80 protein-coding genes and 2 pseudogenes (1 of these 82 only partly in view) are annotated in these 83,815 nt (G+C 55.4%); 45 read left to right on the forward strand and 37 right to left on the reverse strand.

The genetic code is table 11. The annotated features are described in order from the left end of the window. The 3 genes from ACR0K5_RS13570 to ACR0K5_RS13580 form a co-directional block, all read left to right on the forward strand. Window positions 1-1,102, forward strand: partial view of a mannose-1-phosphate guanylyltransferase/mannose-6-phosphate isomerase gene (locus ACR0K5_RS13570; protein ID WP_480630183.1) — the 3' portion only. It extends 338 nt beyond the left edge of the window; the window shows 1,102 of its 1,440 coding nt (coding positions 339-1,440); its start codon lies off the left edge, out of view; the stop codon is at window positions 1,100-1,102. Between the two features lie 169 nt (window positions 1,103-1,271). Continuing rightward, window positions 1,272-2,342, forward strand: a complete 1,071-nt coding sequence (locus ACR0K5_RS13575) for a DUF2793 domain-containing protein (protein ID WP_480630184.1) — start codon at window positions 1,272-1,274, stop codon at window positions 2,340-2,342. A 391-nt stretch (window positions 2,343-2,733) separates the two neighbouring features. Next, entirely contained in the window at window positions 2,734-4,038 is a 1,305-nt protein-coding gene (locus tag ACR0K5_RS13580) for a UDP-glucose dehydrogenase family protein (protein WP_480630185.1), read from the forward strand. A 91-nt stretch (window positions 4,039-4,129) separates the two neighbouring features. Here ACR0K5_RS13580 and ACR0K5_RS13585 read toward each other — a convergent pair whose 3' ends face one another. Then, complete coding sequence (locus ACR0K5_RS13585) at window positions 4,130-5,131, reverse strand: sterol desaturase family protein (protein ID WP_480630186.1); 1,002 nt, start codon at window positions 5,129-5,131, stop codon at window positions 4,130-4,132. Between the two features lie 107 nt (window positions 5,132-5,238). Between ACR0K5_RS13585 and ACR0K5_RS13590 the strand changes: the two genes are divergently transcribed. Next, window positions 5,239-6,129 carry a LysR family transcriptional regulator gene (locus ACR0K5_RS13590; protein WP_480630187.1) on the forward strand — a complete coding sequence of 297 codons (891 nt, stop codon included), beginning with the start codon at window positions 5,239-5,241 and terminating at the stop codon, window positions 6,127-6,129. Here ACR0K5_RS13590 and ACR0K5_RS13595 read toward each other — a convergent pair. The 3 genes from ACR0K5_RS13595 to ACR0K5_RS13605 are packed head-to-tail and all read right to left on the reverse strand — an operon-like array spanning window position 6,102 to window position 8,499. Then, entirely contained in the window at window positions 6,102-7,181 is a 1,080-nt protein-coding gene (locus ACR0K5_RS13595) for a helix-turn-helix domain-containing protein (protein WP_480630188.1), read from the reverse strand. The two genes, ACR0K5_RS13590 and ACR0K5_RS13595, sit on opposite strands and share 28 nt — an antisense overlap. A gap of 47 nt (window positions 7,182-7,228) precedes the next feature. Then, window positions 7,229-7,966 carry a hypothetical protein gene (locus ACR0K5_RS13600; RefSeq protein WP_480630189.1) on the reverse strand — a complete coding sequence of 246 codons (738 nt, stop codon included), beginning with the start codon at window positions 7,964-7,966 and terminating at the stop codon, window positions 7,229-7,231. Beyond that, complete coding sequence (locus ACR0K5_RS13605) at window positions 7,963-8,499, reverse strand: RNA polymerase sigma factor (protein WP_480630190.1); 537 nt, start codon at window positions 8,497-8,499, stop codon at window positions 7,963-7,965. Before ACR0K5_RS13605 ends, ACR0K5_RS13600 begins: the two co-directional genes overlap by 4 nt. 84 nt (window positions 8,500-8,583) lie before the next feature. Between ACR0K5_RS13605 and ACR0K5_RS13610 the strand changes: the two genes are divergently transcribed. Then, window positions 8,584-9,528, forward strand: a complete 945-nt coding sequence (locus ACR0K5_RS13610) for a c-type cytochrome (RefSeq protein WP_480630191.1) — start codon at window positions 8,584-8,586, stop codon at window positions 9,526-9,528. Between the two features lie 235 nt (window positions 9,529-9,763). Here the strand turns inward: ACR0K5_RS13610 and ACR0K5_RS13615 are convergent, their stop codons facing one another. Beyond that, window positions 9,764-10,678 carry a LysR substrate-binding domain-containing protein gene (locus ACR0K5_RS13615; protein WP_480630266.1) on the reverse strand — a complete coding sequence of 305 codons (915 nt, stop codon included), beginning with the start codon at window positions 10,676-10,678 and terminating at the stop codon, window positions 9,764-9,766. A 172-nt stretch (window positions 10,679-10,850) separates the two neighbouring features. Here ACR0K5_RS13615 and ugpB point away from each other — a divergent pair, with 172 nt between their 5' ends. The 5 genes from ugpB (at window position 10,851) to ACR0K5_RS13640 (ending at window position 15,970) form a co-directional block, all read left to right on the forward strand. Further along, window positions 10,851-12,161: a sn-glycerol-3-phosphate ABC transporter substrate-binding protein UgpB gene (gene ugpB, locus ACR0K5_RS13620; protein ID WP_480630192.1), complete on the forward strand. Its 1,311-nt coding sequence runs from the start codon at window positions 10,851-10,853 to the stop codon at window positions 12,159-12,161. A 61-nt stretch (window positions 12,162-12,222) separates the two neighbouring features. Continuing rightward, window positions 12,223-13,104: a sn-glycerol-3-phosphate ABC transporter permease UgpA gene (gene ugpA, locus ACR0K5_RS13625; protein WP_152459032.1), complete on the forward strand. Its 882-nt coding sequence runs from the start codon at window positions 12,223-12,225 to the stop codon at window positions 13,102-13,104. 20 nt (window positions 13,105-13,124) lie between these two features. Next, the gene (gene ugpE / locus ACR0K5_RS13630; RefSeq protein WP_170712252.1) at window positions 13,125-13,961 is read left to right on the forward strand and encodes a sn-glycerol-3-phosphate ABC transporter permease UgpE; all 837 of its coding nucleotides are present in this window, start codon (window positions 13,125-13,127) and stop codon (window positions 13,959-13,961) included. Between the two features lie 3 nt (window positions 13,962-13,964). Continuing rightward, the gene (locus ACR0K5_RS13635) at window positions 13,965-15,020 is read left to right on the forward strand and encodes a sn-glycerol-3-phosphate import ATP-binding protein UgpC (protein WP_480630193.1); all 1,056 of its coding nucleotides are present in this window, start codon (window positions 13,965-13,967) and stop codon (window positions 15,018-15,020) included. After that, a complete protein-coding gene (locus ACR0K5_RS13640; protein ID WP_480630194.1) occupies window positions 15,020-15,970 on the forward strand; it encodes a glycerophosphodiester phosphodiesterase in 951 nt (316 codons plus the stop codon). The genes ACR0K5_RS13635 and ACR0K5_RS13640 overlap by 1 nt, the downstream gene beginning before the upstream one ends. 82 nt (window positions 15,971-16,052) lie before the next feature. On the opposite strand, the gene ACR0K5_RS13645 is transcribed toward ACR0K5_RS13640, so the two are convergent. The 5 genes from ACR0K5_RS13645 to ACR0K5_RS13665 are packed head-to-tail and all read right to left on the reverse strand — an operon-like array spanning window position 16,053 to window position 19,034. Next, window positions 16,053-17,201, reverse strand: a complete 1,149-nt coding sequence (locus tag ACR0K5_RS13645) for an energy transducer TonB family protein (protein WP_480630195.1) — start codon at window positions 17,199-17,201, stop codon at window positions 16,053-16,055. After that, window positions 17,198-17,575 carry an ExbD/TolR family protein gene (locus ACR0K5_RS13650; RefSeq protein WP_480630196.1) on the reverse strand — a complete coding sequence of 126 codons (378 nt, stop codon included), beginning with the start codon at window positions 17,573-17,575 and terminating at the stop codon, window positions 17,198-17,200. Before ACR0K5_RS13650 ends, ACR0K5_RS13645 begins: the two co-directional genes overlap by 4 nt. A gap of 4 nt (window positions 17,576-17,579) precedes the next feature. Further along, a complete protein-coding gene (locus tag ACR0K5_RS13655) occupies window positions 17,580-17,945 on the reverse strand; it encodes an ExbD/TolR family protein (RefSeq protein ID WP_480630197.1) in 366 nt (121 codons plus the stop codon). Next, on the reverse strand, window positions 17,938-18,603 hold the full coding sequence (locus tag ACR0K5_RS13660; RefSeq protein ID WP_480630198.1) for a MotA/TolQ/ExbB proton channel family protein: 666 nt from the start codon (window positions 18,601-18,603) through the stop codon (window positions 17,938-17,940). The genes ACR0K5_RS13655 and ACR0K5_RS13660 overlap by 8 nt, the downstream gene beginning before the upstream one ends. Then, window positions 18,600-19,034: a hypothetical protein gene (locus ACR0K5_RS13665; protein WP_480630199.1), complete on the reverse strand. Its 435-nt coding sequence runs from the start codon at window positions 19,032-19,034 to the stop codon at window positions 18,600-18,602. The genes ACR0K5_RS13660 and ACR0K5_RS13665 overlap by 4 nt, the downstream gene beginning before the upstream one ends. A gap of 661 nt (window positions 19,035-19,695) precedes the next feature. Between ACR0K5_RS13665 and ACR0K5_RS13670 the strand changes: the two genes are divergently transcribed. The 4 genes from ACR0K5_RS13670 to ACR0K5_RS13685 all read left to right on the forward strand — a co-directional run bounded on the left by ACR0K5_RS13670 (window position 19,696) and on the right by ACR0K5_RS13685 (window position 25,007). Then, window positions 19,696-20,502: a FecR family protein gene (locus ACR0K5_RS13670; protein WP_480630200.1), complete on the forward strand. Its 807-nt coding sequence runs from the start codon at window positions 19,696-19,698 to the stop codon at window positions 20,500-20,502. Between the two features lie 60 nt (window positions 20,503-20,562). Further along, on the forward strand, window positions 20,563-22,794 hold the full coding sequence (locus ACR0K5_RS13675; RefSeq protein WP_480630201.1) for a CHASE2 domain-containing protein: 2,232 nt from the start codon (window positions 20,563-20,565) through the stop codon (window positions 22,792-22,794). 28 nt (window positions 22,795-22,822) lie between these two features. Further along, a complete protein-coding gene (locus tag ACR0K5_RS13680; RefSeq protein WP_480630202.1) occupies window positions 22,823-23,005 on the forward strand; it encodes a hypothetical protein in 183 nt (60 codons plus the stop codon). A 214-nt stretch (window positions 23,006-23,219) separates the two neighbouring features. Beyond that, the gene (locus ACR0K5_RS13685) at window positions 23,220-25,007 is read left to right on the forward strand and encodes a DUF4422 domain-containing protein (RefSeq protein ID WP_480630203.1); all 1,788 of its coding nucleotides are present in this window, start codon (window positions 23,220-23,222) and stop codon (window positions 25,005-25,007) included. On the opposite strand, the gene glf is transcribed toward ACR0K5_RS13685, so the two are convergent. From glf to ACR0K5_RS13700, 3 genes are all read right to left on the reverse strand, one after another. Then, window positions 25,004-26,161, reverse strand: a complete 1,158-nt coding sequence (gene glf, locus ACR0K5_RS13690) for a UDP-galactopyranose mutase (protein ID WP_480630204.1) — start codon at window positions 26,159-26,161, stop codon at window positions 25,004-25,006. The genes ACR0K5_RS13685 and glf overlap by 4 nt on opposite strands. 88 nt (window positions 26,162-26,249) lie before the next feature. After that, the gene (locus ACR0K5_RS13695; RefSeq protein WP_480630205.1) at window positions 26,250-27,146 is read right to left on the reverse strand and encodes a hypothetical protein; all 897 of its coding nucleotides are present in this window, start codon (window positions 27,144-27,146) and stop codon (window positions 26,250-26,252) included. Between the two features lie 2 nt (window positions 27,147-27,148). Beyond that, complete coding sequence (locus tag ACR0K5_RS13700; RefSeq protein WP_480630206.1) at window positions 27,149-27,943, reverse strand: glycosyltransferase family 25 protein; 795 nt, start codon at window positions 27,941-27,943, stop codon at window positions 27,149-27,151. 475 nt (window positions 27,944-28,418) lie between these two features. Between ACR0K5_RS13700 and ACR0K5_RS13705 the strand changes: the two genes are divergently transcribed. From ACR0K5_RS13705 to ACR0K5_RS13715, 3 genes are all read left to right on the forward strand, one after another. Further along, on the forward strand, window positions 28,419-30,203 hold the full coding sequence (locus tag ACR0K5_RS13705) for an ABC transporter ATP-binding protein (RefSeq protein WP_480630207.1): 1,785 nt from the start codon (window positions 28,419-28,421) through the stop codon (window positions 30,201-30,203). Window positions 30,204-30,530: 327 nt separating this feature from the next. Further along, on the forward strand, window positions 30,531-30,761 hold the full coding sequence (locus ACR0K5_RS13710) for a type II toxin-antitoxin system CcdA family antitoxin (RefSeq protein WP_480630208.1): 231 nt from the start codon (window positions 30,531-30,533) through the stop codon (window positions 30,759-30,761). Continuing rightward, complete coding sequence (locus ACR0K5_RS13715; protein ID WP_480630209.1) at window positions 30,761-31,060, forward strand: CcdB family protein; 300 nt, start codon at window positions 30,761-30,763, stop codon at window positions 31,058-31,060. The genes ACR0K5_RS13710 and ACR0K5_RS13715 overlap by 1 nt, the downstream gene beginning before the upstream one ends. Window positions 31,061-31,110: 50 nt before the next feature. Here the strand turns inward: ACR0K5_RS13715 and ACR0K5_RS13720 are convergent, their stop codons facing one another. Genes ACR0K5_RS13720 through ACR0K5_RS13735 form a run of 4 tightly spaced genes read right to left on the reverse strand, consistent with a single transcriptional unit; the run spans window position 31,111 to window position 36,226 of the window. After that, on the reverse strand, window positions 31,111-32,055 hold the full coding sequence (locus tag ACR0K5_RS13720) for a substrate-binding domain-containing protein (protein ID WP_480630210.1): 945 nt from the start codon (window positions 32,053-32,055) through the stop codon (window positions 31,111-31,113). Between the two features lie 45 nt (window positions 32,056-32,100). Beyond that, entirely contained in the window at window positions 32,101-33,108 is a 1,008-nt protein-coding gene (locus ACR0K5_RS13725; RefSeq protein ID WP_480630211.1) for an ABC transporter permease, read from the reverse strand. Further along, window positions 33,105-34,631: a sugar ABC transporter ATP-binding protein gene (locus tag ACR0K5_RS13730; protein ID WP_480630212.1), complete on the reverse strand. Its 1,527-nt coding sequence runs from the start codon at window positions 34,629-34,631 to the stop codon at window positions 33,105-33,107. The genes ACR0K5_RS13725 and ACR0K5_RS13730 overlap by 4 nt, the downstream gene beginning before the upstream one ends. 41 nt (window positions 34,632-34,672) lie before the next feature. After that, window positions 34,673-36,226 (reverse strand): UxaA family hydrolase, encoded by a 1,554-nt coding sequence (locus tag ACR0K5_RS13735; protein ID WP_480630213.1) that lies wholly within the window; start codon window positions 36,224-36,226, stop codon window positions 34,673-34,675. An 82-nt stretch (window positions 36,227-36,308) separates the two neighbouring features. Between ACR0K5_RS13735 and ACR0K5_RS13740 the strand changes: the two genes are divergently transcribed. The 6 genes from ACR0K5_RS13740 (at window position 36,309) to ACR0K5_RS13765 (ending at window position 41,040) form a co-directional block, all read left to right on the forward strand. Beyond that, entirely contained in the window at window positions 36,309-37,046 is a 738-nt protein-coding gene (locus tag ACR0K5_RS13740; protein ID WP_480630214.1) for a GntR family transcriptional regulator, read from the forward strand. Then, window positions 37,043-38,095, forward strand: a complete 1,053-nt coding sequence (locus tag ACR0K5_RS13745) for an aldo/keto reductase (protein ID WP_480630215.1) — start codon at window positions 37,043-37,045, stop codon at window positions 38,093-38,095. Before ACR0K5_RS13740 ends, ACR0K5_RS13745 begins: the two co-directional genes overlap by 4 nt. Beyond that, entirely contained in the window at window positions 38,085-38,513 is a 429-nt protein-coding gene (locus ACR0K5_RS13750; RefSeq protein ID WP_480630216.1) for an RbsD/FucU family protein, read from the forward strand. Before ACR0K5_RS13745 ends, ACR0K5_RS13750 begins: the two co-directional genes overlap by 11 nt. Next, window positions 38,510-39,340, forward strand: a complete 831-nt coding sequence (locus tag ACR0K5_RS13755) for an amidohydrolase family protein (RefSeq protein WP_480630217.1) — start codon at window positions 38,510-38,512, stop codon at window positions 39,338-39,340. The genes ACR0K5_RS13750 and ACR0K5_RS13755 overlap by 4 nt, the downstream gene beginning before the upstream one ends. Before the next feature lie 83 nt (window positions 39,341-39,423). Continuing rightward, window positions 39,424-40,179, forward strand: coding sequence for an SDR family oxidoreductase (locus ACR0K5_RS13760; protein WP_480630218.1), 756 nt, complete (start codon window positions 39,424-39,426; stop codon window positions 40,177-40,179). Between the two features lie 18 nt (window positions 40,180-40,197). Continuing rightward, the gene (locus tag ACR0K5_RS13765; protein ID WP_480630219.1) at window positions 40,198-41,040 is read left to right on the forward strand and encodes a fumarylacetoacetate hydrolase family protein; all 843 of its coding nucleotides are present in this window, start codon (window positions 40,198-40,200) and stop codon (window positions 41,038-41,040) included. Window positions 41,041-41,113: 73 nt separating this feature from the next. Here the strand turns inward: ACR0K5_RS13765 and katG are convergent, their stop codons facing one another. After that, window positions 41,114-43,294, reverse strand: a complete 2,181-nt coding sequence (gene katG / locus ACR0K5_RS13770; RefSeq protein ID WP_480630220.1) for a catalase/peroxidase HPI — start codon at window positions 43,292-43,294, stop codon at window positions 41,114-41,116. A gap of 107 nt (window positions 43,295-43,401) precedes the next feature. On the opposite strand from katG, the gene ACR0K5_RS13775 reads away from it, so the two are divergent. Then, the gene (locus ACR0K5_RS13775) at window positions 43,402-44,334 is read left to right on the forward strand and encodes a hydrogen peroxide-inducible genes activator (RefSeq protein ID WP_480630221.1); all 933 of its coding nucleotides are present in this window, start codon (window positions 43,402-43,404) and stop codon (window positions 44,332-44,334) included. A gap of 48 nt (window positions 44,335-44,382) precedes the next feature. On the opposite strand, the gene ACR0K5_RS13780 is transcribed toward ACR0K5_RS13775, so the two are convergent. Next, entirely contained in the window at window positions 44,383-44,964 is a 582-nt protein-coding gene (locus ACR0K5_RS13780; protein WP_480630222.1) for a carboxymuconolactone decarboxylase family protein, read from the reverse strand. A 154-nt stretch (window positions 44,965-45,118) separates the two neighbouring features. On the opposite strand from ACR0K5_RS13780, the gene ACR0K5_RS13785 reads away from it, so the two are divergent. Next, complete coding sequence (locus ACR0K5_RS13785) at window positions 45,119-46,225, forward strand: hypothetical protein (RefSeq protein WP_480630223.1); 1,107 nt, start codon at window positions 45,119-45,121, stop codon at window positions 46,223-46,225. Here ACR0K5_RS13785 and ACR0K5_RS13790 read toward each other — a convergent pair whose 3' ends face one another. The 4 genes from ACR0K5_RS13790 to ACR0K5_RS13805 are packed head-to-tail and all read right to left on the reverse strand — an operon-like array spanning window position 46,226 to window position 49,135. Then, entirely contained in the window at window positions 46,226-47,275 is a 1,050-nt protein-coding gene (locus ACR0K5_RS13790; protein WP_480630224.1) for an aromatic ring-hydroxylating dioxygenase subunit alpha, read from the reverse strand. A gap of 5 nt (window positions 47,276-47,280) precedes the next feature. Then, window positions 47,281-47,616 (reverse strand): carboxymuconolactone decarboxylase family protein, encoded by a 336-nt coding sequence (locus ACR0K5_RS13795; RefSeq protein WP_480630225.1) that lies wholly within the window; start codon window positions 47,614-47,616, stop codon window positions 47,281-47,283. Window positions 47,617-47,627: 11 nt separating this feature from the next. Next, on the reverse strand, window positions 47,628-48,386 hold the full coding sequence (locus ACR0K5_RS13800) for an amino acid ABC transporter permease (RefSeq protein WP_480630226.1): 759 nt from the start codon (window positions 48,384-48,386) through the stop codon (window positions 47,628-47,630). 8 nt (window positions 48,387-48,394) lie between these two features. Continuing rightward, the gene (locus ACR0K5_RS13805; RefSeq protein ID WP_480630227.1) at window positions 48,395-49,135 is read right to left on the reverse strand and encodes an amino acid ABC transporter ATP-binding protein; all 741 of its coding nucleotides are present in this window, start codon (window positions 49,133-49,135) and stop codon (window positions 48,395-48,397) included. A 121-nt stretch (window positions 49,136-49,256) separates the two neighbouring features. Here ACR0K5_RS13805 and ACR0K5_RS13810 point away from each other — a divergent pair, with 121 nt between their 5' ends. Next, window positions 49,257-50,027 (forward strand): transporter substrate-binding domain-containing protein, encoded by a 771-nt coding sequence (locus ACR0K5_RS13810; protein ID WP_480630228.1) that lies wholly within the window; start codon window positions 49,257-49,259, stop codon window positions 50,025-50,027. 54 nt (window positions 50,028-50,081) lie between these two features. On the opposite strand, the gene ACR0K5_RS13815 is transcribed toward ACR0K5_RS13810, so the two are convergent. The 3 genes from ACR0K5_RS13815 to ACR0K5_RS13825 all read right to left on the reverse strand — a co-directional run bounded on the left by ACR0K5_RS13815 (window position 50,082) and on the right by ACR0K5_RS13825 (window position 52,403). Continuing rightward, window positions 50,082-50,690 (reverse strand): helix-turn-helix domain-containing protein, encoded by a 609-nt coding sequence (locus ACR0K5_RS13815; RefSeq protein WP_480630229.1) that lies wholly within the window; start codon window positions 50,688-50,690, stop codon window positions 50,082-50,084. Window positions 50,691-50,774: 84 nt separating this feature from the next. Next, window positions 50,775-51,914 (reverse strand): aminotransferase class I/II-fold pyridoxal phosphate-dependent enzyme, encoded by a 1,140-nt coding sequence (locus ACR0K5_RS13820; protein WP_480630230.1) that lies wholly within the window; start codon window positions 51,912-51,914, stop codon window positions 50,775-50,777. Window positions 51,915-51,947: 33 nt separating this feature from the next. Beyond that, window positions 51,948-52,403, reverse strand: coding sequence for a DnaA N-terminal domain-containing protein (locus ACR0K5_RS13825; protein ID WP_480630231.1), 456 nt, complete (start codon window positions 52,401-52,403; stop codon window positions 51,948-51,950). Between the two features lie 696 nt (window positions 52,404-53,099). Here ACR0K5_RS13825 and ACR0K5_RS13830 point away from each other — a divergent pair. Both ACR0K5_RS13830 and ACR0K5_RS13835 read left to right on the forward strand, forming a co-directional pair. Then, window positions 53,100-54,407 carry an AAA family ATPase gene (locus ACR0K5_RS13830; protein ID WP_480630232.1) on the forward strand — a complete coding sequence of 436 codons (1,308 nt, stop codon included), beginning with the start codon at window positions 53,100-53,102 and terminating at the stop codon, window positions 54,405-54,407. Next, window positions 54,404-55,513, forward strand: a complete 1,110-nt coding sequence (locus tag ACR0K5_RS13835) for a ParB/RepB/Spo0J family partition protein (RefSeq protein WP_480630233.1) — start codon at window positions 54,404-54,406, stop codon at window positions 55,511-55,513. The genes ACR0K5_RS13830 and ACR0K5_RS13835 overlap by 4 nt, the downstream gene beginning before the upstream one ends. Before the next feature lie 867 nt (window positions 55,514-56,380). Here ACR0K5_RS13835 and ACR0K5_RS13840 read toward each other — a convergent pair. Both ACR0K5_RS13840 and ACR0K5_RS13845 read right to left on the reverse strand, forming a co-directional pair. Further along, complete coding sequence (locus ACR0K5_RS13840) at window positions 56,381-57,613, reverse strand: type II toxin-antitoxin system HipA family toxin (protein ID WP_480630234.1); 1,233 nt, start codon at window positions 57,611-57,613, stop codon at window positions 56,381-56,383. After that, window positions 57,606-57,869 (reverse strand): helix-turn-helix domain-containing protein, encoded by a 264-nt coding sequence (locus ACR0K5_RS13845; RefSeq protein WP_480630235.1) that lies wholly within the window; start codon window positions 57,867-57,869, stop codon window positions 57,606-57,608. The genes ACR0K5_RS13840 and ACR0K5_RS13845 overlap by 8 nt, the downstream gene beginning before the upstream one ends. A 501-nt stretch (window positions 57,870-58,370) precedes the next feature. On the opposite strand from ACR0K5_RS13845, the pseudogene ACR0K5_RS13850 reads away from it, so the two are divergent. Continuing rightward, window positions 58,371-59,070 (forward strand): annotated as a pseudogene (locus ACR0K5_RS13850) (AAA family ATPase). Then, complete coding sequence (gene repB, locus ACR0K5_RS13855) at window positions 59,060-60,019, forward strand: plasmid partitioning protein RepB (protein WP_480630236.1); 960 nt, start codon at window positions 59,060-59,062, stop codon at window positions 60,017-60,019. The pseudogene ACR0K5_RS13850 and the gene repB overlap by 11 nt, the downstream one beginning before the upstream one ends. A gap of 979 nt (window positions 60,020-60,998) precedes the next feature. Here repB and ACR0K5_RS13860 read toward each other — a convergent pair. The 5 genes from ACR0K5_RS13860 to ACR0K5_RS13880 all read right to left on the reverse strand — a co-directional run bounded on the left by ACR0K5_RS13860 (window position 60,999) and on the right by ACR0K5_RS13880 (window position 63,948). After that, window positions 60,999-61,544 (reverse strand): 3'-5' exonuclease, encoded by a 546-nt coding sequence (locus tag ACR0K5_RS13860; protein ID WP_480630237.1) that lies wholly within the window; start codon window positions 61,542-61,544, stop codon window positions 60,999-61,001. Window positions 61,545-61,626: 82 nt separating this feature from the next. Beyond that, on the reverse strand, window positions 61,627-62,670 hold the full coding sequence (locus ACR0K5_RS13865) for a hypothetical protein (protein ID WP_480630238.1): 1,044 nt from the start codon (window positions 62,668-62,670) through the stop codon (window positions 61,627-61,629). A 265-nt stretch (window positions 62,671-62,935) separates the two neighbouring features. Continuing rightward, the gene (locus tag ACR0K5_RS13870; RefSeq protein WP_480630239.1) at window positions 62,936-63,295 is read right to left on the reverse strand and encodes a hypothetical protein; all 360 of its coding nucleotides are present in this window, start codon (window positions 63,293-63,295) and stop codon (window positions 62,936-62,938) included. Further along, window positions 63,292-63,618, reverse strand: a complete 327-nt coding sequence (locus ACR0K5_RS13875; protein ID WP_480630240.1) for a hypothetical protein — start codon at window positions 63,616-63,618, stop codon at window positions 63,292-63,294. Before ACR0K5_RS13875 ends, ACR0K5_RS13870 begins: the two co-directional genes overlap by 4 nt. A gap of 81 nt (window positions 63,619-63,699) precedes the next feature. Then, entirely contained in the window at window positions 63,700-63,948 is a 249-nt protein-coding gene (locus ACR0K5_RS13880) for a hypothetical protein (RefSeq protein ID WP_480630241.1), read from the reverse strand. Window positions 63,949-64,124: 176 nt separating this feature from the next. On the opposite strand from ACR0K5_RS13880, the gene ACR0K5_RS13885 reads away from it, so the two are divergent. The 14 genes from ACR0K5_RS13885 to ACR0K5_RS13950 all read left to right on the forward strand — a co-directional run bounded on the left by ACR0K5_RS13885 (window position 64,125) and on the right by ACR0K5_RS13950 (window position 78,072). Next, on the forward strand, window positions 64,125-65,414 hold the full coding sequence (locus tag ACR0K5_RS13885; protein ID WP_480630242.1) for a type IV secretory system conjugative DNA transfer family protein: 1,290 nt from the start codon (window positions 64,125-64,127) through the stop codon (window positions 65,412-65,414). Continuing rightward, window positions 65,411-65,902 carry a hypothetical protein gene (locus ACR0K5_RS13890; RefSeq protein WP_480630243.1) on the forward strand — a complete coding sequence of 164 codons (492 nt, stop codon included), beginning with the start codon at window positions 65,411-65,413 and terminating at the stop codon, window positions 65,900-65,902. Before ACR0K5_RS13885 ends, ACR0K5_RS13890 begins: the two co-directional genes overlap by 4 nt. 216 nt (window positions 65,903-66,118) lie before the next feature. Next, window positions 66,119-66,724, forward strand: coding sequence for a hypothetical protein (locus ACR0K5_RS13895; protein ID WP_480630244.1), 606 nt, complete (start codon window positions 66,119-66,121; stop codon window positions 66,722-66,724). Window positions 66,725-67,002: 278 nt separating this feature from the next. Then, window positions 67,003-67,689 (forward strand): hypothetical protein, encoded by a 687-nt coding sequence (locus ACR0K5_RS13900; RefSeq protein ID WP_480630245.1) that lies wholly within the window; start codon window positions 67,003-67,005, stop codon window positions 67,687-67,689. A gap of 1,013 nt (window positions 67,690-68,702) precedes the next feature. Continuing rightward, the gene (locus tag ACR0K5_RS13905) at window positions 68,703-69,983 is read left to right on the forward strand and encodes an ABC transporter substrate-binding protein (RefSeq protein ID WP_480630246.1); all 1,281 of its coding nucleotides are present in this window, start codon (window positions 68,703-68,705) and stop codon (window positions 69,981-69,983) included. 160 nt (window positions 69,984-70,143) lie between these two features. Further along, complete coding sequence (locus ACR0K5_RS13910; RefSeq protein WP_480630247.1) at window positions 70,144-70,944, forward strand: sugar phosphate isomerase/epimerase family protein; 801 nt, start codon at window positions 70,144-70,146, stop codon at window positions 70,942-70,944. Further along, window positions 70,941-71,729, forward strand: coding sequence for a 6-phosphogluconolactonase (locus tag ACR0K5_RS13915; protein ID WP_480630248.1), 789 nt, complete (start codon window positions 70,941-70,943; stop codon window positions 71,727-71,729). The genes ACR0K5_RS13910 and ACR0K5_RS13915 overlap by 4 nt, the downstream gene beginning before the upstream one ends. Before the next feature lies 1 nt (window position 71,730). After that, window positions 71,731-72,666 (forward strand): ROK family protein, encoded by a 936-nt coding sequence (locus tag ACR0K5_RS13920; protein ID WP_480630249.1) that lies wholly within the window; start codon window positions 71,731-71,733, stop codon window positions 72,664-72,666. Next, window positions 72,663-73,727 (forward strand): ABC transporter ATP-binding protein, encoded by a 1,065-nt coding sequence (locus ACR0K5_RS13925; RefSeq protein WP_480630250.1) that lies wholly within the window; start codon window positions 72,663-72,665, stop codon window positions 73,725-73,727. Before ACR0K5_RS13920 ends, ACR0K5_RS13925 begins: the two co-directional genes overlap by 4 nt. Beyond that, entirely contained in the window at window positions 73,727-74,668 is a 942-nt protein-coding gene (locus tag ACR0K5_RS13930) for a carbohydrate ABC transporter permease (protein ID WP_480630251.1), read from the forward strand. Before ACR0K5_RS13925 ends, ACR0K5_RS13930 begins: the two co-directional genes overlap by 1 nt. Window position 74,669: 1 nt before the next feature. Then, entirely contained in the window at window positions 74,670-75,509 is an 840-nt protein-coding gene (locus ACR0K5_RS13935; protein ID WP_480630252.1) for a carbohydrate ABC transporter permease, read from the forward strand. 24 nt (window positions 75,510-75,533) lie between these two features. Further along, window positions 75,534-76,613, forward strand: coding sequence for a Gfo/Idh/MocA family protein (locus ACR0K5_RS13940; RefSeq protein ID WP_480630253.1), 1,080 nt, complete (start codon window positions 75,534-75,536; stop codon window positions 76,611-76,613). A gap of 31 nt (window positions 76,614-76,644) precedes the next feature. Then, on the forward strand, window positions 76,645-77,199 hold the full coding sequence (locus ACR0K5_RS13945) for a TetR/AcrR family transcriptional regulator (protein ID WP_480630254.1): 555 nt from the start codon (window positions 76,645-76,647) through the stop codon (window positions 77,197-77,199). 21 nt (window positions 77,200-77,220) lie between these two features. Continuing rightward, window positions 77,221-78,072, forward strand: coding sequence for a cupin domain-containing protein (locus tag ACR0K5_RS13950; RefSeq protein ID WP_480630255.1), 852 nt, complete (start codon window positions 77,221-77,223; stop codon window positions 78,070-78,072). A 270-nt stretch (window positions 78,073-78,342) separates the two neighbouring features. On the opposite strand, the gene ACR0K5_RS13955 is transcribed toward ACR0K5_RS13950, so the two are convergent. The 4 genes from ACR0K5_RS13955 to ACR0K5_RS13970 all read right to left on the reverse strand — a co-directional run bounded on the left by ACR0K5_RS13955 (window position 78,343) and on the right by ACR0K5_RS13970 (window position 83,080). Continuing rightward, a complete protein-coding gene (locus ACR0K5_RS13955; protein WP_480630256.1) occupies window positions 78,343-79,125 on the reverse strand; it encodes a hypothetical protein in 783 nt (260 codons plus the stop codon). A 112-nt stretch (window positions 79,126-79,237) separates the two neighbouring features. After that, entirely contained in the window at window positions 79,238-80,245 is a 1,008-nt protein-coding gene (locus ACR0K5_RS13960; protein WP_480630257.1) for a HupE/UreJ family protein, read from the reverse strand. Continuing rightward, on the reverse strand, window positions 80,245-81,087 hold the full coding sequence (locus ACR0K5_RS13965) for a peptidyl-prolyl cis-trans isomerase (RefSeq protein WP_480630258.1): 843 nt from the start codon (window positions 81,085-81,087) through the stop codon (window positions 80,245-80,247). Before ACR0K5_RS13965 ends, ACR0K5_RS13960 begins: the two co-directional genes overlap by 1 nt. A 79-nt stretch (window positions 81,088-81,166) precedes the next feature. Further along, window positions 81,167-83,080 (reverse strand): DUF3604 domain-containing protein, encoded by a 1,914-nt coding sequence (locus tag ACR0K5_RS13970; RefSeq protein ID WP_480630259.1) that lies wholly within the window; start codon window positions 83,078-83,080, stop codon window positions 81,167-81,169. Between the two features lie 479 nt (window positions 83,081-83,559). On the opposite strand from ACR0K5_RS13970, the pseudogene ACR0K5_RS13975 reads away from it, so the two are divergent. Continuing rightward, window positions 83,560-83,815, forward strand: a pseudogene (locus ACR0K5_RS13975) (transposase); the annotation flags it as partial.

Genomic DNA, 83,815 nt, shown 5'->3' on the forward strand with positions numbered 1-83,815 from the left:
GCTTGTAGCACCATCTGACCACGTGGTTCCGGACAAGGTCGCCTTCCACCAAGCTGTCGCCGAAGGAACGCGAGCCATCAGCGAACGTGGCGACCTGGTAACCTTTGGCATTACGCCGACACGTCCGGAAACCGGATACGGTTACCTCAAGCTCCGTCATGCGCCGGATTCGACCGGAGCCGCTGTCCCATTGGACCGTTTCATCGAAAAGCCTGATCTGAAAACGGCCCAGGCGATGTTGGAAGATGGAAGTTACCTATGGAATTCAGGCATCTTCCTGTTCGCTGTCCGGGATATCGTCGCAGCGTTTGAACAGCATGCGAGCGCGTTGATTGACCCTGTCCAAAAGGCCATTATGGATGCGAAGACCGATCTGGGCTTCCTGCGTTTGGATTCTGGCGCATGGTCTGAAATTGACGACATTTCGATTGACTACGCGGTCATGGAAAAGGCCTCTAACCTAAGCGTGGTTCCCTATTCCGCCGGCTGGTCCGATGTTGGCAGCTGGACAGCTGTTCAAGAATTGTCGAACCCCGATGAAAACGGTGTGGCGACCGGCGGAGCAGTCACTGCAATCGACTGCCGCAATACGTTAATACGATCCGAGTCTCCTGCGCAGGAAGTCGTGGCAATGGGTCTTGAAAACATAATCGCCGTTGCGATGCCTGACGCGGTTCTGGTTGCGAGCATGGACAAGGCCCAGAATGTGAAACAGGCTGTCACAGCACTTAAGGCAAAAGGGGTGAAACAGGCAGAATTACTACCAATGGATCACCGTCCATGGGGCTGGTTCGAAAGCCTTGTGATCGGCGATAGGTTTCAGGTCAAACGCATCCATGTTCATCCTGGCGCGTCGCTCAGCCTGCAGTCTCACCACCATCGATCCGAGCATTGGATCGTGGTCGAAGGCACGGCCAAGGTCACCATCGACGATCAGGAGCGTTTGGTAACCGAAAACCAGTCTGTTTATATTCCTCTTGGGGCCACGCACCGAATGGAGAACCCGGGGAAAGTGCCCATGGTTCTGATTGAGGTCCAGACCGGGGCCTATCTGGGTGAAGACGACATCATTCGATACGAGGACATTTACGCCCGGGATTAATTCTGGGCGTTCCTCACCACGCGCCGCTTCATCGGCGGGTTCCAAGCTGAGGACCAAAGCTTAGCAAAACATTTCCTGGGCGCTCGGCCCGGTCAGACAGGATTGACGCGCTTCACGGCAGGGTAGCGCGCAACCGAAGTTTCGGACCGACAGCCACAGGAGGATCCCCGTGTCACAGACATCACCCCGATTGAATCTGCCCTTTCTGCAACCTGCGCAAGCGCAGAAACATGTCACTCACAACGAAGCCCTGAGACAGCTCGATCTGGTCGTGCAGCTCTCGGTGCGATCAACAGATTCCGGAACTCCACCCGTTGTCCCCGAACAAGGCGAAGTTCATGCTCTTGGAGCCAATCCGACCGGAGACTGGACAGGACATGCCGGAGAACTTGCTGCTTGGCTGGACAACGCCTGGCACTTCGTGACCCCCGACATTGGTTGGCGAGCCTGGGATGAAGCGACCGGAGTTCTGAAGCTTTGGAACGGAAACACGTGGGCGCCCCTGCCTGTCAGCACTCAGAACCTTGACGGAGTTGGGGTGGCAACAATTTCTGACGATACGAACCGCCTGTCCGTTCGCAGCCCGGCCACCTTATTGACCCACGAAGGCGGCGGGCATCAGGTAAAGATCAACAAAGCCAGCGCAGGCGATACCGCGTCGCTGGTGTTTCAATCGAATTGGACTGGTCATGCCGAAATGGGGCTGTCCGGCAGCACAGGGTTTTCCATCAAGGTATCGCCCGATGGTGGCAGCTGGACCGAGGCAATGGCCTTTGATCCTGCTACCGGAACTGTGTCGGGGGCGGCCGTTCAGACAGACGCCGGTGACACAACCACAGGCCGCCTGATGCGCGCTGATTTTGGCTACGGGCCAGGTAACCTTCTGGGAACAGTTTCAGAAAGCGCCGGCGTTCCGACCGGAGCGATCATCGAACGCGGTAGTAACTCCAATGGTGACTACGTGCGGTTTGCCGACGGCACCCAAATCTGCACTGCCACGCTGACCGCGGTTGCGTGCGCAACTGCCGAAGGCGCTCTTTTCGCAAGCAGCTCAATGATCTGGAGCTTTCCTGCAACCTTCTCTACACCCCCGAGCGTCAGCGGCAGCGGGGGTGCTGCAACCCGCTTTACAGGGTTTGATGAACCCTCATCCGCTCAGGCCACGTGTAAGGTCCTTTCGGCAATTTCAGACACGTCGGCATTGCCGCCAACCATGATCGCCCTCGGGCGTTGGTTCTGACTAACACAGCTGCCTGGACCCCAGTTCGGGCAGCTGTTTTGCTAGCATGTCGGTCGTCTTGGGCATCCGCGTTTAAATCCAGTAGGTCCTGACCGAAGTACCCGACCTGTTGAGATTTGAGGGAAACACGCACCATTTGAAATTTTGCACTTCGGTCTTTATTCGGAAGATACGTGGTTACATGCGATGCATCCGAACCACATTTGCCGTTTGCCAACGCTGCCGTGTTCAATACGGCGGCGCGAATTTTCCGTTCGCGATCTTATTGCCTCAAAAACAGCAAGAATCTATGGGAAGCATCGCGAGACCCCTGTCAGCCATTGAAACCGGCGTCAGTTTCTTTGATTGTGCCCGCGCCGCAGACGGTAATTGGTAAAAAGGATTTTAGCAGATGCGTATTGCAATGATCGGCACTGGTTATGTGGGCCTTGTATCCGGCGTTTGCTTCTCGGATTTCGGTCACGACGTGATTTGCGTCGACAAGGCAGAACAGAAGATTGACATGCTCACGTCCGGAGAGGTGCCGATTTACGAACCGGGCCTGGACGTTCTGATGGCAAAAAATGTCGCTGCCGGGCGCCTGAGTTTCACAACCGATTTGGCCGCAGCCGTTGATGGTGCCGACGCGGTCTTCATTGCAGTCGGAACCCCGACCCGACGCGGCGATGGTCACGCAGATCTGACCTATGTGATGGCCGCAGCGGAAGAAATTGCTCAGGCCGTTACCGGATACACGGTGATTATCACCAAATCGACTGTACCCGTGGGAACCAATAGAAAAGTTCAGGAAGTCGTTGCAGCAGCCAACCCCAAAGCCGAATTCGACGTGGCTTCGAATCCTGAATTTCTACGCGAAGGCGCTGCGATCGATGATTTCATGCGCCCGGACCGTGTTGTTGTCGGAGTTGAAAACAACCGTGCCGCCGAAGTGATGGCCGAGATTTACCGACCGCTCTACCTGCGCGACTTCCCGATCCTGACCACCGATCTGGAAAGCGCCGAGATGATCAAATACGCTGCAAACGCGTTTCTGGCGACTAAGATTACCTTCATCAACGAAATCGCGGGCCTGTGTGAAAAAGTCGGCGCGGATGTCAAAGAAGTATCGCGCGGTATTGGACTGGACGGACGAATTGGTAATAAGTTCCTGCATGCCGGGCCCGGCTATGGCGGCTCCTGCTTTCCCAAGGACACAGCCGCGCTGGCCCGGATTGGCCAAGATTACGCACACCCGATGCAGATTACCGAAACTGTCATCCGGGTGAATGACGAGGTCAAAAAGCGGATGATCGAAAAGATACGCGAAGCCTGTGATGATCGTTTCAACGGCAAGACAGTGGCGGTTCTGGGTGTCACGTTCAAACCCAACACGGACGACATGCGCGACGCACCATCACTGTCCATCATACCTGCCTTGATCGGCGGAGGGGCCAAAGTGCGCGTCGTCGATCCGCAGGGCAAATCGGAAGGCGATGCGCTTTTGCCCGGTGTCGAATGGTGCGACGACCCCTATGCGGCGGTTCAAGGGGCTGATGTCGTGGTCTTGCTGACGGAATGGAATGAGTTCCGCGCGCTGAACCTGGCCGAGCTTGCCGGGTCCATGAATACAGCCCGAATGGTTGATCTGCGTAATATCTACTCGAAATCACAGGCGCTGAAATCCGGTTTTGACACCTATCTGGGGGTTGGGCGCTAAACACACCTTTGCCATACCGCTCCAGGCTGCCTGATGGATCAAATGCGTTCACCGGGCCCACATGGGCCCGGCGCTGTTCTGTTTTCGAAAGTTAATGGGCGGCCCAGATCTTGCGGCGGCGTTCCTTGACCATTTCGTTGCCTTCATCGGTGCCGTCGTGGAACGTGTTGAACCACTCATCCCAAGGGGTTTCCCACGTACCGTAGTTGCAATCAAAGAAACGGTGATGAAGCTGGTGAAAGAAATCCCCGATCTGAAACTTGGCCTTGTTGCCGAATTTCACATGCTCGAACCCGGCGTGAGAGGTCGGTGCACCGATGCCGTGATGGAACAGCAGAAAAATGGCGTGGACCGGATGCGATGGTAGCAGGAAGAAGATCATTGTATCGAACATCAGGAAAAAGCTTTCAACCGGGTGCATCGCCAGCCCTGACCATGGGCCTGTGTTGATGTTACGGTGATGCCAGGCATGCACTTTGGTATAGAGCACGCCAACGTGCAGAAGCCGATGCAGCCAGTAGAAATGGAAACCCGCCCAGATCGGCACAAAGACGATGACAGCGATGAACCACACCGGGTTGCTGTTAAAGGTGATCATCGTAATCCAGCCATTGGCATAGGAATATAGGATCAGACATTCCCAGAACGTCCAGAACGCCAGCGCAGGCCCTAAGGTCCAGAACATGTTATCCCAGACCTGGTTTTTGAAGGTGAATACCTTGGCGCCCTTCATCATTGGGCGCATGTCATAGCGGTATTCGTCCTGCTGCATTCGGAACTTCCACAAGGCCAGATGAAGACCGCCTGCAACCACCATCAGGATGCAGAAGTTTCGGAACCAGATCTCGGCCACCCAGTCCCAGCTGAATGTCTCGATCCGGGACAGTGACGGTGTCAGATATGTCCAGGTGATGATGGCAAAGATCAGCAGAAGCGCCCGCAATGCAAGCGGGTTCCAGCTTCGCAGCAGGTACCTTAACGTGGCCAGGGGTTTCATCGGCCAATCCCAATAGGGCGAGGTCTGAATCGGCAACTGGGGTGTATAGTTCCAGATTTTGCGCTTGGGGCGCGGCGGCAGGGCTGGGTCTGACATGGTGGACTCATTTCATCTGTTCACTGAACCAAAACCTAAGGCAGGGGGGTAAAAGCTCAGACCATATTGTCTTGCCGGTGAGGCTAAGTTTTGCTTAGCCTGTGAAAATGAGCACCCGTGTCCCCTCCCTCAATTGGCTGCGTGTATTCGAGGCCGCAGCCCGAACTGAAAGCTTTGCCCGGGCGGCGACCCAGCTGAACATGACACCCGCCGCTGTCAGTCAGCAGATCAAAGCGCTGGAAACCCGGCTCGGCACACCCCTGTTCCACCGGCATGCGCATGCGGTTTCTTTGACCGAGGCCGGGCGCGCCTATCTGCCGTCGGTGCAGCAATCGCTGCTCATGCTGGAAACAGCAACCACCGGCCTGTTTGGCGAAACCCGCGAGCAGAGGCTTTACGTGCAGTCGGTGCTGCTTTTTGCGCATGGCATTTTGGCCGGGGGCATTCCGACATTTCAGGCAGCGCATCCACAGATCAACCTGTCGCTCTCTACAGGCAACGTTGTCTCGGATTTCGCCAATCGGTTTACCGATCTTCAGATCGTGTTTGGAAACCCTGCGTTGTTTGAGGTGGAAAGCGACGAACTGATGCGCGAACATCTTTACCCCATCGCCCTTCCTGAAATCGCCGCGCAGATTGACTCACCGCAGGACCTGTTTCAGTTCACGTTGATCGAAGTTTCAACCCATCGTGCAAGCTGGCCGCACTGGTTCGAACACCAGCGACTGCCAGGGGGGCAGGCACGATACTTTTTTGCCGACAATTCGGTGATGGCGGCAGAGCTCTGCGCCAGCGGTGGCGGTATTGCATTGGCACGCGCGCCGGCGTCGGATCGAATTATGAAGCTGTCCGGTTTGATCCCCTGCCTGCCAGACATCAACTGCCCGGGGCAAGAAGCCTATCATCTGGTCTATCCTTCGCGCACGGCCCTGCGTCCGGCAGCGCGCACGTTTCGCGATTGGCTGATAGATTACAGCGCTGCGGTCCAGACACGGTAACGCCCCTGCCCCGTAACCTCTCGAACCAGACCACGTCGCGCGAAGAGGTCGAAATTGCGCTGCACAGCCGCGCGAGAAGCCTTGGTCAGATCCTCTGCCAAAGGGGCTGACACCATGGGCCAAGCTGTCAAAGCGTCGATCAGGCGTGGTGGGGTGCGCCCGCTCAGATCCTGCGTTGCCTCTCGGGCCTTGGCCTCCCAGGCGCTGATCCGGTCCAGATGCAACAACCCCGCAAGGGCCGCTTGCCCGGCCCCATGGATCCAAGCGCTCAACTTTGCCGTCGGATCCCCCACTCCGCGCAATGCGCCCGGCCCGGACAAGGCCAGCGGCATGAACAATGCACCGCCGCGCCCCATTGACGCCGCATGACGTGCAGCAATGATTGCCGCCTCGGTGTCTTGTCCAATGCCCTGCGCCACCGCCCGCCAGGCGTGAAACGCGATCGCTGATTGCGTCACAGGGTGCAACCCCTCCGCATTTTGCATGACCTCAGCCAGATCAACGATGGCCTCGGGGGCCGCGTTGGATCCCTGCGAAAGCCGGTCAAGAAACGCGGTCAACCCGCTCTGCCAACCGCCCGTGGCAGGCGCGGCGCCAGAACTCAGGCGACGTACCGCCCAACCCGCCCGAAACAAGGCCTGTACATCGTCATGGGTCGCGCCGATGCGCAAACCGGTCCATAAGGCCAGACGATCCACGCTGATCCGGTCGCCCGTCCACCACCCCAGATCGGATGCTTCCATCAGTGCCAAACGGTGCGTCCACCCTTCGGGACCTGCCCGTAGCCGCTCGTCCAGCGCCCCAAAAGTCAGGGCCAGATCGGCAAGCTCTGCAGAAAGCTCGGACTGCGCCGCCCGCCAATCGCGCGAATCGAACAGTAGGCGCTGTTCAGGTCGGGGTCCGGGCAGGAAGAAATCCTCATCGTCCACGTCTTTATCCGGCGGTAAAAACCACGGGTCATCCTCTTCGGACGGATCGCCATCATAGATGCTGGCGGGGCCAAGCTCGTCGGCCTCGTCTTCTGGAAAGGGCAAGGGTTTCTTCGACGTCATACCCCGCATTCTTCGGACATTCCTGTCGGTTCACAAGGGGTTTTCCGTCAGCCTGCGAAACTGCGGGTCAGAACGTCCAGCTCGCCACCTAAATCGGCCTGCGGAGAGCTGCCCAACAGCATATATCCATAACCGTCCTTCGCCCATGTCGCAGTTGCCAACCCACTCAGTACCTCCTGCTTGACCTCCGCACTCGGGGCATTCGGACCCTGACGGATAACACAGAAGGCAAAAGGTTGACCCTGCTCATCGGCGAAAACGACCTGAATCAAAGCCTTGCCTTTGAAAGACAGAACCTGCGCGCGTTTCAGTTCCAACCCCGGCAGGGATTCCAGCGTTTCACGATTCAGAGATCGGCCAAGTTCGGCCTCGGCCATTGCAAACTGCTTGTCCAGCGAAGCTTCGGAACTGTCCAGTGAGGCAATCGTCTCGGGCACATATAGCGACTGATAAATCGCCGCTTGCTGCGCCCAACCCAGTTCTGCCGGGCGCGTCGCCCAAAACGTCAGGGCAACCGCTGCAACCCCTACACTCGCAGCCACGGCGATAAGACGCAAAAACCCACCGCTGGTGCTTTGCTCCACGGGTTCCGGCAACTCAATCTTCGGCGCTTTGGCGGGCAGTTTCTCGAAAACGTCCTGAATGGCAGGTGCAAACGGGTCCAGCGCCATCAGGCGGCGTTCAAGTTCGACATCGTCCTCAACCGCAGCCTCGATGGCACGGCTCTGAGCCTCATCCAGTGTGCCTTCCAGATACGCCAACAGCGTCTCGTCGGAAAACGTCATTTGCCACTCCGTCGCGCGGTGTCAGCCGCATCAAGCTGCATCACGGTTTTCAGTTTCTGCCGGGCATTCGATAGCCGGCTCATGATCGTACCGATGGGAACTTCCAGCAAGGCGGCGGCTTCGCGGTAACTGTACCCTTCGACGAACACAAGCATAACCGTTTCCCGCTGCGCTTCTGGCAGCTGCATCACTTGAGTAAACACTTCAGTCGCGAAAATATTCGTTTCTGAATCCGATACCGTAGCAACCAGTTCCGCTTCGGGGGTCACAGACAGCGCCTGCGCCCGCCGGACCGAGCGCGAGCGCACCTCGTTCAGCCAGATTGACCGGCAGATCGTCATCAACCAACTGTCCAGACGATCATGCGACGTTACCTGATGATGTCGCTCTAGCGCACGCAGGCAGGTGGCCTGTACCAGATCGTCCGCCACATCCGATGCCCCCGACAACGCCAGAGCAAACCGCCAGACGCGTTTCGAATGCGTCTGCACCGCTCCCCGGACGGCCTGTTCGGAAGTCATCTCTGCACTCATCGAATAAATTGCGACCTGTGTGTGTTTGTCAGTAACGGACCGGGCCCGCAGGGTCAGGACTGACACAAACCGCGGAGGAAAGAAATGAAACTTCTGTTGAAAGCAGTCACGTTTGCGTCGGCAATTGTTGCAACGCCCATTCTGGCAGCGGGCTGGACTCTGGATGCCGATCGCTCGCATCTGGCCTATGGATCGATCAAGAAAGACTCGGTGGGCGAGGTCAACAGTTTTACCAATCTCAGCGGGCGCGTGACCCAGGATGGCAGGGCCAAAATCGAAATCGACCTGTCCTCGGTCGAGACCAATATCGAAATTCGCAATGAACGGATGATCGAGTTTGTTTTTCGCCAGGCAGGCACCGCATCCCTGACCGCCGAATTCGATATGGCCGAGGTTTCAGAGCTGACCGTAGGTGAATCCACGACGGTAGATGCGGCATCCGTGCTTTCACTGGCCGGCACGGATGTTGAGTTTGACGCAGAAATGTTTGTCGCGCGCTTGTCTGAGACTTCCGTACTTGTTTCAACTAACGACATGGTTTTCCTCAGCACGGAAGACGCCGGTGTCAACGCGGGCGTGGACAAGCTTATGGAACTGGCAAGCCTGTCCGGCATCACCCGAACGGTTCCGGTCACTGCACGGCTAATCTTTCACACCGATGAAGAACAGGCCGCAGTTGCATCCGAAGCAACGGATGTTGTCGCTGCCGCAACTGTCCAGGGTGACGCAAAGGCTGGCAAAAAGGTATTTCGCAAATGCAGTGCTTGCCACAAACTGAAACCGGGCCGCCATGGTGTAGGTCCGTCTTTGCACGGCATTCTCGGCGCAACGGCTGGTCAGGCAGAAGGCTTCAAGTATTCGATCCAACTACAGGAATCCGGAATTGTGTGGAGCACAGATACGCTTACCGCGTTTCTGACAGACCCTAAGGGGACAATTCCCGGCAACCGGATGCAATATCCCGGTCTTAGAAAGCAGGAAGATATCGTCAACCTTCTGGCGTATCTGGATGTCGAAGCACAAGGCTGAACCAGGGTTTTCGTTGCGAGCCGGAGGCTTTCAACTTGTTCCGAGGCACCAGATACTGAATCGCAGTGTTTCCGGGACAAGTCGAAGCCTTACAGCCGGCTGGCCTGACATCTCACTTTGGTTGGCCGCAATGACCAGGTTCATCAGATCGATCGCTCAAAATTCCATCGATCCTTAAACTGACAAAAAATTCAGTGTCTGCTGGCGGCCCTGGTTCGCTTTCGAAACCCCGTGGTCATCGCCTGACCTGCTCTGCCCTGAACGGCTCCAGGCTTTCTCTGAACTTTTCAATGAATTCCAACGTCACCAAAGAAGGTTGCTTCAAAATCGGGCGTACCAGCGAAAGGGTGTGTGGCAACATTGGTTTGAAGGGCCGATAGCATAACCCACGTGTTAAGTATTGGACGGCGTCCAGCTCGCTGACAACAGAAACGCCGACGCCTTTGACCGCCAATTCACAGGCTGCCGTAAACTGCCGGACTTCAATATGGGAATTCAATTCGACATTGGCGCTTTGAAACGCTTTTGAAAGTCGCCCGAAAAAATCACTGTCGCGTCTGGTGTGGATAATTTTTTCATGCGCGAGATCCGCAGGCGTAACTTCGGAGAGGTTTTCCAAGTCATGCCCCGCAGGGAATACGCAGACCGTACGGACGTCGATGTTCCTGCTTTCTACCGCCGGATGACCATGAAAGCTGTCTGTGATTCCGAAGTCATACTGCTCGCCGATCATCCATTCGAGAATGCGCTCTGGCCTGTCTGGCTCGATCGTCAGAGTGACACCGGGCCGATCCTTCAGAAAATTTGCCACGACATCGGGTAAATGGCTGGTCGCAAATCCAGGTAGGCAGGCAACACGCAGGTGCCCGGCTTTGCGCTGTGTGATGTCCTGACTGACATCAGAAATTTGCCTCATGAGTTCGAGAACTCGCTCCACACTGGGCAGAAGATAACGAACCTCTTGCGTTGGCACCAATCGACCGTCCCGGCGATCAAAAAGCTGAAACCCAAGCGATTTTTCAAGATCCGACAGCAATCTGCTGACAGCGGGCTGGCTGACCCCCAGATCGTTCGCGGCCGCTGTGACTGACCCGTTGGTGGTCACTGCCATAAGGGCTTCCATTTGCCGGACTCTAAGAATTTGACTCATTACCGATCCCAGTTTGCTGTCCTCCCGCATAACATTTTGTTATTTTTTTATCCACCAAATAGAGCTTGAATTATATTTCTGTAACGTTAACGTCGTGAAATCGTCATGTGTGCCGTTTACGCGTTGCGGTCGGTATTCAACGAAGCATCAACCCTGATGCATGGGAGGAATCATGAAAAAGAATTTGCTTGGCGCTCTTGCCATCACCACTGCCTTGTCCCCCTTGGCGGCAATGGCGCAAACCGAAGTTCAGTTCTGGCATGCCTTCACCGGTCGCCTTGGTGAGCTTGTGAAAGCTCAGGTTGAAGAATTCAACGCCAGTCAGGATGAGTTCGTCGTGGTCGAAAGCCACAAGGGCAATTATTCAGAAACCTTGAATGCGGGGATTGCCGCGTTCCGTGCCGGTGAGCAGCCACATATCCTGATGGTTTTTGAAGTAGGCACGGCGACCATGATGTCAGCCGAAGGTGCGATCAAACCGGTCTATGAAGTGATGGCCGAAAGCGGCGCGTCTTTTGATCCGGACGCATATATTGGCGCCGTCAAAGGGTATTATACGACCACTGACGGAGAGATGCTGTCGCTGCCCTTCAACTCCTCGACGCCAGTCCTGTGGGTTAATCGCAACGCCATGGAAGCCGCAGGCGTTGATCCAGACACGGATCTGTCGACCTGGGAAAAAGTTGGCGACGTGCTTGAGCAGCTGAAAGCTGGCGGTGAGGATTGCCCGCTGGTGACGGCATGGCAAAGCTGGATTCACCTTGAGAACATGTCGGCTTATCACGACGTTCCGTTTGCCTCGAAGGACAACGGTTTCGCAGGTCTGGATACCGAACTGATGCTGAACGGTCCTGCGCAGGTTGCACACCTGACCGCAATGGGTGACTGGGCCAAGGATGGCAAGTTCATCTACACCGGGCGCAGAAACGAAGGTGGCGCGAACTTCCGGTCAGGTGAGTGTGCATTGTTCACCGAAAGCTCGGCTGGTTACGCTGGCATCAAGGCAGAGGCTGAGTTCGACTTCGACGTGCGCCCGCTGCCCTATTGGGAATCCGTCACCAGCGAGCCGCAAAACACCATTATCGGTGGCGCATCTCTTTGGGTAATGGAAGGTCATGATCCCGAAGCGTATAAAGGTGTCGGTGAATTCCTGAGTTTCTTGTCGTCGTCCGGCGTGCAGGCGGCGTGGCACCAGAACACCGGCTACCTTCCGATCACGGGCGAAGCCGGCGAAGCCACCCGTGCGGCGGGATTTTATGACGAAAACCCGGGCACGGACATCGCTGTGATCCAAATGACCGCGAAAGAGCCGACCGCAAATTCGAAAGGTCTGCGTCTGGGATCGTTCGACCAGATTCGCGGCATCATCGACGAAGAGCTTGAAGCCGTCTGGTCCGGCGAAAAAACCGCGCAGGAAGCGATGGACAGCGCGAAGGAACGCGGTGATGTGTTGTTGCGCCGGTTCGAGTCAGCCAATCAATAAATCGTAATTCGATGCGGGCCTTCTCTAGGCCCGCATTTTCTTTCTTCGGTGGGCCATCAGGATGGAAAAACGCGTCACCTTTCGCGGCTGGCTTTTGCCATTGGCACTAATCGCCCCTCAGGTCATCATTTCTGCTGTTTTCTTCTTCTATCCCGCCGGTCAGGCCATTTGGCAGTCTCTGTTCATTCCCGATCCATTCGGACTGTCGTCCCAATTCGTGGGGCTCGGCAACTTTGAATTCCTGCTAAGCGACAAATTTTATCGCGCCTCTTTTGTGACAACTGCGGTGTTTTCGACGCTCGTCACATTGTGCTCGATGATCCCAGCTTTGTTTCTGGCCGTCATTGCAGATCGACTGATCAAAGGATCTGGGGTCTATCGAACGTTGCTGATCTGGCCATACGCCGTCGCGCCTGCAGTTGCGGGAGTACTTTGGCTGTTCATGTTCAACACCCGAGTCGGAGTAGTGTCATGGTATCTCGGCCAGCTCGGTTATGACTGGAACCACGTTCTGAATGGCACCGAAGCCATGGGGCTGGTGGTTGTTGCCTCAGCCTGGGGGCGCATCAGCTATAACTTCCTGTTCTTTTTCGCCGCCCTTCAGTCTGTTCCAAGGTCCGTGATCGAGGCGGCAGCGATTGATGGCGCACATTTCTGGCGACGGTTCTTCACCATTGTGCTGCCGTTGCTCTCACCGACGGCCTTTTTCCTGTTGGTGGTGAACGTTGTTTATGCCTTCTTTGAAACCTTTGGTGTGATCCACACAATCACCGGTGGTGGGCCGCAACAGTCGACGACAATCCTTGTCTACAAGGTCTTTTCAGATGGGTTTGTGGGACAGGACCTCGGCTCGTCTTCGGCACAATCGGTCATTTTGCTGATCGTCGTTGGTCTTCTGACCGTCATCCAGTTCAAATACGTGGAAAAGAGGGTGCATTACTGATGGCAGCCCAACAACACGGAATGGTCGAAAAGCGCGGCGCGGGCATCTGGTTGACCCATGCCTTCATGATCCTTGGTGTTCTGATCATCTTTTTTCCGATCTGGCTGGCCTTTGTGGCTTCGACCGTTACGCAGGCCGATATCGTCTCACCGCCGATGCCCGTCGTGCCGGGTGACCAGTTCTGGGTGAACTACAAGGCGGCGCTGTTCTCGGGCGTCAACGTGCCTGTGGCGACGATGCTGTTTAACAGCTTGGTGATGGCAATTGGCATCGCTGTCGGGAAAATCATCATCTCGCTGCTCTCGGCATTTGCGATCGTCTATTTCCGATTTCCCGGTCGCACGACATTTTTTTGGCTGATCTTTCTGACCCTGATGCTGCCGGTCGAAGTGCGGATCGTTCCCACTTTTGAGGTTGTAGCCGGGTTTGGAATGCTCAACAGCTATTACGGGCTGATCTTCCCGCTGATCGCCTCAGCCACGGCGACCTTCCTGTTTCGTCAGTTCTTCCTGACGATCCCGGATGAGCTTGCCGAGGCCGCTCGGGTCGACGGCGCGCGACCGATGCGGTTCTTTATCGATATCGTCGTGCCCATGAGCCGGACCAACATCGCGGCACTGTTCGTGATCCTGTTTATCTATGGATGGAACCAATACCTCTGGCCGCTTCTGATCACCACTGATCCCGAAATGAACACCATCGTAATGGGCATCAAACAGATGTTCCCGTCCGGAGATGATTTTGCGCATTGGCCGACGATCATGGCGACGTCCATTCTGGCGATGATCCCGCCGGTGATCGTTGTGGTGTCGATGCAAAAGCTCTTTGTCCGCGGCCTTGTCGATAGCGAGAAGTAAGAAATGGCAACTGTAACCTTAGAGAATGTCAAAAAGAGCTTTGGCCCGACGGATGTGATCCACGGTATTGATGTCGACATCACCGATGGAGAGTTCATCGTGATTGTCGGTCCATCGGGCTGCGGTAAATCCACGCTGTTGCGGATGGTGGCAGGGCTGGAAACGGTCACCTCCGGGGAAATCAGGATCGGCGGTGAACGGGCCAATGACAAAGAGCCTATGGATCGGGATATCGCGATGGTGTTCCAGAACTACGCGCTCTATCCGCACATGTCCGTGCGCCAGAACATGGGGTATGGCCTGAAGATCGCAGGGTTGCCCAAAGCTCAGATAGATCAAAAAGTGACCCAGGCAGCAAAGCTGTTGCAGCTGGAACCATTGCTGGATCGTAAGCCGAGGCAATTGTCAGGCGGTCAGCGTCAAAGGGTGGCGATGGGTCGGGCCATTGTCCGCGAACCAGCGGTCTTCCTGTTTGATGAACCGCTCTCGAATCTCGACGCCAAGCTTCGTGTTCAAATGCGTCTGGAAATACGTGAACTTCAGGAAAAACTCGGGATCACGTCACTTTATGTCACGCACGACCAGGTCGAAGCGATGACAATGGCGGACAGGATGATCGTGATGAATGGCGGTATCGCAGAGCAAATTGGCTCACCGCTGGAGGTCTATGAAACGCCGCAAACGCTGTTCGCCGCGCAATTCATCGGCAGTCCGGCAATGAATATCTTTGACGCGCGGCGCGAAAACGGGTCCATCAAGATCGGAGAAATCGAAGTCGGTCCATCTCAGGGCCCGGACTGCGCTGTAAAGCTTGGCATAAGGCCAGAGCATCTGTTGCTGGATGATAATGGTCCACTTGAGGCGGCGATTCAGATGGCTGAACCGCTTGGGGCAAACACGTTGTTGCACGGTCACCTTTCAGGCTCCAACAACACGATCACGGTTAGCCTTCCTGGCGTCCATCCGATCGAAGGACGCCATCCGGATATGCAGTTCTCGGTCGTGTCAGAGAATATGCACCTGTTTGACCACACAACGGGCAAAAGGCTGGAAGGCTGATGGAGTTCCCCCAGGTCGAAGCTTTTCGCGGCGGCGAGGATTTGATCCGGGTCGTTGGTCATCGTGGTGCACGAGGCGTTTTACCCGAGAACACCATGATCGGTTTCAACTTCACGCTTTCCATCGGTGTTCCGCTTCTTGAGTTTGATGTCGTTCTGACGGCAGACGACGTACCGGTCATCACGCACAACCATCGTCTGCATGCACCAACCTTTCGTGACCCCCGTGGTCAGTTTTTGGCGGGAGAAGAACCAAAGGTTTCCTCCCTGACCTTCGACCAGATCCAGCAATTCGACGTCGGCCGATTGGACGGGCAATCGGCGTACGGCCGCCGTTTTCCGGATCAGGCTCAACTGGACGGCATTCGCGTTCCCAAACTGCCGGACTTGCTGAACCTGGTTGCTGACCCGGAATACGGCGATGCCAATCTTATGCTCGAATTAAAGTCCGACCCTGACTTGGCCCATAATGCATCTTATAGGAAGAAGTTCGTAAAGCTTGTGCTTCAGGAGCTTCGTGCCACAGGCTTGTCATCGCGCGCTGTCCTGCACAGTTTCGATTGGAATTTGTTGGAAGAATGTCAGCGGCAGGCTCCTGATTTGCCGTCCTCTTACCTGACACAGCTTCCCGAAAATGCGGACGATGTTGGCGAGGACTCCTCGAAAGCCGTTTGTCCGGACTTTCGCGGCCGTCGCGACGAAATACCAAGGTTGGTCAAGCAGGCCGGGGGCGCGCTCTGGTGTCCATATTTTGCCGATGTGACCGCAGACAATGTTGCACTGGCAAAAGAGCTGGGCCTGTGTGTTGCAGTGTGGACGGTCAATGAACCGGCAGAAATCGACAGAATGATCGATCTTCGCGTGGATGCGATCGTATCTGATTATCCAGGTCGGGTTCAAAGGCACCTTTCAGATTTGGGTTTGAGGTGGCGCACCACTGCCCAGAGGTGATGAAAGTCGGTGCAGACAAGATTCCTGAGAAACACGGCAGATGCCAGACTTAAGCGGTGTACTTCCCTGAGTACCTGTCAGGTCATCTTATCTGGTAATAGAAGGACAGTTTCCGGCTGACGCCTCCCGGTGGGCGCGGGAAAGGTGCAGCAACTCGAACCTGTTCCTTAGCTGCACGTTCTATATCGGGTGAGCCGGAACTTTCGACGATATCAACCCATGCCAACGAGCCATCGGGGTCAATCTGAAAGAACACGCGCGCGAAACCTCGGCCAGCAACGTATACGATTGGTGCCCGGTTCAGATGAACCAGAACCTGACCGGCATAGTTCGTGGTATCCGAGTTTCCCGGACCCCGCCCTCCCGCCCGGGTGCTGTCTCTGTTTTGCCGGAAGGCGTCTACACCTTCTCTTTGATACGTTGCCAATGGCGATTCAATTGTCTGTTCGGGAAAGCGCAGAGCGTCAAAGTTACGCGTCGAATCCAATGCTCCGGGCAGGGTGGGTTGTTGACGGGTGTCCGGAAGGCGTGGCCGTAGGGACGAAACCACCGCTTGTTCGGATTCGTTATCCTCTGAATCGGTTATGGGAAGTTCTGCGTCTTCATCCACGGGTTCCGATGTTGCATCCGGAAGCACTGGTTCAAGTGGCTGCGCGTCTTCCGGGACAACCGAAGCCACCTCGTCTGGCAATGCAGCAATCTGTTGCTGTCCCTCGGAAACCGGTTCTTCGGCAGAAGAAGGCTCAACTGGAGCGACCGTCTCCTCGGCTGTCGCCTCAGGCGTTTCGGCCGCCGTAGCAGGCTCTGCGGAAGCAGCGCCTTCAGCTTCGGCGGGTTCGCCCTCTTCCTCCCGGCTCTTTTCTACAGGTTCGACGACAACCTCATCCGGTGCCCTCGGCTGAATGATTGTCGAGTCGCCGGTGTCGGGCGCATAGGTCTCTTGCGGGTTCGGCGATGCGACGCGGGCATCGCTTGTCGGAATTTCTGCCTCCTGCGGCTGGGTTGGCGGTTCCACCGGAGGGGTCGGTGGTTCATTCGGCTCGGGCCGTACCGGTTCGATCCTGGCATCGGCAATTTCTTCGAACGCGTTGCTGAGTTCGATTGCGTCAGCACTGTTTGCCTCCGAAGTCTGGTTTGATAGCTCTGGCACTGTGAAACTCAGGCCCATGAGGTGCACCAGCACGGATATCGAAATCGCAAAAATTGCGACGAAAACGGACCGCCTGATCATTCGAGGGCCTGTTCGGTCACCAGGAATACAGATGGTGCACCCAACCGGCGCAGACTGCTGGTGACCTCCATCAATCGAGGTGCAGACGCATTCCTGTCGGGCACGATCCGTACAGGCCCCGATTCATGCGCGGCCATGAAAGCTTCTGCCTCGATCGGATTGCCGCGAAAACTCAGCGTCCCGTCCCGATGAAGAATAAGCGCATCCGGCGGCTCACGACCTTCCAGATCCGCAGTGTTCACCAAGTCCAGATCGGGATCTAACGGCGGCGCAATGGTTCCTGCGATCAGAAAAAAGATCAATATCAGAAAGACGACGTTAATCAGCGGAATGGTGGAATCGCGGTTTCGACCAGGTCGGATGTAACGGATCATTGCCTCACTCCAACACTCTGACTGTCAGACCTTCGCGCCCGCGCAAGGGAACAAGCAGGTCCACAAGACGTTGCGCTGTTGTCTCAGGATCAAGGCTTACCAGAATCTGACCGGCTTGGACTTGATCGATCAACTCCTCAAGCGACAGGGGCTGACCATTCAGGACGACACGTGTGGGGCCAAGTTGCACGAAAAGACGCTCGGACGGCGTTTCGTCGGTTTTTCCGCCTGCGGCTGCGCTGCTCAACTCGATCTCGCTGAACCGCGAAAAAGTAGAGGACAGCATGAAAAACAACAAAAGCAGAAAGATCACATCGATAAGAGGCGTCATCGACATGCGCCGTCGCACAAAAGGCGCGATGTTACGCATGTTCTGGGGCGACCGGGATTTCTGCGGCCGCCTCTGCGCTTTGGATCGCATGGCCCGGAACCAGAACCGTTCGCAAAGCCTTGTCTGCAAATACACGCTCACGTGCGGTTCGGCTTTCGAGCCAGGACAAAACCATCGACGTTGGCATCGCAACGGCCAGACCCACAGCGGTGGTTATCAGGGCCACCCAGATCCCCCCGGCCAAAAGCGATGGATCAACCGATGATCCTGCGGTTTGCAAGCTTTGGAAAGCGCTGATCATACCCAGAACCGTACCGAACAGACCCAATAGGGGTGCCAGCTGCGCCACAGTATCCAGCAAGCGAAAACCGCGTTCCAACCCGGCAAGCGCCAGACCTGCTTCGGCGTCCAGCCGGTCATCGGCCCCAGATACACCAGATGCGTTCATTGCCGCACCTACGATAGGGGCAAGATAGCTGCTGCTGTCTGCCAGCCTTGCACGTGCCGCACTTTGATCCCCTGAGTCCCAGGCAGCCAGAGCTTCAGACAGCACCTTGTGTCGCCCGACGCCGCAAGCGGCAAATTGCCAGAGTTTGTAGAGTGTGACAGCCAGCGTCAGAATCGACATAGCGATCAATATCGCCACCACCGGCCCGCCCAGTTCAAAAATCTCGCGAAGTGCGGTCAAAGGGCTCATCCCAACAGCTCCATTTCCACCCTGCTACTCAGCGTCAGGGTCTTGTTGCATATGTCGCTTTCGGAACCGCCTACAACGCAGGAGTTGGCGCCATTGATCAAGGCTTGTCCCACCGCGTCACATGTTCTGTTTGCAAGGTCAAACTGACGTACACGAGGCCTGCTGGCCGGCAAGTCGCGGAAATCGAACAGAGAGAGATTCAAAACGCCGCCATCGGTGTCGAAAATGACGGTTTCAAACACGGCGCCATCGATCGACTGCCCGGTTTCATTCTTGACCAGAAACGTCAACCTGCACGACCCGGCGACATCCTCAGCCGAGTTCAGTTCAACAAACAGTCTGGCTGAGGGTTCAGCACCAGATTGCGCAAACGCGGTGGACAACAGACTGCCGGAAAACATGGCCGCGACAATAATGCGACGAAACAGCATAAACAGACTCCGTGTTGCAGCGCTGGAACTATCGGGTAGCGACCGTCAGCTTGCCCATTTGAATTTCTATCCGAGGTACATGTCACATTAAAGAGCCGCAATGAGTGGCAAAGTAAAAGGATCGTCAGCGCGTGTTGATGTGCATACCCGCAAGGTAAGACATACGATGCCCAATAGGATTTTCAACTCCACCAAAAAATCATCCGGCGCACCAGCACACCGAAGCAGATAGTGTCAGGTCAAATTTGAGAGATCGCCCTTTCCCGCAGTTTTTCAGAGCGGCGCAAAACACGTGAACATGCGCGAAGTTGCACCCGTTCATGTTTTCGGACAAGCGCTCCTAGAGCTCTGTTTGAACGTATTTTTCACTTAAAACTTGCTAAGAATGCGAAAAGTAATGCATATTTGTCTATATATTTGATGTATTTAAATAATAACAACATACTTTTTGAGGAGTAAACGTCGAGCACAGTGCGATTTGCACGCATCAAGACCCATTGGGGGAAGGGGCTCGAGTTTGTCGTTGTTAAAGATTGTACTGGTTCTTTGCGTCGTCGTAATCATACCGACGCAAACCATTGCCAACATTGGAAAAGTTATAAGCGCCCAACAAGGTGCTCAGATCATTCGCGCGGGGAAAGCACAACCCGTTCATTCCGGAATGGAGGTCACATCGGGCGACGCGCTTACCACGGATGGGACAGGAGTGATCCAAATCGTATTTGTGGATGACACCAAGATTGCCATTGGTCCCAACGCGCGCATGGTGCTGGATGTGACCATGTTGCGTGGCAATCGCAAAGCCAAGAGCTTTGCTGTTCAGGCGTTGGGTGGCAGTTTTCGGTTCATTTCCGGGAAAAGCCGAAAGAGGGCATACTCGATCAGGACACCGTCAGCGACAATGGCAGTGCGCGGCACGACGTTCGACATGTGGGTGGTATCGGAAAAACAGAGCGCGATGCTTGTCCTGCAGGGAACGGTCCGAATGTGCGGCAGTCAGGGCTCCTGCAGAACTTCGGGGCGTCAATGCAGCATGTACGCCACAAGCGGGAACGGCAATGTCGGACGGCCTGCCGATCAGGCACAATATGAACAAGCGCTGAAAAGCGGGTTTCCATTTATTCAGTCTCAGGAAGGGCTGTTGCCTCCTTTGCAGGTGCGGGTTGAAGGCTGTTCGGGTGATGCCGCGCCCATACGGCGTGTTCGGCCTGACAGGTCGGAATCCCGCAGAGACCCTCCGCAACGGCGTGAGGCCCGAGATACGGGTTCAGAACCTTCTCCAGGCCCATCGCCTTCTGGAAATGATAAACCGGACAGAGACGAGCCGGACCGTGGGGAGCCTGAGAGAGAAGAACCAGAGCGCGAGGAACCTGAACGGGAAGAGCCAGAGCGTGAGGAACCCGAGCGAGAAGAACCGGAACGAGAGGAACCAGAGCGGGAAGAACCCGCACGGGAAGAATTTGAATAGAAGTTGTTCAGGAAACGCTTTTGAGTAAGCAGCCTCAGTTCCAATTCCCCGGAGGATGGTGTGAGCGAAAAGGCGCGTAAATCCAGGAACGGACGCTGGGCCTTCCGGCTTGTGGGGCTGGGCCTGATCCTCTTGGGGTGCTTCATCCGAGTGTGGGATCCCTATCCCGTTCGAATGACGCGCCTGATCTATTTCGACGTTCTACAAAGATTGTCTCCTCGGGAGTTTAATCCCGAGCTCCCCGTGCGCGTCGTGGATATCGACGAGACGTCGCTTGCCAACTGGGGACAATGGCCCTGGCCCCGAACTTTGGTAGCGCAAATGGTTCAGAATCTGGGTGGCTACGGCGCCGCGACGATTGCGTTCGATATGCTGTTCGCCGAGCCCGATCGGTATTCCCCGTCCCGCCTTCTGAAAGATCCGTCTCTGGCAGGCGTCCTGACAGTGGAACGTCATGCGGAAAAGCTGGACAATGATGTATTGCTGGCAATGGAAATTGCCTACTGGCCCGTGGTTCTGGGCGTAGCCGCGCGTTTGTCGGCGGAAGGTGAACCCATTACGTCCAAAGCGGGAATCATTGAATTTGGGGAGAGCCCCGCCGCTGGTCTGATTTCGGTACCCCACTGGACCCCAATCGCGCCACCGCTGGATCGGGTAGCGGCAGGTGTTGGCGGGGTCAATGTCTCGCCCATCGGCGGGACAGGTATCGTGCGGCGCGCGCCGGTTCTTTGGAACGGGCCAGACGGGCCGCTGCCAAGCCTGGCGATTGAAGCGCTCAGGGTCGCTCTGGGCGAAACCAATATTATAGTGGAAGGCGCGTCTGACGAAGCGGGCATCATGCTGGCCGTCGAAGTCCAGGGATACAGGTTGCCGACGACCGAGAATGGCGAGCTTTGGCTGAAGTACAGGCGAGACTCTCCTGACCTTTACATTTCAGCCAACGATATCATGAAAGGTTCCGAGGACCCCGAGCTGCGATCCGAAATCGAGGGAAGAATAATCCTGATCGGAACGTCCGCTGCCGGGTTATTCGATATTCATCAAACGGCTCTTGGCGAAAGCGTCCCTGGTGTTTCAATTCACGCCCAGATGATCGAACAGGTCCTGACCAATGAAATGCTCAGCCGGTCTGACGTGACTGCGGCGCAGGAATTACTTGCTTTTGCGTTTCTTGGACTTGTGGTGATTGCCGTCATGTCCAGCTTTGGCGCCGTCGCATCCTTTATTGCTGGCGGCGTAGCCGCCGCAGCTGTTCTCGTCATCAGTTGGCTGGTTTTTCAAAACCAGTCGGTCCTGTTTGATGCCACGTTCCCCTTGATTGGCGGAATAACAAATTTTGGTCTGCTGGCGGGGTATCTTTTCGTATCGACCGAGCGCGAAAAGCGTGAAATCCGTAAGGTTTTTTCGCATTACGTAGCCCCGGAAATCCTGGATGAAATGGAGAATTCGGGCCACCAGCTGCAATTGGGCGGAGAGAGCCAGGAAATCACCGTGATGTTTTCGGATATCCGAGGCTTTACCGCTCTGTCCGAGTCCGCATCGGCCACAGAACTTGTTTCCTTGTTAAATGCGCTGTTTTCCAAGATTGGGGATCAGATCCTGCTTGAGCGTGGCACGATCGACAAGTTTATTGGCGACGCTATCATGGCCTTCTGGAACGCACCTTTGCCCGTTGCAGACCATCCATGCCGCGCGGCGCTTTCGGCGCTCAAGATGCGGGGTGCTCTGGCGCATTTCAATGCATCCGATATCATGCGGAACCGAAAACCCATTGCGCTGGCGACCGGTATTGCCACAGGGCAGGCCTGCGTCGGTAACATAGGGTCGCAGAAACGGTTCAATTATACGGTAATCGGAGATGTCGTGAATGTCTCGGCGCGGATCGAACAATGCTGTCGAACAGTCGATTATGACATCGTCGTCTCAGGCGGGGTTTATCAAGCTGGTCAACATGACCTGGCTTTTTTAGAGGCCGGCCATGTTGACCTGAAGGGTAAAGCCCACCCTGAACCCGTTTATGTTCTGGTAGGGGATTGTTCTTTGCTGAATACCCCTGGGTTCCAAAAGCTCCGTTCTCAGCACAGTGAGTTGATCTCAGCGTTGAGAACCCGAAATCCTCAGGGCAGTCTCGAGCATTTGTGTCAGTGCTGCGAAAAACAGGCTGAGGATATTGAACCGGGATTGCGCCAGTTCTACCGCGCCCTGCCAGGCCGCGCGGCTGATTTTCGAGCGGACATACCGTCCGGACAGGTCATGTTCACCCGATACAGTCGAATAATAGGGTCTGATTAGTCACGCGGAAATTGACCGTTTCTCAAAGATGCTCAAGAAACTCTTGCTGAAACAGCTCGCTGGTCTGAGGCCAAATCAATATGCCAATCGAATCAATGGAGACCAAATTCCGATCAGCGCCAGCTCAAAACCTCGCCCCCCGAAGGAAACAGGTAATGACCTGCAAGGTATCGATCCAATCTTTCGAAATTATCCGACCATCAATCCTTGAGGTCAAAAAAAACCAGCAGATGACCCATACCACAAGCCTCATTTCGCCAACCCGACCGGGTGGCATTGACGCCAGTCCCCTATGCTCTTAGTGCATGCGCCATCAAGAGTTAATTGCAAGCTGCTGGTTAGAGTTCCCCGACTTTTGCCACGCCCTGTCAATTGGCCAAATCCGAATTGTGCTGAGCAATCGGTTAGGTGTTAAGGCAAAGAAAATGATCAAAACAGATATATTCGTCGGCGTTTGTTATCACAAAAAGGCCCCCGTCATCAAAACCGAGGTGCTGCAACCCATTCAAGTTGGGGCGGCGTTGGCTCAGCACCAGTTGGACTTTGCGATCCCTGATAATAGCGGGGTCAACATCTCAGACAAAAATAAACAATGGTGCGAACTTACGGCGATGTACTGGATGCGGCACAACGTCGACGCCGACTACTACGGCTTGATGCACTACCGCCGGCTGCTGTCTTTCTCTCAAAAAATAAAAAGGGACAGGTCTTTTGTTCTCGCAGACAAAGACGACTATGCGAAATTCGCCTGGGATGATCAGGTAATACGAGAGCGTATGACCAAGGCAGATGTCCTTACGCCCCCGATCTATCGCATTCATCCAGCTGGCCTGCCAGATAATCCACTCACAAATTCAGCAATGTACGCACGGGACCATTTCGCCAAGGATCTGGACATTTGTCTCGATATTTGCCGCACGGCAAATGAAGAAATCTTCCCGTATGTTCTTCAGGCACTGAAGGATACAAGAACGCGGTTCGGCAACATTTTCATCATGAAGCGTGAGCTGTTTTTTGAATACATAGACTGGATTTTTTCAGTTCTCGAAGAAGCAGAGCGCAAGATCGATACTTCGGGTTACGATACCTACCAGTCCCGTGTGATCGGATTTCTTGCTGAACGGCTGACCGAAGCCTATTTTCGGTATGCACAATCGACACGCGGCGCGATCTTTGAAGAACGCCCAGTTGCCTTTGCAGCAAAACCCCCCCATCCATCCGGGTTGGATGCGGCCCTTGGCAACGTTGAGTCCCGGCTTTCGCAACCACCGTCTGTGACGTCATCGGATGACGGCCCGATCAATCTGGCCTATGCCATTGACGAAGGGTACACACAACACGCAGCGACTGCGTTGCATTCCGTTTTGCTGAACGCGAACAAGCCCGACCGTTATCACGGCTACATTCTTAACAAAGGTGATCTGAGTTCGGAATCACGCTCCAAACTAGAGAATGTCGCACACAAATTCGGTGCGAAGATTTCGTTCGTTACGATTCCTGTGGAATCGCTTTTGTGGCTCCCCATGAACCGGCCACATATCTCACTGACCACCTATTACCGCCTGATCATGCACAAATACCTGCCGGATCAGGTACATCGCATTCTGTACATGGATGCCGATACTCTGGCAGTAGCCCCTGTCGAAGACCTGTGGAACACCGACATGAAGGGCTGCCTGATCGCAGCTGCCCCGGATGAAGGCGGTGTACTGCAATCCCGGCGACTACGGCTGGGCGTGGAACACAAATACTTCAATGCCGGTATTTTGCTTTTCGACATTGATGGCTTGCGTAAAATGGACCTGAAAGGTGCAGTACTGAAAGCTTTCGAAGACCAAGGCGAGTTCATTACATTACAGGATCAGGACCTGCTGAACATCGTTTTTGAAAACGCTACGGCACCTCTGGACCTGAGATGGAATACGAACAACCGCCTCTATGTGAAAAACGAACTTGATCCTTCCTATTCCGATGATCAGGCGGCAGCGGCTGCCAAAAACCCCGGGATCCTGCATTTCACGGATTCCCGAAAGCCCTGGCACCTAAAATGCTATAACCCTTATTACGAGCTCTATTGGATTCACCGAAATCAAACACCCTGGGCTGAGACATCGACTAAAAACCTGAAACGTCGCATGAAACGATTCCTCTGGACTCGCCTCAACGCAAGATATCGTCAAAATACAGCCGATGCCCAGCTACTCGCCGGTTAAAGAACTGACACAAAGAAAGGCTTCAGAGCCTTTCCGTCAGACATCTCGGCCAGTACTGCGTTCGCTGTATCCAAGGCTTCGCGGATAGTGACATCCATATCCAGATAGCGATAGGTTCCAAGACGCCCAACAAATGTGACTTTCTCTGCCTGACGCGCCAGGTCGACATATTCGTTCAGCAGCGCTTTCTCCTTCACCTGGCGGATCGGGTAATAGGGAATGTCATCAGGGCCCGCCGCGCGGGAGTATTCACGGTAACATACTGATCCGTCATGCGTTTCCCATGGCGCGAAGTGCTTGTGTTCCGTGATGCGAGTATAGGGAACAGACTCTTCCCCGTAATTCATCACAGCGCAGCCCTGGAAATCGCCATCATAAGTGAATTTCTCAAAATCCAGAGTGCGGTAGCCAAGACGCCCAAGCTCATAGTCGAAATACCCATCCAGAGGGCCGGAATAAAATACATGGTCGAAGCCATCCGCCATACTGCGGTCAAAGCTCGTATTGAGCTGAACAGTGATCCCTGGATGGTCAAGGATACCTGCAATCATTTCGGTATAGCCGCTCTCGGGCATACCCTGAAATTTGTGGAAAAAGTAGTTGTCGTCATAGTTGAACCGTACAGGCAATCGCTTGAGGATCGATGCCGGCAATTCAGAGGGGTGGCAGCCCCATTGTTTTATCGTATAGCCTTTGAAAAACGCTTCATACAGGTCGCGCCCAACGAACCGTAGCGCTTGTTCTTCAAAACTCTGCGGATCTGCGATGGTAACGTCGGCCTGCTCTTGCGTGATGAACGCGTGCGCTTCGTCGGGACGCATGGTCTTACCAAAAAACTGGTTGATGGTATGCAGATTGACCGGCAGAGAAAAGACCTGCCCTTGGGACGTGGTCTTCACCCGGTTCTTATATGGAAGAAACGACGCGAAGCGGTTCACGTATTGCCAGACTTCTTCATCATCAGTGTGAAAAATATGGGGGCCATAGACGTGCACCATAACCCCGGTATCCGTGTCTCGTTCTGTATGGCAGTTTCCACCGACATGGTCGCGGCTATCGACAACTGTAATCGAGTGTCCCTGTTCGGCCAGCTCGCGACCGATCACTGCGCCGGAAAGCCCGGCTCCAACCATCAAAAAACGCCCAGTTTTCATTCCAACAGTCCTCGCGGTTCAACGCTATCTACGTGCCAGACAGCAGCAATTAGCTTTTGATTTCTTCAGGTAGGCCACTCGGCCATGTTCAGTTTCCAGCCCCTGACGGCTTCAGGTTAATCGTTGTCATGTCCAACGGTTTAACAAGCTGTCGTCTGGCAATTTTCAGTATTCCCGCCCGCGCTTCTCCTGCATTCCGAAACTCGGACAATTTCGACATCCAGGTACGACACATGCGCAGGCCCATCTGTATCCGGCCAGATACAGGCTGCCCATCTTCCAAAATCCCCGCAAAGACAACCGGAACCGTGCGCCGGGACAGATCGAACATCTCCTTGAGCAGCGCCTCTTCCTCTTCGGAACTTAGGTTGCCAGATTCCGCCATCGCAACCTTCAGGTTCTTTCCGACCGGACGAGTGTGATGCATTGCGATTTGATCCAGAATAGCCGCCCTGAAAGCCCCGGCTTCCGCCCAGCGGCACCAGATATAGTCCAGTCCATAACCGCTCATCGTGCTCTTGAACAACGGGAGCGCCTTCAGCAGAATTTCGCGATGCAAGCAGGGCGCCATAATCTCGATGTAGTTCGTGTATCGCAATGTAAAACCGGGGCATTGGCTGAACACGAAATGGGAAAAATAGCTGTCCGGGCTGAGCGATGGCTGCGCAATTCGCAAACCGTACATCTCCATAGCCGTGAACAACTGGTTCACATCGCGGGCACCGATATCGAGATCATCGTCCGGCAACCAGAAATAGTCGTATTGCGAAAGGTCCCTGTCTGCGAGAGTCCGATGCAACCCGTCCCATTTCCCGCCTTTGACCAGAACCGCTTCCACACCTGGTTCGGGCACAAAGTTGTCATAGGCTTCTTGGGAGAAAAAACTGACCAGCAAATCAAAGTTTCGATCATCGTATGTCAGACTTTGCCACTTATGATGCAGCGACTTAGCGCCTGCACGGACAACTACAAGGTTCTTTTTCATACTCAGTTTCGTACCCGACCTTGTGGACGCAGTACAGGACCAAGCCCTTCAATCGTGTCCGGTTTCAGAGGATGACTCAAACGACCGTAGGTGTATTTGATCTGATACAGAAGATTTCTGCAAAACCTGTCCACAGAGGAACCGGGTTTCGTTTTCTGACGTTGTACCTCGATAGTGCTTTTGGCCGACTGGCGCTCGTCGACCATCTGTTTGCGCAAGGTCAGAATCGGCACCTTGTGTTCCCAGTAGAATTTCAGATCAATATCAATTGGCCGAGCAATTGGGGCCTCCATCGCTGCAAGACGGGCTGCCGCACGCCGGCCAATGACATAACCGGTGGTTCTGGGTGGAAGTTTATCTGATAACTGCAGGCTCTGGTCAGCAACAGAGGTAAGGACTTTCAGGTTCCTGCCCGAAACACCGTCAAGCTTGATCATGACATCTTCGAAACACTCGGAACGCTCGCTCAGCGCGTCAAGGAATGGTCTGGGATCCTGCACAAAAGTCGCGTCATCTTCCAGAATCATGGTCACGGGATCTTTCGCTTCGGCAATCAATGCCCAAACTCGGCGATGACTTAGAAAGCATGCAACTTCATTGCGACTGAGAGGACGTTTGAACTTGCTGCGGTTCATATTCACATCATACGCGCCCAACAGACCCATCTCTTCCAGTTGGTCGCCGGAAATCGCGCTAAAAAACGAGTAACTCAGCCCCCAACGCTCCAGTTCTTCCTGACACGTACGGCGCCGTTCAACATCTTTGGGTAGATTAAGTATGACTGCCTGGATTGACACTATGACTTCACCAATAAATCTGCGGCGTTACTATGATCCTCAAAAGTCAAGTACAAGGTATAAAAACTTGAACTTTTCCCATTCAGACGGTTTTCTGCGCAAATCGGCAAAAACCCACCTGCGCGTCATCTACATGTGCTTCGTGGCTGCGACAGCGACAAATCGATAGCCTGTCAACCTGACGAAAAATAACATAAAATCAGCTACGAAGCAATTTGTGCCTGCTACGGCAAGAGAGTTGACCCTCAACTCATCGTTGAGCTCCAGGACCACTAGAAAGTAAGCCGGCAATTATCTGCTGTTTCTATTGTTGATCACAGCTATTGTCCGAACTCTTCCCAACCACTATTTAGCGGGCTCACAGCTCAGACAGTCGGGATGGGCCGCTCTGCCGCAGCTTAGCATCTGCTCTTTAGGCCCGACAAAATATAGGTTATCTGAGCGTGCGCACAGTTTCACGATTTTGGAGAACGCAATGATAAAGCGCGCCTGGAACAAGTGGCGATCAGGCTATATGGGCCGCCTTGTAGGTGAAAGCTTTTACGCGCAAGGCGGGCTGTACGGTATTGCGGTAGTTGCTATGATCGCTGTGGCCGTCACCACAGCCGGCTCTGCATACATGATGGAGTACATTGTCGATGCAATGACCAGCCCGGAATTGCAGGGGTGGGCCCATGTCATCGCGCTTGGAGTCGTGGCCCTGTTTCTGGTCAAGGCTGTCGCCTCGTATGTCCAGGCCATCTACCTTGCTCGCGCGGGCAACCGGATCGTGGCAGAGCAGCAGGACCGGGTGTACCGTAAACTTCTCAGACATGGCGTCTCATTCTTTTCGGCCAATGAATCGTCGGATCTTTTGATGCGTACGACCAACGGCGCGCAGGCAGCCCGAAACCTGATCGATGTGCTGGTCACCGGATTTGTGCGTGACGCCCTGACTTTGGTCGGACTGGTTGTGGTCATGGTGTATCAGCAACCCGTTCTGTCCGTGTTGTTCTTTGTTGTAGGTCCCATTGCCCTGCTGGGCGTGCGTTACCTGCTGAAAAGCGTGCGCTCGATCATGCAGGCCGAGTTCAAATCTCTGGCGGAAATCATTCGCGTGCTGCAAGAAACCTCGGCCGGGATCAAGGTCATCAAGGTGTTCTCGCTCGAAGACCGCATGATCAACCGCATGGACACTGCAATCCGGAAAGTCGAACAACGTTCCAACGACATCGCCAAGTTGCAATCCATCGCCAGCCCTCTCATGGAATTTCTGGCGGGCCTTGCCGTAGCTGGTGTGCTTGTTGTCAGCACCATGGGCATCGCGGGCAGTGAACAGCCCAGCGCAGGTCAGCTGATGTCCTTTATTACCGCTTTGCTGATGGCCTATGAACCGGCCAAGCGCTTGTCGAAAATGCGCGTTCAGATCGAAACCAACATGGTTGGTGTCGGCATGTTGTTTGGTCTGCTGGATCAGGACGACACAATGGTGGAAAGCCCCGAAGCCCATGACCTGATCGAAGGCCCAGGCCAGATTGCGTTGCGCAATGTGACCTTTGGCTATCAAGGCGCGGTATCGGTGATTGAAGACATGAATGTCACCTTCGAGGCAGGCAAAACCACGGCGCTTGTTGGCCAGTCCGGCGGTGGCAAATCCACGCTGTTTGGCCTGATGATGCGTTTCTACGACCCTGATCAGGGCAGCGTCGAGATTGATGGCCAGGACCTGCGCGAGGTGAGCTTTTCCTCGTTACGGCGTAAAATATCCTATGTCGGTCAGGATACATTTCTGTTTTCGACATCGATCATGGACAACCTGCGCTGCTCGGCGCCCGACGCCACAAATGAAGACGTTATTGCCGCGGCCAAGGCCGCCCATGCGCATGAGTTCATCATGGAACTCCCGGATGGCTACGATACGCAAGTTGGTGAAAACGGTACCTTCCTGTCAGGCGGCCAGAAACAGCGAGTTGCGATTGCGCGCGCCATTCTGAGGAAAGCCGAAATCCTGCTGTTGGATGAGGCGACCAGCGCGCTGGATGCCGAGTCGGAATCGCTTGTCAAAAAAGCGCTGGATTCTCTGACACAGGATGTGACCGTCGTCGTCATCGCACACCGCCTGTCGACCGTTCTGGAAGCAGACAAGATTATCGTAGTTCAGGATGGCTCAATCGTGGAACAGGGCAATCTGGACGAGTTGATGAAAAAGAACGGCAGCTTCCGCAACCTGTTCGATCAGCAATTCAAAAAACACGAGCCTGCTACAGAAGTAGCCGAGTAATCCTGAGTTCTGATCCCGTACTCACACCCCCTGCCCCACGCACGCTCTGCCCGGGGCAGGGCAGATTTTGCACTTTCGCGCAGCGAAAGAACTGAAGGCTATCCTTGCATTCTGTTCGCTGAAAAAAGGGTACCCTCGGTATCCGCGACTCATGTTCTTCCAACAGAACCGACGGATGGCAAGTTCCGTACAGGTCGTATCAGAACTGCAGTGGTTCGGTAATCCGGGCGAACCTCGGGGCAGGGCATTCTGCCCTTCATTCTTTATGCGCATATTTGACGCGCATATTTTGTGCTGGTATCTTCAAACGAACCGGAGGTTACCCGCATGAATGCCCCGTCACGTAAACCGACCAACCTTTCGTTGGATGGCGAAATGCTGTCCGAGGCTCGGGATTTGAAAATCAACCTGTCCCGGGCGGCTGAAGACGGCATTCGTGCCGCTGTTGCCACGGCGAAAGCTGAGCGCTGGCAAGCCGAAAACAAAGCCGCGATCGAAAGCTCGAATTCATATGTTGAACGTCACGGTCTGCCTCTGGACACATATCGGCAGTTCTGATGCCAAAAAACGACGTGTTCCCCAACCCGTCTGGTGACGGTTATCTTCTCGATGTGCAATGTGATCTGCTGAGCGGGCTGAACACACGCGTTGTTGTGCCTCTGCTGCCCGACATCACCGCTCCTGCTCCCGCCACCCGGCTCAATCCCATCTTCGAAATCAAGGGCCAACCCCATGTCATGGCGACACAGTTCATGGCAGCGGTACCGGTCGGGATTCTGAAAACGCCGATCAGCAATCTCGATGATCATTTTGCGCAGATCACAGCGGCCATCGATATGCTGATACAGGGGTTCTGACTTGCATACTGGCCATCGGTTCTGAGATGGCCAGAAGCAGGTTTTTTAGATCAGTCGTACAGCACGGCCGAGATTTTTGGATCATCCATGTTGGACGCATCATAGTAGTAGAACCCAGTGTCGATCAGGGCCGGCACTTCTTCCCCTTTCATCGCAGCCACCGCGGCTTTGACGGTCTCATACCCGATGCCCACTGGGTTCTGAGTGATCGCGCCCGCCATCAGTCCGCTTTTGATCGCATCTTTCTGGGCCTTACCGCTGTCATACCCGATAATGACAAGACCTTCTGTACCCAGCTCTTGCACACCGTTCACAACCCCGATGGCCGAACCTTCATTGGTGCCAAAGATCCCGTTGAGGTCGGGGTTTGCCGTCAGAATTGCCTTGGTCACCTCGGTCGACTTCAGATGATCGCCCTGACCGTATTGAATGGTGACAACTTCGATGTCCGGATATTTGTCGGTGATACGGTTGACGAAACCGTCGCGTCGATCAATGCCGGTGCGGCTGGTCTGGTCATGGGCCACTACGGCCACTTTACCTGCGCCGCCGATCTTTTCGGCCATCTTGTCAGCAGCCAACGCTGCCGCCGCAAGGTTGTCAGTGGTCGCAGTCGAAATAGGAATGTCACTGTCAACGCCACTGTCAAAGGCAATGATCGGAATGCCTTTTTCATTGGCCTGCTTGAGCAATGGAATAGCCGCCTGACTGTCCAGTGCAGCAAATCCGATGGCCTTGGGATTGTTCGCCAATGCTGCCGCAAGCATATCAATCTGGCGATCCACCATGGTTTCGTTATCGGGACCTTCAAACGTGATGGTGACACCGTATTCATCAGCAGCCTGTTCAGCGCCGGACTTCACCGCCTGCCAGAATTGATGCTGGAAGCCTTTGGACACCAGCGGGATATATACCTCCTCAGCTGATGACATGGATGCCGGGACGGCAAAGGTGGCCGCACTTAGCGCACCCAGAATGAAACGACGTGTAAGCATGTATTCTCCTCCAGTTGGTCTTAGTTTCTTGTTTTCAATAAAAATTCAGCCCGACTTCCGGCGCCGGGCCATGTCGGCGTAAACGGCAAGGATAATGATCGCGCCGGTCACAACGGTCTGCCATTCCTGTGCAACGGACAGCACTCGCAGACCATTGGTCAGAACGGCCATGATCAATGCACCTATCAAGGTTCCCAGAATTGTTCCGCGACCGCCGGACAGAGACGTTCCTCCGATGACGACTGCGGCGATCGCTTCCAGCTCGTATCCTAAACCCAGGGCGGGCTGCGCAGAGTTCAGACGCGATGCGATCAGGATCCCCCCGATACCACAGATCCCGCCAGCCAGAGCGTAAATGCGCATCTTCCAAAGATCGGTGTTCACTCCGGACAGGCGAACCGCCTCTTCATTCGAGCCCAGCGCGAACGTGTATCTGCCCAGAACCGTGCGCCCCAGAATGTAAGAGGCCGCGATCGCCACCAAGAACAGGATCAGCACGCCGTTGGGAATGGGAAGCGCCGGAAACACCTCACCAATCAACGACCCTCGGGAAATCTGATCGAAACCGGGAGTGTCGTTGAAGTAGATGGGACGGGTCCCAGAAATCACCAGCGACAACCCCTTGAGGATCAGCATCATGCCCAAAGTGGCGATGAACGGCGGGATTTTCATCTTGGCCACAAACGTGCCCGAACACAGCCCGCAGAACGCGCCTGCCGCTATGGCCGCCGCAACCCCCAGCAACAAAGGCAGTCCAAGATAGGTCAGCACGACGCCTGCAATGACGGCGCAAAACGTCATCAGGGTTCCCACCGACAGGTCGATCCCGCCGGTAATGATGACAAGTGTTGCCGCGACAGCCAGCACTCCGTTGACCGACGTCGCCTGCAAAATGGCAATCATGTTCGACGTCTGCATGAAGTTCGGTGATGCGATCGAGAACCCGATCAGCAAAGCAATCAAACTGGCGAAGGCCAGCAGCTTTTGATAGGCGCCGCTTTCGGACAACCCACCCAGCGGGCTTTTCTTTTCAATATCCGTTGCTGAGGTCATTGCACTGTCCCTGTAACCTGCATTGCCGCCGCCCGCTGGGTCGCCAGATGCATGATGTCTTCCTGAGTGGTGTCTTTTCCGCCGGGCAGAATGCCGGTCAGCCGGCCTTCGCACATCACGGCGATACGGTGGCTGAGGCGCATGATTTCAGGCAGTTCGGACGAAATCACGATGATCGTTTTGCCCTGTTCGGCCAGATCTTCGAGCAACCTGTAGATTTCCGATTTTGCACCGACATCAATGCCGCGTGTAGGTTCATCGAAAATCAGGATATCGCAGTCCCGCAGCAACCATTTGGCAATGACAACCTTTTGCTGATTGCCGCCGGACAACAATCGCACCTCCTGCGTGTCCGAAGGCGTTCGAATGCCCAACTTAGCGATGTAGCTTTTTGCGGTGGTCGCCATTTCTCCGTCACGCAGGGCACCACCTGCCCCGGTAAACATGTCCATTGACGCCAGCGCGATGTTGTCCCGAACATTCATCCCGGTAGCCAGCCCGAAATGCTTGCGATCTTCGGACAGGTACCCGATCCCGGCCTTCACAGCGTCTTTTGGTGACTTGATCGAAACGGCCTTGCCGTGCACCCGAACCTCGCCACCGTCCTTCGGATCGGCACCAAAGATGGCGCGGGCCACTTCGGTGCGCCCAGCGCCCATCAGTCCGGCAAAACCCAGAATCTCGCCCTTGAGCACTGAAAAGCTGACATCGCGAATTTCGTGCCCTCTGCTCAGTCCCGTGACTTCCAGCGAGACCTCGGCCCCGCTCAGGTTGGGCGGAACCAGCGGCTCTTCCTCGACTTCGCGACCGACCATCATCGCGATGATCTGACTGATCGGTGTATCGGCTGCACCAACAGTGCCGACATATTCGCCGTCGCGCATCACCGTGACCCGGTCAGCGATCTGCTTCAACTCATCCATTTTGTGGCTGATGTAGACGATGCCGACACCTTCCGCTTTCAGACGACGGATGATGACGAACAGCTCGGCAATTTCAGCATCATTCAACGCTGCGGTCGGCTCATCCATAATCAGGACCCTGGACCGGTAAGACAGAGCCTTGGCGATCTCGACCATCTGTTGCTTGGCAATGGTCAGGCTGCCGACCAGACCTCTGGGCTCGAGGTTGAGGTTCATGGACGCAAATATGTCGGCCGTCTGCGCATTCAACGCGGAATCATCCAAACGGCCAAACCGTTTACGGGGTTCGCGGCCGATGAATATGTTTTGAGCTACTGTCAGATCGTTCATCAGGCTCAGTTCCTGATGGATGATGCCAATACCCAGATCCTGCGCCTCGCGCGGGGTCTTTGGACTGGCGTCGCGTCCTTCGATTTGCAGTGTGCCTCCGTCGCGCTGGTAGATTCCCGAAAGGATCTTCATCAGCGTGCTCTTGCCCGCGCCATTCTCTCCCATCAGCGCGTGAACCTCACCGGGCACCAGATCGAACTGCACCGACTTCAGTGCATGAACGCCGGGAAAGTGTTTCTCGATCCCCTTCATGTCGACCAGTTTCGTCATTTGTCCTCCCAAGTGCCCCTCTCCCTTGGGGCCGGTGCGGCCTACATCACCGCACCGATCTGCCACGGCACGAATTCGACCCCGCCAAAGCCAAGTTCCTCGCTTTTGGTTTGCTCGCCCGACGCGACACGGATCAGCATTTCCAACAGTTCTTCGCCCTTTTCTTCGATGCTCACACCGTTAGTGACGATGTCACCGCAGTTCAGATCCATGTCTTCGGACATCCGGGCATACATTTCGGAATTGGTGGCCAACTTCACGCAAGGCGTCGGCTGATACCCCGAGACTGAACCCCGTCCGGTGGTAAAAACGATCAGGTTCGCACCCGAAGCCACCTGCCCCGTGACGGAGCATGGGTCAAAACCGGGGCTATCCATGAAAACAAAGCCTTTCCGGTCGATTTTCTCGCCAAACTTGTAAACACCACGCAGGGGCGCAGTACCGCCCTTGGCGACTGCTCCCAGTGATTTTTCCAGAATGGTCGTCAACCCTCCGCGCTTGTTTCCGGGGCTGGGGTTGTTGTTCATCTCGCCACCATTGCGGCGGGTATACTCCTCCCACCAGCAGATGCGTTCGATCAGTTTTTCTCCGACTTCGACAGATTCCGCCCGCCGGGTCAGAAGATGTTCTGCTCCATAGATTTCCGAGGTTTCCGACAGGATCGTTGTACCGCCTTGTCGCACCAAAAGATCCGAGGCATATCCCAGTGCCGGATTTGCAGTGATCCCTGAATACCCGTCCGAGCCGCCACATTGCATCCCAACCGTGATCGCACTGACCGGCGCAGGTTGCCGGGTGGCTTGATTGGCCAGCTCAGCGATACCGCACAATTCGTCCAGCCCACGTTCAACGGTGCGGCGCGTACCACCTTCGTTCTGAATGGTCATGTAACGCAGCGCACCGTCAGAGCGGATCGGACGTCCCCCAACCAGATCCGCCACCTGCATCACTTCGCACCCAAGACCGATCAAGAGGATGCCAGCGAAATTCGGGTGTTGGGCATATCCGGCCAAAGTCCGGAACAACGTGGCAAACCCTTCATCTTTACCTGACATGCCGCACCCGGTGCCATGAACGATAGGAACGATGCCGTCCACATTTGGATACGCGTCTAACACACCTTGTTTCTCAGCCGCTTCGGCAATGAAACGCGCCACAGAACCAGAGCAGTTTACCGTGGTCAGAATACCGATGTAGTTGCGCGTACCAACCTTGCCGTCGGCGCGGTGAAAACCCTGGAAAAACCGTTCCTTGGAAAGTTCGGGCAGAGGTTTGTTCGCAGTTGCATGGGCATAGTCCTGCTGGTGGGCACCCATGCCCAGATTGTGAACATGCACATGCTCACCCACCGTGATGTCCGCCCTGGCCTGACCTATGATCTGGCCATAACGAATGACGTTTTCTCCCGCAGCAATCGATGCGGTCGCGATCTTGTGGCCCCGCGCGATATCAGTGGAAAGCGGCTGAGGCACACCATCAGGCTGCACGCCGGAAGGCAGATCACGCAAAGCAATGACCACATTGTCATCCGGGCTCAACCGGATCGTGTCTCGCGCCACACCATCGGTGGTTTTGATATCTGAAACTGGGTGCATGGAATCCCCGCTTGTTCCCCCACAGAGCTACGAGGATAAACAGCGCTTGTCAACTAACATGTTAGTATGGTAGTTCAAGACCATGAACCATCCACACGACATTGACGCCACCCGCCTTCCGGAAATCTTGACCTTCGAAGGGTCGCTCGCACAGCGCGTGTACCAATCGATCAAGCACGCGATCCTGGCTCTGGACTTTCCGCCGGGGGCCAACCTCAGAAAGGCGCCGATCTGCGAACGCCTGGGTGTTTCGAGGGCACCGGTGTCGGATGCAATCACGAGGCTTGCTGCCGAAGGGTTGGTGGATGTGGTGCCGCAGTCGGGCACTCGCGTGTCCTATTTCTCGATGACCGAAATCCGTGAAGGCGCATTTCTACGAGAGGCTCTGGAATTGGCAACCGTTGCCAAAGTCGCGCGCGACCTCACCGAAGATCAGCGCAAGAAATTGAGCCGCAACATGCGCCTGCAGGAACTGCTGATCGAAGACGATGACATTGCCGGCTTCTATCAGGCGGATGAGGAATTTCACGCCCTGCTGATGGCGTTTACCGGAATGCTGCGCCTACCGGATGTGGCGCAAACCGTGTCACTGCAGGTCAGCCGGGCGCGGATGCTCTTGTTGCCGACACCGGGTCGCATTGCGGAAACTCTGGCTGAACACCGTGCTATTTTTGATGCCGTCAGCGCACATGATGAACGCGCGGCACAAGACGCGATGCGTCATCATCTTGGGCAACTGATGCCCCGGATCGAACAGCTGCGGCAGGAGAAACCGCACCTGTTTAATATTGCCCCCCAAAAGACGCGAGAGGCAGGATGACCGTTTCGCAAACAACCCTTTTGAACAATCGCACGTCCCGGCCCGTCCCCCTGACCCGAATGGGATTTGGCGGCGCGCCTCTGGGAAATCTGTATCGCAAAGTCACGGAAGCCGATGCTCAGGCGGCATTGCAGGCAGCTTTTGATGCGGGCATTCGGTTCTTCGACACCGCGCCGCAATACGGTTTGGGCCGGTCCGAGTATCGGTATGGTGAAGCCATCAGACGATTTGGGCGCGAGCACATTCAACTGTCGACCAAAATCGGCCGCCTTCTGCTGGATTGCGAGCCGCATGAAGTAACACCCGAGGCGTTTGTAGACGTCCCGCAAAAACGTATCATGTTTGACTATACCTATGACGGCGTCATGCGATCCTACGAAGCCAGCCGGGGCCGGATCGGCGTGGCCAATGCCGACATCCTTCTGGTACATGACGTCTGCGTTTTCAGCCAGGGCAGTCAGGAAATGTCGAATGCCAAAGTCCGCGAGTTGTTTGATGGCGGCGGGTACAAAGCCCTGACAGAGCTGCGTGACGCGGGCGAGATCACCGCGATCGGCGCAGGTGTAAACGAATGGCAGGTCTGCGAAAAACTGCTGGGTCTTGGCGATTTCGACGGGTTCCTGTTGGCCGGGCGCTACACTCTGTTGGAACAGGAAGCTTTGGACAGTTTCCTGCCACTTTGCGAAAAACGTGATGTGGGCATCATTCTGGGCGGGCCCTACAATTCTGGCATTCTGGCCACCGGCCCGATGCCCGGCGCAAAATATAATTATGCCGACGCCCCACCCGAGATTCTCGAGCGCGTTCGCAAGATCGAAGCGGTCTGCGCGGCCCACGGCACACCGTTAATCGCGGCTGCGCTGCAATTTGTTCTGGGGCACCCCGCTGTAAAAACAGTGGTCCCGGGTGCAGTCAACGCGGCAGAGGTTCAAGCCAATGTCGCCCTGCTGAGGCGGAATATCCCTACCCAGCTTTGGTCAGATTTGCGCACCGAGGGTCTGATCCGGCCAGATGCGCCTTTGCCTAAGGAATCCGTCAATGTTGCGTGACCTGGACCCCCTGCTTTCTCCTGAATTACTATATGCCCTGCGCGCCATGGGCCATGGTGATGACATCGTGATCGCGGATGCCAACTTTCCGGGCTCCAGCCTTGGGCCCGACTGCATTCGTGCGGATGGCTCTTCGGCAAGCGAACTGCTCGGCGCGGTGTTGTCTGTAATGCCGCTGGATACATTTGTCTCCGACCCTGCCCTGACGATGCAAGTTGTCGGCGACCCCGAAGCCGTGCCCGAGGCCGTAGCCGAATTCCAAAAGATCATCGACGCCAAGGCCGACAACCCTGCGCAAATTCAGGGTCTGGACCGGTTTGCCTTCTATCAGCGAGCGGCATCTGCATTCGCCATCATTCAGACCGGGGAACGCAGGCTGTATGGAAACATCATCCTGAAAAAAGGCGTGATTGCATGAAGATCGACGCCCATCAGCATTTTTGGGCGTTGGCGCGTGACGACTACGGATGGCTGACACCGGAGTTGGACCAGATTTACCGGGACTTCGGACCAGATGATCTTGCCCCATTGTTGCAGGCGCAGGGGATAGGCGGGACGGTTCTGATTCAGGCGGCACCGACAGTCGCCGAGACGGAATACATGTTGTCGCTGGCTGATAATACGCCTTTCATCAAAGGCGTGGTTGGCTGGGTCGACTTTGAAGCCCCAGATGTCAGTGAACAAATTGCCAGACTTGCCGTTCACCCGGCTTTGGTGGGGTTACGCCCTATGATTCAGGACATCTCCGATCCGAAATGGATGCTCGGCGATGCACTTGCCCCGGCATTCGAAGCACTTCAGTCAAACGACCTGACTTTTGATGCTCTCACCCTGCCCCTACACCTAGGTTCACTGCGTCGGCTTCTGGCACGTTACCCGGAAATGCGAGTTGTAATTGATCACGGTTCCAAACCTCTGATCCGCGATGGTGTGATTGATGGTTGGGCCGAAGACATGGTTGCACTGGCACGGGAAACCACTGCGTTTTGCAAACTGTCCGGCCTCGTCACAGAAGCCGCCCCGGATTGGACGACCAATGATCTGCGCCCTTATGTGCAGCATTTGCTAGACACGTTTGGTCCGACGCGTTTGATCTGGGGCAGCGACTGGCCGGTTTGCACATTGGCCAGCAGCTATGAACGCTGGTCTGAAACAACCGGCGAACTGCTGAGCGAACTGTCTTCTGCCGAGCGCGACGCCATTCTCGGAGGGAATGCGACACGAGCCTACAGGCTCAGAGCCTGACATAATGACATTGAAAACCATCACGGCAGGCACCGCTTTCAGAACATCACACAAAAAACTGCAAGTAATATACGAGGACCAGAATGACATCGTTTCAGCCTTCTGACCGATTGAGAGGCAAAACCGCCTTCATCAGTGCCGCTGGCCAGGGCATTGGCCGCGCCACCGCCGAGTTGTTTGCCGCTGAAGGCGCGCACGTCTATGCAAGCGATATCAATGACATCACTCTGTCAGAGCTCTCAGAGGTCAATGGGATTACTCCGCTCCACCTGGATGTGACGGACGCAAATGCGGTGCAGCTTGCCGTAGCCGAACTTCCGCCCTTGGACGTTCTCTTCAATTGCGCGGGTTACGTGGCGAGTGGCTCGATCCTGGAATGCGAAGAAGACGACTGGGATTTCAGCTTTGATCTGAATGTAAAGGCCATGTACCGGCTGATCCGCCTGACTCTGCCTGCCATGCTGCAAAACGGCGGAGGATCCATCATCAACATGTCCTCTGTCGCCTCGTCGATGAAAGGCGTGCCAAATCGGTTTGTTTACTGCGCCTCAAAGGCTGCCGTTATCGGGCTGACCAAGTCGATTGCCGCAGATTTCGTCACCCAGGGCATTCGTTGCAATGCAATTTGCCCCGGTACAGTCGACAGCCCCAGCCTGCACGAACGATTGAAGGCGACAGGCGACTACGAAAAAGCAATGACCGATTTCATCGCGCGCCAACCTATGGGTCGCATCGGGACGGCAGAAGAGATCGCGGACCTTGCGCTCTACCTTGCAAGTGACAGCAGTAAATTTACGACGGGTCAGCCTTTCGCCATAGATGGCGGATGGGCGAATTAAGCTGAAAAGGATCACATCATGAAACTATTGCGTTTTGGCGCCTTGGGTGCGGAAAAGCCGGGCCTGCTGCACGACGATGGTACAATTCGCGACCTGTCAGCCGTCATCGACGATATCTCGGGCGACGCGCTCGGCGATGACGGGCTGGCTCGGCTTCGGTCGATTGACCCAACGGACTTGCCGACGGTCGAAGATGATGTCCGCATCGGAGCTTGCGTCGGCCACGTGGGGAAATTCGTTTGCATCGGCCTGAACTACGCCGATCACGCCGCTGAAAGCGGCATGGAGTTGCCTCAGGAACCCGTGATCTTTTTCAAGGCAACATCGGCTATCATCGGCCCGAATGACACGGTCGAAATCCCGCGCGGGTCCGTCAAAACAGATTGGGAAGTTGAACTGGGCGTCGTGATCGGCAAAAAAGCAAAATACGTGACAGAAGCCGAAGCAATGGATCATGTCGCCGGCTATTGCGTGATCAACGACCTGTCGGAACGTGATTTTCAGCTTCATCGCTCGGGCCAGTGGGTCAAAGGCAAATCCGCAGACACTTTTGGGCCCATCGGCCCATGGCTGGTGACGCGGGACGAGATTGCCGACCCGCAGGACCTGCCGATGTATCTTGAGGTCAACGGCCACCGCTATCAGGACGGGTCCACACGGACGATGCATTTCGGGGTGGCAACCGTGATTTCTCACCTGTCGCAATTCATGTCACTGCAACCGGGTGACGTGATTTCTACAGGTACACCGCCGGGCGTAGGCATGGGACAGAATCCACAGATCTACCTGAAACCAGGTGATAAGATGGAGCTGGGCATCGAAGGTCTGGGCGTTCAGAAACAGAATGTGATTGCGGGATAAAAGGGCAATAACAGATGCCTGCTCCTGAAAAGGCAAATCAGGCGAGGGTTACCCCCGCCTGATTTTTCATGACTTAGGCAACCAGATCGAACCGGTCGTTGTTCATGATTTTGCTCCATGCGGCAACGAAGTCGCGCACGAACTTCTCGGTGTTGTCGTCCTGAGCATAGACCTCGGCATAGCCGCGCAAGATCGAGTTCGAACCGAAAACCAGATCAGCACTGGTTGCGGTGAACTTCACTTCTCCCGAGGCCCGGTCGCGCAGCTCGTAGGTGCCGCCGTCTACCGGATGCCAGCTCAGCGACATATCCGTCAGGTTGACAAAGAAGTCGGTGGTCAGTTGACCCACACGGTCAGTGAATACACCATGCGCCGATCCGCCATGGTTGGAACCCAGAACGCGCAGGCCACCAACCAGAACGGTCATCTCGGCTGCAGTCAGACCCAGCAGTTGCGCACGGTCCAGCATCATCGCCTCAGGCGAGACTGCATATTCCTTCAGTTGCCAGTTACGGAACCCATCGGCCAGCGGCTCAAGTACCGAGAAGCTGTCCGCATCGGTCTGCTCATCCGTCGCGTCTCCGCGCCCTGCCGAGAACGGAACCGCCACGTCAAAACCAGCCGCCTTGATCGACTGTTCCAGACCAACGTTACCCGCCAGAACAATCACGTCGGCAATCGAGGCCCCTGTTTCCGCTGCGATCGGCTCCAGCACACCCAGCACTTTCGCCAGACGCTCAGGCTCGTTACCGGCCCAGTCCTTCTGTGGTGCCAGACGGATGCGCGCGCCATTTGCACCACCGCGTTTGTCCGAGCCGCGGAAGGTACGGGCGCTGTCCCAGGCAGTGTTGATCATCTCGACCGCGGTCAGACCGCTGTCTGCGATCTTCGCCTTGACGGCATCGACGTCATAGCCGGTCGAACCTGCGGGAATCGGATCTTGCCAGACCAACTCCTCCGAAGGAACATCCGGGCCATAGTAGTTAACGCGCGGACCCATGTCGCGGTGGGTCAGTTTGAACCAGGCACGGGCAAAGGTGTCCGCGAAATAATCCGGATCGGCCATGAATTTCTGACAGATCGCGTTATAAGTCGGGTCGATCTTCATCGCCATGTCTGCATCGGTCATGACCGGCATACGACAAACCGAAGGATCGGTCGGGTCGACCGGCTTTTCGTCTTCCGGCATGTCGATGGGCTGCCACTGTTGTGCGCCTGCGGGCGATTTGCCCAACTCCCATTCATAGCCAAACAGATAGTCGAAAAAGCCCATGTCGAACTTGGTCGGGTTTTTCGTCCAGGCCCCTTCGATACCGGATGTGAACGCGTTGGTTGCCTTGCCGTTCTGATCGGGATTGTCCCATCCTAAACCCTGACCGGATACCGGGCAGGCTTCGGGCTCGGCGCCGATATGATCGCCCGCCATGGCACCATGTGCTTTGCCGACCGTGTGACCACCGCAGGTCAATGCCGCGGTCTCTTCGTCATCCATCGCCATACGGGCAAAGGTTTCACGGATATGAAGCGCGGTTTTCGCCGGATCAGGATTGCCGTTCACACCTTCGGGGTTCACATAGATCAGCCCCATATGCACCGCGCCCAGCGGATTTTCCAGCGTGCCGGGCGTTTCCAGATCGCCGTAACGGTTCTCGGACGGGGCCAGCCATTGGTTTTCCGAACCCCAATAGACATCCTTCTCGGGGCCCCAGATATCTTCGCGGCCGAAACCAAAACCAAATGTTTTCAGACCCATGGATTCATACGCAACGGTGCCCGACAGAACGATCAGGTCCGCCCAGGACAGCGCGTTGCCGTATTTCTTTTTCACCGGCCACAGCAAGCGACGGGCTTTGTCCAGGCTGGCATTGTCCGGCCACGAATTCAGCGGCGCGAACCGGATGTTTCCCGAACCGGCGCCGCCGCGACCGTCGCCCAGACGATAAGACCCTGCCGAGTGCCACGCCAGACGGATCATCAGGCCGCCATAGTGACCCCAGTCAGCCGGCCACCAGTCCTGACTGTCGGTCAGCAACGCCTCGACATCGGCACGGACCGCTTTGAAATCCAGCCCTTTGACCGCTTCACGGTGGTTGTAATCCGCATCCATCGGGTTGGTACGCGTGTCGTGCTGGCTCAGAATGTCCAGGTTCAGCGCATCGGGCCACCATTTGGTGACAGAATTGCCCGTTCCAGTGTTGCCGCCATGCAAAACTGGGCATCCGCCGGATTGTTGATTGTGGGGGTTACCGTCCATTGTAAATCTCCTGAGTATTTACCTAGGGGTTCAGATGCCTTGACTCGTACCTTATGGCACCGATAATTGGAAATTTGTAATTTCTATCGTTGTGATTAGTTTTTCCTATGAAAGCACTGACCCTCAAACACCTGCGCTATTTCGAGGCGCTCGCTACGCACGGCCACTTTGGCAAAGCTGCGGCGGCCAGTGCAATTTCGCAGCCCGCGCTTTCCATTCAAATCAAAGAGCTGGAAGCGATCATGGGCGGCCCGTTGGTCGAACGCGCAGCCCGGGAAACGCGCCTGACAGCGCTTGGCGAAGACGTGCTGAAACGTGGCCGCGAAATCCTGACACGGGTTGAAGATTTGGGGAATCTGGTACAATCCCCGTCTGGCCCATTGTCCGGTCGCATCAGAATCGGCGTCATTCCTACGGTTGCGCCTTATTTGTTGCCCTCGATCATCAAGGCGCTGTCACAGCGATTCCCGCAACTGACCATCGAACCCAAAGAGACGATCACCCAAACCCTTATCGGCGAAATTCTCGATTCCAGACTGGATTTTGGCGTCGTGGCTCTGCCCGTCTCGGAACCCAGCCTCAGAGAGTTTTCGCTGTTCAACGAAGACTTCCTCCTAGTCCGCCCGGCACAGGATGCGGAACTGCCGATGCCAAGTTCGTCACAACTCAGAACCATGCGATTGCTGTTGCTGGAAGAGGGTCATTGTTTCAGGGATCAGGCCCTGTCCTTCTGCTCGATCCGCAACATCGAGCCGCAACACATCATGGAGGGCAGTTCGCTGTCCACGCTTGTGCAGATGGTCGGGGCAGGTATTGGCGTGACGCTGATACCGGAAATGGCGGTCGGGCTGGAAACCCGATCCGCTGATGTGTCCATCGCACGCTTTCAGGACACGCCCCCGGCACGCACAATTGGCCTGATCTGGCGAAAGACCAACCCGCTCAGCGAGAACCTTCTGAAAATCGGGGCAATTATCCGCAAAACAGCAGAAGAGAACATTCTGGGCGTGGAACAGACGGAGCTGGACGAAAACGACTGATCCGCTGGAGACGATCTTTCACGACGCTGTTAAGTTGCAGGCCCGGAGTCATTCACCCCCGGTGTAAAACCCGATCACATCGTTTTCGGTCGTTGCGCCAAGCCCGTTCAACAGGCGGTTGGAATAATTGAAATAGGCGCAGACCTGGTTCACCTCAAGGATCTCTCCGTCTTCGCACCCTTCGATCTTGAGCGCTTCGAAATCCGATTTCACCATCTTGCCTACATCGGTCGTCAGCTTGCCAGCATATCGTAGCAGCGCAAGTTCTTTGCCTTCGAATTCATCCTCAGGCCGATGCGCCTTAAGCGCGACGAAAATCCGGTCGCTGCGCGGCTGATCCTTCAACAAGTTGCGCACGTTCATGAAGTGATGGGTCAGCGAATAGGTGCAGTCATTCAGGATCGAGGTATAGCTGGCCACAACTTCAAGAAACCAGAACGGCAACTGGTTGTCATCGGAATGCAGGACCGAGCGGTACAGCGTCACATGCCCGTTCATCGTCTCGGGCCGCAATGAATGCACACGCATGACGGTGTCGACAGTGCCATGGGGGGTGCGGGCTTTGTCCAGCAACTCTTTCAGGCGGCCATCGGCCTTGTCGTCCGAGATCATGTCGATCCAAGCACTCATTGCAATGTCTCCTGTTCTGTTCGGGCACAGCTTATGAACAAAGCCCACAAACATGTCAGTTAATTTTTTTCTTAAGATGAAATTTCTTCTGGATCACAGAAACGTGAAAGAGGTAAAATGCGCAATCGGGATTTTTTGTTAAGGATCAGCGGAGATGCACAGTCCAGAGCTCATGGCGGGCGCTGAAAACCTGTTGTTCAGGTGCGGTGGCCTGACAGCTGGCGACCAATTGCTTGTGATCTGCGAGGGTTCGGCGAATGGCTACTATGATGCTGAAATCACAGGGGCTATCATTGACTGCGCCCGCCAGAACCGGATCACCACTGCGGTTCAAACTGTCCCGTTCGATCCCATGGGCCCACTTGTGCCGAATGATCTGAAATCGGCGATGAAATCGGCAGACCGAACCCTGTTTCTGTCACGCACCGGTGATCAGATTCGATTCGACGCGGGCATGAAGGACGTTCGGCCCATCATGTCTTACGCGCTGGATGCGGAAATGCTGGCCTCGGGATTTGGGCGGGCCAACTACACTGGGTTCGTTAAATTGAAAAACGCGGTCAACACGTTGCTGGCCAACGCCGGGCACATCCACGTGACCTGCCCGCTGGGTACCGATTTCAGGGGCCCGGGCGCCGCCTTCCCCCAAACAGGTGCCGCAGATGTCAGCGTCACGCGTTTTCCGATGTCGGTCTTTGCCCCGGTTCCCGCGCAGGGGTTTTCAGGCGTGCTGGTTCAGGACGGGTTTCTGGTTGGCACCGGATCGAAGTTTTATGAACCATACGGCTGTGACCTGAGGGAACCGCTGACCATACGGTTCGAAAACAACAGCCTGACCGGCTTTGACGGACATCCCATGGACGTGCATTGCGCTCAGATGCATTATGAAAAAGTCGGCCAGATGTTCGACCTTGATCCCCTGACCATGCACTCCTGGCACGCAGGCATTCACCCCGGTTGCGCCTATACGACCCCGGCCCAGAACAATTTCGAACGTTGGAGCGGTTCGGCATTCGGCAATCCCCGCCTGCTGCATTTTCACACTTGCGGGCATTATGCGCCGGGTGAGATTTCACTGAACGTGCTTGACCCGACGATCCGGGTGGACGATGTCGCGATCTGGGATGCGGGCGTGCTCCGGGCTGATCTGTTGCCCGGTGGGAGCGAAATCCTGGAACAATACCCCTGTATCAAAGCCGTGTTCGACGACCCGGCCCAACATGTGGGCCAGGGCGCGAACGGGCGCTTGTCGGCCGGTTGATCAGCCTGCCTCCTGCGCAATCAGCTTTGCAACCCGTGCGCGAAACCGCATCGCGCCTGCGTCCAGTCCAAGGTTGATATAGCCGGTCTTGCGCCGCGCCATGCCGGTTTGCACGTATTCCAGAACCTCTTTGTCCTCATTGAAGGCCATGACCGCGCCGTCGAACATGCGGTGCGACAGGGCTGTGTCATCTGCGTGCATGTTGCGGTGCTGAAACCAGAAATAGCGCGAGGTTTGATCATCGACTGGCGTGATGAAGTTGTACGAAATGTTGACGAACGAGTTGGGCGACATCGGCCGATCCGCCCCGCCCTCCCCTGCCGGAGTGTAAACGGACATATTGATTGCAGTGGACGGCAGACGGCATTCGTAATGCTGCTTACGGTCGCAGCCTGGGCCAAACGGCAGGATCGGCGCGTAATAAGGCGGCGCAGGTTCGCCTGCGATCCAGCGCGAAACGATGACACCCTCTTCTGTTTCTTCAAGATCCAGAGGGCGGTTATCCGTCCCTGCCCCGGCGAATGAGGTCAGATGCACCCAGGCCACATGGCTTGGATCCAACAGGTTGTCGATGATGTAGAGGTAATGACATGCCATCTCCATCGCACCGGTCCGGGTCTTGCCCCAGGATGGGTTGTCGAAATTGGGAATGTCGATGATATCGTCTGTGCTGGCTTGTTCCGGGTCCCCCATCCAAAGCCACAGAAACCCCCAGCGATCTTCAGCCGGGTAAGCATGAACAGCAGCGCGGCGCGGGGGATTATCCAGCTGCGTCGGTGCGCTGACACATTCGCCGCCGCAGCCAAAGGTCAGACCATGATATCCGCAAACCACATGGTCCCCTTCGATTGTGCCGCGTGACAGCGGCAGTTTACGGTGTGGACAGGCGTCTTCCAAAGCAATCGCTTTACCTGCGGTGTCGCGATAGATCACGATCTCTTCGCCCAGCATCCGAACGGCGCTCAGGCTGCGGCCGAAATCCTCGGACCGTCCTGCAACATACCAGCTGTTTCGAATAAAACCGTCAGCTCCGGCCAGATCAGGACGCATGGCTCTTACTCCGAAAACACATCATAGGCCTTGAGCGCCTTGGCGCTAAACGCATAAGACGGCCCGCCGCCCATGTAAGTTGCCATGGCCAGCGCCTCGCACATTTCCTCGCGGGTGGCGCCCAACCGAACCAGAGAGCGTACGTGAAATCCAATGCAACTGTCGCATCGGGTTGCTATGGCAATGCCGAGCGCCATGAACTCCTTGGTCTTTTCACTCAACGCGCCATCGGTCTTGGCCGCCTTGCCCATTATGCCAAAGCCGCGCACGGTTTCGGGCACTTCCTTCGAGAAGGTTCCGATATTGGCCTCGGTCTCGGCCATGAAATCTTTCCAGTCCATTTCTTAACTCCTTATCCGCGCTCGTCCGCGCCCATGCGGCGCTCCAGCCAACGCACGCCAGCACTGATGATCAGAACCAGGATCAGGTATTCGAATATCAGTAACGTGTAGATTTCCAGCGGGCGATATTCCGTCACCACCAGCTCATTCGCGCGCCGGGTCAGTTCCTGCATGCCGATGACACTGGCAAAGGCGCTCATCTTGACGATGTAAATGAACTGGTTTGCCAGCGGGGGCAGAATGCGCCGGATTGCCTGTGGCAGGATCACATAGCGCATGGTCTGCACATAGTTCAGTCCGATGGTCTGCGCCGCCTCGCGTTGTCCACGCGCAATGGACTGAATGCCTGCGCGGTAGATTTCGGCGGTGAAGGCGCTGTCAGAAATCGCCAATGTAATGATCGCGCCCCAGAAGGGATCGATGGGGATATTCATGCCCATCGACTGAAACACGATGGGCAAGCCATAAAAGACCCAGAACAGCATCGGCAGCAGGGGAATGGCGCGAATGAACTCCACGTAAACGCGGTTAACCAACCGCCAGCCGCGTTTTTCGGACAATCCCGGCAGGGCCACCAACAACCCGATAACAATCGACAGTACGGCGGCGATCAGCGATATCTGGATCGTCGCCCCCATCCCCGAGATCAGGAATTTCACGTTGATCCAACCCGACGCCGTGGTCGGGTCGATTACATACCAGCCCCAGGTCTGGGAAGACGAACAGCCCGCCAGAAGAAGAAGGGGCGTTAACAGAAGGAGTTTTCTCATCGGCCCTCTCAGTGCTGTAGAATCTGGGACAGGAATTTGCGGCACCGATCAGACTGAGGATTGGTGAAGAAATGCTCAGGTTTGCCTTCTTCGACGATCTCACCGGCATCCATGAAGATCATCTTGTCGGCCACCTTTCGGGCAAATCCCATCTCGTGTGTGACGACCACCATCGTCATGCCCTCATTCGCCAGTTCGACCATCACGTCCAGCACTTCCGAGATCATCTCGGGGTCCAGCGCCGAAGTGGGTTCATCAAAAAGCAGTACGCGCGGCTCCATGCACAAGGATCGCGCTATGGCGACGCGTTGCTGCTGACCACCCGACAGCTGAATGGGCTTTTTGTCGGCCTGATCGGGAATATGAACCCTGTCCAGATAGTGGCGCGCTTTTTCCTCTGCCTCTTTGCGGCTAAGGCCGCGCGCCTTGATCGGGCCCAATGTCAGGTTTTCCAGCACGGTCAGATGCGGGAACAGGTTGAATTGCTGGAACACCATTCCGACATCGGATCGGATTGTGGCCACGGACTTTGCGTTATCCGTCAGCTCGATCCCGTCTACACGAATGGTGCCTTTCTGGTGCTTTTCCAACTGGTTGATACATCGAACAACGGTGGATTTTCCTGACCCGGATGGCCCGCAAATCACAACCTTTTCGCCGCTGTTCACTGTCAGATTGATATCCTTGAGAACGTGAAACGTGTCGAACCACTTGTTCACGCCCACAAGTTCGATTGCGGCGTCTGGCATAAGCTGAACTGCCCCTGTTTTAGTCACAGTATAATATTTTCTTGAGGTTATCTTTCCCTTTGGGCTTAAATCAATGATGAATACGACAACAAGGTAGAAACGCCACCAACGGGAGAAACCTATGAACACTTTTTGGAAAGCTGCGGCTGCTGCCGCGCTTGGGCTGGTATTGTCAGGTGCCGCACAGGCGCAATCCGCCCTGAACGAGGTGCTGGATTCCGGCGTGCTCAAGGTTGGGACCACCGGTGACTGGAACCCTATGTCGCTGCGCGACCCTGCTACCAACAGTTACAAAGGGTACGACATCGACATCATGAACGAACTGGCCACCGATTTGGGGGTCGAGGTCGAATATGTGCCTACCGACTGGAAAACACTGGTCAACGGTGTTGTGGCTGGCAAGTATCACCTGACCGGGTCGGCATCGATTTCACCGCCACGGATGAAAGTCGCGGGCTTTTCCGACAGCTATATCGCGGTAGAACTCTTCCCCTATACGACCAAGGACAAAGCCGACAAATTCGACGGTTATGACTCGATCAACCAGCCCGGCGTAAAGGTTGCGACCACTTTGGGCACAACGTTTGAAAAACGTGTCCGCGAATGGTTCCCGAACGCCGATATCAAGGTAGTTGAGGCGCCTGCGCGCGGTTTTCAGGAAGTGATCGCAGGACGCGCGGATGTGTTCATCACATCGAACATCGAAGGGTCAACCCTCGAGGCGAAATTCCCGGTGGAACGCGTAAAGAACGCAGGCCCCCGTTCGCCGTCACCCATCGCTATGATCCTGCCGCAGGGCGATCAGGTCTGGATCAACTACGTAAATAACTGGATCGAAGTGAAAAAAGCGCAAGGCTTCTTTGAAGCAAATCGCGAGAAATGGGGCCTCTGACCCTGTTCAAATCACTGTACTTTCCGAAACGCCCGGCCTTGTCGCCGGGCGTTTTCAATTGTCCCCTGAAACGGCTTTGGCGACCACGGTGACAAAGCTGACCTTGTCAGTTTTCAATTCCATCGGCCCATGGGTGGCGTTTGAATCAAAACTCAGACTGTCGCCCGGGCGCATATGATAAGCGGCTTCACCGCAGCCATAGACCATTTCACCAGCTGTCACATGGATGAACTCGACACCCTGATGTTGGTAAAGCGGGCGTTTGTCCAAAGGGCCTTCCAACGTGACGCTGAAACTCTCGAAATTGACATGCTTTGCTTCTGCCCGACCGATCAGCTTGTAACTGTGCCCAAATCCACTGCCCAGCCGTTGGACTGTCACGCCTTCGCCCGCCGCCACAAATGACACATCCGTACGCTCGACCGTGCCGGCGAAAAAGTTGATCAGGGGAATGCCAATTCCGCCTGCCAGTGCTTCCAGCGTCGCCAGCGAAGCAGAAACCTGCCCGCGCTCAATCTTGGAAATCATCGCAGTGGATACACCGGATTGCTGAGACAGTTCGGCCAGCGTCAATCCGGCCAGCGTCCGATGCGTTTTCACCGCAGTGCCAACCAATTGATCCAGAGGCGGTTTTTCGGCGGAAAGAACAAGTGAATCTTCCATTTGCGAAGCCTATCGACACGTTTCAAAAAGGCAAAGGAAATGTCTGAGGGCAATCGCACAAACTTGGCGACACCCTCTTGGACCTTAGCCTCCGTTCAGAATATCAACCGTCAGATCGTTGAGCTTTGCCAACCCTTCCCGCAAATGATCTTCGGGCAGGGCCGAGCTGAACCGGAAATGGTTCTCGACCCCAAACCGCGATCCCGGAATGACCAGCACGTCTTTCTTATGAAGCAGGCGCATACTGAACTCTTCCGATTCTATCGGCAGATTGAACCGAACAAACGACATGGCCGAGGCCTGAGGGGGTACAACGGAAAACACCCCCTGGTGCCGCGCCAGTTCTTCTGTCAGAACGTCAAACCCCGTACGGATCAGACGGCGTGCGCGGGCTTTCAGTTTGGACCGGGCTGGTTCGGCAAGCGCTTTGTCCGCCAGTTCCATCGACAACATAGATGCCGCGATCGAGGCATATTCATGCCGCCGCCAGCATTGCTGAATTATATCTTCAGGCCCGACCAGCCAACCCAATCTCAGGCCCGGAAGCCCATAGGCCTTGGACATGGAGTTCACCACAAGAACCCTGTCAGTACTTCCCCAGAACGAAGGCGTTTCAGTGTCGCCTTCGCGCTCGGTTCCCGCATAAACCTCGTCCGATACAATCCAGGCGCCGACCCTATCGGCAACCGCCGCAATACGCGCGCGGTCCGCCTTGCTCAGAATACGGCCCGTTGGATTATTCGGATTGACCACATGAATGATGCGGGTCCTGTCATCGACGGCCCGCTCCAGCGCTTCGGCGTCAATGCCCCATCCTTCGGACTCGACCAGATCGACCCAGCGTACTTCATTGCCACGATTGGCGGCGCTTCCTGAAATCTGCTCATAAGTCGGTCGAAAACACACAACATTGTCGCCTGGTTCCAACAATGTATTGGTCACCAGAGTGTTCGCTTCGGTTGCCCCAACTGTGATCATCACCCCGTCCGCCGAAGCCCCCGGGTAAAATCCGGCGATGGTTTCGCGCAAAGATTGCTTTCCGTTCACCTGCGGATAGTCGATCATTGTGGTCAGCAGAGAATCGAGATCGATCTGCGCCAGGTCCACCAGCCCTTGCAGCGTCATTGGGTGGACGCCGCTTTCCGAGAAATTAAAGACGACACCATGTTCCGTTTCGGACAGGAATTGTTCAACCCGAAAAGGCAGAAAGCTTTGATTGACCATGATGCATCCTTTATTCGGGCAGGCCCCCCACTCTTAGTCAGCCGCGTCTACACGAACCGTCCTGATACTGGGATCAACGCGACTATACGCGGCAAGCAATCGAGCCGTCCATTTCTGCGCAATGTAGTCCGCCATAAACCGCGACGGCGCAACCAGGATGACACGCCCCCCTGCCCTTTCCGCTTCGGATAGATGTTGAAACCAGCTGGCCCACAGCTCCGGGTCGCGCCCGTGAAGAATCGACTGAACCTGCGACCAGACATCCTCATTGATAGTTTCAGGTCCCACGGATTTTGCCGTGAAAGGCACGACGTTGGTATCGGGCTCTGGCTCTTCACTCATCCGGGCCTGGAAATCTGATCCTATGACGGGCCAGATCTCCTGCGTATCAATCATGATCTGTTTGAGGTCGATCTCGTAAACAGCGACCCGACCCCGTGCAGCAGGCCGTTTGACCGTTACCCACCCTAATGCGCGAAATCTGGCCATTTCGCGCTTTACTGTTCTTTCGTTCACTGTCCACAGGCGTGAAATTTCTTCCCGCCCAATCGATAATTCGTTACTTCGCCAGTTATATCGGGTCGTAATCAATGCGATGATACGCAGTACACTACGTTGTCGATGCTTGTCTCCTGACAACGCATGTATGGTGAGCGCAGACAGAATATCATATTTTAAGGCCGCCGCATTTCGCCCGACCGGTTTAGCCAGCTGCATACCCGTTCTCACCGCTCTGTCTGCCTCAGACGGGTGTGTCCCGCCAATCTTACGCTGTTTGCCAACGTTTTTCGCCATCTTGGCCTAATTAGCGTCCAAAGCTTCGATTCTGTCAAGAAGAGTCTGAAACTGGTCAGAATTTTGCGCCAATTGAGATCAAAAAATAAGAGAAATCTGGTGAAGTATTGGTGATGGGGGACGTTCTGTGTGTCCCCTTAATTGAGTATTATGTCCCCCCATATGTCGCTCCAACAGGATAAGTGTCCCCCTAAATGCAGTTGTAGGCTCGATGCGAATCGTGGCCGCCGGTAATGCGAGCGACCGAATCGGTCATAGCCTTGCAGGGCCTTGTTTTCTTACCCGTGGGTAAGATTACAGTCTCATCATATTTTCTTTTGCGTAAAGCGCAAATCGGGCGTAAATAAGAAACGAACAGAAATTTACGTTCCAAACAAAGAGACATGAGGCATGTACACGCACGAAGACCTGAATGCATTACGCAATCAATCTCTCAAGTTGCAGGGTTGGATTCGTCAGCAGACTTTCAGCCCCGAGATGGAGAAGACACTCCGCCGGTTTTCCAGCTGGGAGGTGTCTGAGCTGATATTCCGGGTCAACCAGTCAACCTTTCGCGGAAAGCTTGCTGCTGATCCGTCTCTGCCCGGCGGCGAAGTCGAGCCGGAGGGGCGGCAGCGTTGGTTTAGCCTGGAAGAAGTAAATGAGTTGCGGCGGCGACTCAAAGTGAATCGCAAGTCCCTTATGCCGCCGCGCCCCGAGGGCAAGCGTGCCATTCGCGCTGCTGTGGCAAACTTCAAGGGTGGCGCGGGTAAGTCGACAGTGGCTTTGCATCTTGCGCATGCGGCCGCGCTTGATGGCTATCGCGTTCTCGTCGTCGATTTCGACCCTCAGGCGACGCTGAGCCATTCGATGGGCCTGACCGATGTCGCCGAGGACTACACTGTCTGGGGGATCATGGCGCGCGACCTGATCCGCGAGACGGAACGTATGAACAACCGGCCCGCAGCCGCGGAGTCCGGTACCGCCCTGCCCCACCGGGAGTTGCCGCCAGCAATTACGGATATGGGGCTTGGTGATCTGCGGATCAGCGATTTCATCAGGAAGACATCATGGTCCACTATCGATGCCGTGCCATCCTGTGCGAACGCTGCGTTCGTCGAATTTGCCTCGGCACAGTATCGGCACCTGAACCCTGAGTGGTCGTTCTTTGCTGCCGTGTCTCGCTACCTGGATCAAATTCCCGATGATGCCTATGACCTGATCCTGTTCGATTGCCCCCCCGCCATTGGATATCAGTCCATGAACGCGGTGTTCGCGGCGGACATGCTATATATTCCGTCTGGCCCCGGATATTGGGAATATGATTCGACCACATCCTTTATCGGTCAGCTGGCCGAAGCTCTCGAGGATCTGGCTTACGGGTTCGACAAGACCTTACCCACGGGTAAGGTCGGCCTTCCCAAAACGTTTTGCGAGCTGCGGTTCCTGCTCACACGGTACGAACCTGGCAACGCATTGCATCTGGCGATGTTCGATGCCTTTCAAAAGGTTTTCGGGGACCATGTAGCCCAGCACCCGGTTGAGATGACCCGCGCGGTTGAACAGTCGGGTCGCTTTCTGAGCTCGGTTTATGAGATGGATTATCGCGAAATGACCCGGGAAACATGGCGCCGGGCCCGTTCGACCTTTGACAACGTTTACGAGGAATTCCGAGGTGTGATGCTGTCGGCCTGGGACAAGCTGGAGGATGACGCATGAGTCGCAAGCGCAGAATGTTCGATATCGACATACCAGCAATGGATGACATTCCTGTTGGTCAAGTCCGGGACAAGGTTCTTGAGAAGCGACGCGGCCCAATGGCAGCGGCAATTTCGGAAAACGCCGACGCATTGAGAGATCAGCAATCGACAGAAGAAACCATTCGTGCGGAGAACGATCGCCTTGCGCATGAGCTGGTTCGTCTGCGTGCCGAAGGTCTGGTGACCGAGCACGTGGCATTGGCCGACGTCCTCTTCGAAAAGCTGACGCGAGATCGCAAGCCGGGGCCGGATCCGGAGCTGGATGAGCTGAAGGCGTCAATTCGGGAAATCGGCTTGTCCAATCCGATCCGGCTTGAGCGTCGGTCTGACGGTCGATTTGAATTAATCCAGGGGATGCGGCGTCTGTCTGCCTATCAGGCATTGTTTGAAGAAACGGGCGAAGACATCTATGCCAGAATCCCGGCGGGAATCTCAGAGGCGGGTGATCTCGACAACAGTTATCGACGCATGGTTGATGAGAACCTGATCCGCAAGGATATCTCTTTTGCCGAAATGGGTGCGCTCGCGCGCGCTTATGCCGAAGACCCTACAAATAATTGCCCGGATGTAGACAAGGCGGTGTCTACGCTATTCAAATCCGCCAGTTACACAAAGCGGAGTTACATCCGGTCATTTGCCAGTTTGCTGACGTTGTTAGAAAAAGTTCTGATGCATCCGAATGACATTCCACGCAACGTGGGCGTAGAGCTGAAACGCAAACTTGATGCAACACCAGGTCTGGTACGCCAAGTGAGCGACGCTGTGATGAGCGAACCTGATCGCGATGGAGCGCGGGAGGTTGCAATTCTCAGGTCTTTTCTGGGAGCGCAGGAAACGAGTTCTCCAAAAAAGAACTCAGCTGAAAGCGCCAGCAAACCTCGGCGCGCGAAAACGACATTTCAGGTTTCAGGGCGGGCAGGGATCGCGAAATGCTCCGCATCTAGCGGGCGAATAGAGTTGAGGTACGATCTGGATTTCACTCGTGTTGACCGCAGCAAATTGGAGGCGGCAATTGCCGCTTTGATTGATGCTCTTCCTGAGGAAGATGATCTTACCCACGGGTAAGGTTTTGGTTTGCTGTTCGTTACAGGGCGTCAGGAGGTTCCTGCCGCCCTGTCTTTTCAACATACCGGGTTTCAAGATATTGGGAGACCCAAACTGTGATTTCTCCGGCTTTGATCTAACGCACCAGTTATCTCGTGGCGCAGCCTTTCAAGGCAAGCAGCAGGGGAACCCTATGAATATGGCCGTGGTATTCGACGGCGAACGCCAGATCAGCCCGGTGTCTTAATTCATTCAATGAAACAACTGCGCTCAGTGGCTTGGACATCTCAATCCGCGCCCATCCGTCGGTATTGCCGCCACAGCTGTATTCCGGTGCTTGGACAAGATGAATTCAAGTGTCTTCTCGGGTTTGCCGACTGCCCTCTACAGATATACCCATTTGCTTTGACCCGCACATTGGGTGCGTACATACGCCAGGATCAATCGCAAAGCCGTTTTTGACGACGCGCACGGCCGGCGATCAGAAGTGCGTAATCGGCGATCCAACGGTTCAGTGTCGCAAGATTAACCGAAACGTACCGCTCAACCAGGATTTCTTGCAGATCCCGATATGACACTGAATAGCGAAGATAGAATAACACCACATGCAAGATCACATCTTTTCGAAAATGTGCACCCTCGCATGAAATCTCCACGGCTTGCTCCTGTTGAAAACCGGGGCGCCACTAACAGGAGGGTGTCATCTCAGACAGAGGAGCTAGAGAGCTTGCGACGAAGCCTCAATTCCCACGCTTTTTGCGTTTGATATTGGCGATCTGTTCAAATCATAATCACTATATTTAAATATACCTTGATGTAACCAATTGATTTTAAGTGATAATTATACAAAACTGCCATCCAGATCAACACGCCCGACTACAGCCTTGATCAGTTTATACCGACTAAATTCAATCTCTTGGCTATTTCATTGCGTCGAGCTTTAGGAACCCCTATTGCATCCGCGTAGAAAGGCCACTGTTCTGCGGCAAGGCGCACTTGCTCGATGATCTCGAGCACACGCCGCTTTCGGATGGCGCAACCTCCTCCCACTGCAACCAGGTCCTCAAAGGTCGGGTTCCTGCCGTTTCCATTCACACTCAGATGGTGTTCGCCGCCGGGGCCGTCGGAAAAGCTCAGGTCATATGCGGGCGACAGGCGCCACGTTCCGTGACGATCCATCAGAAAGGCGTGGTTCTTGATGTGGTCATCGCGGTTGTGGGTCAGAACGTTGAACACCATGCGCCGAAACATCTCTTCAACATCACCCTGATGGTTGGTCATGAAATAGGTCAGTTTCAACACGGTTTCATAATCAACAACCGGGGCAGTGAAATCGGCGTTCAGAATACTTGCGATCGTGTGCATATGCAGCCGCCGACCTCCGGGTCGATCAAAGCGAAGGGTCGCGAACAGGTCTTCACCCGAACCGGTCGAAAGCAACCGTGTGCCCGACATGTTAAGCCCGGCCGCGCGCGCCATTTCGGCGTAGGCTTGTTCCTCACGCGCGGCGCTGACCGGGTCGGACGAGGAGCGGAATTTTATAAGGTAGTGACTGAATCCTTCCTCTGCCGCGCCGCGATGATCCCGCAACACGCCGGTTTCAGTGTTTAGCAATGCCACAAATTTTGGCCGCGCGCCCGCTGATCCGCCACTGCTTGCACGAAGCCGAGACAAGTCTTCGACGGACACGTCTTCTTCGATACGATGAACCGTTCTGGCGAACCAATCCAGATCGATATCTTCCTCTTTGATAAGTTCTTCTTCGGGATGATAGCTGAGCGCGCCCATGCCATGCTGGCCTACGATGGCCAGACGGTCCACTGGTGTCAGGTCATGAACGGCCTTGCCCGGCCGCGCCAGCTCACGGTCGATCAGCATGCGGCCCCAGCCATCAGGCAGTGAATCCGCCAAAACACCCGGCAATCCATCAAACGGCGTATGGTCGCCAAAATGCAGCCCCTGCCAGGATCGGATCGCATACGGCGAAATCGGCAGCGGGTTTGCAACGAATTCCGGCCTCCATTCAATGGCAGCGCGACGTTGATCTCTGACCCAAGCCACCTGTCCGACCACACGCCGATGGCCACCAAAGTCCAGTTCGATGTTCAAACGGTCAGCCATCAGTCCTGCCTTTTCCCGCCCGTTTACGGTCAACCTTTACTGATCCCAGCTCCTCCAGTGACATGGCCGCAGGCTTCGGGAACAGATTTTCGAATGCGTCAAGCGCACCCAACGCTCCAGCAATCGCCATAAGCGCCGCCAGGGAAATCTCACCGCTTTGTTCAAACCGTTTGAGCGTAGACAGTGGCACGCCCGATTTTTCGGCTAGAGCCTGCTGTGTCATATTATGAGCCAGACGCAAACTGCGGGCAGACATGCGAATCTTGTCCTGCGCTGAACCAGGAGTCTTCGCTTCAAAGTTAAAGACCAATATAGTGACCTTTCATGCGAATTTGTCCATCTAAGGCCAATATAATGTCACTTGAAGTCACATGAAACCCTCGGTTCCAACCCGTACACACCTCTACCCGGCTGATGATTCACGAACGTCTGTTTCAATCCTTGCCTCGAGGCTATAACTGACACTTCACGAGATTTTCCATCGGTTCGGGAAGTCGCGATAAATGTCATTAATTTTCACAGGCTTTTAGGGATAATTGTCATAAGCACTCGTTCCTCTACTAAATAACGTAGGTCCTGCGGTATCTCGCCTTTGAAGAAATAATTGCAAAAAACCTCTCCTTGCGGAAAGAACGATAAAAACAGCTTTGGCGAAATACAGCGTTACTGAAAGAGAGCAGACGTAGCTGAACCGATCCGCATCAATCAGTGTGTTCGTGAGAGCACTGAGAATCTGACTGCGGCTTTGGAAAGTTATATGATGACAGTTTTCGCGCCGGACGCGTGCAAGGAGCTTCGGTTGTTCAGTGCCGAAGAAGCCGCCGGTCTGTTGGGTATCTCACCCAGCTTTCTGCGGAAACTGCATTTCGACAGCCGAGTTTCCGATGTACATACCACGCCGGGTGGTAGGCGCCGCTATTCCGCCGAAGACCTGCCGGCCATTCGGGAAGAACTGGAGTCGACCGCAAAGACAACCGGGACCCACCTAAAAGACCGCCAGCCTGGAGACAAGGTACAGGTTCTGTCCTTCTTCAACTTCAAAGGCGGGTCGGGCAAGATGACCAGTGTGAACCACACGGCACTGAGTCTGGCGTTGAAAGGTTATCGGGTTATGACCGTTGTTATCGACCCGTAGGCATCATTGATCACACTGTTTGGCTATCGCCCCAAAAACGATTTTCTGCGGTTTTTAGTCAATCGCTATGAACCCAGAGACGGCCCCCCAGCAACAGGTTGTCGCCTTCCTGCGGCAGCTGTTCGAAAACGAGGTCGTGGTTGCGCCGACGCTGAAATCCACCGCGATTTCCGATGCCGGGCTGACTCAGCAGACGGTTTACGAGGTCGAACGCTGCCAGGTTCACCGCAACTCCTACGACCGCGCGGTGGACTCATTGAATTTTATCAACGACGAGATCGAGTCATTGCTTCAACATGCATGGGGCGCTGATGACACGTAAAGATATTCTGACGACCAACCTGAACCATTCCGGTGGGGCGGTAAGACCCGAAAAGCCTCGGGTGATGCCGCGCGGCGCGGTTGGTGTCATGCAGTCTTCCCTGTCGAAGCTGCAGGAAAACGTGGTGCAAGAGATTGACTGCGCCCTGATCGACGATGCCGGGCTGCAAGACCGGTTGGGGGTGAACAGCGAGGCACAGCGACAACTGGTCGAAAGCCTGCGTGCCTACGGGCAACAGGTTCCGATCCTGCTGCGCCCTCGCGCAAAGGAACCGGGCCGGTTCGAAATCGTCTATGGCCGCCGCCGTCTGATGGCTTTGAAAGAACTTGGTCAGCCAGTCAAAGCCATGGTCCGGCAACTGGACGACCACGCGCTGGTTCTGGCGCAGGGGCAGGAAAACACCTCGCGCCAGGATCTGTCCTTTATCGAAAAAGTCAGCTTTGCCGCTCAATTGAAAGAGGCCGATTATGACCGTGAGACCATCGCGGCGGCCCTGTCGATCGACCAACCGATGGTGACGCGCCTGCTCAAGGTTGGGACAGCGTTCCCCCTGTCTTTCCTACGCCAGATCGGGTCTGCGCCCAAAATTGGCCGCGACCGCTGGATGACGCTGGCTGAGGACCTGAAAGACACGGCCGCCGCCAGTCGCGCCAACACCTTCATGAACCGCCCCGGTTTTCTGACGCTAGACTCGGATCAGCGGTTTGAGGCGGTCCTGAAACACGTGCAGAAGAAACCGCCCGCCAGCAAATCCGCCGTAGCCAAGCCACGCACTTTGCGTGACGCCTCAGGCAAGGCCCTGGCCGATGTTCGACTGACAAATCGCGGTGTGACCCTGAACATTCCGTCTCGCACGGCAGATGGCTTTGACGCCTGGTTCGAAACCAACGCCGAAGCCCTGCTAACCGAATTTCACGACCGCTGGAAGAACGAACGGTCGGAAGACTAAGACCAAAGCAGAAGCAACCACAGGAGGCACGGACAGACCGCAAAAAACCCCCTAGGACAGATGACCCTGGAAGGCTCTTTCAATCTTAGCACCTCCGAGATCGCCCCTCCAAATCGGTTCTGTCAACTCTGTGCGCCGCGCAGGGCAGGGCAGGGCAGGGGGGGCGAGCTGGCTTTCGGCTTTGACCTGGGAATTAGAGGGCACAGCCGACCAAAACACAGGTAACGCGGTCCAGCAGCCTGAATAGCGAGCCATTCAATCGAGCGACCCTGACAGTCAAAATGAGCGGCACATACAGGATTCATTTGAATCTAAAATTGATTTCTGAAGAAGAGCCCTCTGACCCGAAAATTTCGGCTGACAAAGAAACGATGACGCCAATCTTCATATCGTTCTCGCTGCCTGTACCGGGTTTCAGGACTACTACCCCAGACCCATCACGGGATGGGCAGAGTCGGTAACAGTTGCTGAGAAACTGTCGCCCATAATCGGGATTGATCCTCGGGCCTTCTACGAAGCGTGAGGCCGCATGGGAGCCGCAGAATCAACCGGCCTTTGCATCCTTGAATGTCTGCAAGACATCCGAAGCCTAGGCGCCTATCTGTGCAAGCTGACGCAAAAAGCGCAGGCAGGCACAGTATTATGAATGCCCATGCTGAAAGCCTTGCAAGGCAATGGGAAATTGTCAGCTGACAACTTAAAAAATAATGTAAAAACAATGACTTGAGTCATTTTAGAGGTCGGCAAAGTGATGGGGCTCGAAATTCAAGCGCCTTTGAGGTTGCTATGAATTGGATTTCAATAACTTACCAATTGCATCACGGCATTCCCCACGTAGGGGCGGGTGTCGATCTTTGTGTTCCGAGCAAAACGACCCGTGGCCAAAAGCAAACCCGCACGACCGGATGCCACAAGCATGAGATTGATCTGGACCGCTGCCCTTTCAGCGAGCTCCGACAGTTCTTTCCTCAATTTCAAGTTACCTTGTTTGCTGATCTGTACTACGCCCGGCCAAATAAGCAGTCGCCAATCGGGCTGCATCCTCTGCCGCGCGATGCGGTACAGGGTGTTGATCGAGGCTTGCGTAAACGTTTTCATGTTGCGAGCGAGCAGGAAGCATCGTCGCGATGAACTGATCAAAATCCATCAGCGTAATCGAGTGCTTGGGCGGGGCCGTACTCAACAGGCGAGCGAGCCAGCGTCGCTCGAATTCCGGGGCGTCCGTTATGCCCACGCCTTGTACGGTTTGATCGAACCAACGCGCAACCTCTTCAGCTTGGTGCCCCTTGGCAGTCAGTTCGCTTTTAGAAATACCATGCACGGCTTCGCTCTCGGTGGACCAGTCGGACATATCCCAGGACCGGTGTGGCCGGATTAACCGGCCTTCGCTGACAACGTCTTCGCCTTCGATCCACGCCAGCCCGATCTCTATCGGCCAGCTGTAGGGTGAGAGCGAACTTGCTTCGAAATCAATGAAGTAAAAGCCATCCCCCACAATACGATCGATCAGGGTTTCTCTATCCATGTCTACGCCCAATTCTGAGTTTTTAAGGTACTGCCTCGGCTCTGGGGCCGGGGCAAAATTTCTATATCGGCTGGTTGGAAAGCTACGACGCAAATGCCAGTTTCAATCGCTCCGGCAGGAGGTCGATTACCGAGACATTCTCTTGGACATAGCTTTGAGCGCGGTTCAAATCCGTGGGGTTTTCAAGAAATTCAACCGGTAGCGTTTTCACAAAATTCTGGAACACGTCCCCGGAAGGATAGACGATGTGGCGCTTCTGATCTCCGGTGGTGCGATCCAGTAGGATAAAGTCAAAGTTGTCGCTGGTTGAAAGGTTGATAAACCCAGCGCCTCCAAGGCTTTTCGGATCAATGAATTGTTCAAAAACAGATGCGGTTGAACTGCCCAGTCCAACCACCCACAGCAGAAAGCTCAGAGGCCCAAAGGGTGTGGCGCTGTGTCCGGTTACGATTTCGATCGACAAGCTAGGCACTGTTGCCCAAGCCGCTGCCTGATCCGGGTCGGCAAAGCACGCAACAGCGGTTTTTGGATTGCCGTCCTCATAGACTTCAACCAACTGGACACCTGCGGTTTCTGCAGTTGGTCCGCATGAGGTAGATGCAGGTTCCAGCATTCCTGTATTTCGAAGTGTATCGATGACGGGGCTGTCTGGATGGATGAGCCCGTCTTGCACGTCTGCTGAAAAGGCTTGCGCTGCCAGAAGCAAACCAAGTTGCGCTTGGGCAAAATGGGTGTCACCGTCGGCCGTACTGCAGGTCTGACTGCCCAGCATTCTGAACCCGTACTTGGCCGGCGTCTGGGCATCACTGCCATTTCCCCGATAAACAATGCAGGACAACAAATCATGACCCGTGGACAGCGCGTGTTCCAGAGTACGTGTTCCACCGATCAGGCTAAGTACCGCGGTGACCAGAGCGTTCTCATTGTCGCCCGTCGACCCCGGGCTTGGCATTCCGCGCAATTCGTCCCAACGATCACTGCATAGAAGCGGACCGGCCTGTGCGACCAAGGCGTCGGCATCAGACGTGCCGAGGATTTTCTTGGTGTGAATGAGTTGATCGCGATCAATGGCAAAGGAGAACCAATCTGTGTCTCCGACGCAGCAAATATAGAATGGGTTGAGCATGTTAACCTTTCTTGGTGATAACTGGAGTGTCCTGAAGAGTGGCCGGGTGAAAACTGCTCTTGTGGACGGGTGCTATTGTCTTAAAGTTGAGCCTACAAATTGAATTTCTCTTTATGGAAGAGGTTTCCTGTTGTCATGTGTTCTGGGGCAACAGAAGCTTCGTAGGTCCATTTCTCTCTTTGGATTGTTTCTTACCCGCACAGCTGACAGCGAAACGGGGTTGAGCGTGTTGGGTTGGAAAACCGGGGCTGGACAGCGTTGCAGGTTACCATTCTTCCGGCAGCAAGAAGGTTAGGGTAAAGTTCTTGTAGGACGTGTCGACTGGGGTAATTTTGAACATGATGTCGGTCCCGTCGAACGGTATAACGCCAATTTCATGCAAACCGTCCGGGTCCCAATCCGGGTCCCAATCGTCAAATGTCATGAACTCAAACATAAGGCCCCAAAAGCCGTCACCGACTGCTTCCGCAGCGCCTGCTGTTAGGAAGATTGGATTTTCAGTACCGTCACCGAACGCGCAATCCATCCGCAGTTGGTCAAGTGTCTGTCTGTCGAGGGGCAATGGAACTCTCTTTCTTTGTTCGTGGTGGTTGTCCTGAAGTGCGCTGCCGCCTTTTCCATTCATGAAGTTGCTGCGCCCCCTCCATTTCTGCGCTCAAGAAACTGCACGTCGCCCTCGATCAAATCACCGTTTCCATCAAGGATTTTGTGGGCACGTGACCGGGCTTCGTCTGCTCGGGTTAGATCGTCGACAATTTGCATCAAACGCTCACGATCGATGAGTGTCATCTGACGCGCATAGGCGCCGCCTTTGGCGCGCGCGGCGTATGCCTCCATCTTTGCAAGCGCGGCCTCGATGTTTGCGGCTGCGGCTTGGCGGCCTGGAGTGGATGGTTTTGATCGAATATCGGCGAGAGTTGCCATCATGCTGGCGCGGCGATCGGTCATGACAGGGTTCTTTCTCTTCAGGTAAATGATTGAAGTCACCGCATTTATTGCGATGACCAGTCTGATTGGAATTCCCCAATTTCAGGTTTTGCTGGACCCTGCGGCAATGAGTGCCCAGAGAATGGAGGTCGGCCAGATGAGGAAGACGCCCAGACCGCCGGTGAACGGTACGATGGCGAAACTGGCCAGAATCATGATGATACCGCCGCCAACCGATGCGTAGAGCAGGCCAAGCGGGCCAAACAAAAAAGCCAGAAAGAAGGCGGCGGCAACACTCTTGGAGGTTGTCTGAGTTGCAGGGGGCGGAGTGTTGCGATCGATGTCGGTCATTTCTGTCTCCTTGTTTTGACGTCTGACGTAACCGAAGTCGCCGCTCTCCCAATCCCATGACAGTTTTTCAGGATTTTTTTCGATCTGAACAATTTTCCAGTTTGTTGCGATCTGCCTGTCATGCCTGGTGACACCTTGCCACTTCGGAAATGACGACACTTCAACAGGAGACCAGAATGACTGTTTCTTACGCTATTCCGATAGGGCGAGTGCTTTCCGAGACTGCGATCAAGCCAGGCTTTGGGGCGTCTGTGTCCGACACACCATCTGCGACAGTGATTGAAGACCAAAGTGATGCTGGTTTGGTCACCATTGCCGGGACGGGGACAGGGAAAGGGGTCTCACAGGTCATACCGACGGCCCTGACATATCCCGGTTCAATGGTAATCCTGGACTTGAAAGGAGAGATCGCCGCTGTAAGTGCCCGCCGACGGCGCGAAATGGGCCAAGAAGTGGTGATCCTTGATCCGTTTGGTGCCGCGTCTGATGCTATGAACCCCATGGAGTTTGTAGACCCCGCGTCGGCTGACGCCTACGACCAATGCAGACGTCTGGCCAGGATGATCAACAAGGGAACGAGCCTCGCCGATGATCCGTTTTGGGACGACATGGCCGAGACCATTGTAACCGGCAGCCTGCTGTTTTTGGCAACGCATATTCGGCGTCGGGATCGTTCTTTGTCACTGCTATACCGTATGTGGGGGATGGCGGATCACCTCGAAGAGATGTTGGCTTGTATGCAGACCTGCGGCCTGCATGGTGGTGCAATGATCGCCGCGGCGAAGGCGTATACCGATGCGCCGGATCGGACAGCGGCATCTTTGCTCACAACGCTGCGCAATCACGTGGGCTTTTTGTCCTCCAAACGTGTGCAAAGTGGTTTGTCGGGTGGGTGGGGGTTGCTCGGGAGAGTTCGCGAAAACCATCCCATGACCATCTATCTGCGCATTCCACCCCATTTACTGCGAAGTCACGGGCAGATGCTAAGATTGTGGCTGGGAACCATCCTGACGACAGTTGCGGAACGCGCCGTCAAGCCATCGGTACCTGACCTTTTTCTGGTCGATGAAGCCGCCACCTTGGGTTATTTTGATGAACTGCTTACGGCGGCCTCTTTGCTGCGGGGCTATGGTCTGAAAACCTGGACCTTCTGGCAAAGCATCGGGCAAATCGAAGCGATTTACGGGCACCGCGCCTCTGAAATTATCGACAATGCCGGAACACTCTCAATGTTTGGCGCATCCAACGCGGCCAGCGCCAGAAACCTTGAACAGCTCACCGGTTACCAGGGTCAGATACTTGGGATGCCCATGGGCGAGCAGGTGTTGTGCCGTCAGGGCCGCGAACCTGTTCGGGCTCGTAAACTGAATTATCTGACGGAAGCAGCCTATCGCGGACACTACGATCAGAATCCGTTTTATAGTAAAACGCCTTGCGCAGCGCGCGGTCTTGAGGTGGCGGAATGACACGCGTTGTTTTTAATCGGGAACGCCTTGTCCGGCTGGCTCGCGACATACGCGCGCGGTTCGACGATGAAGACGGTTTTGATCTTTCTGAAATGCCGACGAGCTTGCATACGCGGCAGTATGATGCGCGAGAGCGGAAGTGGGCGGCGGGGAAACTACTGCAACCCCTCGAAGCAGAAGAGTTTACCGACCATGAGCAGCTCGAAATCTGCCGTCAGGCGTGGGAATATGCGATTCACGATATTCGTGCCGCATCTGAAAGCCGTTCGGATCGTATTCAACGCATCGCACGGCAGTTCTACCAAACATCTACATTTGTTCAGAGTTGCTGGAATCTGAGGTGCGAAACGGAACCGGAAGAGTCGTACCACACCATAGATGCGATTTACGATCATGCATCTGATTGTGAGACTGAAGACGATCTGTCGGTCCCGTTTTCTTTCAGCGATATCCCGGAAGACAATAATCCCGCTGACATCCCCCAATGAAACCAATCCATCAAGCGGCTTTCGTCGGCTGATCTGAGCGTTTTCGTTGCGGTGAAACCCTTGTGTCGGTCATTGCCCGCCCAACATACGCCACTCGCCCTGTAGCCTCTCGGAACCTCCCTTGGGCGAGAGGTCCCTCGAGCCTACAGGGCGAGTGGCTGGTGGTCAACCCCAGCTTGGATCTCTCCAACTTCCCTAAACCTTGAGGAGAATTCCATGCTGAACCAGCTGGGGTCGCGCACTTCCTGTGTGCTCGTTGTTTTTGCGCCTGAAGTCAAAATCACGTTGGACGCGCTGAAAAAAGCAATCTACGGGGGTATAAAGAACTCTCCTCTGATTGAGGCGACACCAGAGCAGCGGGAAGAGATATTTTCTGAGACCTGCTACCGGCTTGTGAACTACTTTGCAAAGGGGAATCGTCCGCGCCACAGTGTCAGTTCGATCGCTTATGTGATTGCTCGCCGCGCTGCCGCCGATGCCTGTCGGCGGCGCGACAAATACGAAACTTTGCGAAAGACGAGTGTTGAGAATGCGGATACGGAACTGCGCGCGGGCTTCGACACCCCTGTCGAAACCGGCGAAGATCACCTTGTCAGGGCCTCTGAGGTTGCCACCCGTGAACGTCTGTTGAAGACCGCAGTGACCCGTTTAACCGCTGCCGATCGCAATAGGCTGGTTGCAATGCTCGCGCGTTCTGAACCTCTGAGCCGGGACACGGCAGCAGCACTCAGAGTTGCGAATGCCACAGCGCAGGCTGAGAAACGAGCCCGCGACCGGCTACGCAATTCTGTCAATAAAGCGCGGTTTGAGCTGGAGCCCTAGCCGGTATGTGACCGGTGTGCTCTTCAGAGCGGTACGCCTGGCCGGGCGCAGACCCGGCCAATAAACGGGGGCAGCATTGCCGCTATGCTGGTACGGCCAGGATCCTGGTTTCTTGCGCGGTGCTGACCGTCAGATCCCGATGTGACATCGAAGGCGAGGCGTATTCTAAACCTTAGTCCCGCACCGCCATAGTTTTTTCAATTTTTGCTGTCATCGCCCGCTCTGTGCGGCGACTTCGTACTGAGCCGTTAAGACCCATTCTTCACAGGAGGCTGAATATGGAATCCATGAGCACAACTTTGAAACGTATTTTTGCACATGCCTACGATGTGCTCAGCCCCTCTGATTTCGTAGGAGCGCGCTATTCGCGTAGTAATTCAGGTAATTCAACCGATGTATATTTTGATATCGTTTCTGTTCAGGAAAACACATACGCACCCGATGGCTCGGTAATGGCCACTGTACAAAGCGTGTCGGCCGGTTCAAAAATTGATCGGCCATTTCCGGGTCATGAGCATTTTGCAGAAGTTATTTGGGATGATCCGGATTTGCAGCTCAGAATTGACGCCGCAGACAAGGAATGCGACGAGCGCGAACTGCGACTTAAGCAAAAAGCGATTAAACAGCGTGATGCACGGGAAAAAAGGCAGGCCGTTGCGTCGTTACGTACCCTGATCGACGGTTATCCTGTCGCTGATGAAACGCCCGTGAACTGGAGCAAGATCATTCAGGTTCTCGATATCGTCTTTGATGAGCTGGTAGAGCATGAGGCGGGTTCCTGCGGATTTGTCTCGCAGCAAATTGAGCGTGAGGCAGCATACGGAACGCGCATTATCCTGTCGTCCAAACAGCAAAAATGGCTTCATGATCTTTGCCTTCGCGTTATTGAGCGAAACAGTGATTCAGTTCAAAATGTGCAAAGCCACGATTGCCCGCCCAGCAACTGTCTTTCTCAGGCGCTTTGAGCGGCTTTGCCGCACAGTCGCGCGTCGTCGGCATACAGCCCATCGCAAGCTGTCAAACCTTGCGCATACACGTGCTGCATTACACGAGGTAGGCTCATAGCCGGCGGTTTTAGTGATCGTTCGGCCCGAAAAAAGCCCCGAAGAGTGTCAAGTGCGGTTCTATGCGATGCGCGTTACCCAAACACTCTTTGGCGAAGGGTGTTTGAGTAGAGAGTGGGTTTGAATCGGGTCTGCTGGTGGCCAATGTCTGGTTGACTACTCAACCAGCAAGGAAGAGGCAGAAGCGGCGTTTAAGAAACTCACGGCTCAAAAACTCAAAAACGTCGCCGCGGCTATTGGCAGTGCTAAAGCTTCTCTGTTTTTGATGCGTTCTTCTAGGGTATCGCAGCGTCAGTTTGTTTTGCAGCCGGGTCGAGTAAAACCTCTTCGCGACAAGGACGAATACGTCTGATCCGACTACCCTCCACGAAACGCGCTGACCTTGATGTAGCTGGCTATCGAGCAAAAGGGTTCGATCCTCAAACGCGAAAAGGGTAGGGGTGTTCCAAGCTATTCGTTGAATAGGTGCGTTCCATCACAGCAACACGTTTGCCCTGAGCGATGAAGCTAGGTCGTGTTGACAAAAGGGATGCACATTGGCGGGTCGGCATGATTCAAGCTGGTATCTGCGATCGAGAACGGGTTGGCACGAGACCTGATCACCGACGAAGAATTGACGTTCTTTGCGGGCGACCGAAGCCTTCCGGGCAATCAGAAAAGGCCGCTTCGCGAACAACCCAAGCGGTGTTCGGAACGAAATGGCTGCTACTTCGAACTTTTTTCCGAAAGCCACTTGAAGAAGGGTAGGACCTTCTTCCTGCAGCCGGATCACCTAATGCAACAGTGTCGTTTCAGGCGAGGGCGCTTTGCCGGTCAAACGGAGGATTTTGATTCTTAACTATACCGTCCAGACGGTATAGTTAAGAATCAACTTGGCAGAGGAGGCGCCAAGTTTCAGCAAGGGAGGAACTCAGATGAGACCAGAGGCGAGGCACTTTCTGTGGGGGGTCACCGGAGCTTTTGCCCTGACCGCCGGCGGCACCGCTGTATCGGCGGCCGAAGTATCGATATTCTGCAGCTCCGCGGGCACAGAGCTTGAGCTCTGTGAAACTGCGTCCAAAGCATGGGCTGAAGAAACAGGCAATTCGGTCAAGATCAACAAGATGCCAGCCAGCTGGGGCGAAGCGCTACCGCTCTACCAGCAACTTTTGGCTGGAAAATCCGGTGATATTGACCTGATGACGCTGGACAATATTTGGGTTGGCGCGCTCGCGCCGCACCTTCTGAATCTTCGCGAACACGTCCCCGCCGAAGAGCTGGACCAACACTTTGCATCCGCGCTTGATGATGCAACGATCAACGGCGAATTGTTGGCCATGCCCTGGTACATCGACGCAGGGATGATGTTCTATCGAAAGGATCTGCTGGAGAAACACGGCAAACCGATACCGACGACCTGGCAGGAACTGACGGAGACCGCTGAGTTCATTCAGAATGCTGAGCGCGAAGATGGAAATCCAGACATGTGGGGTTACGTCTGGCAGGGTCGCGCCTATGAGGGGTTGACCTGCGATGCCCTTGAATTGGTTGCATCCTTTGGTGGCGGCACCTTCGTTTCGCCGGATGGTGAAATTACTGTCAACAACCCTAAGGCCATCGAGGCGCTAGACCTTGCGGCATCCTGGGTCGGCACCATCAGTCCCGAAGGTGTTCTGAACTATGACGAGGAAGCGTCGCGTGGCGTGTTCGAAACCGGAAATGCCGTGTTCCACAGGAATTGGAGTTATGTCTGGGGCACCTCGCAGGAAGACGGTGCGTTGCTGCAAGGCAAAGTCGGCGTAATGGCGCTGCCGGTTGGCGCTGAGGGGGAAAAATCCAGTGGTTGCTACGGCGCAGGTATGCTGGGTGTATCAAAATACTCGAAAGACCCCGAGGCCGCGACGAGCCTTGCGGTTTACCTGACCAATGCGCGTGAGCAGAAGCGACGTGCACTGGAAGCCTATAGCCCAACGGTCGAAGCGCTCTATCAGGACGAGGAAATTCTCGAAGCCTATCCTTTCCTAAAAGATGCGGAACAGGCTTATTCGGAAAGCGCCTCGCGGCCATCGCAGGTAACCGGCGCGTCGTACAACCGCTCTTCTCAGCGGATCTTTAATGCCGTCCACAATATTCTGAGCGGTAAGGTGACGGCAGCCGAAGGCGTTGAACAGGCCGAAAGCGACTTGGAACGCATCAAGTCACGCGGCTGGAGATAGACTCTCCCGGAAGGTGCTCTGGCCACGCTCCCGATGGCCGGGGCGCCTTCAAAAACTGTTGTTTGTAGATCAGGTAGGAATAGCGATGAAATTTGCGATTGCTCCATGCTGTTGGGGGGTCTACTGGCCCAAAGGCAATGCATTGACCTGGGAAACGTATTTGTCGAAGATCCATGAAGCGGGATATCGGCAAACCGAGCTGGGTCCCTTTGGGTTTGGCCCAACCAAAGCGAGTGACCTGAAACTGTCCGTTGAGGCAATGGATATCGAGATCGTCGCCGCAGCACATGTGCATACCCTTGCCGATATAGCGACATTGGAAAAACTGCGTCAGCAGACCGCTATAATCTGCGAACTGATTTCTGCCTGCGGTGCGTCGCAATTCATTTTGATGGATGAATCCGAGTTTTATCCGAAAGACGCAATGGGGGTTGTAACTGCGGAACAATGGAAAAACGTTGTTACTCAGGTCAATGAAGCCGCTCAGATTGCCCGCGACCATCAGCTTGAGTTTTCGTTCCATCCGCATGTTGGGACCTGTATTGAAACGGAACAGCAGATCGAAAAACTGCTGAATGAAACCGATCCGGATCTGGTGAAACTGTGTCTGGATACGGGGCATCACGCCTACTGGAATGCCGACCCGGTTGCGTTCTTTAACAAACACCGTAGCCGCATTTCCGCCATTCACCTGAAGAACGTTGATCCGGATGTTCTCGCCCGTGTTCACGCGGAAAACATCCACTGCGACACTGCGTTTGAAATCGGCGTAATGACCGATCTGGACAAAGGAAGTGTCAACATCGGAGCGTTCGTCGACGTGCTGAAACAGACTGACTTCCAGGGCCCTGTTGTCGTTGAGCAGGACCTGTCGGACGAGAATCCCCGTAGCCCTGAAGAGATCGCCAGATCAAACTTGGCGTTCCTGACCACGCCGCAATCTGCGGAGGCAAAGCTGTGACTGCCGCCGTATTCACATATGACACGTCCGGGATGGCCGGTGAAGCGATTGCAGATCGTGTCCTCTCGCTTTTGGAAGCCAAGGGGCAAGGCAAGCCATTTTTGCTTGGGTGCCCGGGTGGGCGTAGCCCGAAACCCGTTTACAGTGCGTTGGCTGACAAGGCGGCCCGACAGGGGTTGGACCTGTCAAACCTAACCATTGTTATGATGGACGAGTACGTTCTCGGTTCTGATGGCGATCAGAGGCTACCGGACCGGGCCGCGCATTTTTCCTGCCGCGGTTTCGGGGAACGGGACATCCTGGGGCTCATAAATGCCAACCTTCCGGCATCGCATCAGATACCGTCAAAGAACCTTTGGTTGCCTGATCTTTCCAAACCGTTGGGGTATGACCAGAAGATCGCCGAAGCGGGCGGGGTGGATTACTTCATCCTCGCATCCGGCGCTGGCGACGGGCACATTGCATTCAATCCTCCGGGGGCGGAGCGAGCCAGCCGGACGCGGGTAGTACGCCTTGCTCGTCAAACCCAGATCGACAATCTCAGGACGTTTCCGGAATTTCGCGGCGTCGACGACGTGCCCGAACACGGTTTGACCGTTGGCATCGGAACGATTGCCGACCAATCTCATGAGGTTGGAATGATTATCTGGGGTGCTGACAAAGCGGACGCTTTTAAGCGGATCACCCAGGCCACAGCCTATGATCCAAGCTGGCCCGCCACAATAACCAGCGTCTGTAGGCGTGCCTCAATTTATGCTGATCGCGCCGCAGCGGGGAGCGTGTAGTATGGCGCTTGATTATGGCAAAGAGCAAAATGGCGTCAGCATCGGTATCGATATTGGTGGCACCAAAATGTTGGGGTGCCTTTTCGACGGAGACATGCGGGCTCCGGTCAAGTCTATCACCTGGCCAACGGCCCGGCGCGAGGGCGGACAGGCGGTTCTGGATCAGGCGTCTGAACTTGCCCGAACACTTTGCTCTGAGACAGACCAGAAAGTACAATACCTTGGGGTGGCTGTACCGGAACTTGTCGACAACAACGGCCAGCCCGCATCTGATTGGAATTTCGATTGGCGGGGTCTGGAACCTGCGTCCGCATTCGATCTGGGACTACCTGTTCGTATTGTAAGCGATGTTCGCGCAGCGGCTTTCGCCGAAAGCCGTCTGTCCAGGCTGGCAGATGCCGATCCGTTTTTGTACGTCACTTTGTCCACGGGCATCGCACATACCCTCGTGATCGACGGAAAGCCGTATTCCGGAGCCAACGGTTATGCCCTTCATTTTGCCGGCACCGATCTGCTGACCCAATGCGACACGTGCAAAACCCTGTCGCCGTTTAATCTGGAGCTTTTTGCCGGAGGCCGGGCGCTGGGCGAACGGTATGCTGAGTTGAAAGGTAATCCGGATCTTTCGGCCCGGGACCTGTTCGAAGCCAGCCAATATGACGATGGTGCCCGAGAATTGGTCGATGAGGTCATAGATTCCCTCTCATCCTATCTCGGTCAGTTGATCAATACTCTTGATCCTGCCGCGATGGTGATCGGTGGAGGCATGGGTACTCGTACAGATGTTTTTGACCGCCTTTCCGAGCGGACGAGAGATTTTATCTGGGCGGAAAGCGCGCGTAATCTGCCCATCGCCGCCAGCAATCTCGAAGGCAACGCTGCTGCAATTGGCGCTGTCTTTCTGGCCGAACTTCAAGAAAAGGATGTTAGCAAATGACCTCTTTGACGCTCAGGCAAATCCGGAAGAAATTCGGTGGTGTCGACGTTATCAAAGGCGTTGATCTGGATGTCCGCCCTGGTGAATTCATTGTGTTTGTCGGTCCATCGGGCTCCGGTAAATCAACCTTGTTGCGGATGATCGCTGGTCTTGAAGAAATCAATGGCGGCGATCTTGCAATAGGCGAAGATCGTGTAAATGACGTGCCACCGTCGAAACGCGGCATCGCGATGGTTTTTCAATCCTATGCGCTTTACCCCCATTTCAACATAGAGCGAAACCTTGGATTTGCGCTTGAAACCGCTGGAATGGAAAAGGGTGAAATTCAGACGCGGGTGCATCGCGCAGCCAAAATTTTACAGATTGAACACTTGTTGAAACGCAAACCAAGCCAGCTTTCGGGGGGGCAGCAACAGCGGGTCGCAATCGGGCGTGCCGTGGTTCGCAGTCAGAAACTGTTTCTGTTTGATGAGCCGCTTTCCAATCTGGATGCCGACCTTCGGATGGAGATGCGTGTTGAAATTGCCAAACTGCACGAACGGCTTGATGCGACCACAATCTATGTGACTCACGATCAGATGGAGGCGATGACACTCGCGGACCGTATCGTCGTGCTCAAGGAAGGTCAGGTCGCTCAGGTCGGGTCACCGATGGAGCTCTATTCCTTTCCTGCCAACAAGTTTGTTGCCGGCTTTATCGGATCGCCCAGAATGAACTTTCTGTCCGCCGCAATGGACGGCACACAGATCACGGTCGCTGGTCAAAGCCGCGAGTTTCCGATCGAGCATCGAGGCAATGTCAATTTCGGAATTCGTCCGGAATCCGTTGTGTTTGGATCCGCGGATATCAACTTTGGCGCCAAGGTAGTACTTGTCGAGCCTTTGGGCGGAGAAGCACTGGTCCACCTCCAACTTCTTGACGGCCAAAAGCTCGTGGCGCGCTACACCGGAATTCCGGATTTTGCAGAGGACGAAACAATCACAGTCGGGGCCGACTTTGCCAACTCTTATGTTTTCAGCGCTGACGACGCATCGATCTGGCCGAAGCGGGAGCTGGGCTGATGGCGGCGACCGAGCATATTTCCGCAGAACCCGCCCTGGCCGATGATGCCCCAAGCGTGCTTGCCCGCAAGAAAACCCGGACGGCCTGGCTTTTCCTGTTGCCCAGTCTGGTCGTGCTGTCCGCCGTCGCCCTCTGGCCACTTGTCCGGACGATCTATTTCTCTTTCACGGATGCCATTCTCACACTTCCGGGTGATTACTCGCTGGTCGGTCTCGACAACTACTATGCTCTTGCGACGGACGCCTTGTGGTGGAAATCGGTCAGCAATACGCTGATATTCACCAGTGTTTCCGTCACGATTGAAACCGCGCTGGGGCTGGCGATTGCGTTGCTGCTGTCGTCGCACCTACGCGGACGTGGCCTGATGCGGGCGATCATTCTTATCCCCTGGTCCATCCCTGTCGTCGTTAGTGCCCGCATGTGGCAATGGATGCTGCACGACCAGTTTGGCGTTATCAACAACATCCTGATCAATCTTGGTTTGATCGAGCGCGGGATCGCATGGACTGCCAAGGCAAGCCTTGCCATGCCCGTTATCATTGCCGTGGACGTGTGGATTACGACCCCCTTCATGGTCTTGCTGATCCTGGCTGCGCTGACAATGCTGCCTCGCAACCTTTATGAAGTGGCCGCCGTCGATGGTGTTCCCGCGTGGAAGCAATTCACCTCGATCACTTTGCCGCTGGTCGGGCCGGGCATTGCGGTGGCAGCACTCTTCCGGATGCTCGATGCACTTCGGATGTTCGATCTGGCCTATGTTCTGTCAGCAAACAGTGACGACACCAAAACGGTATCGATCTATGCGCGCGAAACTTTGGTGAACTTTCAGGAAATGGGATACGGCTCGGCCGCCTCGACAGCGGTGTTTTTCCTGCTGGCGTTCATCACGGTCGTTTATCTGACCATCTTCCGCGTCAACCGTAAAACCATGGGGGCCTGAGATGGTAAGAGGAAAAGGTACAAAGCGCGCCCGAACAATCGCGATTTACGTTCTGTTTGGCGTTGTGGCACTCTACACCCTGTTTCCATTCTACTGGATGATCGCATCCGCGCTGAAATCCAGTCAGGCTCTGTTCGATTCCAGCTTTTTGCCGGATTTCGACCTGACCAATTTCAAAATCATGCTGGAAGACAAAGTCTTTGTCGGGTCGATCCTGAACTCGTTCATCGTGGCCACATCGGTCGTCTTTATCTCACTGGGGCTGGCTATTGGAGCGGCCTACGCTTTGGCCCGCATTAGTTTTCGCGGCCGCAGCACCATCATGATGACAGTCCTCGCGGTTTCGATGTTCCCTCAGGTCGCGTTGCTGTCCGGTCTGTTTGAACTGATTACCTGGCTGGGGCTGTACAATCATATCGGCTCATTGATCGTAGCCTACATGATCTTCACGCTGCCGTTCAACATCTGGGTATTGACGGCCTTCATGCGCAACCTTCCGAAAGAGGTTGAAGAAGCGGCGATCATGGACGGCTGTTCACCGCTGCGGATTCTTACGCACATTTTCCTGCCGATGATGGTCCCGGCCATGATCTCTACCGGCCTGCTGGCGTTCATCGCCGCATGGAACGAGTTCATGTTCGCGTTGACTTTCATCCTAACGGACGAAAACCGGACGGTACCGGTCGCCATCGCCCTGATCTCTGGAGACAGTCGCTTCGAGACACCGTTTGGCGCGATCATGGCGGCGTCGACGATTGTTACCGTCCCGCTGGTTATACTCGCCCTCATCTTCCAGAAGCGCATCATGGCTGGCCTGACAGCCGGTGCGGTAAAAGGCTGACCCTCGATCTCATCGGAGAAAAATATGACAGACCCCATTCGCGTCGGTATCCTCGGGCTTGGTGAAGTAAGTCAGTTGATGCACTTGCCGATCCTGGCGGATAACAACCACAAATACACCATCGCGGGCGTCTTTGACGTCTCGCAAAGCGCAATCAGCAACGCCTGCGCGCGCTACCCCACCGCCAGAGCTTTCGAGAGCGCCGAAGCACTGATCGCCGACCAGGATATCGACGCTGTTTTCATTCTGACGCCGGACAACACGCATGGCCGCCTTCTGGAATTGTCGCTGAAAGCCGACAAGCACATCTTTTTGGAAAAGCCTGCGTGCCTGACTGTAGACGAGATCGACGCGGCAGCGCCGTTGGCGGAGCAGAGCGACAAGACACTCTTTGTCGCTTACATGCGCCGCTACTCGCGGCCGTTTACCAAGGCGAAGGACCTGATGCCGGACACTTCTGAAATCCGCACTGTTCGGGTTCGCGATCTGATTGCCGAAGGCCCGTTTTTCATCGGCCAATCGAGAAGGATTCACTATTCCAGCGACGTCGATCCCGAGATCATCGCACAGGGACGGATCGAAACAGACGCCCTGTTAGGCACAGTTGTCGGTGAGGACGCACCGGAGGGTTTGAAACGCGCATATCAGGTGCTGACCGGACTATCGTCGCATTCGCTGTCGGCAATGCGCGAGTTGATTGGCCTGCCGAAACGCGTGATCTCCGCCAACTGGCGGCAGGGCGGTGAATCGATCGTGGTGGTGTTTGATTACGGTCCTTTCCTGGCGGTTTATGAGGCCATGATCGACAACATTGCCCGCTTTGAAGCGCGGATCGACGTGCTGTCTGACCGCCAGCACCTCGAGGTCAGCTATGACACACCCTACATCCGAAACCTACCGACCCAACTGAAAGTGGTCACGTCTGATGACGACGAAACCAGAACCACGCTGCACGGTCCGGATTTCCTTGACCCGTTTCAGGTTGAGCTTGACGTATTCCACGGACATGTGACCGAAGGCACGACGCCCAAGACCTCTCTGTCAGATTCACGCGAAGACCTTGTTCTGCTGGCTCAGATTGCCGAAGCAATGAATCGCAGCTAGGGAAGGTTGCTTTCAATCCAGGGAGATAAATGTGGGACGCAAACCGAACGCCAGAACTCTTATTCTGAATACCGCCGAAGACATCGTTGCGAAGAACGGTGTCAGCAGCCTGACATTCGACAAGGTTGCAGAGGTGTCCGGCCTCAGCAAAGGCGGCATTCTCTATCACTTTTCCAGCAAGAATGAGCTGATCAAGGCGATGGTCGAGCAGTTCGTGTCCAGGTTCGAAAACGGTATCGACGAACTGAAAGAAGCTGACGACATGGAAAAGGGCCGTTTTTCAAGGGCCTATCTGCGCGCGACCTTTGGCGAAGCGGCGACGACCGGCGCAGATTTCGATCGGCTCGGCGCCCCGATCACGACTGCGCTGTCATCTTTCCCGGATTATCTCGAGATCGTGCGGCAACAGAACATCCGGTGCCAGCACGGCGTTGAAAACGACGGGCTGGATCCGGTTCTGGCAACCATTATCCGGTTGGCCGCCGAAGGCATGTGGCTGGCCGAAGCATTCGACGTAATGAAGCTGAATTCGCAAATGAAACGCGATGTGATCGAAAGGCTCATCGCCATGACGACTGGCGATTAATTCGCCTGAAATGGAGTAAATATGGGTTACAAAGCCTCACCACGACCAACCTTTGATCAACCGAGCAAGATCGCCTACGAAGATGTCACCCGGCACCTGTGGGGCGAACCGGACGCTGGTCAGGTTGATGACTGGATCTATGCCTCAACCGACAAAATCCACCAACTGCTCTTCGGGCTGGCACCCGGCGGGAAATTTACCCACAGCGAGAGCTTTCGCACGATTTTCGGTGCCGACGAGTTGATGTATGTCATCAGTGGGACCTTTGGCCTTGCTAACCCTCAAACTGGCGAGTTTCACGTCGCCAAACCCGGCGATACGCTGTTCTTCCGTGCCGGAACCTGGCACCACGGCTTCAATCTCGGGCACGATCAGGTTCGAATCCTGGAGTATTTTTCGCCACCCCCGTCGCAGGGAACGTCAGGCCCCTATGCACGAACAAAACCATTTCTGGAGCCAGCAGACAGCCGTTATTGCCAGGACAAGTGGCTGGGAAACTGGCCCATGGGTCTTGAGGCGCAAAAGGCAGAGCGTACCATCATCCCGGTTTCACCAGCGGACGCCATTTGGACGCTGGACGCGGAAAGCCACGGGGCCTTCACGCGCATATTCTGCTCGACCGAACATCTGACCTCCGGCGAGACGACAGTACTGCCGGGTCACAGAACGGTAATGGAGACACATAAGGGTGACGAGTGTCTATACGTGACAGAGGGCATCCTGAATGTCTATGCGCCCGGCGCAGACGGGCAAGTATGGTTTGAACTGAAGCCCGGAGACGGCTTTTTTGTTCCTGAAGGGTTCGAGCATCAATACCACAATACCAGCGCCACCCCGGCGAAGTTTGTGTTTGGCGTCGCGCCTGAACTTTGATCGGAGATTTGGAACCCGGCGAAACATGACTTTCGGTTCGGGTTCCATCGAAATTTCTGGGCCGTTACGTTTTTGTTGGGTTCAGGTGAGTGTTCTTTTGAATGAAGGGGTGTGTCGCAAATCTGTCTGATCGACACAAAACTTTGCAACGAAACCAGCTCTGGTTGTTGAGCACAGTTGGCGACACATCCTGCCAGATTTCAACTGGGCCTATTCTTGTATTTTCTATGGCTCCCATCACGTAGAATGGATCAGCGGAAAGGGGCGGCCCTATTTGGGCACCAGCAGTTTGGCGATGAATCCGATCGTGTCCTTGGGGCCTGTTCCGGTGTCATAAAAATTGCGTTCATAGCTCAGCTGCCACTGCACCGGTCGTTCGCTGATATAGGTCAGTTTCGAGAGTTTCACGCCAACCGGCAGCGTTACGAACTCGCCCCGATCCCAGTCATAAGTGAAAGTCATGTCCGAGGCGCCGACCGACCAGTTGTTTCCCAGCGAGTATTCCACAATCGGTTGCAGCGTCGATATATTGACGTCGGGGCGCGATGCGTCACCGCCCACCGTAAAGATGTTCTGGTTGAACGCGCCGATCAGACCCCATTCCGGCTGTGCGACAAATCCAATCGCAGGCCCGAGCCCCCATTTCTCGGCGCTGAACCCGTCGGCACCAGTGGGGAGCAGGGCCACCAGACCGATACCATATCGCCCCCAGTTTTTATCGAAGGTGGTCAGGTTAAAGAGCGTGGCATCGCTGAACCCCGAGTCCCCGGCCGCGTTCCGGGTCACATAGGGCAGCGTCAGTCGGGCAATGTTGTTCGTGCCGCCCAACTGGTAGGGTATGGCGGCTCTGAACTGGGTAATATTCTGTGACCCGGAAATGTTGTGCAGGTTGGGCGAATAAAAGTCCTGAACCAGAAAGGCCATCAGCGACGCGGTTGGATCACTCGCCTCGCTTTCCAGCGATTGATCCGCCAACGCAGGAGCCGAGCAACATATGGCCAGAGCGGTCGCTGTTCTGCGCATCGTGCCAAAGGCATGAGATGTTGTTACCATTACCTGAATTTCCTTTTGAGCCGCTTACTATGAGCGAAACACATGACCCACGATCAGACACTTTTATGACAAGCTGCGTCCGGTTGGAAGCGACCATTTGCCAGCGTGTAGGTCAGAATGACATCACCCGTTCGACAAACCAGAATGTCGCCACGGACCCGACCGCGTAACCCAGCGCAGTGTTAAACGGACTGCCCGGCATCTGCCACTGCCGCGCGACGATGGGGATCGCGCGTCGAATAAGCCCGACCACCAGAAGAACGACACCGACAAAGGCAAGCTGACCAGCCTCGACACCCACGTTGAAGGCCAAGAGCGCTGTGCCGATATCCTGCTGCGGCAGACCGATGTCACGCAGGGCACCCGCAAATCCCAGCCCGTGCAAGAGCCCGAAGGCGAACGAGATCAACCAGGGCGCACGCTCGGAAAGGCGTTCATTTCCGCCGTGAGATTTCAGAATTTCTACAGCCATGAAGATGATCGACAGGGCAATCACCGCCTCGACCGGCGGGCCGGGGACGGATATATGCCCCAGTGTCGCCAGCGCCAGCGTGATGGAATGGGCAATTGTAAAAGCGGTAATCGCGCCGACCAGACGCCAGATATTGCGGATCAGCATAAGCAGCGCGAAAACGAACAGCAGATGATCCCAGCCTTCCAGAATATGGTCAAAGCCAAGGGTGGCGTAGCTGCTGAAAACACCAAGCGCAGACGGCTCTGCCGGTACGATATGGCTGGTCTGGTCCGGCGTAAGGCGTAACGTAACCGGAGTTCGTTCCAATGCCTGAAGTCTCAGAAGAACGTCCGTGCGCTGCGCCGAAAGGCCGGGAACTTCGATCATTCCACCCACCAGACCGCCGGGGCAATCGGATACCCAAGAAGAAATCCAGGCGGCACCATCGTAATTCGGTGCCGGTCCGGCGGCGGGTGTGCAGGTGTCGGGCAGGGTCACGTCGATGGCCATCGGGGCACCTGCCACATCCGGTTTGCGCCAGAATATCTGCCAGCTGTCCGGTGTCAGTTGCCGGACATCCAGATAACCGGGTTCGAGCGCATGACCCAGTGCCGCAACGCCCGACAGGCACATAAACAGAACGGCAAGGAAGAAACGGCGCAGCATTATTGCGACACTCTTTCTGCCAGTTGACCGGGGGTGAGGGCAGTGATGTCGTATCTCGATTTAAGCTCTTCGAACTGGGCGCGGGACAATTCGGATTTCAAGTCGCGTCGCCAGTCGAAAAGAACGTCATCGCGAATGTCTTCGAGCGGAGGAAGAGCAGCGTTCTGCCGGGCCTCAACGCGGACCAGATGCAACCCGTATCCCGAGCGCACCGGACCGGCCCACTGGTTAAGGGACAATTCGCTCAGTGCATCAGAAAATCCGCGCCCGAATGTGCCGTCGACCTGTTGGGACGATGTCAGAGGCAATGCAGCGGGCAGCAGGCTGGCTACGCCGTATATTGCCGGATCTGCACCATCATTCAGAGCGTCTGCCGCAGCCTCGATTTTCGCCGGATCGGTATCCGCACCGAACCCAATCTGCCGGAACGCAATCTTGCCTTGCGGCATAAATCGGTCTTTGTTCTCGGCCAGATGGTCGTGCAACACCTGGTCGTCCGGCTCGACCGACTGCGCCAGCGATGTGGTCAGAAAGTCCATCTTCTGCGCCAGCCGGTTGCGCACGATACTGTCGCCGCGATCCAGCCCCAGCGCCCGGGCTTCGCGGACCAGAACCTCCTCGCGCAGCAGATTATCCTGAAGCATGGTTAGTTCATCTGCAGTCGGCTGGCGTTGTCGCGTCGCCTGGAATTGTCCGATCAATCGGTCAACGTCTTGCTCGTCAATGACAATCTGGTCCTCACTGTCTGGTGTGTCACTGCCGGGATTCAGAAAGGCGAACCATCCAAACACCACGATGCCCACAAGCATAAAATGGAACAGAGGTTCTCTGTAAAACGTCATGGCAAACCATCTTTCGGTCAGTTAATCGCTGTCGAACCCAACTAGTTGCCGGTCGCACCGGCCCCCCCCCCGATTTGGTTCAGCCCGGCGTATACCAGATCGGCGAAGTATAGGCACGATCCTGAACAAACGAGGGTACGTCCTCGGGGACTTCGGCACGAAACAGTTTGGCGTCGTAGGTGGTCCAGCGCGGTGTCGGAATTTCGATCACGCGAACATAGTAGAACGCGTTCTGCGCGGGATCGAATGCGGGATCCTGCCAATGCGCCGCCAGAACCGGTTCGCCGATCGCGTTGCTATAGCTGGCATTTTCCACGTCGACCGTATTTCCAACCGGCGCGTCGCAACGGTTGTTCGCATCAATGCCGCGATTGTTGGAACAGGCGACGTCGAAAACGGCCTCGTGAGTTTTGCCGTCCTGATCGAGCCAGCCTTTGATTACCTGCACCCGATCCAGATTGGCCCCTTCGGGGTCACGCAGCGCCCGGATCAACAGTGTCGGCGCATCATCGCCCTGCGCCGCACTCATATCGCCGCCCATCGGAACGCCATTTGCATAGCCATGTGCGGCAAAATCCGGACGGGCGAGATCTTCCTCGGCGAATCCGTAACCGGCAAACACGCGCACACGCAGGCGGGTTCCGGTGGTCGCAAAAACTTCGCGACGCTTCATGGCGTCCCAGATCGCCTCGCGGGTGTTTTCGCGGGCCCAGACAGCGGCGAGACCCGAGGCCGCGCTATAGGCGGCGGTGATGTCATCTGACGGATCGTCCGGCGTAAGCGCCCCGGTGATCGCCTCTTCCATGCGGATCGGATCGTCTGTGGGTTCCAGAACGGTAACCTTGCCAAAGAAATTGTCTTCGGCCGCCGTCGAAAGACCGGTGTGGCTGTCGGTCGAACCGAGCATTCCGAACTTGAACGGGTTCACGCCCAGATCCTGCTTGTAGGCTAGGCCGCGTTTCAGGGCCTCGCGGGCGTATTCCCGCGGCAACATGTCCGGGGTCTTGAGCTGTGGGCCGAAACTGCCCTTATCCCAGGTTTCGAAATCCGCAAATTCATCTTCGGGTGACAGAAGCGGGTGCGCTTCGCCGTCGCCCTTGATCTGGGTCACCTCATAAATGGGCTCCCACCGCTGACGGCGGGTGGCGTAATCGGCACTGAGCGGCTTGCCTGAAAGTGTGACATCGTCAAACATCAGACCGTTCGAGAGATTGCCGTTATGCGCCAGCGCCAACACTTTTCCGCCGGTGCGTTCTTCATATGCCTGCAACCAGTTCCAAAGATCTTCGGGATCCTCGGTGTCGTAAGCCGACAGTGGCACGATCTGGTCTGCCCGGTCCTTGCCATCGCGGAAGATCACGTTGCGGTGCAGGTTGTTGCCGTCCGGCCCCGAGGTCCATTCATAACCGATGAAGGCGGTGAACGCGCCGGGATTGTTGTGACGCTCGGCTGCTTCGGTGGTGTTCTGCCAATAGGTCTCCATCAGGCCGGTGCCGGCCATCGGATCGGTGGCGCCGGGGCTGTTGACGGTGCCGAACCAGATGCCATAGGCCTCAAGCACAGCGTCCATTGTGCCAGGCTCGGCAGCCTTGACGATCGAGCGGCTCCATTCGTTGGCCTCCATGACCGGGTCATTCGTCGCCATCGCCACTGGCAAGCCCAGATTTTCCGCGTGGTCTGAAACGACCAGCCAGTCGAGCGGCCGGCTCAGACGACCGGGTACACCCAGCGACGAAACCACGGTCTCGCCTTTGGCGAAACGATAGGCATCATCCGGGGTCAGGGTCGCCAGAGCCAGACCCGCGTCGGCGGAATAGGCCGTATGAAGGTGTGTGTCCCCGAACAGGACCTGATTGGGAAAATCCTGATCAAGGTAAGGTGAATAGGTGGCGCTCGCCTCAGGGATTGGGATGATACTTCCCTGTTCCTGTGCATATAGCGGTGATGCCGTTGTAAGAATTGTAAGAGAGCCGAGTAATCCAAACCGTCGCATGGGAGCTCCTAATATTTGGCCTGATTTTTTACGGGAACGCCAAGAATGGCTCGATTTGGGCCGCCGCACACCCTTTTTGTCAAATTACGCTTTGATGTTAGATAGATGCAAGGGCTTCGTCGCAGAGTCTTGAGCCTGACCGTTTTGAAGTGAAGCGCTCGTGTTAATGGCATCGCGGAGTTCGAACGAGATCGCCACTGCCTCCTCCTGTCTTATCCGAGCGAGCGCGATCAGAACCGCGGTCGGAGCGACAGTCGGAAGAAGAATTGGCGACAGAACCGCCAAGATTTTGGTCCAACGCCCAACAGAGCCCAATTTCGCGGCCATGCTTACGCTTCTCAGAGTTTTCTAAAATTATTTTTTTAAACCATTACCGAAATCCACCATCGCGTCAGCAAAGTGCAATGTCACTCTAGGCTCAGGACTCATTGATTTCCGCTTAACCTCGTGTTTCACGGGGCTCAAAACGAGCGGTGAACATGTCTGACCTTTTCTGGTTGAGTGAGACGCAGATGGCGCGATTTGACCCCTTCTTTCCCAAGTCACACGGCAAACCACGGGTCGATGACCGACGCGCATTGAGTGGGATTATATTCATCAGTCGCAATGGCTTGCGCTGGCGCGACGCGCCCGCTGCCTACGGCCCCGCACAAGACGCATTACAACCGCTGGAAACGGTGGAGTGACAAGGGCGTCTTCGCCCGGATGATGGCGGGTCTGGCTGCCGAACACGGC

The organism is Ruegeria sp. AB9 (assembly GCF_056542585.1).

Bases quoted from the DNA above. Each gene is read 5' to 3' on its own strand.
- ACR0K5_RS13875 (WP_480630240.1), bottom strand. From the start codon at position 63,618: ATGACCGATCGCCGCGCCAGCATGATGGCAACTCTCGCCGATATTCGA.
- ACR0K5_RS13820 (WP_480630230.1), bottom strand. From the start codon at position 51,914: ATGGTCAATCAAAGCTTTCTGCCTTTTCGGGTTGAACAATTCCTGTCC.
- ACR0K5_RS13955 (WP_480630256.1), bottom strand. From the start codon at position 79,125: ATGGTAACAACATCTCATGCCTTTGGCACGATGCGCAGAACAGCGACC.
- ACR0K5_RS13680 (WP_480630202.1), top strand. From the start codon at position 22,823: ATGCTCAAGAAACTCTTGCTGAAACAGCTCGCTGGTCTGAGGCCAAAT.
- ACR0K5_RS13950 (WP_480630255.1), top strand. From the start codon at position 77,221: ATGGGTTACAAAGCCTCACCACGACCAACCTTTGATCAACCGAGCAAG.
- ACR0K5_RS13755 (WP_480630217.1), top strand. From the start codon at position 38,510: ATGAAGATCGACGCCCATCAGCATTTTTGGGCGTTGGCGCGTGACGAC.
- ACR0K5_RS13695 (WP_480630205.1), bottom strand. From the start codon at position 27,146: ATGAAAAAGAACCTTGTAGTTGTCCGTGCAGGCGCTAAGTCGCTGCAT.
- ACR0K5_RS13960 (WP_480630257.1), bottom strand. From the start codon at position 80,245: ATGCTGCGCCGTTTCTTCCTTGCCGTTCTGTTTATGTGCCTGTCGGGC.
- ACR0K5_RS13685 (WP_480630203.1), top strand. From the start codon at position 23,220: ATGATCAAAACAGATATATTCGTCGGCGTTTGTTATCACAAAAAGGCC.
- ACR0K5_RS13905 (WP_480630246.1), top strand. From the start codon at position 68,703: ATGAGACCAGAGGCGAGGCACTTTCTGTGGGGGGTCACCGGAGCTTTT.
- ACR0K5_RS13750 (WP_480630216.1), top strand. From the start codon at position 38,085: ATGTTGCGTGACCTGGACCCCCTGCTTTCTCCTGAATTACTATATGCC.
- ACR0K5_RS13740 (WP_480630214.1), top strand. From the start codon at position 36,309: ATGAACCATCCACACGACATTGACGCCACCCGCCTTCCGGAAATCTTG.
- ACR0K5_RS13595 (WP_480630188.1), bottom strand. From the start codon at position 7,181: ATGACGTCGAAGAAACCCTTGCCCTTTCCAGAAGACGAGGCCGACGAG.
- ACR0K5_RS13930 (WP_480630251.1), top strand. From the start codon at position 73,727: ATGGCGGCGACCGAGCATATTTCCGCAGAACCCGCCCTGGCCGATGAT.
- ACR0K5_RS13815 (WP_480630229.1), bottom strand. From the start codon at position 50,690: ATGGAAGATTCACTTGTTCTTTCCGCCGAAAAACCGCCTCTGGATCAA.
- ACR0K5_RS13610 (WP_480630191.1), top strand. From the start codon at position 8,584: ATGAAACTTCTGTTGAAAGCAGTCACGTTTGCGTCGGCAATTGTTGCA.
- ACR0K5_RS13940 (WP_480630253.1), top strand. From the start codon at position 75,534: ATGACAGACCCCATTCGCGTCGGTATCCTCGGGCTTGGTGAAGTAAGT.
- ACR0K5_RS13895 (WP_480630244.1), top strand. From the start codon at position 66,119: ATGCTGAACCAGCTGGGGTCGCGCACTTCCTGTGTGCTCGTTGTTTTT.
- ACR0K5_RS13825 (WP_480630231.1), bottom strand. From the start codon at position 52,403: ATGGCCAGATTTCGCGCATTAGGGTGGGTAACGGTCAAACGGCCTGCT.
- ACR0K5_RS13615 (WP_480630266.1), bottom strand. From the start codon at position 10,678: ATGAGTCAAATTCTTAGAGTCCGGCAAATGGAAGCCCTTATGGCAGTG.
- ACR0K5_RS13760 (WP_480630218.1), top strand. From the start codon at position 39,424: ATGACATCGTTTCAGCCTTCTGACCGATTGAGAGGCAAAACCGCCTTC.
- ugpA (WP_152459032.1), top strand. From the start codon at position 12,223: ATGGAAAAACGCGTCACCTTTCGCGGCTGGCTTTTGCCATTGGCACTA.
- ACR0K5_RS13920 (WP_480630249.1), top strand. From the start codon at position 71,731: ATGGCGCTTGATTATGGCAAAGAGCAAAATGGCGTCAGCATCGGTATC.
- ACR0K5_RS13785 (WP_480630223.1), top strand. From the start codon at position 45,119: ATGCACAGTCCAGAGCTCATGGCGGGCGCTGAAAACCTGTTGTTCAGG.
- ACR0K5_RS13845 (WP_480630235.1), bottom strand. From the start codon at position 57,869: ATGTCTGCCCGCAGTTTGCGTCTGGCTCATAATATGACACAGCAGGCT.
- ACR0K5_RS13890 (WP_480630243.1), top strand. From the start codon at position 65,411: ATGACACGCGTTGTTTTTAATCGGGAACGCCTTGTCCGGCTGGCTCGC.
- ACR0K5_RS13865 (WP_480630238.1), bottom strand. From the start codon at position 62,670: ATGCTCAACCCATTCTATATTTGCTGCGTCGGAGACACAGATTGGTTC.
- ACR0K5_RS13605 (WP_480630190.1), bottom strand. From the start codon at position 8,499: ATGAGTGCAGAGATGACTTCCGAACAGGCCGTCCGGGGAGCGGTGCAG.
- ACR0K5_RS13965 (WP_480630258.1), bottom strand. From the start codon at position 81,087: ATGACGTTTTACAGAGAACCTCTGTTCCATTTTATGCTTGTGGGCATC.
- ACR0K5_RS13810 (WP_480630228.1), top strand. From the start codon at position 49,257: ATGAACACTTTTTGGAAAGCTGCGGCTGCTGCCGCGCTTGGGCTGGTA.
- ACR0K5_RS13720 (WP_480630210.1), bottom strand. From the start codon at position 32,055: ATGCTTACACGTCGTTTCATTCTGGGTGCGCTAAGTGCGGCCACCTTT.
- ugpE (WP_170712252.1), top strand. From the start codon at position 13,125: ATGGTCGAAAAGCGCGGCGCGGGCATCTGGTTGACCCATGCCTTCATG.
- ACR0K5_RS13765 (WP_480630219.1), top strand. From the start codon at position 40,198: ATGAAACTATTGCGTTTTGGCGCCTTGGGTGCGGAAAAGCCGGGCCTG.
- ACR0K5_RS13645 (WP_480630195.1), bottom strand. From the start codon at position 17,201: ATGATCAGGCGGTCCGTTTTCGTCGCAATTTTTGCGATTTCGATATCC.
- ACR0K5_RS13600 (WP_480630189.1), bottom strand. From the start codon at position 7,966: ATGACGTTTTCCGACGAGACGCTGTTGGCGTATCTGGAAGGCACACTG.
- ACR0K5_RS13635 (WP_480630193.1), top strand. From the start codon at position 13,965: ATGGCAACTGTAACCTTAGAGAATGTCAAAAAGAGCTTTGGCCCGACG.
- ACR0K5_RS13655 (WP_480630197.1), bottom strand. From the start codon at position 17,945: ATGCGTAACATCGCGCCTTTTGTGCGACGGCGCATGTCGATGACGCCT.
- ACR0K5_RS13925 (WP_480630250.1), top strand. From the start codon at position 72,663: ATGACCTCTTTGACGCTCAGGCAAATCCGGAAGAAATTCGGTGGTGTC.
- ACR0K5_RS13840 (WP_480630234.1), bottom strand. From the start codon at position 57,613: ATGGCTGACCGTTTGAACATCGAACTGGACTTTGGTGGCCATCGGCGT.
- ACR0K5_RS13790 (WP_480630224.1), bottom strand. From the start codon at position 47,275: ATGCGTCCTGATCTGGCCGGAGCTGACGGTTTTATTCGAAACAGCTGG.
- ACR0K5_RS13670 (WP_480630200.1), top strand. From the start codon at position 19,696: ATGGAGGTCACATCGGGCGACGCGCTTACCACGGATGGGACAGGAGTG.
- ACR0K5_RS13705 (WP_480630207.1), top strand. From the start codon at position 28,419: ATGATAAAGCGCGCCTGGAACAAGTGGCGATCAGGCTATATGGGCCGC.
- ACR0K5_RS13735 (WP_480630213.1), bottom strand. From the start codon at position 36,226: ATGCACCCAGTTTCAGATATCAAAACCACCGATGGTGTGGCGCGAGAC.
- ACR0K5_RS13900 (WP_480630245.1), top strand. From the start codon at position 67,003: ATGGAATCCATGAGCACAACTTTGAAACGTATTTTTGCACATGCCTAC.
- ACR0K5_RS13775 (WP_480630221.1), top strand. From the start codon at position 43,402: ATGAAAGCACTGACCCTCAAACACCTGCGCTATTTCGAGGCGCTCGCT.
- ACR0K5_RS13640 (WP_480630194.1), top strand. From the start codon at position 15,020: ATGGAGTTCCCCCAGGTCGAAGCTTTTCGCGGCGGCGAGGATTTGATC.
- ACR0K5_RS13935 (WP_480630252.1), top strand. From the start codon at position 74,670: ATGGTAAGAGGAAAAGGTACAAAGCGCGCCCGAACAATCGCGATTTAC.
- ACR0K5_RS13710 (WP_480630208.1), top strand. From the start codon at position 30,531: ATGAATGCCCCGTCACGTAAACCGACCAACCTTTCGTTGGATGGCGAA.
- ACR0K5_RS13870 (WP_480630239.1), bottom strand. From the start codon at position 63,295: ATGAATGGAAAAGGCGGCAGCGCACTTCAGGACAACCACCACGAACAA.
- ugpB (WP_480630192.1), top strand. From the start codon at position 10,851: ATGAAAAAGAATTTGCTTGGCGCTCTTGCCATCACCACTGCCTTGTCC.
- ACR0K5_RS13660 (WP_480630198.1), bottom strand. From the start codon at position 18,603: ATGAGCCCTTTGACCGCACTTCGCGAGATTTTTGAACTGGGCGGGCCG.
- repB (WP_480630236.1), top strand. From the start codon at position 59,060: ATGACACGTAAAGATATTCTGACGACCAACCTGAACCATTCCGGTGGG.
- ACR0K5_RS13885 (WP_480630242.1), top strand. From the start codon at position 64,125: ATGACTGTTTCTTACGCTATTCCGATAGGGCGAGTGCTTTCCGAGACT.
- ACR0K5_RS13800 (WP_480630226.1), bottom strand. From the start codon at position 48,386: ATGAGAAAACTCCTTCTGTTAACGCCCCTTCTTCTTCTGGCGGGCTGT.
- ACR0K5_RS13830 (WP_480630232.1), top strand. From the start codon at position 53,100: ATGTACACGCACGAAGACCTGAATGCATTACGCAATCAATCTCTCAAG.
- ACR0K5_RS13805 (WP_480630227.1), bottom strand. From the start codon at position 49,135: ATGCCAGACGCCGCAATCGAACTTGTGGGCGTGAACAAGTGGTTCGAC.
- ACR0K5_RS13835 (WP_480630233.1), top strand. From the start codon at position 54,404: ATGAGTCGCAAGCGCAGAATGTTCGATATCGACATACCAGCAATGGAT.
- ACR0K5_RS13880 (WP_480630241.1), bottom strand. From the start codon at position 63,948: ATGACCGACATCGATCGCAACACTCCGCCCCCTGCAACTCAGACAACC.
- ACR0K5_RS13970 (WP_480630259.1), bottom strand. From the start codon at position 83,080: ATGCGACGGTTTGGATTACTCGGCTCTCTTACAATTCTTACAACGGCA.
- ACR0K5_RS13780 (WP_480630222.1), bottom strand. From the start codon at position 44,964: ATGAGTGCTTGGATCGACATGATCTCGGACGACAAGGCCGATGGCCGC.
- ACR0K5_RS13665 (WP_480630199.1), bottom strand. From the start codon at position 19,034: ATGCTGTTTCGTCGCATTATTGTCGCGGCCATGTTTTCCGGCAGTCTG.
- ACR0K5_RS13650 (WP_480630196.1), bottom strand. From the start codon at position 17,575: ATGATCCGTTACATCCGACCTGGTCGAAACCGCGATTCCACCATTCCG.
- ACR0K5_RS13730 (WP_480630212.1), bottom strand. From the start codon at position 34,631: ATGACGAAACTGGTCGACATGAAGGGGATCGAGAAACACTTTCCCGGC.
- ACR0K5_RS13795 (WP_480630225.1), bottom strand. From the start codon at position 47,616: ATGGACTGGAAAGATTTCATGGCCGAGACCGAGGCCAATATCGGAACC.
- ACR0K5_RS13580 (WP_480630185.1), top strand. From the start codon at position 2,734: ATGCGTATTGCAATGATCGGCACTGGTTATGTGGGCCTTGTATCCGGC.
- ACR0K5_RS13590 (WP_480630187.1), top strand. From the start codon at position 5,239: ATGAGCACCCGTGTCCCCTCCCTCAATTGGCTGCGTGTATTCGAGGCC.
- ACR0K5_RS13725 (WP_480630211.1), bottom strand. From the start codon at position 33,108: ATGACCTCAGCAACGGATATTGAAAAGAAAAGCCCGCTGGGTGGGTTG.
- ACR0K5_RS13860 (WP_480630237.1), bottom strand. From the start codon at position 61,544: ATGGATAGAGAAACCCTGATCGATCGTATTGTGGGGGATGGCTTTTAC.
- ACR0K5_RS13715 (WP_480630209.1), top strand. From the start codon at position 30,761: ATGCCAAAAAACGACGTGTTCCCCAACCCGTCTGGTGACGGTTATCTT.
- ACR0K5_RS13745 (WP_480630215.1), top strand. From the start codon at position 37,043: ATGACCGTTTCGCAAACAACCCTTTTGAACAATCGCACGTCCCGGCCC.
- glf (WP_480630204.1), bottom strand. From the start codon at position 26,161: ATGAAAACTGGGCGTTTTTTGATGGTTGGAGCCGGGCTTTCCGGCGCA.
- ACR0K5_RS13585 (WP_480630186.1), bottom strand. From the start codon at position 5,131: ATGTCAGACCCAGCCCTGCCGCCGCGCCCCAAGCGCAAAATCTGGAAC.
- katG (WP_480630220.1), bottom strand. From the start codon at position 43,294: ATGGACGGTAACCCCCACAATCAACAATCCGGCGGATGCCCAGTTTTG.